Source organism: Legionella parisiensis, from assembly GCF_001467945.1.
Taxonomy (GTDB): domain Bacteria; phylum Pseudomonadota; class Gammaproteobacteria; order Legionellales; family Legionellaceae; genus Legionella; species Legionella parisiensis.
On the sequence record NZ_LNYQ01000013.1, the window covers coordinates 1,831,591 to 1,946,933 of the forward strand.

Sequence of the window (115,343 nt, forward strand, 5' to 3'; positions counted from 1 at the left end):
GCGTGTGCATTTAAACTTGGTGAAAAAATTACTGATCCAATTCAGAATTATTTGACTGACGTATTTACCGTAGCTGCTAATCTTGCTGGGCTTCCCGCAATTTCCATACCTGCAGGCTTTGCTCAAGAATTGCCAATAGGCTTGCAACTCATGGGCAAACATTTTGGTGAAAGCCACTTACTCCAGATAGCCCATCATTATCAACAACAGACCAACTGGCATTTGGCCAGTCCAAACCAATAAAGGTGAATTATGGAATGGGATACAGTCATTGGCCTTGAAGTACATATTCAATTAAAAACAAAATCAAAACTTTTTTCTGGCGCAGCTACTGCTTTTGGCTCTGCCCCCAATTCTCAAACCTGCTTTATCGATGCAGGATTTCCTGGGGTTTTGCCGGTATTAAATCAAGAGGCAGTCATTATGGCGATTCAGTTTGGCTTAGCTATCCAAGCTGACATTAATGATCAATCTTTCTTTGAGCGTAAAAATTATTTTTATCCAGATTTACCCAAGGGCTACCAAATCAGCCAATTTCAAAAGCCAATAGTTGGCAATGGTAAATTAACAATTGCTTTACATGACGGCAGTGAAAAAGAGGTGTTGATTGTACGTGCACATTTGGAAGAAGACGCAGGTAAATCATTACATGGAGTTCATTCAGGCTACAGTGGTATCGATCTTAATCGAGCAGGCACACCCTTATTGGAAATAGTAACTGCCCCGTGCTTGTTTTCCAGTCATGAAGCAGTAAGCTATCTCAAAAAACTGCATCAACTAGTTCAGTTTTTAGGCATTTGCGATGGGAACATGCAAGAAGGAAATTTCCGCTGTGATGTCAATCTATCCTTAAAACCTAAAGGCTCTTCTGTTTTAGGAACACGAACTGAATTGAAAAACTTGAATTCATTCCGTTTTATTGAAAAAGCCATCGCTTATGAACAAGCACGACATCAGGATATACTTGAAGGGGGACAACAAGTAATTCAAGAAACTCGTCTTTACAATCCTGACACGCATACAACACATGCCATGCGTAGCAAAGAGAATGAGAACGATTACCGATATTTCCCAGATCCCGATTTACTACCGATACAAATTCCTCGATTCCTCATTGCTGAAGTAAAGAATAATTTACCTGATTTACCCGATAAAATTCATGATGAATTAAAGAATATGCCCTCTCTAAATGAAGAGGATATCAATTTTATTCTTTCTTCGCCGGCAGCCCATCATTTTTTTAAATCAGTTAAAGTGCAATCCCGTGCTCCAGAAAAGATGATTATTAATTGGTTAAAGGGCCTGTATGCTGCTGCTTTAAATGAAGAGAACTTAACCTTTGATTCCCCTCGTATATCCGCAGAATTAATAGCAAATCTACTAGATAAACTGCATGATCGGGTTATTTCTTTGAACAATGCGCGAGCTATTTTTACCTTATTATGGGCTGGCGAAACAGATATTGAAGCAATTATCGAACGTGAGGGATATCAGCAGGTAGATGATCCTGCTACTTGGGAGGAATTGATTATAAAATTAATTCAGCAGTATCCGGAACAAGCAGCGGATTACAGAGCAGGAAAAGATAAATTATTAGCATTCTTTGTCGGGCAAATTATGAAACAAACTAAAGGGAAGGCAAATCCTGAGCAAATCAATGCCCTACTGAAAAAACATTTGGCAGGGACTAATCAATTTTGAATAAAAAGAGATTTTAATTCATACCAGAAACTCGAGGTAACTGTTCACTAATAGTGTCAGCTTAAGAAATAAACCCAGTGTAACTCATTGTAACCAGGTTGCTTGCGGTCAGGTGCGGATTGCATGCAACCGGACTACGCAAGCTTAAATTCATCATAAAACCCTTTAGGAGTTAAAAAATGCTTCCTTTCATAAGCTTAATCAAGCAAGTTTTATCAAGAATATAACAAATCACTGGCATCTTGTTTGGCGAATGCCTGTTTTTTTATTTCCTGGTATTGCTCATAACTGTTATCTACTCCACGATAGAAATTTTCCACAATCCTATGTACTTTATCACCAAAGACCCCTGAGGTTTTAAGCCCATGCAAATCAGAGTGAGTTGAAAATACAAGAAACCTGGAGTGTCCTTTCGTTTTCCAAGCTTCATCAATATCCAAAAGCCGTTGCAAACTGAGCATGCGGCTTGTACCGAAATAACTACCACCTTTGGTGATTATTGTTTGAGCAGTAAAACTCATCGTTACTTTATTATGAGCAGTATTAATAATATCGTGTAAATTACTTTCAAAATTTAAACTTTTAACTTGAAGTTCAAGTTCTTTTTCTAAGGCCTTGCAATAGCTTATCTTCTCCTGATTTCGTGATTTATGAAAAAATTTTACAGAAAATCGATCTTGCTCTTTTTCTATTGTTTCTCTATATGTTTGTATCAAGAAAATTGCTTCTTGCAGCCGCACTTTCTTTACCGCAATCGCCTCTTCAATTTTTTTGTCACTTTTCTTAGAAGGCTCTTTTGAATTGACAACGCTCAGATGGTGGTCTTCTATTTTTCTTTGCCGGACTTCACTGCGTGCTTTACTAGCTTGCTGTAGAAAAAATTCTGCTTGTTCCTTTTTTTTCCGAATGAATTGCTCAGTCTCATCAATAGCACGCATAGCATCTTGATGTATTACCGAGGCATCATTAATCCCTTCTTTAATTCGTTGTATTTCTTGCTCCTCACCGGTAATAAATTCGATTAATTCTTGCAGTTTCTGAACATCTGAAGGTATTAATAGAACACTAGCTTTTTCTGTGACAATACCTTCAATAGCTTTTATTTTCTGAAACCGTGTCTTTAAGTCCTTTAAGTTTGTTGCTTGACTCATAATCAATTCGAAGTTTATTATTTGCTGCTCAAGCTTGACTTGCTCCTTCTTTATTACTTCTGCAATAGGAGTTCCTTCGCATTCCGCCATGATTCCATCCATAATTCGCTTTCTTTCAACAAAATTACTTCTAAAGGTTGAGATGGATTTCTCACAAAAAAACCGATCGAAGTTAAGATCAAACGCAGCAAGTGATTCTAGTGAATAATTTGAAAACAACTTATGGTAATCGATTTTTATTAATCTCAAGTTTTCTTCATTTACATTGATATCAGCGTTTGCCAACTCTACTAGAGACTGAGCCTTGAGGATTAGTTGTTGATTTCGAATAGCTTCTAACTCTTTTTTAAATGCACCCAGTCGCTCGACAACGTTCTTAACCAGAGTAGAGTTTTCTGTAATGTCTTGAATGGATTCATATTCATGACTTGTTTTTTGCTGCCTTGAATAAAATTGATTCAGAGAATATTTCTTACGAATAGTTGTTGTATCGATATCACCTTCCGCTGAGAGCAAAGCGAAAATCAAGGCGTTTAGGAAATCCAAATATTCTTTACTGTATTTTGAGGCATCAAACTTGAGAGATGTGAATAACTCAATTTTTCTTTTATTGGACTCAATGAATTTTTTGAAGTTTTCATTAAACCCTATTTCAGCAAATTCATTAACTTGCTTTAGTAGAGTTTGCTCAGAGAAGATTTTTCCTGGCTTAGTATAAATAGCCCAAAGTTGCTGATTTTTCATATCAAAGACTTACGCATTAAAATAACAAGATGACCACATTATAATCGATTTAGGCAATAAATTATACATAACACCAGTAGAATGGTTATAATGTATGCATTGGGTTCAAATTAAATCATATCCTAGGAATAATTACTTTTGTTATTTAGCTTTGTAAATTAACTGAAATCCAGAACTTGGAAATGAGTTTTTTTTACAGTCGACTGCAAGTACAAATTTAAAATTGTTGTAATTTAAAGAAAAAGAAACAAATCAATAGATAGATGGTTTTGGAAAAAAAATAAAAAGAGTCAGTCGATAAGCCGGGTTCTGTCATGGACAATCATTCATCTGGGACATGCGTCACCACATGCCTCAAGCGACCTACCCGAATCCCGTGCGGGTCACACGTAATGACTTTTCAGCCAAATGGATTCCTATTTGATCTTGCTCCGAGTGGGGTTTTCCCTGCCACGTCTGTTACCAGACGCGCGGTGCGCTCTTACCGCACCATTTCACCCTTACCTCTAAGAGGCGGTATATTTTCTGTGGCACTTTCCGTAGGTTCACACCTCCCAGGCGTTACCTGGCACTCTACCCTTTGGAGCCCGGACTTTCCTCCCTCTGTAAACAAAGAGCGATTGCCTGACCAACTCTGTTATCAATAGTAGCAGAGTGCCTAGCTAAAGGCCACTATATTGGGAAATTTATATATGAAAAAACCAGCGAGGTCTTTCTAATCAATTAGAAATCACGAGTTCCAATAAATTCGTCATCAAAATAACGCTTTAATTTAGTACGCAAAGTACCACGGCTTACACCAAGAACACGTGCAGCTTTTGATTGGTTGTAACGAGTTAACTCCATAACAGTACGAAATAACGGCGCTTCAACTTCTTCAACAATTAATTGGTATAAATTTAAGTTAGAATCTTTATTGCTAACACTGGTTAAATAGCCCTTAACAGCATGAATTACTTGATGTGAAAGTGCTTCGCTGCTTTGCACCATTGTTTCTGTGCTCATTTAAGTCTCCTAGTACAAATTAATTAAATAAAATTATGCCCAGTACATGCACTCACCGAACACTATGGCCTATATAGTACCAAACATCTCAAAGAGTGTAAATATTGTTTTAATGATATTCATTTCTTAAGGAAATATTAAGTCAAAAAAATTTTACCATTTTACAAGTTAAATGGACAAGGCGAATTTATTATTTAATTAATGTATTGCGGTTATTTTTTATTAAGTATAGGAAAATAATAAGAAAATTTGCATAATTTTTACTCGATTGTTCAAAGAATTACGAAATTTTATTTATTTTTAAATTATTTTTAATAAACTGCTCATAATTGAGTTAATTAACGATAAAGATGACTAGAAAACATACCAGTGATTTACATTGCCATCTTAATGGAAGCTTGAGTTTGTCGTTTCTGGAAAAAACAGCAAAAATAAATAACTGTATTGAAATATATGAAGAATTAATTCGAGTACGTACAAAATATCTCCAAAAAACAACACAACAACCAGAAAGTGGTTATTCCAAAGAGTTAATTGCGATTATTTGGAAACAGTTTAGCTTGGTGCACAAGATTATTCAGAATCTAATTGATATATCTGATGGCGTAGTCGATGTAGTAGAAAGTTCAAAAGCTAAGTACCTTGAAATCAGAACAACGCCAAAAGAAATGGCAAATGAAACGCGTGATAAATATATAGACTCATTTGTATTCGGTCTAATCCAAGCAAATCAACAAATAACGGACAAGAAAGCTGTTGGATTATTGAGCCTGGACAGAACACTGCACCATCTAGAAGATGCGAATTACTTTATCAATCGCATATTAACAAGTCCAGATAAGGTTTTAGTCGGTTTGGATATTTCGGGAAACCCTGTAGCCAACAGAACTCTCGCAGGAAATGAGCTAGCAAAGGTAATTCAACTCGCTTTAAATAAAGGCGTGGCTGTTGCGATTCATGCTGGCGAATCCAACACTCCTCAGGAACGGCAAGATACTGATGCAGTCTTAACAGCATTAGAAGAATGGAAATCACAACACCCCTATAAGAACAAAAATCCATTGCATGGCAAAGTGCGGTTGGGTCATTGTATTTATCTAACCCCGCAACAAAAAGATCGCATTAACAAACTTGGCATTCCTATAGAGGTATGTCCCAGCTGCCACAGCAAATTGAATTGGCATCTTGAAACAGAGCCTCACCCCATTACGACAATTTATCAGGATCTCAGCGATCCCGTCGTCTTAGGTACAGATGATGAATTAATTTTCGGTGCTTCAGCCAAAGCTGAATTAAATAAATTTTTAGGCTTTTTTTCAAATAAGCAGCAATTAAGCAGAAAACAAATTAAAGAGCATCAATCAAGCTTCCGTTTTTCTTTGTAATATAAGTAATTTTTATTCGTGACTACCCGGAATGCTTAAAACTAAGGAATCCCGGGTTGCGCTTCGCTTCATCCAGGGTACATAGCTCCTAATCCACAGTGAAACTTTCCCCACATCCACATTGACCTGTTTGGTTAGGGTTATTGAAAACAAATTTATAATTTAATCCCTGCTTTACATAATCAACACTCATATTTTTCAGAAAAGGATAACTGGACTTATCAATACATGCGCTATAGTTTTCATTCAAAGCAAGAACCAAATCGCCTTCATCAGGAGCTCGTACATAATCAACGATATAAGATAAACCGGAGCAACCTGTTTTCTTTACCGATAAACGAATGCCAGTATATTCAGAATTTTTTTGCAAATAAGACACCAAGTGCTTTACTGCAGCTTCAGTAAAACTGATTTCGGGCGCGGTCCTTTCAACATGATGCATTATTACACTCATTATTACCTCTCGATTCGATTTGTCTTCTTCATTAAAAGCAATGCTTCTTTATAAACATCAATAATCCTTAATGCTATAGGATATTGAGCAACAGGAATATCTAATTCTTTAATGACTAGCTGATAATCAATTTTTGGTACGGCACCTATAGGCTGCCTTTCAAGCTGCCTGCATAACCATTCCAGACTAGCAATAACATAAGGGTTACCATTGGTTTTAAAACAGGATCGAACAATTGTACCCTCTGAATTACACTGCATATAGAGTTCAATCGCTCCCTGACCTTTTTGGTTGTTTTTAACAACTACAGCAAATTGATCATTTAAATTGATAACCCCTACATGCCTGGGTGAAAAAAAACAGTCCTGTACAATTCTATTATACATCATGATGGTGATATTTCATGCAATCGCGTTATTTGTGTACAAATAACTTTAATCGCGTATTCAACTTCATCTTCCTTAGTAAAACGCCCTAGAGATAATCTAATGCTACTTTGTGCCAAATCATCACTTAATCCTAAAGCCCTCAATACATAAGAAGGTTGGATACTGGCAGAACTACAAGCTGAAGTTGTAGATACAGCTAACTCATTCAATGCTAACAGCAAAGAATCCCCATCTAAACCGGTAAAACTTATATTAAGGTTGCCCGCAACTCGCTTTTGTTCATCTCCATTGAGCTGGATGCCAGGCAAATGTTTAATACCATTCCATAAACGCTGACGATAGCTTAAAAGACGGGCTTGCTCCTCTTCTCGTAAACTCTCAGCTAATGCAAATGCTTCTCCCATACCTACAATTTGGTGCGTGGCCAAAGTTCCTGAACGTAAACCACCCTCATGTCCACCACCAAAACTTTGTGGCTGGAGACGAATCCGTGGTTTGTGCCGGACATAAAGCGCACCTACACCTTTTGGGCCATAATTTTTATGTGCTGATAGCGCCATTAAATCCACAGAAAGATGCTCAAGGTCAATAGGAATTTTTCCAGCACTTTGTGCTGCATCAACATGAAAAAGAATTCCTTTATGACGTAATAGAGCACCAATAGACTCAATGTCTTGTACTACACCGATTTCATTATTCACATGCATTATGGACACCAAAATGGTATCTGGTTTCAACGCTTGAGCAAGTTTTTCGAGGTCAAGCAATCCATTGGATTCAGGATCTATATAGGTTACTTCGAATCCATCTTTTTCTAAACGGTCAAAACTATCGAGTACAGCCTTATGTTCCGTACTCATCGTAATCAAATGCTTTCCTTTATTCTTATAAAAATGGGCTGCGCCGATTATCGCCAAATTATTCGACTCTGTAGCCCCAGAAGTAAATACGATATCTTGAATGGAAGCATGGACTGAATCTGCCACCTGTAAACGCGCATGCTCAACAGCAAGAGCTGCAACGCGACCATATTCATGGCTTACTGAAGAAGGATTACCATAGTCCCCATCTGGACCTAAATAATGGATCATGCGCTCTACTACACGCGGATCAGTTGGTGTTGTTGCCATATAATCAAAATAGATAGGTATTTTAATTATTTCGTTCACTCCCGCCCCTTTTTACTTGCCCATTCCAGCGATTTTTGTACTTGACTCAACATCCCTCTTAACAGATTAACTTCCATTTTCTCCAAATTCACCCGATTAAATAACCGACGCACACGCTGCATTAAACGTCTTGGATTTGACGCTTTTAAAAATTGAATCTCAATAAATACTTCTCTCAAATGCTCATAAAATTGCTCAATTTCATTAGCAGCAGCATATTCATCCTGACGTAACGCCACCTCAGCCTGAGGCGCTAATAGCTTCATGCGCAATTCATAAGCAATAATCTGTACCGCCTGTGCCAGATTAAGTGAAGCATATTCAGGATTACTTGGAATATGAATATGATAATGACATTTTAGCAGTTCTTCGTTAGTCAGGCCTGCGTGCTCCCTCCCAAAAACAATTGCAACTTGGGTGTTTTCTGATTGTTGGCTTACCAAGTCCGCGCATGATGCGGGAAGCAAGCCTGGTAAAGAAAGTCCTCTAGGTCTTGCGCTGGTGCCCAAAACAAGTTGGCAGCCAGACAAAGCTTCATCTAATGTTTCAGTAACTACAGCTCTTTCTAAAAGATCATCGGCACCTGCAGCCATTTCTTTTGCTTTATAGTCCGGAAAAGATTTAGGTTTTACCAAATACAGTGAGTTTAACCCCATAGTTTTCATCGCTCTAGCTGTTGAGCCGATATTACCTGGGTGAGATGTTGCTACTAGAATAATACGGATTGAGCTTAACTTCATAATAACTTTTATTAATGCATTGAAATGACTACATCATATCATTAAACACCCTTTTTGACGATTTTTGCTTTTTTCATATTTAACTCTATTTGCACAAAAAAAATATGATAGAATCATCGGTTTTGTAGATTAAAGAGTATATTCATGGAACCACTTTTAAATATAGCAATTAACGCAGCACGACAAGCCGGTGAAATTATAATTCGACATATGGAGCAAGTGGATCGTCTCAAAATTACCGCTAAAAATAACCATGAATATTTTAGCGAAGTAGACATCAAGGCCGAACAAGCCATTATTCATACGATTCATAAAGCATATCCGGAACATGGGATCCTCGCAGAAGAAAGTGGTGTCCAAGAGGGAGATGGCGAATCCATCTGGATTATTGATCCATTAGATGGAACATCCAATTACTTGCATGGATTTCCTTTCTTTTCAGTCTCTATAGCGGTAAAAGTCAAAGGAAGGATCGAACATGGAGTTATTTATGACCCGTTGCGACATGAATGTTTTGCTGCAAGCCGAGGACGCGGAGCTCGATTAAATGATCGAAGAATACGCGTTTCCAAGCAAACTCAACTTGTAGCTTCACTTTTAGGAACTGGTTTCCCATCACGCGACATCAACGTAGCACAAAGATATTTACCAACTTTTGAAGCATTATTTGGTAAATGTGCCGGGGTCAGAAGAACTGGATCTGCGGCACTTGATTTGGCTTATGTAGCCAGTGGTCGTCTGGATGGATTTTGGGAGTTCGGCTTACGTCCATGGGATATAGCAGCAGGTTCCTTATTAATTCGCGAAGCAGGTGGATTAATTAGCGATTTACAAGGCGGCGATGATTTTCTCAAACACGGGGACATTGTTGCTGGAACACCTAAAGTGTTTAAATCATTATTACAAACTATTTCTCCTGTTTTGAATAAGTAAGATCATAGCAGGGTGCGGCAGAACCACGTTGATTCTGCTGCTTCACCCAGTGCTACAAATCATCAACTACCATTTTATTTAAATCCCTGCTTTACTCCAAAACTTAAAGGAAGTTCATCTGCCAAGGCAGTCCCAAGATTCTTGCTCACTCGATCGAAAAGATTTTGTTTATGGGTATAATCAATCACATCAGGAACCTTAATTACTTCACGAGATAACTGTCCGCTGCTCGCAAAACCATCAATTAATCCTATTTTCAAGGCTTGCTCACCCGTCCAAAAAAGCCCAGAGAAGGTATCATCATCAATGTGTAAACGGCTTCCCCGCCCCTCTTTAACTCTATTGATAAATTGTTGATGAACCTGATCAAGCATTACTTGTAGTTTTTGCTTTGCAAAATCAGTTTCGGGAGAAAAAGGATCTAAAAATGACTTATTTACACCCGATGTTTGTAATCTTCTTGTAACACCAACCTTATTGATGAGATCAACAAAACCAAAACCATTATACAAAACACCTATAGAACCAACCATACTTGCCGGGCTAGCATAAATAGTATCTGTAGCGACAGCAACATAATAAGCTGCAGAAGCACATGCATCCACACACACCGAATAAATTTTTATATCCGGATATTTTTTCTGATAAAACTTGATCATGTTATACATGTATTCAGCCTGAACTGGACTACCACCAGGGCTATTGATACGAATAATTACCGCTTTTAACCCAGAGTTTTTATAAGCAGCATCCAACCCCTTGGCAAAATCATCTGCATTAGCTTTAGTTTCGGACATCTCACCTGTAATATCTACTATACCTACGTGTGCCTTGATATTAGTTCCTATATCTTCATTGGTACCCTTTGACACGTAATAAACGATATAAGCAATGATAAGCAAATAAATAACACGCATAAACCATTTCCATCTGCGCTTCCTTTTTGCCTCTTTCATGTAATCAATAATGATTTGATTTAGCAAGGCTTGAGAATCTGAAGTAGGATTAGAAGTATGGTCATTTGTCATAATCAATCACTTGAAATAATTAAATTAGCCCACATTTTACGGTAGATGCAAGAAAATTAATACCCATTAACCATTAGAAGGTTATAACATCATGAGAATGGATAAACTAACATCAAAATTTCAAATAGCTCTAGCAGATGCTCAATCTCTCGCTTTAGGAAGAGATAACGGCTTTATCGAACCCGAACACTTAATGAAGGCGCTTCTTGATCAACAAGGAGGCACTTGCAGGCCTCTGCTCAGTAAAGCTGGTGTTAATATCCCTCTTTTAAGAACCCTTTTAGATCAGGCACTAGATAAACTTCCTAAAGTTGCTGGAATAGGAGGTGATATCCATATTTCAAACGGATTAAATCGACTATTAAATCTTACTGATAAACTGGCTCAACAAAAGAAAGATAATTTTATTTCCAGCGAGCTTTTTGTTTTAGCAGCAATAAGTGAGGAAGGTAGTCTTTCGCGCATACTCAAACAGGCGGGCGGTGAAGCTAAAGCAATAGAAAACGCAATTAATGAGTTGCGCGGTGGAGAAACGGTTAATGACCCTAATGCCGAGGAACAACGTCAAGCTCTTGAGAAATATACTCTTGACCTCACCGACCGTGCAGAGCAAGGAAAATTAGACCCCGTAATTGGACGCGATGATGAAATTCGCAGAACCATTCAAGTATTGCAACGGCGTACAAAAAATAATCCTGTTTTAATTGGGGAGCCTGGCGTCGGTAAAACTGCAATTGTTGAAGGACTGGCACAACGTATTATTAATGGTGAGGTTCCTGAAGGTCTAAAAAATAAACGCTTGCTTTCATTGGATATGGGGGCATTGATTGCTGGAGCCAAATTTCGCGGCGAATTCGAAGAGCGACTAAAAGCGGTTCTTAACGACCTTGCAAAACAAGAGGGTCAAATTATTCTCTTTATAGATGAGCTCCATACTATGGTTGGTGCTGGAAAGGCAGAAGGAGCAATGGATGCAGGAAACATGCTGAAACCCGCTTTAGCGCGCGGTGAACTCCATTGCATCGGTGCAACCACTCTTGATGAGTACCGACAATACATCGAAAAAGATGCTGCTTTGGAGCGACGCTTCCAGAAAGTTCTGGTTGATGAGCCTAATGTTGAAGATACAATTGCTATTCTTCGTGGTTTAAAAGAGCGTTATGAAGTACATCATGGCGTTGAAATAACTGACCCAGCTATAGTTGCAGCGGCTACTTTATCGCACCGATACATTTCGGACAGGCAGCTTCCCGATAAGGCGATTGATTTAATCGATGAAGCAGGAAGTCTGATTCGCATGGAAATTGATTCTAAACCTGAAAGCATGGATAAGTTGGAGCGACGATTGATTCAATTAAAAATCGAACGTGAGGCACTCAAAAAAGAACACGATGACGCATCTAAAAAACGACTTGAAGACTTACAACATACAATTGACGAGCTAGAACATAACTACTCTGATTTGGAAGAGATTTGGAAATCAGAAAAAGCAATGATGCAGGGAGCAACTCAAATTAAAGAAGCCCTTGAACAAGCAAAGCTTGAAATGGAAACCGCACGCCGAGCTGGGGATTTAAGTAGAATGTCTGAATTACAATATGGACGTATTCCAGAACTTGAAAAACGTTTGGCACAAGTGGCTGAAGCAGAATCACATGAAAACAAATTAGTCCGTAATAAAGTGACAGAAGATGAGGTGGCAGAAGTTGTTTCCAAATGGACAGGTATACCTGTGGCTAAGATGATGGAAGGTGAAAAAGAAAAATTACTAAGGATGGAAGAAGTGCTGCATCATCGCCTCATAGGTCAAAATGAAGCAATAGATGCGGTATCCAATGCCATTCGTCGCTCACGTGCCGGATTATCCGATCCGAATCGTCCTATTGGATCATTCTTATTCCTTGGTCCTACTGGAGTGGGTAAAACGGAATTATGTAAGGCTCTGGCTTTATTTCTTTTTGATACCGAAGATGCGATGGTGCGCATCGACATGTCCGAATTTATGGAAAAGCATTCTGTTGCTCGTCTGATTGGTGCACCACCTGGATATGTTGGTTATGAGGAAGGAGGCTATTTAACGGAGGCAGTTCGACGTAGGCCTTATTCAGTTATTTTACTTGATGAAGTAGAAAAAGCGCATACTGATGTGTTCAATATACTCTTGCAAGTGATGGATGATGGACGCTTGACTGATGGCCAAGGACGTACCGTTGACTTTCGTAATACCATTATTGTCATGACCTCAAACCTGGGCTCCAATCTGATTCAGGAAATGGGAAATAAATTTAAATACGAACAAATTAAGGATGCAGTGATGGAAATGGTACGCCAGCACTTCCGCCCTGAGTTCATTAACCGCATTGATGATACCGTAGTTTTCCATTCTCTTGCTAAAGATCAAATTGCGAAAATCGCTGCAATTCAAATTGGTTATTTGCAAAAACGTCTGAAACAACAAGATATCCATCTTGATGTAACTCAGGAAGCATTATCGCACTTAGCAGAAGCAGGATTCGATCCAGTATATGGAGCAAGGCCTTTGAAGCGGACCATTCAACAACAATTGGAAAATCCTCTAGCTCAGGATATATTGACCGGGAAATTCAAGTCAGGTGATACCATTAAAGTTACTTACAAAGACGGTGGGATGACGTTCTCAAAGCACTAATAGAAATGGAAAACGGATGCCGGTTGATGGTTTTGCAACTAATTTAGTATCGAGCTTGGCGGTGAAAGCCGCCATGCACTTATTAAGCATGCACCTAAAAGCTATATACAATTATGGGCGCCTCAGTAAAATTCGATTTTAAACTATACTTACTTCTATCACTTATCATATTTAAGAATGTATAATGGCAAAGTATTTTTTTGCACTGGGACCATCTAAATCTTCGGGAGATAAAGAAGCTGAGGAAGAAGAGGAGTATCCTTTAGAAAACGAGGATGAATACTATATTAGTTCAAATAACCAACATGAATCTTTGGACCCTCTTCTCGCTGCAGAATATGCAGTTTTTTCAGGAAACTTACTACGCCATATTTTAGGCTCTGAACATCCTGAATACCATCTTTTAAGAAATAAAAACAGTACAAAATATTATCGAGCAGCTAAACTCTTAGAAAACTACAATGATTGGCAGGAGGTAGTTACAGTATTATCCAATGGATCTATAAATTTCCAACACAAAGCTGAGGATGAGCCTAAAAACATCCTGGATGTTAATATCGTCGGTTTAATCGACTTATTTGTTGCATGTCACTTTTTAGGAGAAACAGATTGGGAAGGCGGAAATTTTGGCTTTATTAAAATTAATGATGCTTTTTTCGCAATCCGTCTGGATCCTGGTTGTAGTTTTAATTCATTTATTATCGAAAATAATATTAATTTAGAAAAATATATTGATAATTTTATTATCAATTATCTTACAAAAGAAATCACAGGTAATTCAGAGGATGATAAGTATTTAACTGAAATTTTAGATCACGAAAATAAGAAATTTAAAAGTTTTGTTGCTCAAAAATTATTCTCAGATAGAGAAAGAATAATATCAACAATGAGAAAAGTAGCTGAACTGTCAGAGAACGATTTACATGCAATAAAAATGAAATCATTTTCAATATCTCATTTCCCTATAGCAGATAAATTGATAGCAAAATTACTTTCTCGAAGAGATTTATATATAAGATTTATTAATCATCTTGAAAAAGATGTTCATCAAGAAGAAACCGAAAAAGAAGAGTATGATGAATCAAATTCTGTAGGCCAAAAAAGAAAACGTAAAAAAACAATAGGCTTTTTTAATCAAAGTAGTCTTGAAAGTCCACATCAAAGCCAATTAGGTTGTGATAACAATAGTCAAGATAATGATAAAAACGTAAAGGACAAGCGTGCACGTATCGACTCAAGCACACGTAGCCCTTCACAACATTAGAATAATAATTCATCTATATATTTCACACGACTTAATCGCTCTACTAACCGCTTTTTTACCTCAGGCCATTCTTCAGCAATAATGCTAAACAAGGCCGTATCAGTAACTCGGCCATTGTGATGAATCATATGTTGACGCAGAACACCTTCTTTTATTGCACCTAATTTTTTTAACGTATTGTAGTTTTTGACATTACGTGGGTCTGTTGCGATTTGTATGCGATTGATATTCCAGTTCTCAAATGCATTTTGAAACAATAGCAGTAAAGACTCGTGATTAAAGTGCTTACCCCATACTGATGGAGTTAGCCAGCCATAACCAACCTCTAGCTTTTTATGCTGCAGATCTATTTCATAATAAGCTCGGCTTCCAATTAATTCATTATCCTTTAACCTTCTTATTACATAGGTAAGTTGAATGCATTGGAGCTGCTTCATCAAACAACTCTGAAACCAAGTGTCATAAAACTTGCCATTTGCCTTATTTGGCATATAAGTCCAAATTCGCGTATCATTCGCTGGATGACGCAAACTCTCATAATGACCTAAAGTAAGAGGTTCCATTTGTATGCTTTGACCTATGAGGCTCTCAGACCCTAGTATACTGACTTTTGTTTTACTTTTAGGCATAATATTTGTGTCAGACATTATTGCTTTCTCAAATCTAAAAACATGATCAATAAATTATTTCATCGAATAAAACAACTATTCCAACTACCAGCAGATAAAATTATTTCTAATGCTTATCGGATTATCTCTGTTGAGGACAGTTATCGAAATAGTTCAAAGGTTTATGTTACAGTTCAAGCTACCGGAAAAGCAGTAACCTTTGATAAGTCAGTAAGCGAACTGTATCAAAAAAAATGGCTAGATAATTTTTCGCCTCAAGATGTAGCGTATATTGCAGCGTTATATTCCGCAGAACAAACCAATAACCTGGATTTAATTACAAGATTCCCCAAACATACACCCGCAAACAAATCCAGTGTCATTAGCGTAGGAATATTGTTTACAACGTTTTTAATCTTATCGAATTTAGCTGCCTTTAAAATAGCAGCTTTTGGTTCCATTAATTTTGCTGCAGGTTTAGTTTTTTTCCCTCTAACCTATGTTTTTGATGATATTCTGACCGAAGTATATGGATTTAAAATAAGCAGACGGATCATTTGGATGGCATTGCTTGCAAATACTATTATTTTTTTTGGCACCTGGCTCACCATTTATCTGACCCCCTCGCCCTACTGGTCTCATCAAGAAGCTTATGCAACAGTTTACCAAGGAACATTAAGGGTTTTTGTAGCCTCCGTCATTAGTTACTTTTTTGGTGAATTTGCCAATTCAATCATTTTAGCTAAACTCAAAGTGCTGACATCAGGGAAGCGACTTTGGCTGCGGGCAATTACAAGCACAATGATCGGTGTTGGTATCGATACACTACTTTTTACTCATATTGCCTTTTTGTTCATAATTCCCTACGCAGGTATTTGGCAAATTATTGGAACGATGTATTTATTCAAAGTACTATATGAAATATGTGCATTGCCCATTACCTATCATGTTTCAAATTATTTAAAACGAAAAGATAATGTTGATCATTATGATGTGAAAACCAATTTTAATCCGTTTTCATTAGCGCTTTAATTATGGGTACAGCAATAAATAATCTATCTGAAAATGGAAAAATTACTATTCATTCGAGTTATTTATGATATTTGACTTTAACTTACTTCATGATCATTATACTGACTAATGGGATTGACCCACGGTTAATTAATGTTTGGAGTTTAACTACAGATGCTGACACATTGATCTTTCCGTTATCCATGTTACTTTCTGATTTGATTACCGAGGTGTATTGTTATAAATATACACAGTGTACGATTTGGTGTGGGTTCATATTTCAGTTACCTGATTGCTTAATCGTTCACTTTTTATTTTATTGCCAAAACCAAAATTAAAACCCCGGAGTGATATACGGGAGGAAGATTTCTTCTTGCTACATTTTTTGCTTCAAGCCTCACAGTATAATTTTTACAGCAATTGCATTTTATAAAACACTACCTGACTCGATGTTCATTACCATGATATTCACCATGTGGTTCATTATGGTGTTTATTAAGTTATGTGGATTGCCACTTTCCATAAATTGGGTCAATAAATTAAAAACAAGGGAACAAATCGATATTTATGAGCAAGAAATATGTTTCAAATAAAGCAAGTAGAAATTATAAATTGTAACCTGGGGTTTACTGCTCACCCAGGCCACTTTTTTAAATTAAATCGTAAGTAGTACTTCGCGCTCTTCTTTTTTCGGTGCTACTTGCAAAGTAAGTTCTTTCTCTGCCCTTGCAATCGCAGTATGCATTCTCTCTTTCCCCTCAAAAAAGTCACAATCCAAGTCAACTCCAGGTTCTGTTTCAAGGAACTGTTTTAGAAATTTCACACCGTCTAACATATCTATTTTAGTCAACTCATCCAAAGATGATTCCAAACCTAATGCCTGTTGAATGGTAAATAATAAATCAGTATCCAGTGTCTTTGAATTTTGTAATAACAAGACATAAGCACCAAAAAGTATATAGCTGCAGGTATAATCATAACACTCTTTCATTCTTGTTAGAAAAGTACTGTGATCTATTGAGTCAAGATTACCTTGAATTATCTGAGCATAAAATGTTCTATAAATTATATTCCTTGATGTTTCTGATTGAACATATTTAATGAGACTTGTATTAATTGCCATCTCATCTAAGCATCTAAAAACATTGAAATTCTTATAATCTTTTGCTACTCCCTTACACCATGTCTCTATGTCTTTTTCAAGCTCTTGACGTTCATTGTCGATTTGTGTCACTAGAGATTGAACAAAAGCAATCGCTTTGAATCGATGTAATATCGCTTCGCCACGCTTTCTTTGCTCTTCAATAATATCCTGAAGATACTGTTTGAAATGTTCATCCTTAACAAAATGGGGGTACTTCATGAATCGAGGAACTTTCTCTTTATCTTCAAGCAACATGTTATCACGAAAAACTTCTAGTGATTTTACAATAGTTACAACATCGAGAATCTTTAGATCATCCTCTTTATATCTTTTTCTGACAACTTCTATTTCTTTAAATTGCAAAGCTCTTCTTATGGCTTGGAATAACTTACAAGTGGTCACATCACATTTACCAAAGTAAGTCCAAGATGCATATGCATTATAATCATCATATTCTTTAATCAAACGAAAATAGCGATGAATTAATGCACCTAATAAAAACAATGTACCTTGTTTGGTTTTTTCTTTATCCTCTTTGGGAATTTGCCGCAGTTCATTTATTAGTAAATTAAACACGTCAATCTGTGTATCTCTACCGGATTTACATTTTATTACATCATTTGTTCTCGCGATTAATACCTCAAGACTAGACTGTTGTATTACAGAGGACCCTTCACTGACCTGACTATCCACTACTCTATATCTTCCTAATAAAGTGGAGTATTTTGCTTCCAAGTTAATCGTATTGATTCTAAATTTTGCAAATACTGGCGGGATAAAAGTCATACATCCTCCTTAATACATACTCATTCCTAGCGAACTCATAACGCCTTTATAAAGTCCATATAAGGATGAAGAGTTCTTATTAAACGAAAAATTTTTTGTCTCATGAATGTCCTTTTGAATTGTTGCTCCTAATCGATTGTTTAGATCCTCATATGCTTTTTCTTCGCATCTTTCATATACAAAAGTGCAATAGTAACTGAACTCACTCAAGCATGAATTAAAAAAATCCTTGTCCATGTCTTCAAGAGATTGAATACCTAAATGACTACGAAATAAATCAATTAAACTTTGATTAAGATAATTACTTACTGAGGAATCATATTGAAACCACTTGACCAAATATATTCCAATAATAACCTTTCTTCTAAATTCATTGAAATCATCTAGAGTTAACATAGGATTTCTTTTAACGACTTTAACATATTGGATTAATTCATATGTCTCATCTAAACTATGAGCCACCATACTTATTGCGGTCGCATCATTCATGGCTGCATGTTTCGAAATGAACAGGGAAAAAAAACTTAAACATCCCACATGTCGTCCATAAGTTCGCGCTAAACACGTCGCTAGTCGTTTTGCTTTTTGCTGAAATTCGGCAAACAACATTGTCATTGCGCCCCTCCTGCAAATATTAACCTGCAATAACTGCAACGCGTCATTGTCCAAAAAATTAAACGCCTTCATTTTTTATAGCAACCTATAAAAAATATTGCAACTATTAATTTAACTAATTGAACATAAAAAGAATTAAAAGTCTTTTTTATAATTTTTTATGTCCAATACGTTCGAGGATAACTCAGTGATAAAGATATGATGAGCTAAGGAATTTAGCATGAACGTGCACAAGCAGAACCAAGAAAATATATGAAAAGAAGCCTGGGTTATGCTTGCATCTCCCAGACTATAAAACTATCTTGAAAAGCGTTCATCTATAGAATTAATTAATTTTTGATGAATTCCATTAAAACCTCGATTACTCATGACCAAAACAGCATCTCCCTCTTGTACTGCCTCAGTCACCTCTCTAATGATTTCATCGTGGTTTTTACAAATCCTATAGGGACAAGTCCAGTTGTTTACCGTTTCATGCAAATCAAAATCATTTGGCTCCAAGACATATGCACCATGAACTGACGCCAAAGCATGTGCCATTTCATCAACATGAACCCCAGTTCGCATAGTATACGAAGCAAATTCCAACACTGCAAAAATACGTCGATGTCTGTTACTTCGTTTTAAAGCATCGACTGTGCGCATAATGGCCGTAGGATGGTGTGCAAAATCATCATATAGTGTTATACCATATTTATTGGATCGAACCTCTAAACGACGCTTTACTGGTGTAAAACGCTCTAAAGCTTCGGCTGCTACTATTGGATTTACTCCGACATTTATACTGGCAACAAGAGCAGCCAAACCATTTTCCACATTAAAACGGCCAATTAAAGGCCACCTTACTTCAGCTACTTCCTCTCCGTGATGCAAGACTTTAAATGCTGAGCCATTCTCTTCAATCAATTGAGCCGTCCATTGTGCATCTCCATCCAGCCCTAGCTCTTCAACTCGCGAATATTGACCACGAGCAATAACCTCATTAAGTGCTTTGTCATCTCGAGGCTTAATTGCAACACCACTCGCAGGGATAGTTCTCATCAGATAATGAAACTGCAATTGTATTGATGCTAAATCAGGATAGATATCTGCATGATCAAATTCCAGATTGTTTAAGATAGCAATTCGTGGACGATAATGCATGAATTTTGGACGCTTATCAAAAAAAGCACTATCATATTCATCTGCTTCAATTACAAACCATTCACCTGAGCCAAGACAAGAGCTTGTCTGAAAATCAGATGAGACACCTCCAATTAAAAATCCAGGATTAAGTCCTGCTTGATGTAAAATCCAGGCAACCATTGAAGTAGTTGTTGTTTTTCCGTGAGTACCAGAAACAGCAATCACTTGATATCTAGATAAAATATTTTCAGCAAGCCATTGTGGTCCAGACGTATAAGGTGTTCCTGATTCAATTACAGCCTCAAGTACAGGCATACCTCTTTTAATGGCATTGCCCACAATAACCAGATCTGCTTGTAATGCTAAAGTAGTATCATCATAACCTTCAACCCAGGTTATTCCTTTTGCTGCGAGCAAGTCACTTACTGGTGGGTAACAGTTCGCATCACTTCCAGTAACCTTATGTCCTGCATCACGCGCCAACAAAGCTAAAGCACTCATAAAAGTTCCGCTTATACCTAAAATGTGTAAATGCATGATAATCCTAATCTGATTGTAATAAAGAAATAGTTAAAATATTAACCGCTATTAAACCAAATGCAGCCAATACAGATTGAATCGCTGTGATGTTTAATGCGAACTTGTATATATGGGCTGTAATAACAAACTGCCAAACAGATAATCCCAAACTCAAAAATAAATAAAGAATGCCTATAAATAAAAATAAAGGACTCCTTAGATTAACCAAAGAAAGATAAGGTGCAATAATCAATAGGGGTATAACTAATATATGGATGATAATGTTGATACAGTACAGCGAAGTGACTGTCTGCACAAGTCTTGCAGGCAAGCCTTTAAAAAACAAAGCGAGATAAGTATAAACGATATAAGAGATAATTAAGCATACTGAGATGTATAGATTATTTATCAAATCCTCGGATGAGTTGAAGTATGAATAATCCCATTCAATCGTCATAAGTATAACCAATAAAAAAGCACTCAAAATCATTCGAGTAATAGAGTAAGGTGTATTTTCTGGACTTTCTTTTAATAAGCAAATATCCCAGTAACGATCAAATATTAGATGTAACATTTAAGTCTTCATTTTTAATTAAATTTAATAGCCTCGATGCAGGACTGACATTAAGTTAATGGTCTTTGATCTTATCCCTGGTTTCACTGCACTACACCAAGTTACAAAATTACCGGCTCTCAGATAATGACTCTTCTTTTATCATTATTTTTTTCACCATTCCGATCTGTTGTACAACAGGCTCACTCCATGGCCCTGAAATTTTATAACTGTATGCCGAAATTTTTTGCATGCTCTGATTAATAATTTTATTCGCGACCCAAGCTGCAACCCCTGCTACAGGACCACCAGCGATAGTTGCAACAACTGGCAAACTCGCTGTTATGTGCGGAGATATTTTCAAGCTCAGATCATAAGTATGTTTCACTAAGTCAAGATCTCCTTTCATACTTGCATAAGCAACTGGACCATCAAGATAGCTATCCTGCGTAACCATGATTCCTTTATTCACAATAAAGTTTCCCTGAAAAATATCAAAACTATATCCTTGATGCGCCAAATCGCTAAAATCCAATTGTAACCGGCGAGGAATGGTCTGCAAGCTTAGGATACTTAATAATTTACCTAGGCCTAGCTTTTCTTCTGTCTCCTTGCTTAAATGCGTAATTCTTCCATTTTTAAGTTGTAAATACATAGTTCCTTTTAATGAAGCTAGGGAAAATTGATACAAACTCTTTTTCCATCCCCCATGAAACTCCATATATCCCTTTTTTGCATGAACAGCAGGAGTTACATTCCAACGCTCTAAAGTTTTAGCTAAATTTGTGATATTTAGTTTTACATCAAGATTTGTCTGATTTACATTTTCTTTTTGAACCCATTCTCCCTGAATATTAAATTGATAAACTGGAGATGTAATCTGGCAATAATCCACTTTCCATTTTTCAATGGTAGATTTACTCTTCAAGGTGACATCACCCACTTGCACTTTTCCTACAGACAAATTATCAACACGCAAATTAAGGTTGGGTATTTGATTTGGATGCATTTGCGTTGCTATTGCAAACTCTTTATCCGCGGTATCGATCTGAGCCAAATTTAAATGGCGGACATGACCACTTAATTCATGAGTAGGTGCATGATAAATTAAGTCAGCAGCAATATTTTTTTGTTGTAAATTAAAAGACCAATTCTTGCTCGGCAATATTTTTGCTTTGACTATAATTTTATTAAACTGCTGTTTCAAAAAACTGAATTTATCTATAGTGACATTAATAATTCGCAAATTACTTAATAGAGATGAATCTGCTTTTTCTGAAGAGAATTGATTATATATATCCTTCCACTCCTCAAGATCAAATCCCTTTAAGACACCTACTACCGAAAGTCCAGGTAATTTTTGATTTACAGCATTCGCACTACCTAAACGCAACTGCCCTGAATCAAAAGCATAACCCTCTTTAGAATTATTGAATAATAGATCGGCGCTTAAGCGATTATCATAACTACCTCGTAAGCGCATTGATTTTTTCGCATTGAGTTCAAGAATTAATTCCAGGGGTGCCTTTTCATTTGCTTTTTTACCTAAGGGCGCAGGTAAATTAACATCCATCCCCTCCAAAGTACTATTAAAACTGATGCTATCTGCTTCAGAAGGTTTATCACTTAATTTTAGTATGGCATTCACATCTAATGAGCCATCAACTAAAGCTAGTTGTGGCAATTTAAATTGGTTTTTTAATGAATCAACTGTACATTTTCCATTGAGTGCAATTGTTGTTGCAGGCACAGGTGTTTTAATTGACTGAATTTTGATGTTCATTGGATGCCCGAAGATAGCAGCAAACAGGTAACTATCTGTTATCCCTGTTTCATTGAACTTCAACCCGCCAGATAGATTTTGTACAAAAAAACGGGCTAATTCATGATTCACTTTAATAGTATTATTCTTAAAGGTTACATTTCCTGTAGCAAGTACATCATCATTTTCCGGATATAATGGAACCTGTACGCTTAAATCGAGTAAGGCAGATCCTTTAATGGACAGCATTTTTAAAAGTGTTAGTTTTTTTCTTAAAGGAGAAGCCATAATATAATTAATCATTTTTTGAACTGATGCATCAATTTTTCCAGTCACCAATAAATTTTCTTTATTTTTTCCAATGTCATCGATGCGCAAATGCATTTCTTTCGTAGGTACACCTTGGAAATTTGCATGGACTATATCAATACTAAGATCACGATTTTTTAAATGAATAAATCCATCAATTTCTTTTATAGCCCGCCATTTGGAGTTGATTGCTATCTCTCCACCACTTGCATAACTTTCTATAATAAATTCGCCGCTATTATTATCAAAAGGAAAATCTTTTGCCAAACCATTAATCCTTACTCTTCCACTCGCATTTGCAATCTGTTTTACGTCATTTTTTAACCAAAGATATAATTTAGGTTTCATGTATTTTTTAGGTAAAAACGGGACCCATTGTTGCCAATTCTTACCAGAAAACTCTGCAGCAAGACGAACATGCCCCATAGATTGGTGAGTCAACTCATCCACTGCACCTTGCATACTTAATGTTAACTCAGGCTGGCTTACTACAAATCGCTCCATACTAACTCGTAAACCATCATTTAACTCTTTCCAGTCAAAAGCACCATTAAGTAAATTTAATGTTTGCGCTGGATAACCTTTGACATTTATCGATGTATTTTCAGAATCAAGCTCCAATCGTCCTTGTTCAGGTTGCCAGTTTATTACACCTGAAAGATTATTTATTTGGGGAATATCATCTTTGGCATCCCATCCTAACTGTTCAAAACGCGTTAAAACATAATTTATAGAATAGTCATCAATGGAAAAATGAACCTCTCTTTTTTGAGATGTGTGAGTGGCATTTGGGTCTGTGCTTAGTATGGTCGAAGGCTCTGATTGCAAACGCTCCTTTGCAGTAACCATGCTAAAAACCGGGATTGGAGGAATAACCGAAACATTGGTATTTAATGAGATGAGTACCTGAGTATCTTTTAAAATTCCCTGTGGCTTCATAGCCAATATGTTTTGGATACTTTTAGGCCAGTTAATCGCATCAGAAAACAAAGATTCAATAATGATTGATTTTACGAATAATAGATAACTTTGTTGTTCTTTATTATATTTGAGCAATAATTTATTCTCAGGCCAAGCCACACCACCAATACGCAATCTAATTGGATCAGCCTGAAGCTGCCAACCTAAATTGTCAGGCTTCCAGGAGAGATTGGCAAAGAATGATTGAATAAGTTGGCTGTTCTGATTATTCAACAGTCGCCAGGCCAACCGCTTAAATGTTATCTGTGCTTGGACTGAAGAAACCGCACCATGATGTACATCAAGCCATAAATTAATATTGCCCTTACCCCCTTCAAAATGCTCAGTTGTCTTAGGAAAAAAATTTTGCCATTGAGCAGGTACAATATTATTAGCTGAAAAATAAAACTTCCCTTCAATGTCCTCAAAATGCTCTGGATCAAAATATCCATCGCCTAGCAGTTGAAAATTAGTGCTGCTTGTTTGTGCAAGTCGCGCCTCTCCTTTAAACTTGTAATGCCTGCCGCGATTTGCTACCGATACATTTAAACCATTAACGGGAATCAAGCCCCCGTCGCTAAAATGGAAATAAGCTGAAACGTGTCTAATGACTAAGTGTTCTTGCTGTGATAACCAAATCAACATCTGTTTGGTTTTCTCTGGGGTCATATCATTACTTAGTGGATCGGTGGCCATACCATCAATAGACCAATGGTTATCCATTTCTCTCAAATTGAGATGCATGTCATCAATAAAGAGTACGCCCGGTTGGATCTGCCAACTCCATAATGATTTAAATAAGTTAATTCCGACTAGCAGTTTATTGATACGAAAATTATGCTCTGAATCATCTCCCAAAGTAACCTGGTTTAATTTAAGTACCGGTTGAAACCAATACCATCCTGTTTCCATTGTTTGTATGGTCACAGGTTGCCCTATAAGGATTGATAGATGATGTTCTACTTCTCCTTTGTATTCTTTTGCCCAGGGAGTTAAAGAGCGAAATATGCTGGATAAAACAGCCATAAGGATAATTAGGACAGCTAAAAGCATCCAAACTCTTTTTAATACTGTACTCACGTGTTGTGTTCGATTACTCATTGATTTTTTTACTATACCATTGCTTTTGCGCATACTCATCATTTTCTTTTTGTTCGATGCGCTGTAATTTGAGTTGTTCGATCTTATTAACCCGGTCTACCAATTGACTAACCCCTTCTTCAGAAATTTTTGACTGTTTATACTTGAGTTCAGCCTTAGCCCTTATTTTCCCTAAATGCGCCAAATGTGCGTTTAATTGTATTAAAGCTGTATCCAAATGGCTAATAAAATCGATACGATTACGTAATCGAGCTACTATCGTTCCTTGTTCACCAATTTTCTCTACTTGCTTCAGATAATCCTGTCGATACGCGACTAACTGATCATGCTTTAACTTATTTTGCTTAAATTGCTCCTGTGCTTTTAAAAGCTCTTGATATGTAATACGAGTTTCTTCTCTTTTAATCTGTAAAAACTGTTTTAAACGCTCCAATCGCTGACTCATCCATTAACTCCAAAAGATGATGCTAACTGGGATAACATATCCACGCTTTCCTTATAAAGAACACGTTCATTGATACTTTGCTCCATATATTTCCGAATTTTATCTCGAACTTGAATCGCCTTATCGAGATTCGGATCACTCCCTGTAGCATAAGCACCAAGCAATATGAAATCTTTATTTTTCTCATATAGTGACAAATTCTTTTTGAATAATATCATATCATTCATTTGTTGCTCAGATACTATAGTTTGCATTACTCGACTAATAGAAGCTTCCAAATCAATAGCAGGATATTGTCCTTCTTCCGCAATAGACCGACTTAAGACAATATGCCCATCCAAAATAGCCCGTGCTGCATCTGCAATAGGATCTTGCAGATCATCGCCTTCAGTTAAGACTGTATAAAATGCAGTAATGGATCCGCTACCAGCTTCTCCGTTACCAGCGCGTTCGACAAGTTTTGGTAGTTTGGCAAATACAGAAGGAGGATAACCTTTGGTTGCTGGCGCCTCACCTATAGATAGAGCAATCTCTCTTTGCGCCTGAGCAAAACGAGTTAAAGAGTCTATCAGCAGGAGTACATGCTTGCCCTGATCACGAAAATACTCAGCAATACTCGTAGCTACTTTAGCACCGTGTAAACGCATTAGAGGACTTTCATCTGCGGGTGCTGCGACAACAATCGCACGCTTTAACCCCTCTTCACCTAAATTTAATTCGATAAATTCCTTGACCTCTCTGCCACGCTCACCAATCAGACCAACAACAACCACATCAGCTTTGGTAAAACGGGTCATCATTCCTAATAAAACAGATTTTCCTACCCCTGATCCTGCAAATAACCCAATTCGTTGGCCTCGTCCAACAGTAAGTAATCCATTAATTGCACGTATTCCTACATCTAAAGGTGTATCAATGACCGCTCTTTTTAAAGGATTGATTGCAGGGCTAATTAATGGGTATACCTCACTTAACTCAAGAGGAGGGCCTTCGTCTATAAGAACTCCAGAACCGTTTATAACTCGCCCTAATAATTGAGTCCCTACTTCAACCTGAGCAACACGCCCAGTTGGGGTAATAATCATTCCTGGAGCAAGTCCCTGAATCGCACCAATGGACATCAAATATACACAATCTTGGCTAAAACCAACTACTTCGGCGTCAATAGTACGTGATTTATCAATAGTAATAAAACAACGCGCTCCAACAGGTTGATTAAAACCTTTTGCCTCTAATGTGAGACCAACAGCCCGACTTATGCGACCACAATGTAATAATCCTGACTGTTTCTTTTCGCGAATTTCATGCAACACTTTGCTCAGATGAGACTCATAAATTTTCATCTGCTCATCCTAATTTTGCAAAGGTTCAATCAAATCGTGAGTAACATACTTTGTGAACAAAGTGGATAAACGGGTATATACTCGACCATCTAATTCGCTATATTCTCCTTTTAAATAAAAATCGCCTCTATTTAATAAAGGATCTGCTACCAAAATCTCTTGCAGACCAGGTATCTCTTTTTCACCAAATTCAGTTTTGACCCAGTTAACATCTTCTGGATGCATGGCAAGCACTTTATAGGTCTGTAGGGAAGGCAACTCGGATTTGAGAGCATTGATTAAATCATTTAACTTATGAGGATTAACGGATAGCTCCACACCAATACAATGCTGAGTTAACCAAATTATTGTTTGAATTATTTCTTGCGTAACCTGTTCATCCACAAGTTTTACGGGTTTTTGCAGCAGATCAAGCCAATATACAAACTTTTTCCTTTTTTCATTAATTTCAACCTGTGCTTGTTGCATACCTTCCGCATAGCCTTTTTCTCTAGCTTCTTGCTTTAAACGCTCACACTCAGCAAGAAAACGCTCCTCTTCATTGATTTCAACCTTCGCTTCATTATTTATAATCGACTCATATTCCCAGGTACTAAACTCGCTGTTATTCTCTTTTTTCTTTAGGTAAGGCTCAAATTCATTTGACATATAGTTATCATCCCTGAAAATCATATCTACTCATAATGTAACTTTAGTGCAGTGAGCCCCAAAAAACCTGGTTCCTTGTACACAGCCTCCAGGTTAAATCATCTCATCTCCAGCTTTGGAGCCTAGTGCAATTTTACCATCTTCTGCAAGACCTTTTGCTATAGCCAGAATATCACGTTGAGCACGCTCTACATCAACTACTTTTACGGGGCCTTGTAATTCAATATCTTCTCGTAATAAATCAGCACCACGTTTAGACATATTAGAGAATATTTTTTCCTTAGTAGGCTCAGTAGTTCCTTTCAAAGCCAGTTTTAATTGCTCAGGCGTCACATCACGCAATAATGTTTGCATGCTTCGATCATCCATATCCACCAAATTCTCAAAGACAAACATTTTGTCTCGGATTTTTTCGCTTAGTTCCTCATCCCAATCTTTAATCTTATTGAGTACTTCTTCCTCCATAGCACCATCAAAATAGTTAATTACATCAGCGACACTCTTAATGCCTCCCACAGAGGCAGATTTACTTACTTTCTGACCACTGAGTTGTTTCTCTATAACTTGTCCTAGTTCTGAAATAGCTTCCGGTTTTACTGTATCAATATTGCACATCCGCAATAATACTTCTGATCGTTTATCCACACTAAAATAACGCACCACTTCAGCAGCTTGTTCACTATCTAAATGAATTAATATTGTTGCAATAATTTGTGGATGCTCATTGCGTATTACATCAGCAATTAATCGACCATCCAACCATTTTAAACGGTTAAGCCCACTGTCTTTATCCGAAATCAGGATTCGATCAATAAAGGGAGTCGCTTTTTCTAATCCTAAAGCTTCAATAAGTACCGTTCGTAAATAATGCTCTGTATCAACCGTTAAACTGGTTTGGTCTCCAATAGCATTTGTAAATTCGACAAGCACATTTTCCATTTTCGCCTTGGTAACATTGCTGAGCGTCGTCATCGCGACCCCCACCTTTTGTACTTGTCTTGGCTCAAGATGTTTTAATACTTCAGCAGCATTTTTTTCACCCATGCTTAATAGCAAGATAGCAGCACGCTCAATCCCATCCATAATTACCCTCGATCAACCCAATTTTTAACTACCTGTGCTACGCGCTTGGGTTCTTTATCAACAACCTGGCGTAATAAATTCAACTGCGACTCATAATCATTTGCTTCTTTGATTGAAATTGTTCCATCATAGGTCAGATCTGCTATAGGTTGCTCATCAACTGCAATACCTCTGGCATTTCGATTACTGGCGAGGGTTTTTAACATTGGTCTTAGCACACCAAAAATTAAAGCCAAAACAAATAAAGCGGCTGCTGTTTGCTTCACTATGGACCAGAAAATTTCTTTTTGCCAAAAACGCTCCTCAGGAATAGCAGCTATAGGATCAGGCTTAACAAAATCTGTATTGATCACATTTAAACTATCACCACGTTGTGCATTTAATCCAATTGCATCTGCAACAAGTAGTTTTATTTGCTCTATTTCCTTTTGCGTTAGAGGAGTTTTCGACATTTTTTTAGTTTTCTCATCCCTTACCGCTTTGTTGTCTACCAAAACTGCAACAGTGATTCGTTTAATCGTTCCAGGTTGATTTTTGGTATGACTAACTGTTTTATCCAGCTCAAAATTCTTAGTACTTTGTGTGCGCATATCCGTCGATTGGCTGTTATCTGATGCTGTTGGTGGTTGTGGTTGGGCATTTGGCGGTACATTTTTAGGAGGTGCATTTTTGGGAGTAAGAGCAGGTTTAGCTTGTGGTGTATTAGACAAAGTCCCAGGAACTCCAACTGCATCATTTGAAACATTACGCTTCTCTTCCATGGTTTGTTCACTTCGCAGAGAAGGCAGTTCAGGATTAAACATTTCTTGCGTTTGCTCATAGCTGGTAAAATCTATATCAGCAGAAACCTTTGCTCTAACCCGTCCATAACCGAGTATTGGTGTTAAAATATCTTGAATTTTTTGAGCATATTGGTGTTCCAAATTTTGCCTGTAATCTAAAAATCGCTCTGTCTCTGTAAAAAGAGTTTGTCCTCCGCCTTCATTAAGCAATTGCCCATCCTGATCGACAACCGTAACCCGACTTGCAGAGAGATTTGGAATACTGGATGCAACCAAATTTACAATTGCGGCAATTGTATGCTTTTTAAGCTCCAAACCTGAATAAACATCTAGGAAAACAGAAGCACTAGGCTCGTGAGCATCACGAACAAAAGCCGATTCACGGGGAATTGCTAAGTGAACTCGAGCTGATTTAATATCATGGAACTTACTTATAGTTCGAGCAAGCTCAGCTTCTAGCGCCTGCTTGTACCGCGCGTTTTCCATAAATTGACTACTGTTAAACGCATTAGAGCTGGAAAAAAGCTCTCCTGAAGCGACAGGATCCCGAGGCAATCCTTCCATTGCCAGTTTAAGGCGTATGTTTTGCAGATTATCGGCTGCAACCATAATCATGCTGTTGTTATTATCAATCTTAAAATCAAAGCCATTACGCTCAAGGGCAGAGACTACTTCAGCAGCATCACGCGCATTCATTTGCGTGTATAAAGGAACATAATTCGGATCACGAGACCATAAAACAACTGCTAAACCGATGGCAATACTTGCGGCTACCCCCACAAGTAAACCAATTTGACGCGCAATAGAAAGATTTGCAAACTTTGCTGCCACTGTTGATGCACTATCAGCCAATGCCATATCAAACTCCTAATTATACTGGCATATTCATAATGTCTTGATATGCTTGTACCACTTTGTTGCGAACCCGAACAGTAGCTTCAAGCCCCAAATTGGATTTTTGGGCCGCTATCATTACCTCCCCTAAACTCACGTTAGGATCACCCATTTCAAAACGTGTTTTTAAAGAGTCTGAAGATTGATTTAACTCATTGACTTGATTTAATGCTTGCTGAAATACCGTGCCAAAAGGAGATTGATTGGTTTCTGTTTCAATCACTGCACCTTCAGCCTTAGCAGACATTATCTTTATCTGATGTAGCAGATTAGCTGTATTAATATCACTCATATCCTTATTTACCTCATAATTATTTGGCGTTTTATTCCCTTATCTGGTGACCTGGTGTCACACAGCAGCCTTCAGGTTAGCATAGTTTGTCATTACGCTAAGGTAATACAATTTTACACTGTGTAACCTTCCTCGCGCATTTTCGCTAATTTATAGCGTAATGTTCGTTCACTTACCCCCAATAAAGCTGCGACTTTCTGTCTATTTCCTTCATTCTCTAATAAAGTTTTTTCAATTAATTCAAATTCATGAATTTGCAAGTTTTTACTATTAGCTGACGGAGTGGTTTCAGGAACCAAGGTAGCGTTCAATGACAATTGTAAATGCTCTGCTTCTATAATGCCTTGAGTTTGTAAAACTAACGCTCGTTGAATTACATTATCTAGTTCGCGAGCATTCCCCGGCCATGGGTAAGCCAACATCAGCTTCTGGGCTGCTGGACAAATAACCGGAACCACTGGTTGCTTATGCTGGCAATGTTTACGAATTAGATAGTTAGCCAAGGGAATTATGTCATTCTTTCTTTCACGTAAAGGGTGCCACTGCAATGGGAATACATTCAAACGATAAAACAAGTCTTCTCTAAACCGACCAGCCTTAACCTCATCCTTAAGCTGCCTGTTGGTCGTTGCCAGAATGCGTACATCTAAACTAATTGTTTTATTGGCTCCAATTCGCTCCACCTCTTTCTCTTGCAAAACTCGAAGCAATTTAGCTTGCAAGCTTAAAGGCATTTCACTTACCTCATCAAGAAGCAAAGTTCCCCCTTGTGCCTGCTCAAACTTTCCAGCAGTAGATTTATAAGCTCCAGTAAACGAACCTTTTTCATAACCAAATAAAGTAGCCTCGAGCATTTGCTCAGGAATAGCAGCACAATTAATCGCAATGAAAGGCTGCTTTTTCCGGGGTGAATGATCATGAATAAAATGAGCTAAAACCTCTTTCCCCGTGCCACTCTCCCCGCTAATCATCACACCAACATCCGATTGAGCCACTTTTAATGCCATTGTCAGTAATGCTTGACTTTTAGGATCTTGGGCAATGGGCTCCCCAGTATGCTCGTCAAACTCCACTTTAATATATTGATTTATTTTTTCAGTTAACACTTGGGCACTAAATGGCTTTTGTAAATAATCCACAGCACCGTTATGAAGGGCATTCACTGCATCTTGTACTGATCCATAAGCAGTCATCAAAATTACAGGTAAACCAAGCCTTCTTTTCTGGATCTCGGCTAAGAGCTGATTTCCATCAAGTTCATCCATGCGAATATCCGTTAATACTACTGATGGATTATGAATTTCGAGAAGCGCCAAAGCTTCCTTGCCATCTTTAGCAGTAATATATGTATGGCCAGCAATAGTCATTGTTTCAGCCAGCGCTTCCCTTAATACTGGATCATCTTCAACGATTAAAACATGACTCATAAAAAGTCCTTTTTTTCTAAGTGTTATAAAAAGGATATCATCCGGGGCTCGGTAAAACACCTCCTGAGTTTTTTTAAAACTCAAACAGGAGACACTTCAACATGCTCAGGATGACGACTTAAATATTCGGCAAAAACAAATTAACTTGAGTTCCAACTCCTTCTGTAGATTCCAGACTCAATCGCCCGCCGTGTGCCTTTACTACAGCATAAACAACCGCCAAACCCAAACCATTTCCTTGTGCCTTTGTAGTATAAAAAGGGGAAAAAGCCTGGTTCTTTACTTCTTCAGTCATTCCTTTACCATTGTCCTCTACTGATATTTGTATACCTGAATCATCCATAGATGCAAGTGTTAAATTAATTTCTGTTGCATCAGACTGCAGTGAATTGATCACTAAGTTTAAAACGGCACCAATTAATGACTCTGCATGAATTAATGACTCACTGGAAATCAGCCTATTGTTCATATTAAATGTTACATCACGAGCTAAAACATAAGGCTGCGCACGTTGTACCAGCAAGGAACACCAATAATTCATATCCATACGTGTCGGCTCTATTGTAGTACCTCGTGCAAACAACAATAAGTCCTGAATTTGCTGCTCAATACTGGTGTGACACTCTTGTAATCGATGAATCCAGTTTTGAGTACGCACATCCAAATCAGGAAGATTATTAAAATGTTCTGTATACAACATAGCTGAGGCCAACGGAGTTCTAATTTGATGTGCGAGTTGTGCAGTCATTGTACCAATTGAGACTAATCGTTTTTCATTTTCTTTAGCTTTTTCATAATCACGCGTCGCAGTTATATCAGTTAAACTGACTAATATGCCCGGCAAACTGTCCAGTGTGGCAATCGCTACATGGACACGACGGCCATCTGCCAGAGAAACCTCATGCCCGTCATCCGCGCGAGGAACAAAAGCACGTAAAATCACATCCAACCATAATGAATCGAGTAATCCATATCCTAACATAGCTTCAGCTGGTGGATTTAACCATACAATTCGTCCTTGAGAATTGATAATTACTAAAGCGGTTGGCAAGCTGGATAAAATATCCCACTCAGAAAGAGGTATTTGCGGTCTTACAGCACATGTTTGGTAATTAGAATAATGCATACTGGATGAAATTATTTTAATTAATAAGATGACTGTAACAAATTTAGAATAAAATGAAAATACATTGAAAATCATACAATTAATGTAAACTCGATTTTTTCTTTGCATTTGATATTATAAATAAATTTATGCATAATGTATTTCTGCTTGATATTATTACTATCTAAAATGCAACTAACCTATTTACAACCAATGATGATGATGCGCTGCCTGGACACTGTTGTCGAGGTTGGGCGGAGTTATTTGTAAACAGCGCTAACAAACTAACCCTCTCCAATACCAGTGTTCAGGTTTCGCGATACTGGTTTTTCAAGTTTCAAACCAATACAAAGCGCTCAAATTAAAATTTTGCGCAAAAATGTTAGATTTTGGACTGCTGCATGAGTTAATTTTGACAAAAATAAAGCTCATGACTTCGATCTAAAAATTTTTCTTGCATGATTTCGCAACAAGTTAACTGATAATTAATGTAATTGGTTGACATTTTGACAGTGAATCAGGTGATTATTATGACGAAATACAAATATGAATTTTCTAATAAACTTAAAAAGAGTAACTCAACTTTCGAACTCAATGGAGTTATATACACTCCACTTCGAGGTAATCCAGGTGGATATACTTCAATCAATAGATTTTTTGGAATAGAAAACAAACCCACTTTCATTGTTAAAAAACCTCGTTATAAAAGCAGAGACAGTGAGGAGATTATTAATTTTTATGCAACTGCCTATGAAAAAGAAAAAATAATATGGAATACAGTATATCCAGAAAAAAAAGCAGAATTGTTTAGGGATGAAGATGGGAGGATTCGATTGGTTTTACCATTTTTAAAGGCTTCTCCAGTAAGTTATAGTTTGAGTAATTATCATGAAGATCCCCTGATTTATTGCCGACAAATACTTGCTATTGTTGATGAGCTAAGCAGATTTCATAACTTGGGGCTACGTCATGGTGACTTGAAGCTGGACAATATTCTGATAGAAAAAAAGGAAGATGGTACCTTCAGGGCGTATTTAGTTGACTTTGGCAACGTATACAAAATATCTAATTCCGATCATGAAGATCCGGATTGGATTCCCCGAGATTGTAATGCATTAGTTCTTGATTCTTTAACGAGTTGTATTACTGGTTTACGCACACGCCACTCATTGTTTTACAGTTATACATCTCTTGACTTGATCAAAAAAGAGTTATTAGAAGAAATAGAAAATCTATGTGAAGAGAATAAATCGTGGTGCTCTAGGGCATCACTATAGGATATAGCCTGAGTGATGCGTCTCTGAACTCAGGCTAAGATTCTCGTTTTTTTTCATCCAATGATTTTAAAAACTCTAACTTCTCAGTAATCCTGATTTCTAAACCACGATTTACCGGTTTATACCAACCGGGCTCCTGCATCCCTTCAGGTAAATAATGTTCTCCAGCAGCATAAGCATGGGGTTCATCATGAGCGTATCGATACTCTTTTCCATATCCTAGCTTTTTCATTAAACGGGTAGGAGCATTACGTAAATGAATAGGTACTTCTCGAGATTTATCCCGTTTTACAAAATCCATAGCCTGGTTGAATGCAACATAAGCTGCGTTACTTTTTGCAGCAATTGATAAATAAATGATAGCTTCTCCCAGCGCAAGCTCTCCCTCAGGAGAGCCCAACCTTTCGTAAGTAGCTGCGGCATCATTGGCAATTTGAATAGCACGCGGATCAGCTAAACCAATGTCTTCCCATGCCATTCTCACAATACGCCGTGCCAAATAACTAGGATCCACTCCCCCATCCAACATACGGCATAACCAATAAAGCGCTGCATCAGGATGAGAGCCGCGCACTGATTTATGCAGCGCAGAAATTTGATCGTAAAAATTTTCGCCACCTTTATCAAAACGTCTCACCTGCCCTGTCAGTGAATTCATAACAAATTCTTTAGTGACATGAACATTATTCATCGTGGTACATGCTGCAAGCAATTGTTCAAGGGTATTTAATAATCGTCGGGCATCACCATCAGCAAATCCAATAAGCATTTCTATCGCGTTATCATCAAACTGAATATGAGATAAAACAGCCTTATATGTTTTTTCGAACAAACGTTTTAACTCTTCATCAGTCAAAGACTTTAAAACATAAACCTGGGCGCGTGACAGTAAAGCTGAATTTACTTCAAAAGAAGGATTTTCAGTAGTAGCCCCTATGAAGGTCACTAAACCCGATTCAGTATAGGGCAATAATGCATCTTGTTGCGCTTTGTTAAAACGATGAATTTCATCAATAAACAATAAAGTATGTTTACCAAAAGTCAGATTTTCTTGAGCTTTTTCCACTGCGGCACGGATATCCTTAACACCAGAGAACACCGCGGAAAGCGCTATCCATTCGCAGTCAAAAGCTTCGGCGGCAATGCGGGCAATCGTTGTTTTACCAACTCCTGGCGGCCCCCACAAAATCATTGAATGAAGTTTTTTCCCGGCAAAACTAAGCTGTAACGATTTTCCTTCTCCCAATAAATGACTTTGCCCAATTACTTCATCCAGACTTTTGGGCCTTAATAGTTCTGCTAATGGTGGTGTAGGCATCGTCTTAAATAAGCTCATTGCCGGACCACATCAACCCCTTTTGGCGTCTTGAATTGAAATAAACTAGCAGCCAATTTAGGGTTTAATTTGATTCGCAATAATTGGACCGTTGTCACTTGACCCAATTGATCATAAAGCTCCAAGCCTGTTAAGGTACTTTGGCGAAACATCAATTTTATCCGCTGGAAATTTGCTTTAGGTGATTTTGATTTCAAATCAAAAACAAGCTCATTACCCACATTACTCTGAGTCACCTTAAAATCTCGGGTTACAGTATCGTCATAACCACTCAAGAATAAAGCCGCAGTTCCTCCTAAACCTTTTTGTTGCGCTTTAACAGTTACTTGCTCCAAGTCCTTGTCATAGACCCAAATTTTCTGGCCATCAGCCACCATTAACTGGTCCATAGGCTGTGTCGTCTGCCAACGAAATCGACCTGGTCTTTGTAATGCCATAGTTCCTGATGAACGAGATACTACTCGATGTTTGGCTTTTACTGTTTGCTTAAAGACAGCTGTCATTGCGCGAATGCCATTTAATTTGGCCTGCAACAATGTGTCAGGTGTTTCACAATATCCTGCGATAGAAACACTTAAGAGTAGTGCGATTAATATTTTTTTCATTGCTAATCCTCCGTCACGGATGACACCAAGACATCACGATAACCACCATCCAATGGACCGACAATTCCTGTTCGCTCCATTTCCTCAACCATTCTTGCTGCGCGGTTATAACCTATTTTTAAACGTCGTTGAACTGCAGAAATGCTAGCTTTACGTGTTTGAATAACGAACTCTACAGCTTGATCATAAAGAGGGTCATCATCTTCAGCAGCGGATTGACCGTCCTCATCTGCTCCGCCTTCATTACCATCAGCCGTTAATTTTAAAATATCATCAATATAATCAGGTTGTCCTCGCGCGCGCCAGTCATCAGCAATACGATGAACCTCTTTGTCATCCACAAACGCGCCATGCACACGTAAAGGAGCCCCGCTTCCTGGTGCCAAATAGAGCATGTCTCCATGTCCTAACAATTGTTCAGCACCTTGTTGATCTAATATAGTCCGAGAATCAATTTTTGACGAAACTTGAAACGACATCCTTGTAGGAATATTTGATTTAATCAACCCAGTCAAAACATCCACCGAAGGTCTTTGAGTAGCAAGAATCATATGAATTCCAGCGGCGCGAGCTTTTTGAGCAATGCGTGCAATTAACTGCTCCACCTTCTTACCCACAACCATCATCATGTCAGCAAGCTCATCAATCACGACGACAATATAGGGTAATAGCTCTAACTCTGGGGCTGTTTCATCCATTGAATCAACAGGCTTCCATAAAGGATTAACCAAGGGTTGGCCGTCAGCAATCGCTTCGGCGATTTTACTATTGTAACCTGCCAGGTTTCTTACACCCAAAGCAGCCATCAGTTTATAGCGACGTTCCATCTCTTCGACGCACCAACGCAAAGCACTGGCAGCCTCTTTCATATCAGTAACAACAGGAGTCAACAAATGCGGAATACCATCATAAACGGATAACTCCAACATTTTAGGATCAACCATAATGAGACGAACTTGATCGGGGGTTGCCTTGAACAAGATACTTAAAATCATGGCATTAATACCGACTGATTTACCAGAACCTGTTGTACCAGCAACCAATAAGTGCGGCATTTTTGCCAAATCAACCACTACAGGGTGCCCTGCAATATCAACCCCTAAGGCTAAGGTAATCGGTGAATGGGCTTGCTGATATACATCCGCTAATAAAACATCCGATAATCGAACAGTTTCTCGCGAATGATTGGGTAGCTCCAATCCAACCACAGTTTTACCTGGGATTACTTCAACAACACGAACCGAAATTACAGACAAAGAACGAGCTAAATCTTTAGCCAATGCAGTCAGCTTACTTACTTTGATACCTGCAGCCAATTGTAATTCAAAGCGAGTTACTACAGGCCCAGGATGGACAGCTACCACACCAGCCTGAATACCAAAATCCAGTAAATGTTGTTCTACTTCCCGTGATAAATTCTCCAGTTCCTGATGCGTGTACCCTCCCATTGGTTTTCCAGGCTGTCCTTTATCTAACAAGCTTAGAGAGGGTAATTCACCGGAAGTACTGACTTTGGGGATACGGATTTCTTTTATTTCCTTAACCGGTTTCACAATGTCAGGTTTTACTTCGTTAGTAATTAAAATAGGAGGAGTCACTACAACCTCACTTTCTTTCTCTATCTTTGGTTTAAATAATTTCGGAGCCGGTTTATCGCGAGGTGTTTTGGTTATTTCTTTTGACGACTTTGAGAGCTCGGTTTGAGTCTTAAAAAGATGTACTACTTTTTGTATTGCCTTAGAAATATAATTTGCAGCAAATAATGTATAAAAGCCGATGAGTTCAATTGCTCTTATCCAGGATAACCCGGTTAACCACGTAGTTCCCACCAAAAGCATAGCAAACAGCACCAAGCTTGCTCCATATAAATTCAGCATTTGATACCAACCACCACCAACAGCCTGTCCTATAAATCCTCCGGCACCATGAATAGAATCCAATTGATTCATCTCCGACTCAAGGCTTAATAAGCCGCAGCCCCCAGCAAACATAAGCATCAATCCAATAGAACGAAGAACTAAAACACGTTTATCAAGAATTTTTAATGCACGAAGATCATGCAATAAGGCCCAGGAAATATAAACAAAAGCGATAGGTACCAAGTAGGCAAAATATCCAAATACGAAGTAAAGAGCGTCTGCAATATATGCACCCACTCGCCCCCCTGAGTTTGCAACAACCGCTCCAGCTCGTGAAGCATGTGAAAATCCAGGATCGCTGATGTTATAAGTCAGTAAAGACAAGAGCACAAAAAGAGCACTCGTTAAAATTAATATAAAACTACCCTCGCTAAGTCGTTTTACAACATAGCTAGGCATGTGTTTTTTAGATGCACCAGATTTTTTTCCTGAATGTTGTTTTTCCATAGGTATTTTCATATCGTTATTTTTGTCATAATATTCGCCATCTTAACACAAAATATCAAAATATTAAGGAAGGCAGAGATAATGAGCTCAAGCAATCATCACCGCTTAATCATATTAGGTTCAGGACCAGCAGGCTATACCGCTGCAGTCTATGCTGCAAGAGCCAATCTACATCCAGTTTTAATCACTGGAATGCAACCAGGAGGTCAATTGACGACCACAACGGACGTCGATAACTGGCCTGGTGACATCGAGGGGCTTCAAGGCCCTGCCCTCATGGAGCGTATGCAAAAACATGCAGAACGCTTTGATACTCAAATTATTTTTGATCATATTGTCAAAGCTAATTTGGCACAAGCTCCTTTTACACTGCATGGTGATAGTGATATTTATACCTGTGATGCGTTGATCATCGCTACGGGAGCTTCTGCACGATATCTGGGATTAGAGTCAGAATCAGCTTATCAAGGCCGCGGGGTTTCTGCCTGCGCCACATGCGATGGCTTTTTTTATCGCAATAAAGCAGTTTGTGTTATTGGTGGAGGAAATACTGCAGTTGAGGAAGCGCTTTATTTATCTAACCTCGCCTCATCGGTTACCCTAGTACATCGACGCGACAGCCTGCGTGCCGAGAAAATTCTTCAGGACAAACTCTTTGAAAAAACACGTAACGGTAATATTAAAATAATTTGGAACTCCACTCTTGATGAAGTCATTGGCGATGATAAAAAAGTAACTGGAGCTTTAATTCGTAATGTACAAACTGATAATAAGGAATTATTAAATGTTGATGGTGTATTCATTGCTATAGGACACACACCTAATACTGATTTGTTTAAAGATCAACTGATCATGAATAATGGTTATATCGTTATAAATTCAGGCCTGGAAGGCATGGCAACCAGCACTTCTATTCCCGGCGTATTTGCTTGTGGTGATGTAGCTGACCATGTGTATCGACAAGCCATTACCTCTGCTGGTTTTGGTTGTATGGCGGCTCTTGATGCAGAGCAATATTTGGATTTGAATTTAGGAAAATAGCGTTTAATTAAAATTTGGCATGCGGTGAAGCTGACTTATAAAACAACTCTGCTTTGCTGCCTCGAATAGAGCTATCTCTATTATACCGACTCTGACGTTTTATTTTCATGAAGCATTTTCAACATAATATCCTTTCCCATAGCTTCAATCATTTTCATAAATAAGGGAGGGTTGTTTTCTTGTAGGCGACGCAAATCAGAATAACGCCAATATAAAAAATCTACTGGTTCTCGTGAATGTATGGTAGTGCTGGCCTTACCGTCTCTAAAATAACTCATCTCACCAATAAAGTGATAAGGACCTACCTCAATAGTAGCTCCATCTACCTCGATATAAACCAAACCCTCAGTGATCAACATTAAGTTTTCTACAGGTTCTCCTTTAGTCAACATTTTTTTATTACTGGAAGTGCCTCGATAACTTAATTTAATCAGACGAATAAAATCACTCGTTTGCATGCTTGAAAAAAATAAATCTTTTATTTGTTGCAAATCATAAGGCAAGTCTCTAGGCATCATATCTCTTAACAAAATACCAATTTGTACAAAATTAATTACTAATGATGCGATAGCCCAATACGCAACTGGAGGTACATCAGCCAATGCCCCATAGAGCAAAAACGATAGATCAGATAGTATAAATATTGTACGAAGAAAAAGTACTTTTCTAAAACAAAGGCTCAAAAGCATTAGAATATTGCCCAGGCTATACAAATAGTCCAATTGTTTCCTCCAGTTCATTTTTAATCTAGAAAAAAGTAGTTGAGGACGTAGCGAACGAAAATTTCTAGCAAATTCGATATCTTTAGCCTACGCAACAAGTTTCAACTGCTTTTTCTAGGTTTATAATAATTGTAGAATAAAAAAGATTTGTACGAGAAAAATTCTTGAAAAATCTAGGAGATTGTATTGAGTCATAATGAAATTCACTTCTTTCCAAATCCAGAAACCAGTGATGAACAAGGTCTATTATTTATTGGTGGTGATTTAAAACCCCAACGCATACTTCAGGCTTATAGACAAGGAATTTTCCCTTGGTATGAGCCAGGGACACCTATTCTCTGGTGGTCTCCAAACCCAAGGCTCATATTGATTCCTGATGAATTTAAAGTGTCTCGCAGTTTAAAAAAATCATTAAAAAAATCCTTCAGTTTCACAATAGATACAGCCTTTAAACAAGTAATTACTGCATGTGCTACGTGTACTGAACGAATAAATAATACCTGGATTACGAAAGAAATGATTGAAGCTTACACTCGATTACATACTATGGGGTATGCTCATTCCTTTGAAATATGGTATGAAAATGATCTTGTAGGAGGCTTATACGGACTCAGTTTAGGCCACGCTTTTTTTGGTGAATCGATGTTCCATAAGATAACAGATGCCTCAAAAATTGCCTTTTATTATTTATGCAAAACAATGATTGACTGGAATTTTGATTTTATTGACTGCCAAATTCCGACCAATCATTTACAAAGTCTAGGCGCTAAAGTTATCGAACGAAAAGAATTTCTTCACCTGTTATCCCAGTCATTAGAACATCCTACAAAGCAAGGCCCATGGAATATCATTTTGCCTTAAATATTTTAAATAACCATAACAGTGTACTATTATTATACGATATGGACATGTGAACACCATACCATCCTGTTATGGCTTCAATGATTGACAATGTAGTTACTAGACATCCTGGAGTATTGGCCTATGGATTCACAACGATATAAAGAATCAGAGTCGAAAGTTTCTATTATTTTTGGAAAACTGAGCAGTAATCAATTACACGATATTTTGGAAACCCATGGTGCCACAAAAAAAGAAACTAAGGCTGTATTTTTAATAAGAGATAATTCAGCTGGAATAATAACTGTTTCATATTACTCTCAAGAACATGAAATGGTAAAACATCTTCGATTGGGATTAACCCATGACGGTTGGAAAATAGTTCCTAAGCCCCCTAAAGAACCTGCATTTACAGATACACTTGAAGTAAAAACAAAATATCTGCAAGATAAAATAACTTTTGATGATGAAATGCAGCGCTTTCTCACAACTGCAAAAATTCTATTTGAGCAATGTGTTACTCCCGAACAGATTAAAACTCTGTGCTTTGAATTACAAAAAAATGAATTTAATTTACATGGATTGATTAGACCTAGTCGTGCACAAGTCAGTCAAGAAAGACACTATGTTGACTATGTTGGTGATGTATTTATCGTTGAGGAGATTCCCGGGTTAGTCAATACACATAAAGTAGGATAAGAGAAGTTATTAATGCCGGAGTCTATAGTGTCTGTAGTAAACCAGTCATGAATAAACTAACTAATTAAATTTTAATGAGCTTAGATTGCCATTTTCTTCATTTTAGTGCAGTATACACGCAGTTAAGTATATAATAATAACCCTTATACATTTGATACATCACTGAGAGACCTATGGCAAAAGAAGATCATATAGAAATGGCTGGAACCGTTATAGATACCTTACCTAACACCATGTTCCGTGTTGAATTAGAAAATGGACATGTTGTCACTGCACACATATCCGGTCGTATGCGTAAAAATTACATTAGAATTTTAACTGGTGATAAAGTCAAAGTCGAGTTAACCCCCTATGACTTGTCCAAAGGTCGCATTATATTCCGCGATAAAAATTAAGTAGCAACTTATTTAAAGATTTTTTTACAACGTGTAACCTGAGAGACAGCAAAAGCACAGTTAGCTCGGGCTTCACTTGGAATAGGAGAATAACCTAACTACAAAGCATCAAGCCTGGAAAAAACTTAACGCAAGTCTTTACCAAATAGAGCAATTCCCCATCCGGACCCTTAAAAATATCCATTTAGTTTGTTACTTGGTTCTCAAAAATTAATTTTTAGATCCTTCTGCCTTAACTTTCTGCAACGCCTAATCATACAATCAAACTAAGGGGGAATTTTATTGATCTCCCGGCCTGTGCCATTATTATCCAAACGATCGTTCGCTGCTTTTTGAGTTCGAATTAATACCACTGGAGAGCCTGGGGTCACTTTGCTTCACCTAAGCTCTCATATATTAATATAGTTACATGAACGGTTTCCTTCAAAACTCGGCTACAAATCTATAAAGCTTCAAATATTGCAGCAGCCCCCATACCAGTACCAATACACATGGTCACCATGCCATATCGTCCTTTAATTCTTTTTAATCCATTCAATAAAGTAACTGTTCTAATTGCACCTGTTGCTCCTAAAGGATGTCCTAAAGCAATAGCTCCCCCTAAAGGATTCACTTTGCTTCGAGGAAGACCAAGCTCTTTAATTACTGCCAAAGCTTGCGCTGCAAAGGCCTCATTAAGCTCTATCCAATCCAACTGATCTAAAGTAATACCAGCTCGTTTTAAAGCAATTGGAATTGCTTGAATAGGACCAATACCCATAATTTCAGGAGGTACCCCGGCAACAGCATAACTCAATAATCGTCCTATTGGTTTTAAATTATATTGATGTAAAGCCTTTTCACTGGCCAATAAAGCAATACCTGCACCATCACTGGTCTGGGAGCTGTTTCCTGCAGTAACCGTTCCCTTTGCAGCAAAGACTGGTTTTAATTTAGAAATCACTTCATAAGAAGTATCAGCTCGCGGTCCTTCATCATCACTTACCCATTTTTTTTTCATTATTACCGTAGAGTTTTCTAAATCTGCTTGTCTAATGGTGATTTCTACGGGGCTGATCTCTGCTTTAAAGTCACCACGTTGCTGTGCTGCTACTGCTTTTTTATGACTTTCAGCAGCAAACTCATCTTGTTGTTCTCGAGTAATTTCCCAGCGTTTTGCAACATTTTCAGCAGTAATACCCATACCGTATGCAATTGCGATATCTTCATTGTTGAATATAACGGGATTCGCCGTGTATTTATTTCCCCCTAAAGGGACCATAGACATACTTTCAACACCACCAGCAAGAGCCAAATGCATGTCACCACTACGTATGGATTCTGCTACAGTAGCAATACTTTGCACTCCAGAAGAGCAAAAACGATTGATTGTCATTGCAGGGACAGATTGAGGTAAGTCGGCAAGTAATGATGCAATACGTGCTACATTCATGCCTTGCTCTGCCTCAGGCATAGCACAACCTATTACAACGTCTCCGATTTCCTGATGATCTACTGACGGATTACGTACCATTAAATTTCTGATCACATGAGCCAATAAATCATCAGGTAAAGTATTCTTAAATATACCTCGCGGTGCTTTACCTACTGGGGTGCGTAACGCGTCAACTACATATACATTCGTCATGTTCAAATCTCCCTTAGTTGCGTAACGGCTTGCCAGTTTCTAGTAAATGACTAATCCGTGCTTGAGTTAATTGTGTTCCAGCAAGAGTTATAAAAGCCTCTCGCTCTAACTTAAGCATCCAGTTCTCATCAACAAATGTGTTTTGATTGAGATTGCCACCACAAAGCACTGACGCTAACTCCGTAGCAATGAAATAATCATGCTGAGAAATAAATCCACCCTCTAACCAGTTTACCAATCCTGCTTGTAGTCGTGCTTTACCTTCAATTCCAGCAATTTGAAACTGTTTCTTTAAAGGAGGTAGATAATTTTCCATATGCATGGAATTTACCTTAGCCAATGCAACATAGAGTACTTCATCAGCATTCATGACATAACTGTCCGTATTTCGCAAATAGCCCATCTGCATTGCATCTGCAGCTGAACCTGCAACTTGCGCCGTGGCAATCTGTTGATAGTAACTCTGAAGGAATGCCATCAAATCCCCTTTGGGAGCCAGATGCGCAGCACGCATGGCCATCTCTTTGCATCCACCACCAGCAGGTATAACTCCGACACCAAACTCAACCAGGCCGGGATAAGCTTCAAAGGCAGCAACCACAGCATCACAATGCATCATTAATTCACAACCGCCGCCAAGAGCACGTCCTCTCAATGCTGCAACTGTTGGAACAGGACTGTATTTCAAACGTAAAGCCACACGTTGAAATTGTGCAATCATAGTCTCCAAAGCTTGCATTTTGTTGTCCTTAATTAAATTAAGAACACCACGCAAGTCCGCACCTGAACAAAAATTAGTCGCATCGTGTTGATAAATAATTAACCCGCGACATTGTTTTTCTGCGGTTTCCACCGCGGCCTCCAATCCATCAAGAACTGCTTGTCCTACAGTATTGGCTTTACTTTTAAAATTCACTACAGCCACATCATCTTGTAAATGCCATAAACGTACACCTTCATTTTCATAAATCACTGGTGTAGGATGTGCTGATTCTTTAATAACCCGGTCAGTAAAGAATTGACGTTTGTACACAGGTAATTGGCTTCGCGATTGATAATCATTTTTCTGTGGAGAATATGCACCACGTTCAGTATAAAAGGCATCGATTTCCAAAAGCCATCCCGGCAATTGCGCCGTACTAAGGGATGATTTTTCCTTTATTGCCTGATTTATATACTGGGTCATTTTTTCCAGGTCTGCTAATTGCCATGTTTCAAAAGGTCCTTGCATCCATCCGAAGCCCCAGCGAATCGCCAAATCAACATCTCGAACATTATCTGCAATTGACTCAAGATGATACGCACAATAATGGAATAAATCTCTGAAGCATGCAGCCAAGAATTGTGCTTGCTTGTTATTGGAAATAATTAGGCTTTGCATGCGTGCTGCCGGATCAGGATTACCCATAATCGATTTTAACTCATCACTTACAACGGGTTGTGCCGGGCGATAACTTGCGGTTCCAACATCATAAACCTCAATAATTTTGCCATTTTTTCTATAGATACCTTGGCCTGATTTTTGCCCTAAATGTCCATCTTTAATGAGGTTAAGGAGCCATTCGGGCAGCACAAAAGTATGATGCCATGGATCATCTTGTAACTGTTGTTGCATTGTGTGGATTACATGTTGCATGGTATCCAGACCGACAACATCCATAGTACGAAACGTAGCGGATTTCGGTCTACCCAACAAAGGACCTGTCAATGCATCAACTTCATCCAATCCCATGTCCATAGCAAAAGCATGATGCAAGGTTGTTAAGAGAGAAAATACGCCTATGCGATTGCCTATAAAATTAGGTGTATCTTTGGCACGTACCACTCCTTTACCTAGATAACGGGTTAACCATGCCTCCAGGTTATCCACTAACTCTCTATCCGTAGTTTCAGCAGGAATAAGTTCTGCAAGATGCATATACCGAGGAGGATTAAAAAAGTGAACGCCACAAAAGTTTTTTCTATGTGCTTTTGGTAAAACAGAACATAAAGAATTAATACTCAAACCCGAGGTATTACTCACTAAAATTGAGTGTTCTGCTAAAAATGGAGAAATCCGCTTGTATAAATCTTCTTTCCAGTCCAAACGCTCAGCTATTGCTTCAATAATTAAATCGCATGAAGTTAAATCAGCCAGATCCCGTTCATAATTTCGTGCTTGCAACAGTCTTGCGGTTTGGGCAGTAGCAAGTGGAGCGGGTTTTAACTTTCCTAAATTAGCTATTGACTTATCAATCAGTGCATTCGCATCTCCTTCTTTAGATGCCAAATCATAGAGTAACGTTTCTATACCTGCGTTAACACAGTGCGCTGCAATCTGCGCACCCATAACACCAGCACCCAGAACTGCGACTTTTTTTATAAAAAAAGGTCCCTGCATTCTTTTTTCCTCGTTAATTACAATGTAGCCTGGGTGAAGCGAAGCGAAACCCGGGTAATTTATGTCCTATGAACCTGAGTTACGCTTCGCTTCACCCAGGCTACAACAATTGACTAAATCAAGACAAGTCAAAACGAATACCTTGAGCCAAAGGTAACTCATTTCCCCAATTTATCGTATTGGTTTGTCGACGCATGTATGCTTTCCAAGAATCAGAGCCCGATTCACGCCCACCACCGGTTTCTTTTTCCCCACCAAATGCACCGCCAATTTCAGCACCTGAAGTACCTATATTAATATTGGCTATTCCACAATCGCTGCCCCAGGCACTTAAAAAATGTTCTGCATTTTTCAGGCTTTGCGTGAACATAGCAGAAGACAATCCTTGGGGTACATGATTTTGTAAGGCGATGGCCTCATCGATTGTCTGAAACGGCATTACGTACAGAATTGGTGCAAATGTTTCTTCTTGCACAATTTCCCAATGATTTTTTACATTGCATACCAATGTAGGTTGGACAAAAAAACCAGAACCTTGTACAGGTTCGCCACCAAAAATAATCCGACCGCCTGCTTCCTTAATTCGAGCTATTGCCTGATTAAATTGATAAACGGCTTGTTCATCAATAAGAGGCCCCATTAAATTTTTCTTATCTAAAGGATCACCAATTGTTATTTGTTCATAGGCAAAACGTAAACGCTCTACAACATAATCATATTTAGAATGATGAACAAATAGGCGTCGTGTAGAAGTACATCGTTGACCTGCAGTACCTACTGCTCCAAAAACAATGGCAGGGATTGCTAAATGCAGGTCAGCTGATTCATCAAGAATAATTGCATTATTACCGCCTAACTCTAGTATTGTTTTACCTAATCGAGCTGCAACTTTTTCGGCAACCTGTTTCCCTACAGCTGTTGAGCCAGTAAATGAAATAAGGGGTATACGCTTATCATTAACCATTTCCTCAACCACATCGTGACTTTCGGGAATAATTAAACTGAATATTTCCGGACAACCATTAGCTCTTAACACATCATTGCAAATATGCTGAACTGCAACAGCACATAAAGGTGTCTTTGCTGAAGGTTTCCACAAAGTCACATTACCACAGATAGCAGCCAGAAAAGCATTCCAAGACCAAACAGCAACGGGAAAGTTAAAAGCCGAAATAACACCAACAATACCATATGGATGCCACTGCTCATACATTCTGTGTTGAGGGCGTTCCGAGTGCATGGAATTACCATATAACATTCGTGACTGACCTACCGCAAAATCGGCTATATCAATCATCTCCTGAACTTCTCCATCCCCTTCCTGCTTCGATTTTCCCATTTCAAGAGAAACCAAACTTCCCAAAGCATCTTTATGTTCCCGCAATGCTTGTCCAATTTGCCTGATGATTTCTCCCCTTTTGGGAGCAGGAACTTTTTTCCACTCGTGCGCAGCATATTGCGCACGAGTCATTACCTCTTCATAATCGCGCATAGTGCATGTTGCTATTTCCGCAAGCTTCTCACCATTTGCAGGGTTATAAGAAATTAATTGATGCTCATGAACCCCGCTTTGCCAACCTTGACCACTAAAGGCGCCCGGATTAACTGCGTGAATTTTTAAGCGTTTTAATATGTCCATTAAGTGCCTCCATAGTACCCGGATTAACAAAAATATCCGGGAACAGTAACCATGATATTTCTAGATTAAGCGTAATAGCGACCAAATCGATTTTCCAGCACCGAAGACAATTGGAATTTTTCTTGTAAAATCAATCCCTTATATTCATTTTCTTGCCCAAGTACTAAATCAACTACTGCACAAACACCAGAAGCCGTACTAATTTGAATTGCTGACCACTCCAAACCACAAATTTCCGCAGGGTAAATCTTTTTCACATAATTTTTTTCAGTCAACTCGCCCTGTTTTATACCTTCCACAGAAACATACACAATCACAAGATCTTGATAAGTTTTGGGAATAGCATTTTCTAAAATGCGTTTTAACGTAGGTCTATCTTGATTTAATCGCAAGTCGTTCATTAATAAACGCATCTTTGAACAATGGCCAGGATAACGCATGGTCTTATAATTCATGGTTTGCACTTTACCCGCATGCAATTCAGCCAAACTTCCCAATCCACCTGATGTGTTAAATGCTTCATATTCACAACCATCGATTTGAATAGTTTCCAATCCTTCTAAAGGTGCTAAAGTTACCGATTTTCCATATTTAATTCCATAACAAGGGTTACCGTACTCATTAATTACTCCATCAGTTGACCAAGTTAATGAATATTGCAGTGCATTATTTGCATTTTGAGGAAGCGCTCCGACACGTAATTTAACATGATGACACTCTTCAAACTCATGCATCAAACTATTTGCAGCGATGCTGATAAATCCGGGAGCTAACCCGCATTGAGGAACGAATGCAGTTTCTGCATCAAGAGCAATTGCTTTCACTGCTTCAGTCACTGCGGTATCTTCGGTGAGATCAAAATAATGTGCTTTAGCAGCTTTTGCAGCTTCAGCAACATAAGTATTAAGAAAATATGGAAGGCTTGACATAACAGCCACAATACCATTTTTTTCCATATAAGCCTGGGTTGACTGCTGATCTCGAACATCTAAGGCTACTGTTTTAATTTTGGGTACTGCGTCCAACAGCCTTTTTACATCTGATCCATTAAAATCAATATCAACCAGATGAACCTGATAAGAACCGCTTTCTGATAATAAACAAGCGATTAGGCTACCAATTTTCCCTGCACCAGTAATCATTACATTATACATTTATCCCTCTCCCATTATAAAACGCAATCATCCTACACAAAATATTAAGAATTGGATAGTATCCTCTAAACTATGTGCAGAACAAAATAACAATTTTAAAATTGAGCTATTTCACTTTTTAATACGTAATATTGAAGAAGGACATATTTTAAAAAATTCTTGAATTGATAAAGGGAGTTGATCATGAAGAAATCCAAAAAGCCCCCCAAAAAAACAACTGAAAATACTCAGGCCCCCTTAGTGACCGAATCAGAAAAATACGATTATGAGGGGCTAAGTATTGATAGATTATTCCACGCTTTAAGCAGCCAACTGTGTAACTGGCTATCCCCTGGGACACTTATGATGTCTTTTACAGATTGGCTCATATATTTAATTTTTTCGCCTGCAAAGCGAATTGACTTAAATAAAAATGCACTCAAAAAACTAGGGCATTTATTGTTATACATACAACAACAAAGCCAGGATAAATGTGAACCCTGTATTGAAGTACGTCAAACAGATCACCGCTTTAAAAATGAATTATGGTCTGAGTTTCCATTCAATATGTACTCACAATCCTTTTTATTAGCAGAGGAATGGTGGGAGAATGCTACAACACATCTTCGTGGCGTTTCCAAGCATCATGAAAAGATAGTTAATTTTGTAACACGTCAAATTTTGGATGTTTTTGCTCCATCCAATTTCCCAGGGATGAATCCTGAAGTAATTACTACCGCAATGAATGAAGGTGGCATGAATTTTATCAAAGGATGGAATAATTTTGTTAATGACATCATCCGAAAATTGAACAACAAACCACCAGCGGGAAGTGAACAATATAAAGTAGGAAAGAATGTAGCAGTAACATCAGGAAAGGTTATTTATAGAAATAATTTAATTGAACTTATCCAATATGAGCCAACAACATCAACAGTACATCCAGAGCCAATTTTAATCATTCCTGCTTGGATCATGAAATATTATATTCTTGATCTCTCACCTAACAACTCCATGGTTAAATTCTTGGTAGATAAGGGGCACACTGTTTTTATGATTTCCTGGAAAAATCCAACATCTGAAGATAGAGACTTAGACTTTTCTGATTATGCAATACAAGGTGTAATGGATTCATTAAAAACAATAAATCAAATTATCCCCAAAGAAAAAATCCATGCAGTAGGATATTGTATCGGTGGAACTTTATTAACCATTGTTGCTGCGAAAATGGCCGCTGATAATGATGATCGATTAAAAACAATTACTTTGTTTGCCGCGCAAACCGATTTTCAGGATGCAGGGGAGTTGCAGTTGTTTATTGACGAAAACCAACTTACCTATATTGAAGATATCATGTGGGAAAAGGGCTATTTAGAAGGTTCGCAAATGGCTGGCGCGTTCAATATGTTACGCTCTATCGATCTCATTTGGTCTCGGATGGTTTATGATTATTTATTGGGTAAGCGACAGGAGGTTAGTGATTTAATGGCTTGGAATTACGATACCACACGCATGCCCTATAAAATGCATAGTAAGTATTTACGTAGTTTGTTCTTAAATAATGATTTAGTTGAAGGACGATTTAAAATTGATGATGAAAACATTAATCTTGCCGATATCAATATACCTATTTTTGCAGTAAGTACTATAAAAGATCACATAGCACCTTGGAAATCAGTGTATAAAATTCATTACTTTACTGATAGCGATATTACCTTCATATTGACCAATGCAGGACACAACACAGGGATTGTTAATGAACCAGGTGAATCAAGACAAAGTTATCAAATGCTGACTCATAAAGAGAATGATAAACATTTAGCCCCTGATATTTGGTTGGAAAGAGCCCCTTATTTCAAAGATTCATGGTGGCCAGCATGGGAAAAATGGCTTGCAGATTACTCTGGCACGAAAAAAAAACCACCCGAACTAGGAAACCCTGAAAAGGAAATAAGACCAATTTGTGATGCACCAGGAACTTATGTTCTGAAAAAATAATATCCGCCCCGGCCTCAAACTTGAGCCCGCAGGCAAAGATACTGGATGCAGACAGAGGTGACCCATTACAATCGCCTCTATCATGATATAAAATCAAAAAGCTTACATTCCACGCTGTATGCGCAAAATCCAGCCCAATCTATATTCGCGTTCGACTGGATACCGTGAATAAAGCACGGCAAGTATCTGAAGAATGGCTGTATGTTCAGAAATTAGATGTATTCCTAGTACAGAAGAAACAAATATTAGTTGATTACCTTAACCTGCATTTCACCTAAATTAGGGCATATCATCTATAAAAAGTTTTACTAATTCTTGACCTGGATAAAGGACTCAATTATCTTATCGTTTTATAATTTTCTAACAACTCATGAAGCCAACCGCTTTAGCCAATTCTATTCCCTTGAATTCATCAATTGGTCTTGGCTATGTTAAATACTTTTTTGTATTTATAGCAGGCCTTCTGGCGCCTTTTGGTTTTGCCCCTTTCCATATACCAGGATTAGCACTATTAAGTTTGGCTTTTCTCTATTCATGTCTACAGAATTGCTCTGCAAAACAAAGTTTTTCACTTGGTTTTTTTTATGGGATAGGGTATTTCGGTTTTGGAATTTCCTGGGTTATAGTCAGTATTCATGACTATGGCCAACTCAATTATTTCCTTGCGGGCTTAGTTACATTAATATTCATTATGTATCTCGCTGTCTTCCCTGCCCTTGTTGCATGTCTGTATAAATTGCTTGAGTTCAAAAATCGAAAACTGGTGTCATTAACTCTATTTTGTGTCTTATGGTGCTTGAGTGAATACTGTCGTGCTAATTTATTTAGCGGTTTCCCCTGGTTATTAATAGGCACCATCCTCATTGATACCCCGATTAAATACATCGCTCCCCTTTTAGGAATTTACGGACTCAGCTTTGTATGTGCTTTAATTTCTACATTACTGACTTTAGCTGTGTCACAAAATTCCCCAAAACGCTACCACTATTTGATCATAATTGTGCTCATTATTATTAGCCCCATACTTTGCAAAAATATTTCATGGTCCCAAATCAAAAAAGAACCTATCAGTGTTGGTGCTATTCAGGCTAATTTATCCATGCGCGATAAATGGGATGAAACCTTATTTTGGAATTTATTAAAATACTATGAAGATGCAATTAATAAACTCTTAGGTAAACAATTAATTATTTTACCAGAATCAGCCATACCACTACCTGCAAGTTATTTGGATAAATACTTATTAAAACTGAACAAAAAAGCCCTGAAAGCGAATAGCGCTCTCATGTTGGGCATTTTACAACCTACAGATGACAGTGAAACAAATTATTACAACTCGGTCATTACGCTTGGGCAGGCAAAGGGGAAAAAACTCAAACGCCATCTGGTTCCTTTTGGTGAGTATATTCCCAAACCTCTGGTTGCTATAAATCGTTGGTTTAATTTACCCGAACCCAATTTATTACCAGGAAAAAGAAAACAATCTTTAATTCGCATCGAAAACCATCCTATAGCAAGTCTCATTTGTTATGAGATTGCTTACCCCAATATTTTACGTGATCAAATGCCTAAAGCCCAATGGATTGTCTCAATTAGTGATAATGGTTGGTTTGGACACTCATTAGCAAGTTACCAACAATTACAGATGGCTCAAATCCTCTCCCTACTTACCGGACGATATCAAGTAGTAGTCAATAATGATGGTTTATCATCAGTAATTGACGCAAGTGGGGATATAGTAGAAAGTCTTCCTCCATTTAGTTCCGGCCTCCTGCAAAGCAGTATATTTCCTGCCGAAGGTCTAACCCCATGGATTATTTGGAATGAGTATCCCGTGCTCATATTTTGCTCTATTTTTCTTATTCTTATACTTTTTATTCAACTTCGTCGCTTATTCCAGCAATAATCTATTGCTGGCGGACACAAGAGGAGTTATCCTTAGCGATTTAGAGTCACTTAAAAAATCGGACTATGGATAATACCTATATACCACAAGAAGTTGAAGAACAAGCTCAACAGTATTGGCATAAAAAACAATCATTTAACGTTTCAGAAGATTTAAACAGAGAGAAATTTTATTGTTTATCCATGTTTCCCTACCCAAGTGGGACATTACACATGGGGCATGTTCGTAACTACACTATTGGTGACGTTATTGCTCGTTATCAACGTGCTTTGGGTAAAAATGTTCTTCAGCCCATTGGTTGGGATGCATTTGGCTTGCCGGCTGAAAATGCGGCCATAAAAAACGGAATCCCCCCTGCAGAATGGACAAAAAAAAATATAGAGTCCATGAAAAAACAATTTTTACGTCTTGGTAATGCCTATGATTGGCGACGTGAAATTAGCACATGTGTACCTGAATATTATCGGTGGGAACAATGGTTTTTTATTCGATTATTCGAAAAAGGCTTAGTATACAAGAAAAATGCGGTGGTAAATTGGGATCCTGTAGATCAAACCGTTTTGGCAAATGAGCAAGTTGTCGATGGACGCGGCTGGCGTTCGGGAGCTCTTGTGGAACGAAAGGAAATCTCCCAATGGTTTATTAAAATTACAGCTTATGCTGATGAATTACTCAGTTCACTAGATACATTGGACGAATGGCCAGCACAAGTGAAGCAAATGCAGCGCAACTGGATAGGTCGCTCCACTGGTACTGAAATTCATTTTAATGTCAATAATTATCCTAAACGATTAAAAGTATATACAACCCGCCCTGATACCTTAATGGGTGCAACATACCTTGCTGTTGCAACGGATCACCCGCTTGCTAAAGAAGCAGCAAGCACTCGTAAGGACGTCAAAGAGTTCATTGATAGTTGCCAAGGTACTAAAATGGCTGAGGCAGAACTCGCTACTATGGAAAAGCGAGGTGTCGCTACAGGCATGTCGGCAATCCATCCTATAACTGGTGAAGAATTACCGATATGGGTCGCAAATTTTGTACTCATGCAATACGGCTCTGGAGCTGTAATGTCAGTCCCAGCACATGATCAAAGAGACTGGGAATTTGCGCACAAATACCAATTGCCAATTAAAGAAGTCATTAAACCTGCAAGTGACACCCCGCATGACTTAAGCAAATCCGCTTATACTGAAGAAGGCACATTAATTAACTCCGGTCAATTTGATGGGTTAAGCTCCTCCCAAGCGGTGGAAACAATAACCAGCTTCCTTGAGGAACATGATGCAGGCAAAGCAACAATTAACTATAGGTTGCGTGACTGGGGCGTATCCAGGCAAAGATATTGGGGTACTCCTATTCCCATGATTTTATGTGACCAATGCGGAACTGTGCCTGTTCCAGACCAAGATCTCCCAGTGATTCTTCCGGAAAATGTCACATTTACAGGTACCGGTTCGCCATTGGCCCAATGCCCAGAATTTGTAAACGTAAGCTGTCCAAAGTGCGGTCAGGATGCATCTCGCGAAACAGACACTTTTGATACCTTTGTTGAGTCATCTTGGTATTATGCCCGCTTTGCATGTAAAGGTCAGGAAAATGCCATGCTTGATGACCGAGCAAAATATTGGACTCCGGTGGATCAATATGTGGGCGGGATCGAACATGCAGTAATGCATTTACTTTATGCTCGCTTTTTTCACAAACTAATGCGTGATGAAGGTTTAGTGAATTCGGATGAACCATTTAAAGCTCTGCTAACCCAAGGAATGGTTTTAAAAGACGGACACAAAATGTCTAAGTCTGTAGGTAATGTCGTTGATCCCAATCATCTTATCGACACTTATGGAGCGGACACTGCACGTTTATTTGTTATGTTTGCCGCACCACCAGAACAATCATTGGAGTGGTCAGATACTGCTGTGGAAGGTGCGCATCGTTTTCTAAAACGCATCTGGGCTTTTGCCTATCAGTATCAAAATATGTTCATGGAGATCAATGACATCATTCTAAGCGGCAATGGGCACGTGAATTGGCAGCAAGCGGAAAGTCGATTAAAGAAATCACGACTGGTTGTTCACCAAATTCTTGCACAAGCGACACATGATTACGATCGCAATCAGTTCAATACAGTAGTTTCAGGATGCATGAAGCTGTTTAATGAAATATCCAGTTATTCTATACAAACTGAAGAAGATAAATTCTTTATTCACTCCAGCATGAGTATACTGTTACGTTTATTGGCCCCTATAACACCGCATATGACTCACCATATTTGGCAACAATTAGGCTTTGAAAAAGCGATTATTGATGCAAATTGGCCAAGAGTAGACAAAGGTGCTCTAAAAACTGAAGAGGTGGATTATGTGGTTCAAGTTAATGGGAAACTAAGAGCTCAATTTACCGCAGGTGTGGATGCTACAGAAGAAGCATTAATTGGTGCAGCCAAAGAACATGCAAAAGATTTCCTTGCTGATAAAACAGTAAGAAAGGCAATTGTTGTGGCACACAGACAACTAATTAATTTGGTTGTTAACTAATGAAGTGTGGCCCGGATGTTTCTAAAGTCCCGCATGGACTTCATATACAAGTTGCGGAACATGAACAGCAAAAGCATCAAATTGCAGCTTTACGCTGTGTAGTACCGTTACTGTTCATATTATTGCTATCAGCCTGCGGGTTTCATCTACGCGGCATGAACAATGTACCCAGATGGCTTAATAATGTAGCTATTATTTCTGAAAATGATGACAAACAGTTCGTCTCAATACTGCAATCTCGACTGGAGGGATCCAATGTTGAAGTGAATCCTGAACCCTCTCGAGCTAAATATTGGTTAATCGTTAATGAAGTGAACTTACAACAACAGATTATCAGTGTTGGAGCAAGCACAAATCCCCGACAATATACTTTAACTCTCACCGTAGTATTTGTATTGAAAACACGCACAGGTCAAGTTATTAATACTCCTGCCAGGATCAGTATTTCCAGGGAACTTATATTAAATAATAACCGGATTCTAGGTTCTAAAGATGAGGAAAGTATTTTAATTGGAGAAATGAAGCAAGATGCTGTGACCCAAATAATTTATCGTCTGAGCCATCTACAAGACTTCAACCCAGATACGAGAAAGAGTAGTGTGGGTACGAAAAAAGCAACACATGCACATTTAAACTAAAATTATCATGCAAATCAAACAACAAATGCTTGCCCAGCAAGTGCAAAAGAAAATTGCCCCACTTTATATAATTATCGGACAAGATAATTACTTACTCGAAGAATCTTTAGCGATCATAAAGTCGGCCATCCAAAGAAGTTATAACTATGATGAGCAAATCATATCCATCCAGTCAGCAGAAGATTGGAATACAGTAAAGGACGAAGCAAACAGTTACTCCTTATTTTCAGATACTGTACTCTTAAATATTTTTTATGATAAGAAATCCCTAGATGCTACAGGAAAGAAAATACTCACTGAATACCTTAACTTGATTAATTCGCGTTGTTTCATTGTTATTAGAGCACCCAATGTACCTGCAAAACAATTACAGTGGATATCTTCTCATGAGCACGCGGCACTTATTCTATCCTATCCACTTAATCCAGAAGCACTAAAAAGTTGGATAGTGATGCAATTAAAGAAAAATTTCATGAATTATGATCCACTAGTTCCCGATTTAATTCACCAATATACGCAGGGAAATATGCTGGCCTGTGCCCAAGTGATTGAAAAAGTAGCATTGTCTTATACTCCTAACAGTAAAATTGAGACACAACACGTATTAGAGCATTTATCCAATCAATGTGACCATGATCTTTTTGAGTTAGTCGATGCATGTCTTCTTGGCCAAGGGGATAAGGCCATTCAGATTCTACGTCATGCAGCAAATAATAAGACAGAAGCAACTTTAGTCTTATGGATGCTCAGTCAGGAAATAAGATTAATCACACAATTGTCTTATTTGATAGAAAAGAAAATTGATATTCAAAACGCATGTAGTCAATTAAAAATTTGGCCTCAACGTGTCAATCTCTATAAGATATGTTGTAATCGATTCAATCAAGTAATACTGCAGCAGCTCCATCAATACTGTTACTCCATCGATGAACGCATTAAATCGAATAGTTCATACACTCAAGTATGGAGCTCTCTGGAAAACGTAACTCTTTCACTTTGTATGGGGAAATTAATAGGTGACACATGCACAGCATAGCTATTTTTGGCGGTACCTTTGATCCCATACATAATGGTCATTTACAGGCCAGTAAATTCATACAAACACATATTAAGTTTGACTCCTATATTTTTCTCCCTTGTAAGACACCAGCTATAAAGCCACCAACGTTAGCTAACAATGAACAAAGAGTAGACATGTTAAAGTTGGCAATTAAAGAGATACCTGACTTTAAACTTGATTTACGAGAGATTAAACGGGATACCCCCTCTTATATGGTTGAAACTTTAGGAAGCTTTAGGCTGGAGTACCCTCAATCATCTATAACTTTGATTATTGGATATGATGCCTTCCTCTCATTGCCACGTTGGCATCAGTGGGAGAAAATCATTACATTAGCGAATTTACTGATAATAAATAGAAATGAATTTATTAGGCAAGCTATCCCAGAAATTATGCAAGAGTTTTTGGAAAAGTATCAAACTAAGAGTAAAGTAAAACTCTTAAACACCCAAGCTGGAAATGTTTTTTTATTTGATGCAGGTAATTATAATATTTCTTCCACTTCCATTCGCGAAGAAATACAGAAGGGAGCTGATGTTACAAACAAGCTCCCTCTCACCGTCTATAAATACATTAAGAATCAGGGGTTATATCAATAAAATTAAAAGACTCATTTGCTGATACCGTTTGCTTTGCTTTATTAATTAAACCGGGTAAAGAGCCGGAAATCCAGCTTATAACTGGTAAAAGCTGATTATACACTCTGGAACCTTGTACGTATTGCTGATAAGGCAAAGAGGTCATGCTGAGTATTGAGAAGATAAGAGAAAGAATGAAAACACCACGGGAAAAGCCAAAAATACCGCCTAAAACTTTGTCCATAGCGCCCAAACCGCTTCCCCTTAAAAAGAGGCCAAGTATCGCATTAGCTATACCCCCAGCGATTAAAACACCAAGTACAACAATAACAAAACCTATTATTGTCCGAATTGATTGATCTTGTATATAAGGTTGCAGATAGGGATTAAGGCTTCCTGAGTAGTGATAGCCTGCCCATACCGCTAATATCCATACTCCCAAAGCAATAGCTTCTTTAATAAATCCTCTTAACAAGCCAGTAATCGAGGATAAGCCAATTATTATTATAAAAATTAAATCAACCCATTGAAATTGCATGGCTAGCTAACTCCAGTATTGACTATAAAACCATTCAACTGCATAGCACTTGCCAATTGAATTTTCAACTTCATTACATCGCTTTTAACGGGTGAATGCCCCGCATAAACCTTATAAACAGGCCCCTGTCTTCCAGCAGTTTTGATATAACTTGCTTTATATCCTTTGCCACGTAATTTACTAACCAAGGATTGGGCATTGTCCAACTTTGAAAATGAGGCCAATTGGACTGCATACATATTTCTTTTGTAATTTTTACTGTTGATATTTGTATTTACTTGAGCAATTACCGGTTTTTTAATCGTTTTAGGACTCACTTTTGCAACCGGTTTAGAGACTTTAACTGGTTTAGCAGGTACCGTTACAGCAGCCACTTTTACTTGCTTTTTAACTACATTTTGTGCTGCGTTACTTAACGCTAACTCAATTGGTTTAGCTACAGTATCTGCCTTAGATGCCTCTACTTTTGCAACAGAAACAGCTTCATTATGAGCTACTTGAACGGATTGAATGAGGTCCTCTTGTCCTGGACTTGATTTTTTTTGCTCTACAGTGGAGGGTATTTCAATCCTAGCCACCTTTATGGTTTTAAACATCTCCTTTTCATCAGTTATCGCTACATTAGGAGTTGCAGGTTTAGGAGGTAACTGGACCTTTACACTAAAATTATTTTCAAGACGTTTGCTTGATTTCTTCATCATCGCAGGCAGAAAAATTGCACCTAACGATAAAACTACAGCGACACCAACTAAACGATGTTTTAGCTTTTCATCAATTACTAATTTCATTGAATCTCCTATTTGCCATAACATGACTCACAGTAAAAAAAGACCCATAAACAACAATCAAGTCACCAGGTTTAGCTTGCTTCAATGCAGCTTCAAAAGCTGTAAGAGGGTTATTATAGCAAGTTTCTACAGGAATTTCTGCATTCTTAAAAAAACTGAGCAACAAATTTCCAGTAGCAGCACGTTTATTATCCAATTGTGCAGGATACCACCGATCAACACAATCCTTCAAAGGCATTATCAGGTTAAAAATATCTTTATCTTTCAAAGCAGAAAAAACAGCATGAATTTTTGTTTTTTTCATCATACACAAAGTATCTGCGAGTAATCTTACCGATTGGGGGTTATGAGACACATCTAATAGAGTGCTCACCCTGCCTTCAACCAATTGCAAACGACCAGGAATATAAATACGTTGCATGGCAACTTCAATATGGGGAGGTGCCACTGGCAGATAATGTTCAAGTAAAACACTAGCAGTAATTGCAGCTGCAGCTGATCTCAGCTGTATTGAAGGCTTAGACAATCCAGATACAGAGAAAAGCCCTAGTTTTTCCTTATAATGAAGATTCCAAACAGAATCTTCTTCTTGGATGAAAAATTCTTTGCCATACACATAGGCAGGAGCACCAAGTTGTTTCGCTACCTGAGTAACCGATGCAGGTGGATTAAAATCAGCATAGATGAACGGTTTACCAGAACGCAAAACACCCGCTTTCTCATAGCCAATGGCATCAAGTGTATTCCCCAAGTACTCCTGATGGTCAAAATCTATGGTAGTAATTATGGATAATTCTGCATCCACAATATTGGTAGCGTCCAACCGACCACCTAATCCCACTTCAAGAATAACAATATCCAACTCCATTTTCTTGAAATACCACAAGGCAGCCAATGTAGTCATTTCAAAATAAGTTAAAAGAGTTTCTCCACGAGCTTCTTCGATAATACTAAAGGCCTGACATAAGTCATCATCAGAAATAGGGGTTAAATTTACACGAATACGTTCATTAAACTGGATAAGATGAGGTGAGGTATAAGCACCCACTTTATATCCAGCAACATGATAAATCATTTCGAGAGCAGTTACTGTTGAACCTTTTCCATTAGTACCTGCTACAGTAATAACAGGACAATCTGGAAGTTGCAAAAATAATTTTTGAGCAACCTCCATAATACGCGTTAAACCAAGTTGTATTTCATGAGTACTTCTAGTTTCTAGATCATGTAACCATTCGTTAATAGACTTATTTCGAAGCGCTGTCGGAGTGGAGAGTTGCTTCGTACCTTCTTGCATTTCTCTTTCTACAACATGCTTCGTAAGAGGCCTAATAGGATACTGCTTTGGCAACTGAATCTCCTACACTTTTGCGTGTTAATTTAGCTATCAATTCAGCAACAACTGGACGTATATCTTTTCGTCCGAGAATCATGTCGATATGTCCATGTTCTAACAAAAATTCGCTACGCTGAAAGCCTTCCGGTAAAGTTTGTCTTACAGTTTGCTCAATAACTCTTGGCCCAGCAAAACCAATTAACGCATTAGGCTCAGCAATAATCACATCACCTAAACTTGCAAAACTTGCAGACACCCCGCCCATGGTTGGATCAGTCAAAACGACAATAAAAGGTAAACCTGTTTCAGCAAATAGAGCAAGAGCAGCTGAAGTTTTGGCCATCTGCATTAAAGAAAAAAGTCCTTCTTGCATCCGTGCGCCACCACTTGCAGTAAAACAAATATAAGGTCTTTGCTCTTTTGTTGCTATTTGAATTGCGCGAACAAACTTCTCTCCTACTGTAGCTCCCATGGAGCCACCCATAAAACTGAACTCAAAGGAGCCAACAACCACAGGTTGTTGCAATAGCGTACCTTTGACAATGATCAAAGCTTCCTTCTCACCTGTTGCTTTTTGAGCTTGTGAGATCCTGTCTTTATATTTTTTTGAGTCCCTAAACTTCAATCGATCTTGAGGCTCTAATGATCCAGCAATCTCTTCCTGGCCGCCCTCATCAAGAAATTGTTGAATTCGAACCCGTGCAGATATCCGGTGATGAAAATTACAGGAGGGGCAGACCATTAAATTTTTTTCTAATTCAGTACTATAGAGAACTTCGTTACAGCCTGAACATTTAAGCCATAAGCCTTCAGGAACTCCTTTTTTTTTGGAGGAACTCGTACTAACTCTTGAAGGCAATAGTTTTTTAAACCAACTCATAATTGGAACCCAAAATTATAGAATCGTAATATTATACACAGAAAAAAATATTCTTAAATGCACATTAAAACAGATTAGAGCTTTTCTTGATGCGTAAATTTGTCTGTTCTTTAATATACAGCCTGCATGTAGTAGTTATAAGAACCCATACGTTTCGTTTCACTAAGACTCACCTCGCGCTACATGCTTTTAGATCAAAAGTAAAATATGGTGAAAATCAGAAAACAAAAACAGAGTGCTCAAAAAATATAACTCATTAATTTTAATAAATAAAATTCAAACATTTTTGAAAAAAAATGAGTATGCGCCTAAAGTTTTTTGCCATATGTCCGATAACCATTGTGCGTACGGTAAGTTTGCTTTTAAAAGGAATTTGCCAATTTACAAATGTCCCAAACCAGGGATTTAGGTCTGAGGAGACTATAACTATGGCTCAAATTATTAATACTAACGTACCCTCGTTAATTGCTCAGCGTAACTTATCTAAATCAAGTAACGCGATGGCTACTGCGATACAGAGATTATCATCTGGTCTAAAAATTAATAGTGCAAAAGATGATGCCGCAGGGCTGGCAATTGCAACAAATATGACATCACAGATTCGCGGTATGGACCAAGCAGTGAAAAACGCCAATGACGGTATTTCACTAGCACAGGTTGCTGAAGGTGCGATGCAAGAGTCAACTAACCTTTTACAACGTATGAGGGAGTTGGCGCTTCAATCTGCAAACGGAACTTATAGCCAATCAAACCGTCAAGCTTTGCAGAATGAAGTCAATAACCTTTTGAGTGAAATGGATCACATAGCTACGAGTACGCAATTCAACGGGCAAAGCATTTTGAATGGTTCATATACTAATGCTTCTCTGCAAATTGGCTCTAATGCAGGGGAAACACTATCGTTTTCGATAAACAGTATTTCCTCCTCAACAATAGGTAGTATTGCTTATCAACAAGGAACCGAGGTAAGTGCCGCTGCAGCTGCTGATATTACTCTTGCTCTTGGTACTAACCCAGCGGTTAGCGTCAGTTCTTCTGCGAATTATGTGGGAACAGCAACTGGCCAAGATAGCTCATCCGCATATGCTAAAGCAGCTGCAATTAATGCTGCAGGTGTTCCCGGTTTAACTGTAACAGCATCAACTAGTGGCACTCAAACTGTTGGAGCTATAGGTGGAACAGCAGCGGATACTTATAATCTGAGCATTAACGGAGTTGACATATTTACGAACCAAGACGTCTCCACTGCATTAACGAACACTGACCTTATGGATGCAATCAATGCCGTAAGTAGTCAAACAGGAGTTGTGGCATCTCTAAATGGCGGTGACATGACTTTAACTGCAACGGATGGAAGAAACATTGCAGTAACTGAGAGTGGTACCGGATTTACCGCCGGTACTGACGGGCTCACAGTCACAGGCGGTCCATTTGCAGCTACCCTGCGCGGACAACTCACTATGAGTGCTGCACAAACCATTTCTATCGGCGGAACTATAGCTGATATTGGTCTATCAGGTACAATCAGCTTGGATACAAATGGTGTTAATAGTATTGACATCACATCTCAAGATGGCGCAGAGCAAGCTATATTGAGAATCAGTGCTGCCTTAGATAGTGTCACCAATAACCGCGCAGCATTAGGTGCCCTGCAAAATAGACTTGATGCGACTGTAGCTAACCTGCAAAACGTATCTGATAATATGTCTGCTGCACGCAGCCGTATTCAAGATACTGATTATGCGGCAGAAATGGCAAGTTTAACTAAAAACCAAATCTTACAACAAGCAGGAACAGCAATGTTGGCTCAAGCAAATGCGATGCCACAATCTGTTCTGTCCTTGTTAGGATAGTTGTGAACGAAGTAAGAAAAACCGAAATGCGGCATTTGCCGCTTTTCGGCTTATCTATATCCCAATGATTAAGGTATCAATCAAGGGAAAGGAGTAAAAAATGACTATGGAATCGATTCCTCCAGCAAACAATAAATTGCTACAAACTGATTCAGTCAAATTAAAAGATAAAAATATTAAGCCTGTGACTAAATGCGCCACATCGGATCTTAATCTAGATATTGATTCGAAACAGGCTATAGACCATGCTACAGGTCTTTTGCAAACTATAGTCACTGATAAAATCTCAGACAAGATAATACGCAAAATACCTTCAGACGAGTATTTGCACTTACTCAACTTGCTTGATGGGATAATTAGTGGTTCTATAGATAAACATGTTTGATGCAATTTATGGATAAACGTAATTTCATTGAAATTACTAAAATAGATAAGGGAATATTATGGGCCTATCAACTCCAGGCATTGGGTCAGGTTTGGACATTAAAGCAATGGTTGAAAGCATGGTCAAAGCCGATCTCATGCCAGCACAACTGCGACATGATAAAAAGCTTAATTCCGTCACCACTGAGCTGTCTGCTTTTGGGCAATTAAAAAGTGCCATAGCCAACTTTCAAACAGCACTCAATTCCCTATCTAATGCGAGTGAGTTCAATAAAATGAATTTGTCGCTCAGCGAACCTGGGTATATTTCTGCATCGACTACAGAACAAGCAGCTGAAGGCTTATATCAAATAAAAGTGAATCAATTGGCTCAGGCTCAAAGTCTTGCAAGTGGTTATTTCGCTAACAATAGTTCTTCCGTTGGTAACGGGAGCATCACGATAAACTTTGGTACCTACAGCAATGCCAATACAACATTCACCCTAAATACCGAAGTTTCTCCTGTGACAATTAATATCAGCCCAGGAAATGATAGTCTTAGCGCGGTTCGCGATGCCATTAACGCCGAAAATGCAGTTGTTACCGCATCGATAGTACAAGATAGTGTTGGCTCAAGATTAACATTAACTTCTTCTGAAACAGGTGAAAAATACGCGATGCAAATTACAGGTAGTTTAACGGCCATGAATTATGATCCAACAACAAGCAACACCTCATTAAGTCAAACTATGGCAGCCCAAAATAGCCAAGTACAAATTAATGGATTGCTTCTGAGCGAAGGCAATAATCGACTGGAAAATGCGATAACAGGAATTACGCTTGATCTTCAACAAGCTGATCCAGCAACAACAATCACCTTAACCGTGAAAAAAGATATAGCGCATCTCAAGGGTTTAATTAATGATTTCGTCAAAAAATATAATGATTTTATCAGTTTCATCACTGCCTTAACTGGTTTCGATATGGAGACCAGAGCAAGAGGAGTTTTGCAAGGTGACGACAAACTTAGAGATTTAAAAACAAACTTATATCACTTAGCTACTAACCCTCTAACTACTGATGGTCCCATACAAAGTCTTGCTGACCTAGGGATAACCAGTGATAAACATGGACTAATGGAAATCGATCCCGATATGTTGGATGAAGCGATTAATAATAATTACCAAGATATTAGCAATTTATTTGCAAAAAAAATAACTGCTACCGATCCCAATATTAAAATTAATTCAGTGGACACTAAAGTTGGTGCAGGTGCATATGATGTCATTTTAAATGAATATACTCCGGGTACTAGCATTTCAGGTACCATAGGAGGCATTTTAGCCAACTCAACGGATGGGATTACCCTAAAGGGTACCGGTGACTTCAGTACATTATCAATTGATGTTCTGTCCGGGCTCGTTGGGGATAGAGGGCAAATTATTGTCAGTGATGGGCTGGCCTCATTGATTGATGGCTATTTAGATTCATTGATTGGTGAAGATGGTGAAATTGAAGAAAGAATAGATCGTTTAAATACCCAAGCACAACAATTAGATGAAGTGCAAGAACGCATCAATGAGCGTAGCATTACTCTTGAACAAAGATATTATAAACAATGGAATGCCGTGGATCTCTTAATCTCTCAGATGCAAAATACCAGCAATACACTGACTCAAATTTTATCGAATCTACCCAAATTTAAAACTAAGTAATTGGAGCATTATCGATGAAGAATCCTAATCAACAAGTTATAAATCACTATAAAACAATCGAATTAAAAACTCGTATTGATGCTGCTTCCCCTCATGAATTAATTAATTTGTTATTGCAAGGTGCTCGAACTCACATTGCCACAGCTCAAGGGAATATTGATCGAAAGGAAGTTCAAGAAAAAGGAGAGCATATTAGTAAGGCTTTAAGCATTATTGAGGGCTTAAAAACAAGTTTAAACCATGAGCAAGGTGGCAAAATAGCTGAAAACTTGCTCCAAATTTACATACATATTGAATATTTGTTATTAAAAGCAAATCTCAATAACGATAAAGAGTTATTAGCGCAATCCAATACTTTGCTTGCACAAGTCCACGAGGCTTGGCAGAAAGTTTCACCCAGCAGTCCAGAATCTGACTCCTCACTTCCATCCTGACGTTTATCTCGAAACCATCCTGATGCCTGGGTTTGGCACAGCAAAACCCGGGGGTTTCTCCCCTCAATTTACTGAAAAAGTTCATTTGACATGCAGCTCTGGCTTCTCATGAAAGACTTATAACTTATGACTAAGAAACAGGTATTTTGCTGAAAAATCATATGGTTATTAATATGCCTCTTTATGAACTCATAGAATATAAAGTTATTTTTTAAAGTGCCGCTATAAAGACTATAATGGCCCAATTGAGATCATTTATGAGAATTATGATATCAATGCTCGTCTCTATTTGTTTATTGACAATAAGTCAGCTTGCTCTCGCTCACGCGACATATGGTGAAAATTTATGTAATTCACCCGACTATTTTTGTATGAAAATTAAAAATGGCGAAAGCTGGGAAAAACTATTTCCTAATCCCGAGGAACAAGACATGGTAAGACGAATTAATCGTATGAATATTGCGTTACATTCGGGAATGACTATTGCAGTACCCAAAAATATCGACCGCCTGACTATCTATGATGTCTCTCCTTTTCCAAGATATATTGACTCCCAAGGAGAAAAAGCAATCTATGTAAGCCAAAAAAAACTAGCTTGGGCAGCATATGATTATGATGGTGAACTGCTTTGGTGGGGACCTATTTCATCAGGAATAGGTAAATGTCCAAGCGTCATTGGAGGTTGCAACACACCCACTGGTTCATTTCGCGTTATTCGCAAACAAGATATTGATTGTGTGTCCACTGTTTTCCCAAGAAGATCGGATGGCAATGATGGCGGCGCTTTAATGCCTTATTGCATGCATTTTTTTAGAGGTTACGCCTTACATGGTAGTTATGAGGTACCAGGATACAGAGCGAGTCACGGTTGTATCAGGATGTTTATTGAGGATGCTCGCTGGCTTAATGAAGAGTTTATCGATCTACCAGGAGGTGGAATGAAAGGAACTCGCGTAGTCATTGATCCTCCTGACTATCCAAACGAAGTAGACAAATAATAGACAAACTGTTAACATTTTACATGATGAAATTTGTATATATGTATGGTAATGTTGCCGGTTGACTTTTTGATTTAAAAAACTGCACTACATGTAACACAAGGCTTAACAAACTGATCTACAAGGCTATTTCCAGTTTTTATTCAAAATGCATGCTTCATGTGTTTCATCAAAATGAAGTTTTTAGAATGTAAAAGCAAAGACAAAGAAAGGACTACATACGCAAATTATTTAATTGAACATGCCAGGATGGCTGGCCCTGGGTGATATCTAAAATCATGACTAAAGAGTGATAATCCTAGAAAAAGCAGTTTAGCGTAACGAGCAAACCAAGGGTACTGAAGATGTCAGATTTTTTTGAAATTTTTCCACGAAACAGTAGTTAGCTCTAAGCTGAGTGAAAAAAATAAAAAAAACGGCAGCTTCGGTGCCATTAGCTTGTGCAGTAGGGAGCAACTGCTTTTTCTAGAGTGGTACAAAATCAATTTCGTATCGATGAATCTGGAGATTTATAAAAGAATGGCACACTACAATACACAGTCCGACTCAGTAGCAAATTTTGGAATACAATCAATAATGCCTTGGATGGTATGGGGCTTAGGTTGCCTATTTTATTTTTACGAATGCCTCTTACAAGTATCACCCAGCGTTATGAGTAACGAATTAATGAGGGATTTCTCGGTTACTAGCCAAACATTAGGAATTTTATCCGGCATCTATTTCTATTCATATGCGGCCATGCAGTTACCTGGCGGTGTGTTAATGGATCATTTCGGTCCACATCGATTGTTAACACTTGCTACAATTGTTTGTGCTGTCAGTACCATTGCGTTTGGAATGACAGATAACTTTTTTATGGCCTGTGTAGCACGTTTAATGATAGGTTTTGGATCGGCATTTGCTGCAGTAGGTACAATGAAGCTCGCAGCGAATTGGTTCCCTGCTCAGCGTTTTGCTTTGCTTACTGGTCTTATGGTTACCATAGGAATGTTAGGCGCGATTGGGGGTGAAGCACCGTTAGCCTTGTTAATTGAGGGCTTTGGATGGCGTCACAGCATGCTCATTATGGGTATTGTCGGTCTTATTCTTGCAGTCTTACTGATTGTCATTGCTAAAGATACTCCTAAAAATTATGAAATATCTCATCACCATTCTATCGAAGAAGAGCCCTTAATTCCGAGTTTATTAACATTGATAAAAAACAGACAACTTTGGCTAGTGGCCTGCTATGGTGGTTTGATGTACATGGCAACCCCAGTTTTTTGTGGTCTCTGGGGCGTTCCTTTTTTGATGACTAAGATGACGATCACTAAAACAACAGCTGCAAATTATATTTCCTTAGTTTTTATCGGTTGGGCAATTGCCAGCCCCTTGTGGGGAATTTTTTCTAATCGTATTGGTTTGCGCAAACCACCTATGTACATAGGATGTGTCGGCGCACTTATATGCTCCACAATTTTTATTTTTGCCCCAATTAATAGCGCAATCTATATGGAAATTATGTTATTTGCATTCGGTATTTTCTCAGCAGGTTTTTTACCCGCATTTTCTGTAGCCAAAGAGTTATGCAACAAAAGATACGTCGCTACAGGTTTAAGCTTTATGAACATGATGAATATGGTAGGTATTGCGCTGGCACAACCTCTCATAGGCTATGTTCTTGACAAACTGTGGCAAGGCGAGATGAATGGAAACGTTCGACTATATCCGTTAGAAGCTTACCATACTGGACTTGCAATTCTTCCTCTAGGAATGCTTGTTGCCTTAATTATTTTGCCCAAAATTAAAGAAACTTATTGCCAAAGTGTGCATTAATGAAATAATACGGAGCTTCCTAGGATATAATTGGCCTGGGTGGAAAGCCGAATTCAGATTTACCTGATACGGATGAAACTTTCACTCAGGCTACACATTTTTAAAGTAGATTTGATATGGCTAAAAAATTATACATTAAAACCAACGGCTGCCAGATGAATGAATACGACTCAACTAAAATGGCAGAAGTTTTGTTGCAATCACATGGCTTGGTCAAAACGGAAGACGTTGAAGAGGCAGATGTGATCTTACTCAATACGTGTTCTATTCGTGAAAAAGCACAAGAAAAAGTTTTTTCTCAATTAGGGCAATGGCGTGAATATAAAGCTAAAAATCCTCATGTAGTTATTGGTGTAGGCGGCTGTGTTGCAAGTCAAGAAGGTGAAGATATTATTAAAAGGGCCCCCTTTGTCGATATCGTTTTTGGGCCGCAAACATTACACCGACTTCCAACATTGCTTAATGAGCGAATGGAAAAGAAAAAGCCTGTTGTTGATATCAGTTTCCCAGAAATTGAAAAATTTGATCATCTGCCAGCACCAAAAGCTGAAGGCCCCACAGCATTTGTTTCTATTATGGAAGGCTGCAGCAAATACTGCAGTTTTTGTGTTGTGCCCTATACTCGCGGCACAGAAATTAGTCGTCCTTTTGATGATGTACTTGCTGAGTGTTATCAATTGGCAATACAAGGCGTCAGAGAAATCAATTTATTGGGACAAAATGTTAATGATTATCGTGGTATGATGGAAAATGGTGATATCGCTGACCTTGCACTTTTAATTCATTATCTTGCTGCGATAGAAGGTATAGGCAGAATTCGCTTTACTACATCCCATCCTTTGGCGTTCTCAGATAATTTAATTAATGCCTATGCAGAAGTACCTGAGTTGGCAAATCATCTCCATCTACCTGTACAAAGCGGTTCTGATCGCATTTTAGGGTTGATGAAGCGTGGTTATACTGCTTTAGAGTTCAAATCCAAGATCAGAAAACTACGTAAAGTGCGCCCGGACATTCGTTTATCGACAGACATCATTGTTGGTTTTCCAGGAGAAACAGATAAAGATTTTCAAGACACTATGGATTTGGTTCATGAAATAGGTTTCGATACCTCATTTAGCTTTATTTACAGTCCACGACCAGGTACTCCAGCTGCGAATTTACCAGATGACACCCCTCTGGAAGTAAAAAAGCAAAGGCTGCAGATATTACAAAACAGATTGGTATTGCAAGCCTCTCGATACAGTCAATCTATGGTCGGAAGCACGCAGAAAATATTAGTTACTGGGCACTCTAAAAAAGACTCCCAACAACTGTCTGGTCGTACTGAATGCAATCGTGTGGTGAATTTTGATGCTCCTGCTCATTTGATAGGACAATTCGTCGATGTTCAAATCAATGATGCATTGCCTAACTCGTTACGAGGGCGCATGACAGCTGAGACTGAAGCAATTTGATGATAGAACATATCCACAAACAATTAATTGTTCCACGCGAGCATCACAACCAACGTATTGACAGTGTGCTCGCCTGTTTACTTCCCGACTACTCACGCTCACAAATCAGCAGTTGGATTAAAAAAGGCACAATAACGCTTAATCAAAAGCCATGTAAACCTAAAGACAAAGCTTTAGATGGGGATTTGATTGAGATTAATGTTGATTTTACTTTAATGGAAAAAGATTTTAATTATTGTATTCCTGAAGAAATTCCCTTAAATATCGTTTATGAAGATGAAGACATTTTAGTCCTCAACAAACCTGCAAACATGGTCGTTCATCCTGGAGCAGGAAATAAAGAGCACACATTAGTCAATGCATTGTTGCATCATGCACCATCCTTATATCATTTACCCAGAGCGGGCATTATTCATCGATTAGATAAAGATACAACAGGCTTATTAGTCGTAGCAAAAACACTACCAGCGCATACTTCATTAATACGTCAGATGCAAGCTCGTGAAATTCAACGTCATTACATTACTTTGGTACAAGGCCATATAATTTCTGGCGGTACGATTGATACTGGTTTTGGACGAAACCCACGAAATCGATTAAAAATGGCAGTCCAAGAGCAAGGAAGGCAAGCAATAACTCATTATTCAGTAAAAAAACAATATCAGGATTTTACTTTATTAGACGTTAAGCTAATGACCGGGCGAACTCATCAAATTAGAGTTCACTTGGCCCACATCCATCACCCAGTGGTTGGCGATCCGCTTTATGGAGGACGTATGCGATTCCCAGCTCAAGCTACGGAGCAATTGCGCGCCCTACTCCAAAACTTTAAAAGACAAGCGCTGCATGCATGCATGCTCTCATTTTATCATCCCAAAACAGAAAGTGAGTTGACGTTCAAGGCTCCGACACCTGATGATTTTAAACTTCTTCTTAACATATTGGACGAACATTATGAAGACTAATCTAGCCAATTGGCCTGCACCAAAAAATGTCACAGCCCTGAGTACAACTCGTTTATCCGGATATAGCCAAGCCCCTTATGACAGCAATAACATGGGCTTGAATGTAGGTGACAATGATCACCACGTACTGCAAAACAGACAACAACTCGAGGAATTGTTACAATTACCTGGCAAGCCACAATGGTTACATCAAACACATGGGACTCATTGTGTTATTGCAGAAGAAGATCCAAACAGAAATGCGGATGCTTCTATAACCCGTTCAATGAAACACCCCTTAGCGATTCTTACTGCTGATTGCTTACCTATTATGCTCTGTAATGTGCAAGGCACAGAGATTGCAGCAATTCATGCTGGTTGGAAGGGATTGGCTTATGGTATCATTGAAAAAACACTCGATAAAATGGTGAGTTCAGAATCTGACGTACTAGCCTGGATCGGCCCCTCAATTTGTCAAAAATGTTATGAAGTTGGAGAAGAAGTATATCAAGCTTTTACCGATACATACCCTTTAAGTAAGCAGGCATTTAAACCCGTTAATGGAAAATGGCTGGCTAATTTGCCCCTAATTGCTGAAATTGTTTTGAACTTGAAAGGCATAAAAGCCGTTTATCAGTGTGGTTTATGTACTTTTGAGTTAAAAAATGAGTTGTATTCCTATCGAAGAACGTCACAAACAGGTAGAATAGCTACCTTAATTTGGTTTAATGATCAACCTCAGGATTAATAATTATGATAAAACATATCAAATTCATTATAAGTAGCTTGCTTCTTTTAACAGTCTCGTTAACTTATGCAGCTAATGCGACTAATGAAGCAGTGCCTACTCCTATGCCTAGCTTGGCTCCTGCTTTAAAAAATATTATGCCTGCAATTGTGAATGTTGCAGTACAAGGCTATTTACCTCCTAATGCATCCCCTGGTGCAGCTGGAAATGATGAAGAGGCTCAAAACAGCAGACAACCGCATCAAGCAGCTCCTGAAAAAGGGCGTAAATTTGAAAGCATAGGTTCTGGTGTGATTGTGGATGCACAACATGGGATTATTATTACGAATGATCACGTAATCCGCAATGCGAGTCTTGTTACAATTACTTTACAAGATGGACGACGTTTAAAAGCAAAGCTAGTCGGCAGTGATAGTGAAACTGATTTGGCCATATTAAAAATTAATGCCACAAACCTAAAGTCCTTGCCTATAGGTGATTCTGATCAACTGCAAGTAGGCGACTTTGTAGTAGCTATCGGTAATCCTTTTGGCTTAAACAGTTTTGGCAACAGCCAGTCTGCAACGTTTGGTATTATCAGTGCCTTAAAACGCAGTGATTTAAATATTGAAGGCGTAGAAAACTTTATTCAAACAGATGCTGCAATTAACCCAGGTAATTCTGGTGGTGCGCTGGTTAATACAAAAGGAGAGTTGATTGGTATTAATACTGCGATTCTTTCTCCTTATGGCGGTAACGTAGGAATTGGTTTTGCTATCCCCATCAACATGGCAAAAGATGTAGCACAACAAATCATTAAATTTGGTTCCATTCATCGTGGCTTAATGGGTATATTCGTTCAGCATTTAACTCCTGAACTTGCTCATTCCCTGGGATATTCTGAAGATTTCCAAGGTGCGTTAGTATCACAGGTTAATCCAAACTCTCCTGCTGAGCGTGCTGGTTTAAAATCAGGCGATATTATTACCCAAATTAACAATACAAAAATCACACAAGCGACTCAGGTAAAAACAACGATTAGTCTCTTGCGTGTAGGTTCAAATGTTAAAATGGTCGTTCAACGTGATGGCAAAACCATTACGCTGGATGCAGTCGTTACTGACATTAAATCACATGAACAAAAACTGCAGTCAGAGAATCCATTCCTTTATGGGCTGGCATTAAGAAACTTTGAGCAAGAAACACCGCCTCATGGTAATGTTATTGGTGTACAAGTCGTTGGGGCCTCAGAAACAAGTGCTGGATGGCGTGCTGGGTTAAGACCTGGAGACATTATTATCTCTGCGAATAAAACACCAATTAAAGACGTTAAAGCATTACAACAAATGGCTCTACATAAAAAAAATGAACTATTAGTTCAAATATTACGTGGTCCAGGCGCCATGTATTTATTGATCATCTAACTTTATCAAAATAATATAGCCTGGGTAAGCATTACGAAACCCAGGCGTCTCCCCCAGCGACATCATCACAATCTAAAGTATAAAATAGGAATCCATTAGAAATTATAAACTCAATGAACTAGGTATACTTGCTATTTCTTCTTCAAAAAACTGAAGAGGAATCTTCCTCGCATTGGATATGTCTAAAGAAAACTCCAGGTGATTCATAATGAGTTCGATAACTATCATAGTTACCGTAGCCAAAATAAAATTGGTTAATAAAAATGTTTCATAGCTTAGATCCAATTTAAGGGCTAAAAGTGATGCCAAGAGAAAACCTAAACCAAAGGCTACTCTATTCCTGAAGCGCTTATTCCAATAAAATGGACCATTTTTTTCGTGTCTCAATCTCTGTTCAAGCCTCAATTTCGCAAGTTGATTTTCTTTATAATTATGGTAATCTGAGGCTTTCTCTCGAAGCTCTTTATAAGTATGGGGGAGAAAGAAGCAATTAGCATTCTGGCTTATTCCGTTAAAACGTTTACAACTTAAGGCGACAGAAACCATATCGCTTGGCTTAAGGATATAATTTTTATCTTTGTTGCGAGCATTAAAAATCTCCAATAGCATCTCGCAAGCTAACTCATCAAAAGGATTTTGATTTTGTTGATTGATGTTGTGCATCGACTTTTCCTTTATGTTTAGCAGAAGTTTTTTTACCCCGTTTGAGAGTTCAAAAAGTATCTGAATATATGCAGTCTCCAAATCACGAGTCATACTCAATAAGTTTTGAAGGCTCTGATTTAAGATAAATTTTTAATAAATGAATATCTAGTCTTTTATGAAATTAAAAACTCTAAATTTCTAATTTGAGAGCAAAGTAACTTTATTCTATTAATGCTTTATTGATTATGTTTGTTTTATAACCATCAATCAGCAAAATTATGCCTTTAAATATCATTATAAAAAACTTATAAAAAAATGATTAAGCATATACTTTAGGAGTAATCAGAAAAAAATCCAAAAAAACAGGTTAACAGTCTTGACAATTTTCCATTAAAACGACAAAATCACGCGTCTTGTGGCTATGTAGCTCAGCCGGTTAGAGCGCGGCACTCATAATGCTGAGGTCGGTGGTTCGAGTCCACCCATAGCCACCATTAAATCAATAAGTTTCAAATAAAAACTTCAAAATGCATCGCACATGAACTTTAATGTAAATTTACAAAATACGCCCTCACAATTCTCCTAAAACAAAAGTGGCTAACATGAATTAATTCAAGTCTTTTATCTTTAGCGAAGGTAAAACATCACTCCATCTCTTTAAACCATTACATAGAGCTAAGTAACATGACAGTACAGGAACAAAAAATTAATCGAGATGTTTTACAAAAAACGATACAAATACTTCAACAGCATTTTGCAACTAAAATAGAAATAAATTGCATACAGTTTCTCAGTGAAAAAGAGCGACGAAATATTGTGGTGCGTATCACGCTAAAGAGTAAATCAAGCTCTGTTCCTCAAAGCATCATTCTCAAGCAATCCCTACCTGAAGCATCAGATCGTGATGACAAAGATGCTTATGCTCGATTTGCTCGGGACTGGGCTGGTCTTGAATTTGCAAATCAAATTCATCAAAGTATCCGGAATGTTCCCCACTTTTATGGCGGTAATAAAGAGTATCGATTTATTCTTATTGAAGATTTGGGAAAGCAGCATATAAGTTTGGTAGACTCTTTAACTCTTCCTTACAAAGAGAAGGCGATTCTTGCCTTAAAACGATTTATGAAATCATTAGGAAACTTACATGCAGCAAGTTATGGTAAAACAGCACTATATGAAGCGTTGTTAAAGAAAATTCATGGAAACATTGAAACAATGCAAGAAGATATAGACTTTATACGCGCTGATTTACTCGAAAAATTGCAAGCTGCAAATAGAAAATTACATTTACCACTAGCGACAGAATGCATTAATGAAGCAAACCACCTGATTGAGTCTTTACTTAAACCAGGGCCATTTACTGTTCTCACCCATGGAGATATTTGTCCAGACAATGTTTTTGATCATGAAGAAACACATGATTTGCAGCTAATTGATTTTGAATGGGCTTTTGTACGCAATGCGCTATTAGATGGTACTTATCTTAGAATGAGCATGCCTACCTGTTGGTGTGCCAAATCCATACCTGAAGAAATCATCGTTCCGTTAGAAATTGTTTATCGAGAAGAGCTTAAACGAACCATTCCAGCGGCATCAGATGATTTAGCTTACATTAAAGCCTATACCGAAGCGTGTGGCTTCTGGTTATTACAACAAACACTGCCTTTTCTTAATTCAGCTCTAGAAAAAGACAGAGTGGGGCCATCTGGACCTGTTCCAGAAAATTCATTGTGGAACAATGAAGAAAATTGGGTGCGACCAAGAGTTTTATCACGTTTACAGGCATTTATACACGTTGCATCCAGAAACAACTTATTACCTCACTTAAAAAAAATGGCGGAAAACATACTTCTTGAACTCAAAAAAATCTGGGCTGCGAAATCTTTAGAGTTTTATCCCGCCTTTGCAGCATCAAATCAAAAGTTTTATATCAGAACCTTTGAGCCGGGTGATGAAGCAGAAATATATCAACTATTTTATGAGACTGTTCATAATGTCAACTGTAAGGATTATACAAAAGAACAACTCCAGGCATGGGCACCGATAAATCCCAATTTGTCTGAATGGCAAAAATCTCTTATTAAAAACTATACCTTTGTAGCGATTGATAAAGAAAGTGACAAAATTATTGGATTCTCAGATTTAGAAGAAAATGGTCACCTCAATAGAGGCTATGTACATAAAGACTATCAAAAACAAGGAGTTGGTAAAGCCCTGCTAGAAGCTCGTGAACATACCGCAACTGCATTAGGAATCCCAAAACTCTTTTCAGACGTCAGCATCACTGCCAAGCAATTTTTTGAGAGTTGTGGATATATTACTGAGGTCAAGCAAACCCAAGTATTAAATGGCATGATACTCACAAACTATCGGATGACAAAATCGTTACTACCCTAAAATAAAACGCCACCAAAACCATACTCTTTAAACTGATTCAAGTACATACTCGGAGAATTCTTATCTCCTCTCATTCAATAATAATACCGGTAACTACCCGTACAAACCCACTAGAATAAAAGAAGCAAATTCTATTTGAGTTCCTATCAACCTAACCGATTAGTGCAAAATGAGACCTGCATGCCTATAATTAGATCTAATGGTATGGAATAAATTATTAATAGCACCAAACCTTCCACAGGGAAGCGGTATAAAAGTTTATGCCCCTTACACTGTTAAATTAGGTTACACATTGCTCATCAAAACAAACATGTACTTAACACCCGTTGTGTTAAAAAGTGCCTTTTGATGTTTTATGTACCAAACTTGTTGTTGTACTGAGAGTTACTATGGAAAATTCCAATATTTCACAAGCAAAAACAATAACTATTATTAACAATTATCTAAAATGGCATAATCTACCCATAAACTGGAATGAAACAGGTGTATGTAATGGTTTAGCAATAGTCCACGCTCATTATGTTCTTCAAGGTAAAGAAGATATTTTTTTAAAAATGTTACATAAAATTTCTAGAATGAGTGAAAAAGATTTTAACCAATCATCTGTAAGTGACTCTCCCGATGAAGATATTGATCATTTCATAAGCCAAGTCGTTTTAGCCTATAAACCTGATCTTTTCGAAAAAACACTTTCTCAAAAGGATGCACATAAAGCCTTAAAAATTGATGGAAACCCGCTTGACTCAGACTTTGTACTTCCATTGATTACTACAGAAGAAAACTGGGCAGAAATTCTTAAAGATATGGAACTACAGCCAGGAGAGGTTTTAAAAATTGACTCAACTAATCATGCAATTTCAATTCATCGGTTAAATGGAGTGTATGTAGTTTTTGATCCCAATTACAGAGAAGGAGTCAAAAAATTTAATTCCGAAAAGGAATTAATGGCCGAGTTGCGAACCAACGTTTTCGAGTTTCAAGATAGCAATATGGCATTAACTTTCACGCGCATAACTCGTTCAGGATTCAAACATAGCTCATCTTTTGAACAAGCCACACCAGAAGATTATACTCGGAAATACCTTGATCTTGATGCAATTGCTTCGTTGGATAAAAAAACAATAACCTGTGCCGCACTAATAGCTAGAACTGGTAATGAGCGGTTAATGCAAATCTGTTTAAATAAAGATAAAAATAAAAACTGGTCTGCTACTGAACTTAAGAGTTTAGGTTATGAGGCCGTACTGAATAATAATAACCAAAGCATAATCCCTATTTTAGACCAATTAAATTCATGTCCTGAAAATACCAAACAAGAGAAAGAAGCTAAGAGATCAGCATTTTTTTGCTTGATTTTACTTTCTATAAGAGATGGACGGATCGAATTACTAAATAAGCTCTTAGAAAATGAATTTGGAAAAAAGGTTTTTCAGAGTATTAATGATGAGATTCTATTAAATATGGCTGCTCGTGGGGGCAATAAACAACTTTTAGTTGATATTCTCGAAAAAATTCAAACCAATCCAGCGATAGAAACTCTAGAAGAAGACACAGAGGATATTCAGTCCATTGAGGATTTTCAAAATGATGATACTCAATATGAAGATTTTGAAACAACAGTCCTCTCAGATTTATTAGATACTGAAGATGAAGAGGAAGTAGTACAATCAAGTAGTCTTTCCGATTTCTTAGGAGAAGACTTATTTCCTATAACGCAAATGCCAGAGAAAACACGATTGACCCAGATAATCCTTCAAAAGGACAATGACAAGGAAAATCCAATTACCTTAGCCATAAAAGGAAATTCTCCAGAATGTCTTGAAGTGCTTTTAAACAAATTGAACCAAGAAGGTTATATTCTGAGCGAAAAAAAACAACAGAACTATTTGCTTCTTGCCATTAGAGCAAATAATGTACATATGGTGGACAAACTTATAAATCACATGGGACCGGAACAAGCAGCGAATATCGTGGGCAAAATATCTCTTTCCGTAGAACTTGTTAGTAAGGTCAATATACACATCCTTAAGACTTTAGAGCAAAATGGAATGAATTTTGACAAGCCCAGTCGAGAAATTATTAATGAAAAAGCATCCAGAAAAATGAGTGTTCTCGAAATTATTGGTGCTAAATTAGTTAAATTTTTAGATTACATTCAAAATGCTTTAAGAGTAGATCATTCAGAAAAAAATAAAGAAGCTCCTTTAGCCGATCCTAATTCTTTACCTTATGCTGAACATATAAGCAATCTTAAAACTCCACCTCATAAAGACCTTAAAGCAAAGTTTAATTTTTTTAAACAAAAGCATCAGGAGCAAAATGAATCAACTTCCTCTCAAGAAGATACATCAACAATCTCCACTACCTTAGGAACTTCAAATTAATCTTTTTTTTCGTGAAAAATATCCAAAGCTGCATTTCTTGGATCTCAATTCCAGAAATTGTCCTACGAATAGGTATCACTAATTCTTAACAGCCAAGGGATTGCACAACGAACAAACTGTATCAACTATCCTATAAATTACACTAAAGATGTAGAGAAATAATAATATGGCGAGGTCTCATAGTGAAATAGCCCATGTTTTAGGGCTGCAGAAAAATCCATTTATGTCATTCCTTTCAAATACTGGTTGGTGGATTGGAGAAGCCGTAGATAGTAGTAAAAGGAGATATAATCAGTTCAATACTAGCCGAAGTTTTAATTTAAATTTTAGTGAATTACCTGATTCTTATTATCGAGACACAGCAAAAAAAATTACAGATCTACCCCAGGGTGGGTATATTGGATTTTCTTGTTCATGGTTTAAACATGCTTATACTCTTCATGCAGTTAAAGAAGGGAATAAAACTCCTTTTATCTACGTAAATCGTGGAGGGCGCCATTATGACTTAGCAACGGGAGAAAGCAAAAATGCTACACCAACTGTATTGGTTTTTTCTGTAGATAGTGAAAAAGCAGAAAACTTTTCTAAGGCACTGATGAGCGCTGCTATGACTTTAACTGGTCAGCGCAAAATGATGTCTGCATTTTTAGAAAAACATCAAAGAGAGTTCAATGGAAAGCTTTCTCAAAAACTAAAAAAGAAAGATCAAAAAACAGGAAATTGCAGTATAGCTAATTCGAATATAGCCTGGCATTTTCAATTAGCTTCCGATGAAATGAGACAAAAAAATATAAGTTTTGCGGATTCCTATAAAGCTACAGAGTCCAAATACAGAGAAATGCGAGCAAAAGATAGGGTTCAAGCATTTAAATACCTTTTAGACGACAGAGGTTGTTATGTTTCTGATAGCGCATTTCTATATAATTACTTTCAAACTATTGAAAAATTTTTTAGAAAAGACACTATATACGACCACAAGCATCTTGTAGCGTTAGTTGATGGGCTAAGGTCTAAGGAATTTTCCAAATTAATAGAGCCATTAACTCATGATAATTTCACATTCAAGGTAAATGAATATATAAATGCTAGAATACAGCAACTTAAAAATGATCATCCAAATATAACAGAAGAATATTGTAAGCGTTTTGCACAGTATACAAGAGATGGTTTACAGTCATCAAAAAATAGCATTTTGATGCTCGCTTTAAAAAAATTACCTCTAAAAGATCAAAAACAAATCATCACTAAAGATATTACATTAATAGGCTTTGCTGATACCCAATTACAATTAGTTTTACTTGAGGAGGACTATAATAAATATGCGCTCTATGCAAACAGAGAACTAAAAAAACATTCTCACAAAGTAATTCAAGATGCTATCTCGGGAAAAAACAAAATAAATCATCAAATTCAACGACTTTAAAAATCGGAACACTCAACAACGCGAAGCTTCTGTTACCCCTGCCCCCACACCCAGCGAAAGTAGTCTTAGCGCAAGTTTTTCATTGTGATTATAAGAACCATCGCACTAGGCGGGTCCTTTATTTCTCTCTTATACGCTTTAATTACAACACACCCTAGATACTTTAAACTGAATTTTTGTTATGTTTAATAAAACAATACGTTAACCGCACTGCATCACAAAAATTGACCAGTGTCTTAAAATTCCTTTTTGGAGAATAGAATACTATGGAATGGTTAAAATCTTATTTTCTTAAAGATACCACTCTTAAAACTGAAATCATTGCAGGGATCACTACTTTTCTAACCATGGTGTATATTGCATTTATTAACCCAAGCATTCTTCATGAGGCAGGGATGGATCAGGGAGCAGTATTTACAGCCACATGTCTTATCACTGCCTTTGCCTGTTTTATGGCAGGGTTGTTTGCTAATACTCCTATTGGCATTGCCCCGGGCATGGCATTAAATATCTTCTTTTCTTATACAGTAGTACAAGGGATGGGAATATCCTGGGAGCAAGCTTTAGCTATTGTTTTTCTCTCAGGTATCCTGTTTTTTTTAATGTCACTTACCCCACTGAGACGCTTATTAATTGAAGCAATTCCTCATAATTTACAAATCGCTATCTTAATAGGAATCAGCTTATTAATTGCTTTAATTACCTTACAAAACAATCAAATTATTATTGAAGATCAGCATAATTTAATGCGTCTTGGCGAAATTAATCGTCCAGAAAGCGGCTTATTTTTCTTAGGATTTTTACTCATACTGATTTTAGATTATTTTCAAATTCCTGGAGCGATCATCATTGGCATACTCGGTATTACTGTTTTAAGTTTACTAACAGGTTTAACTACCTGGCAGGGATTAATCTCTCTACCCCCGTCAATAGAAGCTACCTTTTTAAAACTCGATTTCTCTGGCCTAAATACCATTCTCGCCTTAAAAGCTACGTTCACCTTTTTTTTAATTGCTGTATTCGATGCTACAGGAACTTTAATCGGTTTATTAAATCCTTCAGTATTTAAACAACAAAAAAACTATTCCAAACGTCTTAGCAATTGTCTAACCGTTGACGCAGCTTCTTCGGCTATAGCAGGATTATTAGGTTCCGCAAGTACCTCTCCCTACATAGAGTCTGCAGCAGGAATTGAAGCAGGAGGACGTAGTGGAGTAACAGCCATAGTTATCGCAATCGGTTTTCTTCTTATGTTATTTTTTTCACCTTTAGCACGAATGATTCCTAACTATGCAGTAGGTCCCGCCCTTTTGTATGTAGCTTGTTGTATGATGAAACACCTCACTGACATGAAATTACATGATGTAAGTGAAACAGCGCCGTGTATGGTTACAATCATGATGATTCCCTTTACTGCATCTATTGCTGATGGAATTGGCGGTGGTATTATTCTCTATACTTTATTAAAACTGTTAACACGACAAAAAATTAATTTTTTACTCTGTATATTAAGTATTGTTTTCGTACTATTCTTCCTTGTAAGTTAAGACTTGTTATTAATGTTACAATTTGTAAAACAGATCCCAAGGATATTTTTTTATGTCCATCAAATGTTCCGTATTTATTGCCACGAGCATCGATGGATTTATCTCCCGTAATGATGGCTCCATTGATTGGCTCATGAAAGCCAACTCTCTTGTCCCTGAAGGTGAAGATGGGGGTTATAAATCCTTTATTTCCAGTGTAGATGGATTAGTCATGGGGAGAAATTCATTTGAACAGGTACTCTCGTTTGATGAATGGCCATACGGCGAGCTTCCAGTGGTAGTCCTCAGCAGCGATCCGATGGATATCCCCAAACATTTACAAAAATATGTTTCTTCATCTTCTGCAACCCCTTCTGCGCTGGTTCAGCGCCTCGCAAAAAAAGGAATGAAACATCTTTACGTTGATGGGGGAATTACTATTCAAAAATTCATTATAGAGAATCTCATTGATGAATTAACAATTACCTTAATCCCTATATTACTCGGTTCGGGTCGTTCCTTATTTGGTCCTCAGAAGCATGACATCGAGCTTGAACTTTTGGAGACAAAAAATATTGGCTGTAGTATTGTTCAATTAAAATACCGTATTATGAACACCAGAAGGGTGAATAATAAAACGCGTTCAATCTTAGGATAATTGACTGAAGAATTGCGTTTGTAGAGAAAAGTTGTTTTACTTAAGCTGATATATACTCAACTGAGTTACACTATGTGATCACCTTAACCCATTCAGCTGGAGATTATCATGACAAAATTTTTCGATACAAAAACGAAAACCCTGTTTGTTACCGGAGGGAGAACTGCAGTAGCAGATTTATCAGATAATCCGCTCATGCAACTGCCTAATCCAGATGAGGTTTCCCCTGCTCTTGTGCTGCGTAGACAAAATGCCGTAGCAGGAAGAAATGCTGAAAAAACTTACGTAAGCGAAGCAGGTGAAGAGCTTCACGGAAATTATGATTTAAACGATCCTAGTAATGCGGATCTTGAACAAGTCCGCGACACAATTTATTGCCCTTAAACCTCTATAAAGAAATCTCAAGAGCCTTCTACATTTATCAGGAAAAGCAGTAGAGGGCCCGCTCTAAGCTCGTCCAATATATTGATTCAACTTAAATTTTTAATTGTCCAGAAAAACATATACATTTAGCAAACCATCTGCATATAATGCGTTAGGATGATATTTAAAATGTACAAATAAGAATCATTATCATCTGCATAAACGAATGAATCCAATTCAATTCTTATTTAATGAGGATGAAATAATATGAAAAAACACGGACATCAGCAAAACTCTCACGAGCACACTCACCCATCAACAACTCAACCACATACTCACACTACCGTGGTTGTTACAACGCCAGTGTTAGGTGCTCACCCCAATTCTTTCTATTATCATTCACACCAGCACCCCTATTATATACCCCAACAACATCAGCCATATACTCATCAGCAGCCTCACACCCATGAGCATCACCACGAAGAGCATAGCCATTCTCACACACCCAAATAAAAAAGAAGCCCGGATAACATTATGTTGTCCGGGGACTATAAATAAATTTTTTTGACCTGGCAAAGAATTATGATCTATCGCTGAATTTAAAATTCATATCTCAAAGCAAGTACGTATAGAGATAGATTCTTAGCAGTTAAGATAATCTTGAAGCACAATTTTAAAAATGCTTCAAAATACCTTCAGTTACGAGTCAAAAAAACTATTGTAAGTTTATAAATTTAGTTATTATGTTATTTAATTAGGATTTTGCGATTTTTCAATGCGCTCGATAGTAATTGTAATTTTAACATTTATTTGTTCTGCATTAACTCATGCAAACGAAATTAATATTTCCACAACCACAAAGAATGGGAATACTACTTTTTATTTGCAAGCAGGCGCATTTAATTTAGAAAAAGATGCAAAACAACGCCAACAAGAATTATCTGCGCTGGTTAGTGAACCAGTTGAAATAAAAAATCTATCGGATAAGAAACTGTATCTTGTACAAATTGGACCAATTAATGATTATCTCACCGCACGTGCCTTGCAAAATAAATTAACTCAAAAAATCATCAACTATAAAAAGACCAAACAAATTGATAATCACTCTTCTCCTCCTTTAGCTCAGTCCAACCAATCTAACAATGCAAGTGAGCAAGCAGAAGCACCACTACCTCCAAACAATAAATTATGGAACTTAAGAAATGCGGATATCAGGGCTGTCATTGCTGAAGTGTCTCGAGTAACTGGGAAAAACTTTGTCATTGATCCTCGAGTACAAGGGAAAATATCCATCGTATCAACTACACCAATGAACAATGACGAGCTCTACGAAGTTTTTCTTTCCGTTTTGCAAGTATCAGGTTATGCCGCTATACCTAGTGGCTCGATCATTAAAATTATCCCTAATATTGATGCTAAAACACAATCCCCAGATCTTCCAAACGGAATGCAACTGCCCCCTAAGGGCGATGACATGATGGTGGCTGTGGTACCTGTTCATTATGTTCCATCTGAACAACTAGTACCTGTATTACGACCATTGATGCCCCAATGGAGCAGCATCTCTGCCTATGCCCCCTCAAACATGTTAATTTTGTCAGGAAGAGCCAATAACATTCATAGTCTTGCAGAAATCATCAAACAGGTAGATAGCTCATCCGCAAACGGTATCGATATGGTTCCTTTAAGACATTCATTAGCCATGGATATCGCCGCTACTTTAAAAGATCTTGTTAAAGTTCAACCCAGTATGGGAGGATCACGCACACAGTTAACAGTTGCTGCCGATGATCGCTCCAACTCTCTATTAATCAGTGGATCCAAAACAGACAGAATACGTCTTAGAATGTTAATATTAAAGTTAGATAAAGAAAGTTCTGAAGGGCAAAACAGCAATACGCAGGTTGTTTATCTCAATTACCTAAGAGCAGAGGATTTGGTCCCTATTCTTGCTGGTATTGCCCAGGCAAATTTCAGTGGAAATGTTGGTACAACCATTGGTACGATTACCCGTCCTATCTTGGACAGTACAAACCCTGCTTCCAATCTTACCAGTAACTCAAATATACAAGGTTCAAGTCCAAGTTCTTCTTCTCTTTATTCATCAGGCTCAGGTAGCGGCCCACTTCCCGCATCAGGAGCTACTGCAAATACTACAACTGCAACAACGCAAAATGAAGGAACAACTAAGCCCTCAGTTCAAATTATTGCCGAGCCTAACACAAATTCAATTATTCTTAATGCACCCGCATCGGTGATTCGTATTTTGAAAAGAGTAATCGCTCAACTGGATATTAAACCAGCTCAATTACTTATAGAAGCATTAGTGGCGGAAATAAACCAATCAGATATCAATGATTTAGGTATTGAATGGGGAAGTAATCAACTGACTGGAAGGCCTCAAGATTTTAGACCAGGATTTGCTATAATTAACAGTGGAAGCAGACTTGATGATTTACAAGCACAAATATATGCTTTAGCTAGAGAGAACAAAGCGAATATTTTATCAACGCCCTCCGTTGTAGTTCTTGATAATCGCCAAGCTAAAATATTAGTAGGTAAACAAGTTTCGATTGCATCAACAACTCAGCCTGCTAATGCTGGAGGAACAACAAATGGAGGTGTTCCATTTACCACTTTTGATCGAGTTAACGTCGCATTGCACCTTTATGTTCGACCGCAAATAACTCGTGGGAATGGCATTCAAATGCAAATCGACCAAGGTAATGACACACTGGATCCACCTGTTGTTGCGCCAAACGTGACTACTCCAACATTTCGAATTAGCAGTATCGTCACCTCTGTTCATGTGGAGAGCGGTGATGCAGTTGTTTTAGGCGGTTTAACTCAAGACAGTCTAAATAATGACAATAATCGTTTACCTATTTTAGGGGATATACCTGGTGTGGGTCGTATATTCAAACGGAAAATAAATTCTCGTGAAAAACGAGTGCTTATGGTCTTTATAAAACCACTGATTTTACGTAATGAACGCGATAATATGCATATGACAAGTGAAAAGTACAACCATGTTCGTCAATACCAACTGGATTGGCTAAAATCACAAAATGCGTTTGTACAAAGCAATAACTCAACTGTATTGCCTGCTTTGAAACGGGCTGAATTACCCAAACCGTTTCATAGCCCCCCTTTACTAGTTACGAAGTAAAAGCCATGGAAAACGAAGAGAAGCTACTGAAGATCCCATACAGCTTTGCAAAAAATAATGGGATTGTCGTTGCGAATGAAATGAGCGATAACCATGCCCTTGTTTATTATTTACCTAATACCTCATTACAAGCTCTTGCGGAGATAAAACGTTTATTACAATGCGACTTTACTCTGAAACAGGTTGATGAGTCAGCATTTCAACAACATTTAGCACACGTTTATCAATCTAAATCATCGATATTAGAGGCTGCAGGGGGTATGGAAGAAGATATGGATCTCTCATTACTGGCAAGTCAATTACCAGTGAGTGAAGATTTGTTAGAAAATCAAGATGATGCACCGATAATTCGTTTATTAAACGCATTATTTACCCAAGCGATAAAACAAAAGGCTTCTGATATTCATATTGAAACTTATGAGGATAGAGTATTAGTACGCAATCGTATTGATGGTGTTTTACATGAGGTTTTAGAAATTCAACGTGCCATAGCCCCCTTAGTCATTTCTAGAGTCAAAGTGATGGCCAAACTGGATATTGCAGAAAAACGCATCCCACAAGATGGCCGTATTTCACTACGCATTGGTGGTCATAACATTGATGTCCGGGTTTCAACTCTTCCCTCAAACCATGGGGAACGTGTAGTTTTGAGGATTTTGGATAAACAAGCTGCACAATTAGATTTAAACCTATTAGGGATGCCACAACCCACAGTAAAAGCGATGCGAAAAATGATCGCAGAGCCGCATGGCATTATTTTGGTTACTGGACCAACTGGTTCAGGGAAGACTACTTCTTTATACGCTATGCTAACTGAATTAAATCAAGTCACTCGTAATATTCTAACGATTGAGGATCCTATAGAGTATGACCTTGAGGGTATTGGGCAAACACAGGTTAATACCAAAGTACAAATGACCTTTGCCAAGGGTTTAAGGGCAATTCTCAGACAAGATCCCGATGTAGTCATGATAGGAGAAATTCGTGATTTGGAAACTGCTGAAATTGCAGTTCAAGCCAGTCTTACAGGGCACCTGGTATTATCAACCTTACACACAAACAGTGCACTAGGCGCACTCACACGTTTACGCGATATGGGGGTTGAATCTTTTCTCTTATCTTCAAGTATTGTTGGACTTATCGCACAACGACTGGTGAGAAAACTATGCCCCCAATGCAAAACGCCACATCAATTAAGAGACGATGAAAAAGAACTTATGGGCCTCACAGCAGACACAGATATATCAAAAGTTTTTGAACCCAAAGGTTGTGACTTCTGCAATCACTTAGGCTATAAAGGAAGAACAGGAATTTATGAACTGATTACTGTAGATGAAGCGCTAAGAGGAATGATTCATCGCCATGAAAATTTGCAAACAATGGAAAATCATTTACGCCCTACCACCCCAAGTATTCGCGATGATGGATTTAAGCGAGTGCTCGTTGGTGATACGTCACTTGCAGAAATCCTTCGAGTAACAACACAGAGTTAATCGATTAAATAGTAGTCCAGGGAAATCAAACCATTAAACTCGTTTCATTCAAGCAATTTTGTATGCACTTAATACTTCGAAATAAGCAGATTTATTGCAGCCTGAAAGTGTAATGTGAATGGAGAAATCTCCGCTCTGTCAAAAACATGTTTCCTATTTATCAATCGAATATTCCTATGAAAATCAAACGTTAATAGGTACTATATAAGATAGCTTCGATGATAGGCTATTAAGTTATTAATGTTTAGGATGTGTTGCCAAATAAAAGGAAGTGTTATGCGGCTTTGGATCAGAGGATTTGCTTGCTTCAGTATATCTACATTAGTATCCTGTACTGTTTCTCTCCCTCATCAAAGCCAGATTAAAAATATAAATACTGTTCCAAGTATGGAACATTCCGTTAAAAAGGACTTACAAAAAAAAGAGATTTTTTCTCAAGGCAAATGGCCAAACAGACAATGGTGGTTATCTTACAACAGTCCTGAGCTCAACACATTAATTACAGCGGCTTTAACTAATAATCCATCGATACATGAAATCAAAAACCGTATTGATGTTGCTAAGCAAAAAGCAATTGTTACACGTTCTCTGTTAGCTCCTTTAGTTTTTTTTAACGCACATGAAAATCGGCAATATGTAAGTAAAAATGGTTTGTATCGTACATTCAATCCTAATTTTCCTCTAAATGCCAGACTATTGGATCTCTCGCTTGCTTTTACTTATGAATTTGATTTTTGGGGAAAAAACCGTAATCTTTTTTATGCCGCATTGGGAGAAGCAAAAGCACAAGAAGCAGAGGCAGCAGAGGTAGAGTTAATTACAAGTACCGCAATTGCACAAGCTTATTTTGCTTATAAAACAAATCTTATAAGAAAAAAATTATATATACAGTTAATAGAAGTACGGCAAAAAATTGAAAAATTACAAAATTTATTGGTACATAAGGGACTTTCTTCAAAATTGCCTGCATTAGAAACTTCAGAAAAACTGCTTGAATCCCAAAAATTACTATCAAGCATCACAGAAGAATTGACTACCAATAAACACTTGATTAACACTTTAGCAGGACATGGCCCAGATGATTCTTTATTCATTCACCCATCACTTCCCTCACTTCCCAAAACGCTGAATATTCCTCCAATACTGCCATTGGATTTTATAGCCCGTAGGCCTGATCTTATGGCACAAATCTGGCGTGCCAAAGCTTTAGCCTATAAAACAGGAGCAGCAATGGCAGAATATTATCCTGATATAAATCTCGTTGGTCTAATTGGTTTGGAAAGTACAAGTTGGAGAAAGTTTTTTGATTTATCAAGTGGTACTGCGGCAATTAGACCTGCATTGCAATTACCTATTTTCACCGCGGGAGCAATACGCGCCAATATCAAGGCAACTAAAGCACAATTTGATGCAGCGATTGACGCATACAATAATTTGCTCTTATACAGTACTCAAGAAGTTCTTGATGTCTTAGCTTTTGCAGATAATATCTATCAGCAAAAAATAGAACAAACAAAGGTGGTGGAATATGCAAAGCAGCGTTACCAATTGAGTTACTTGCGACAACAAAAAGGCTTAGACAGTTTATTTGATCTTTATTTTTTACAAGAAGAAGTCCTTCAAAAAGAGCTTGTAGATGTTACTCTACTCTATAACCAATATTTAGCCTCTATAAAATTAACCAAAGCATTGGGAGGAGGTTACTATCAAAACACGATACCCTTGGTGAACAACTCATGAAAAAAAGATCCGCCTCTTTTTATTTTGCCGTCATTCTTATCGCTTTATTTATTTTCTTTTTTTTATATTGGCTTTTTGTATGGAGCCACCAAGTTTATACCAATGATGCCTATGTGCAAGGGAATCAGGTCTATATCAAATCCTTACGTCCAGGATTCGTTACAGGTATCTATACTGACGATAGTTTTCTGGTAAAAAAAGGACAGCTTCTTATTACATTAAATCAAACAGATTCACACATATCATTGGAAAAAGCTAAAAAGAAACTTGCCAGTACGGTACGTGATGTATCGAAGGCATTTCATGATGTGTTTATACTGGCCGCAGACATTGAAATGAAAAAAGCACAACTTCTAAAAGCACAACAAAACCTTAAACATCGTCACGATGTCATTGGGGCTAAAGGAGTTTCTTTAGAAGACTATCAAAACGCACAAGATGATCTAAAAGCCTCCATTGCCTCATTAAAAAGCACTAAGAATAAATATAAAAAAATGCTCGCTTTTGTACAGGGTACATCCGTTACCGAGCATCCCTGGGTGCAAGCAGCTGCGCAAGAAGTACGCGATGCATGGGTACAATTATATCGAACTAAAATTTATGCACCCGTAGACGGATTGGTAGCACAAAGAACAGTTCAAGTAGGCATGTGGATTTCTCCTAAAGAACCACTCATGTCTATTATCCCCCTAGATCAAATATGGGTAAATGCCAATTATAAAGAAACTCAACTAAAAAAAGTGCGCATTGGACAAAGCGTTAAGTTTACTTCTGATCTTTATGGTTCTGATGTTGTATTTCACGGCAAAATTGTTGGTTTGCCAGGAGGTGCAGGTAATGCCTTTTCATTATTACCACCTGAGAATCTCTCAGGGAACTGGATTAAAATCGTTCAAAGACTTCCTGTTCGGATTGCTCTAGTGCAGGATGAACTAATAAAACATCCTCTGCGAATTGGCCTTTCTTTAGAAGTAACTACAGATCTTTCCGATCAAAATGGCCCCTTAGTACCGACTTCAACCTCTGGCTCACCGCATTATGTTACTGACATTTTCCAAAAAGAAGAAACAGGTGATGAAAAAATTATTGCAGATATTATTAAGAGTAATTTGGATCCTAGTCTTAAGAAGTATGCCAATTCACCTCTAATTTTAAATAAGATCGACTTGAATGAGATGAATAAACAATGATTCTCTATATTTTACTCTTATCACTTGCTGCAGTAATTTTTAATCTTACCTTACCAATAATGGCAGGTCTGTATATTGTAAGTGATCTGGGAGGCAGTCCCTATATGACTTCATATACGGTTAGTTTTTTTTGTATTGGCAATCTTTTAGGAGTACCGTTAGGAAAACCCGGAGTAACACGATTAAGCCCTATTCAACTTTTTGTAGTCTGTCTCAGCCTTACTGCATTATGTTCTTTGGGATGTGCTACTGCGAGTGATTTTTTTATGTTTATCTTATTCAGGTTTTTAGAAGGTTTTGCCTCTGGACCAATTTTTCTACTAATTACATGTACCCTTATTCCCTTGCTCTCTCCTAATAAGGATAAAGTCTATATTGTTTCTTTGGTGTTGATTTGTCTTTCCATCATTCCCGTAATCGGCGCTTCATATGGTGCTTGGATTGCTTACAGCTACCATTGGCGATTCCTTTTTATTTCTAATATCCCTTTATGTATCTTTTTAATTTTGTATGTTGGCTATGGTTACAGAAAGTATCATGAACCGGTAAAAAGAACATATTTTGATAGACTTGGATATTTTTACTATTGCATCAGCATGATGTTTATTGGAGCTGCTTTAACTACAGGTCAGGAATTAGATTGGTTTCGTTCCCCTTTAATTACTTTTTTACTTATCTTTGGTGGAGTCAGTCTTATTTTTTTTATTTTACGCAGTTGGTCAGCGCAGTATCCTGTCATTGATTTGAAATTACTTAAAAATTTTTATTTCTCACTCGCAATGATCTACATCGCATTATTTTTTTCCCTCTATTTTGGCATGGTAATCTTGCTATCTTTGTGGTTGAAGCTTTATGTTAATTACACTCCTGATTGGATTGCCCTCATCATAGGAACTATGGCATTCTGTGGATGGATACCAGTACTCATTAATAAGAGGCAATATGAACCATTCTTTCCATTAATCATTGCCTTACTCTTTTTTGCTATTTCCTGTTTCTATACCACTTACTTTAATGTAGATATCAATTTTAACCGAATTGCATTTTCGCGGGGATTAGCCGGTATTGGACTTGCGCTGTTTTTATCTCCTCTCTTTCAATTATCAATGCAAACCCATCCTGAAACGAAACTTGCTGAATGCATAGGCTTCTTTCATGTTTCACGCTTGCTTGGCAGTGGATTGGGGGTAGCTCTATTTCTTATTTTATGGCATAGACGAGAAGTATTTTATCATCAACGCTTAGGAAGCAAGTTAACTGCATTTTCCCAGGAAACACAACGGTTTTTAGAAAAGGCAAATTTATTACATATTCAGGGAAAACATGCTTCAGCTCAATTAAATTTCTATCTTACCCGACAGGCTACTGCTTTAGCCCTTGATGATTGCTTTTATCTTATGGGTTGGATGGCTCTCTTATTGCTGTTTTTTTTAATCATTATTTTTCTATTTAGCAGGAAAAAAAATTCAGTCCTAACAAAGAGAGATAAAAATACACTATTGGTTGATAAAGGCATTTCTGAACAAAGATCTTAAAACCGAAGCCTATGTGTAACTATTACCTCCCATAAGTATGCTCAAATTTTTTCATATACATTCTATATTTACTTAGCTCCTATTTTTTGTCCCTCATTTTCGTTAAAAGAGAACTTTAACGAATTAAACCTAATTCTTCTGTAAAGAAAGGTCCATCCATAAGTTTTTCTGGCCATTTAAAGAGCATTACGGTAAGAGTATTACGATGTTCACCAAATATAAAATCAACTGAACTCGTACGAGCAGGAATCATCTGATGTTGCGTGCTATAAGCGGTTTCTAAATGATCCCTTATTTTTTTAATTGCTGGAGAATCTTTTTTATTTAATAACAATAAACAAACTCCTACTTCAACAATAACATCATTTTCAGCGCGCTCTATTATCTGTTGCATATTGCGCTCAAAATATTCGCTGATCCAGAGAAAAGCTTTGTCACTAACTAAGTTCTGATAATAATGACTCGCGGCAGTAATAAAATGAGTCATACCATAAATTTTTGCTTCAAATTCCAAATCTGATAGTTGACTATCCATATAATCTGGAAAAGTTTGCTGAAATAGTTTGGTATAGGATTTTCTTAAGTCAATAATGTGTAAATCATTTAGATAATAAACGTAATTAACTAATTGAGCACCATAGAGCTTAATGTTTTCTTCATTTAAGATAAACTCCTCCAGTCGAGTAATTTGAGTTTTTAATACGTCAATAACGGTATTGGTTTGCGGAAACAGAGAAGTATTTTCCAAATGATAGGAAAAAATTTTATTGGTTATCTCTAATAAATACAGATAAAAAAATAAATCGCCATATTGTGATATTTTTTTGATGCGTAATTTGTGTTTTTGCGTGGGATCTTGGTTCGCATCCAATAATAAATTATTTGATTTTTTAAGGATGAGATCCGGTTGATTCAAACTTGAAGAAAGATATTGATATTTATGGCTTAAAAAATACACATAATCAATAACAGAATTCAGATGCTCTTTGTCGCCTGTGATTCGGTACATTCTTATTGAAAAGTGCTCTTGTTTCACTAAAGGCAATTTGTCAAAATTTGCTTTATAGTTATCTAAGACCAAATCAGCCATTTCTGTATGACCAACAGCAGAAAAAAATAATATTAAAAAAAATAAACGTTTCACGCTACATTATATAAAAGTGATTTTTGAGCTGGTTATTAAAAATAATCGAGGTGATTATAAAGTAATCACGAGTTAATTGAAAACAATATTACACATCTCTTCTTTATACTATTCACAAGTGGTAAACGTTGATAGACACCAAACTACCGGTGATTGAGTTAAATAACACCCTTGCCTTACTACAAATTCGTGCATGGAATAAAAGAATATAGGAACAATAAGCTGCTTAAGGAGTAAAGGATTTTTAAGATTATTTAGTTCTCAACCAACAGCAGGTCTGACTTAAGGTCGTAAATCGTTGATATAAAGATATCCAAGCAAAAAAATTCCCGGGTTTCGCTGCATTGAACCCGGGCTACAAACTAAAGTAATGCCTATTCTACTCTACGCCAGGTAGTTCCATTCGCTCCATCCTCCAACTCGATTCCACGACTTAATAAGTCTGCTCTTATTTGGTCAGCGCGCCCCCAATTTCTATCAGCACGTGCTTGAAGCCGCTCGGCGATTAATTGATCAATTTCAACTCTGTCTTCTTCTCCAAACCCTGCTTGTAAAAATGATGCAGGATTTTCTTGCAAAAGACCCATTATGTTAGCTAAATACTTCAATGTATTCACTAAAACAGGCGAGTTCTTTTTATTTACTTCATGGCTAAGCTGAAATAAAACAGATAATGCAATTGGAGTATTAAAATCATCATTCATTGCTTGGTTAAATTCATTAATCCAATGATTATCTAATTCATTATTTGTGATGACATGGCTGTCTTTTATTGTCTGATATAAACGAGTCAATGCTTTTTTAGCATTAGTTAAATTTTCTTCAGAATAATTTAATGAACTACGATAATGACTACTTAAAAGAAAATAACGCACAACTTCTGGATGATGTTTGGCTAAAACATCGGCAATAGTGAAAAAATTACCTAATGATTTTGACATTTTTTCATTATTAACTTGCAGCATTCCTACATGCATCCAATAATTTGCAAAAGGTTTTTCAGTAGCCGCCTCACTTTGAGCAATCTCATTCTCATGATGTGGAAATTGTAAATCCAATCCCCCCCCATGAATATCGAATTGCTCACCTAATTCACTCATTGCCATCGCGGAGCATTCAATATGCCAGCCTGGACGCCCTTCACCCCACGGAGAAGGCCAGCTAGGCTCACCTGGTTTTGCCTTTTTCCATAAAACAAAATCCAATGGGGAACGTTTTTCTTTGACAATTTCAACTCGAGCTCCAGCGACCAGACCATCCAGATCTTTATGCGATAATTTGCCATAGTCGGCAAAGGAATTAACTTGATAACATACATCACCATTCTCGCTCAGATAGGCATTCCCCTTCTCGAGCAACCGCTCAATTAACCGAATAATGCTGCTTATGTGTTCTGTAGCACGTGGCTCTACATCAGGAGATAAAATATTTAACGCTTTTGTATCCTCATTCATTGCTGCAATATACTGGGCAGTTAATTCATCTATAGGTATTGCGCGCTCATGTGCACGTGCAATTATTTTATCGTCAATATCCGTAATATTACGTACATAGTTCACATCATAGCCTTGCGAGCGTAAGTAACGAACAATAACGTCAAAAGATACCATAGATCGAGCATGACCTATATGACAATGATCATATACAGTAATACCACAAACATAGATGCCAATTTTTCCAGGTACAATCGAAACAAATGGTTCTTTTGTTCTAGTTAAAGAATTATATAAATGCAACATATCAGCCCCTTAGCTTAGGCCTGTTTAATCTAGTGAATTGTAAACAGACCTTAGTACATTGACAATTCTACTCTTTTGGTGATTTGTCAACTGACTCCAGTTTTCCCCAAGTATTTTTCAAGTCTACTACGCGATGAAATGCGCTAACACATCCATCTTTTAATTCATTAACGCAATAATATCCTAATCGCTCAAACTGAAACACCTCGCCTAATTGTTGATTTGCTAGAGCAGGTTCACAATATCCTTGCTTTATTTGCAATGAATTATGGTTTAAAAACTGGAAGAAATCATCTTCACGGCCTGGATTAGGATCATTAAACAGACGATCATACTCCAACACCGTCACTGGATAAGCTTGTTCGCAAGATACCCAATGAATGACCCCTTTAACCTTTCTATCTTCAGGATTCTTACCTAAAGTTTTTTCATCATAGGTACAACGCAACTCAATGATATTGCCTTGTTCATCATGTACCACATCATGACATTTAATCACATAAGAATGGCGTAAACGTACTTCAGCACCTGGTGATAAACGAAAATATTTTTTGGGAGGCTCTTCCATAAAATCAGAGCGCTCGATAAAAACTTCTCGCGTAAATGGTAAATCTCGTGTGCCTGAATCTGGAGCTTGTGGATTATAAGCAGACTTCAATATTTCTACCTTATCTTCAGGATAATTTTCTATGACCACTTTTAATGGATCCATAACACATAAAGCGCGTTTCGCTGTTCTATTTAGTTCAGCACGGACACATTCTTCTAATATAGACATATCAATCACGGAATCACTACGTGATATTCCTATTACTTCACAAAATTGGCGAATCGCTGCAGGAGGATAACCGCGCCTACGCATACCACGTAAAGTAGGCATGCGTGGATCATCCCATCCAGATACTGCCTTTTTTTCAACTAATGTCCGTAACTTACGTTTTGAAGTAACTGTATGCGATAAATTCAAACGTGCAAACTCAGTTTGAATTGGTTTTGCAGGCAAAGGCAAATTATCAACACACCAATCATACAAAGGTCGATGATCTTGAAATTCTAACGTACATAAAGAATGAGTAATTTTTTCCAAGGCATCCGAAATAGGATGGGCATAGTCATACATAGGATAGATACACCACTCATCACCTGTACGTTGGTGAGATGCATGTCGAATACGATAGATTACAGGGTCTCGCATATTCAAATTACCTGACTGCATGTCAATTTTTGCTCGTAACACATGAGCCCCATCAGGAAACTCTCCTGCCTTCATGCGAGTAAATAAATCCAAACTTTCTTCTATTGGTCTATTTCTGTAAGGGCTCTCCTTTCCAGGTTCTTGCAAAGTCCCTCGATAAGCGCGAATTTCCTCCATGCTCAAACTATCTATATAAGCCAGATCTTTTTTAATTAACAATACTGCAAACTCATAGAGCTCTTGATAATAATCTGAAGAATGAGTCATTCCATACCATGCAAAACCCAGCCAGCGCACGTCTTCAATAATAGCGTTGACGTATTCTTCCTCTTCCTTTATAGGATTTGTATCATCAAAACGTAAATAACAAATGCCACCGAACTCTTGCGCCAAACCAAAATTCAGACAGATAGACTTGGCATGCCCTACATGTAAATATCCATTAGGTTCTGGAGGAAAACGAGTCACTATAGACTTATGTTTTCCACTAGCCAGTTCATCAGTAATCAGTTGTCTTATAAAATGTGCCCGTTTTTCAGTTAATTCTATCATTCGATCTTTCCGTCACTGTTTATACTAATCTGGATAAAGTTAAAGGCATGGCCAAGAGTAATCCCTTTTGCTTGCCAAATTACCAGGCTCTACCTTTTACCTTTCCAAAAAGTTTTACATTATTTGCAGTAGGTCACTTATTCTAAATTTCCATACAGATACGGAAGAAGAAGATTAACATAACCTTTTACTTATCATTTTAAATTATTATCCATAGCCTGTCGCATGGAGTACATTAAGTCCGATCCAGCTTGTAACATATCATTATTTTCGTTGTACGCATCGAGAATTCGCGTGATCAGAGCAGCCCCCACAATCACACCATCTGCAAAACGAGCAACCTCCGCAGCCATTTCCGATGTTTTTATACCAAAACCGACCATTAATGGAAGCGTAGTTTGCGCTTTTCGAAGTTGATATTGTGATTTTAAAGACGAAATATCAAGTGCATTAGAGCCGGTAACGCCTTTTAAAGACACATAGTACAAATATCCCTTTGCAAACTGGTTTATTAATGCCATTCGCTCATCAGAGGTCGTAGGCGAGCACAGAAAGATACTGTACAAACCATATTTTTGCCAGACTTTAGCTACCTCTTCACTTTCTTCAGGTGGTAAGTCTACCAGAATAGTTCCATCTATACCTGCTTCTACTGCGTGTCTCGCAAAAAGTTCATAACCAAAATGTTCAATGGGATTTAAGTACCCCATTATAACCACTGGAGTTTCTTGATCTTGCAAGCGAAAATCTTTCACCATATCCAATACAGTTTGACAATGTACATCCTGAGCAAGTGCACGCTCCATCGCCCTTTGGATAACCGGACCTTCCGCCATAGGATCAGAGAATGGGATACCTAATTCTAAAATATCTGCTCCAGATTTAACCAATTCATGCATAAGTTTGACTGTGATTCCTGGAGAAGGATCTCCAGCCGTAATATAAGGACTTAGCATTTTTTTGCCATTAGCTTTCAGACGCATCAAAGTTTTGTCAATTCGGTTCATACAGTAATCCCATCAATTTGTGCCACAGTATGCATGTCTTTATCACCACGACCAGATAAATTTACAATAATATTTTGATTCACTGACATTTTTTTAGCGAGTTTCATTGCATAAGCAACTGCATGGCTTGATTCAAGAGCAGGAATAATTCCTTCTACTCGTGTTAAGGTACGAAATGCATTTAATGCTTCATCATCATTAACTGCTTCATAAACCACCCGTCCGGTATCTTTCAAATAGGCATGCTCAGGGCCTACTCCAGGGTAATCAAGGCCTGCTGAAACTGAATGAGTATCTTTAATTTGACCGTATTCATCACAAAGTAAATAAGTTCGATTACCATGTAAAATCCCTGGGGTTCCAGCAATCAATGAGGCAGAATGTTGACCACTTTCCAAGCCTTTTCCTCCAGCTTCTACGCCATAGATAGCCACTGTCGAATCATTAAGAAAAGGATAAAATAAACCAATCGCGTTAGAACCACCGCCTACGCAAGCAACTAACGCATCAGGAAGATACCCTGTCTTTTCTAAAAATTGGGCCCTTGCTTCGATACCAATGATGGATTGAAAATCCCGAACCATCTGCGGGTAAGGATGGGGGCCTGCTACAGTTCCTATAATATAAAAAGTATTATCAACATTGCTTACCCAATCTCTCATGGCTTCATTTAACGCATCTTTTAATGTTCGAGATCCTGATGTGACTGGAATAACTTCTGCACCAAGCAATTTCATGCGATAAACATTGGATGATTGTCGCTTTATATCTTCAGAACCCATATACACTACACATTCCAGGCCTAATTTAGCAGCTACCGTTGCTGAAGCCACTCCATGCTGACCTGCACCTGTTTCGGCAATCACTCTGGTTTTACCCATGCGTTTAGCAAGTAGCGCCTGGCCTACGGTATTATTAATTTTATGCGCCCCAGTATGATTCAAATCTTCTCGTTTTAAGTAGATTTGCGCACCACCTATTTCCTTGCTCAAACGTCGCGCATGATAAAGTGGATTAGGACGACCTACATAATCTTTTAACTCAGCATTCAGCTCATCTAAAAAATCAGGATCTTTTTGATATTTAGCATAAGCTTCTTCCAATTGCTTCAATGCATGCATCAAAGTATCTGCTACAAAAATGCCACCGTAAGGACCGAAATGTCCGCGCTCATCAGGAAGTTCTTTTTTGTTCATTAATTTACCTTAAATTTACTTCTATCAATATAACTATTAATTCAATAATTTCTGCATAAAACGGCTCATTTTGCCATGATCCTTAACTCCGGGCGATGCCTCGATACCACTGCATAAATCTACAGCATAAGGGTGGCATAGTTTAATTGACTCGAGCACATTATACTCATTCAGCCCGCCAGCCAATATCAAAGGTTTTTCTGTATTTTTTGGAATAATTTTCCAGTCAAAAGTGCATCCGGTTCCGCCTCTTAGCGTCTCAGAAGGTGTATCCAGCAATAACGCCTGTGCAGTCATATAGTCTTTTGCTGCCTGGTGAATATACTCTGCTGAATCACAATGTATGGCTTTAATAAAAGGTTTATTAAATTGTTGGCAAAACTCAGCGGATTCATCACCATGAAATTGTAATAATTGAATTGGTAATTTCTCTATTATCTTATGGACAAAATCTCGTTCAGGATTAACCAAAACAGCAACCGAGTTTACAAAGGCAGGAAGATCTTTTAACAAAACTTGTGCCTGCTCTATTGAGACGCAACGTGCACTTTTTGGATAAAAGATCAAACCTATAGCATCAACACCCAGTTTTATGGCATATGCAATATCTTCACTACGCGTCATACCGCACATTTTGACTCGCACACGTGCCGTTTTCATCATTTCTCCGGAAGAAAAAAAGGTCCAAGACTACTCTGCAATATAGAAAACTCTTGCGGATAAGTCACTTGTACTAAATACAATCCATAAGCAGGTGCAGTCTCAGCACCTAATCGCCTATCTTTTGCTTTCAGTACTTCATCTACCCAGCATACAGGGTGTTTCCCTGATCCTACTGCAATTAGCACGCCAGCAATATTTCGTACCATATGATGCAAAAAAGCATTAGCAGTAATATCAATCATCACCAAATCACCCATACGACTCACCTGTAAATTATGGATATTTCGCATAGGGGTATTCGACTGACATTCAACAGAACGGAATGAAGTAAAATCATTCTCCCCCAGTAAAACCTGTGCAGCTTGATGCATCAGACGGTGATCTAATTGCCTGTATTGCCAAGTTACATTACTTCGCAGTAAAGCAGGTCGAATGGCACTATTATAAATGATATACCGATATCTTCTTGCAGTAGCAGAGTATCGTGCATGAAACTCTTCTGGTAAATCCCTTCCCCATTTAACGCAAATATCTTTAGGCAAAAAAGAGTTCACCCCATGAATCCATGCACGAATGCTGCGTATTTTATTGCAGTCAAAATGAATTACCTGATTCGTGGCATGTACACCAGTATCTGTTCTTCCTGCACAAACCACGGAAATAGGACAATCTGCTACTTTTGATAAAGCATGTTCTACGGCTTGTTGCACAGTATGCAAGCCTGTTTGTGCTTGCCAGCCATGATACTGGCTACCATCGTACTCAAGCACCAAGGCAATACGCATTGATTATTCCTGATAAAAGGGTCAATTTATAATACAGTATATGTTTTGTCTATACCCTAATATAATTGATTTTCAAGTTTATTAAATATTATAGTCATTTCTCGTATTCTAAGCTCTGTAATTAAAAACTATTAAACTCTTGTATCTCAGCGCATGCAATTACTTTTATAAAATCATCTTATTGATTTAACTTATTTAATTATGATACTTTTTCATGCCACAATGAAATCATTGCCAATAATAATGCGAATCTTTCTAGTGTCTGTTTCCATTTCGTTAGATTGAGCCCAAATGAACTGATTTCCGAGCACCGAAGCGCGCAGAAAAGATAAAGTATGCGAGCATCGAAACACAGTAAATCAGATCATTTTGACCAGGATAATAATGAAACAGATCCTATACTTTTTATTTTAAATTTTGAGACTTACTATGAAATGGAATTTATTTTACTCAGCTACCTTCACTTTATTACTCGTGATCAGTAGCCCATCGTTCTCTAAGGATATTGAAAATGTCCAAAATGGAGTGCCTCCATCTATTTTTAACAGTCAAGGTAATTGGTTTATATCTCTTGGCGGAGGCGCTCAATTTCCTGATTTAAACTCTCATATGAAAGTAAATAACGACTCAGGATTTCCAGAACCATTTGATTATGATCGTTATTCGATCACCAATGACAATGGAGGAGTGATTGCTGCATCTGTAGGCCGACGCTGGCAAAATAATAACTTCTGGCTCCCATCCTATTCTTTAGGTCTATTTTGGCAGTACTTTTTCAAAACGCATATTAATGGAGAAATAACATTATACTCTTTACCTGAATTTACCAATTACAATTACAACCTCGACTTTACTTCGAATCTTTTATTAGCGTCTGGAAAAATTAGTTTGTTTCAATATGGGATATTTTCCCCTTACATTAATGGCGGAATAGGAAGTTCTTTCAATAATGTATCTAACTATAGTGAAAAGGCATTTTCAGGGGTCACCGCTCGAGTATCCCCAGGATTTAGGAGCTCCAATACAAGTGAATTTGCTTACAATGTGGGTGCTGGTATTGATATGCAAATCTTACCCCAATTGATTCTCTCAGTAGGTTATCTTTATCAAGATTTAGGCCCAATTTCCTCAGGTAATGGAATTGATACATGGACTGGACAATTATTAAATCCTGGATCCTATCGCTCAAATGAAGTTTTAGTCACTGCAACTTATCTTTTCGGCAAAGAATCACATTTCGTAAAATAAGGAAACCAATGAATGTAGATGAAAAAGATATTAAGACTTCCCTTGAATCTCATCGATTAGGCGTTGCGCTTCTTCTTTTTGTGACTTACTGCCATGTTCCATCACTTCATTTAAAGAATTTAATGCAGATTCTATGTCTTCCATTCCTATATAGGTTTTAGCCAGAGCCAAAAGAGTATCTAATGCTTTTTGGTTCTTTAAGTTAGAAAGATTTTTACTTTCATCATCCTTCTGCATTTGTGTTACGTCAGCAGGTACAGAATGAGTAAAGTCCAAGCCATTACTCTCATCACTTATTTGCTCTTGGGCATTATTTTCTTTTGTGACAGGCTTCTCTGTAAGTAAATGATGTAGCCCTGATTCAAATTCTAATAAATTATCTTCCTCAGGCTTATCTTTTAAAGAATTTTGCTCTTCATTAGTTTGAAAAAATGGTTCTTTTTTCTCTTCAGTTGGTATTATTTCCAACAATATTTCTTCATCTGTACGTTCAAGAGAAGCATCGACTGCATTCATCTTTTCTATTGAAGAAGGAATAGCTAATGTGGAATCGGGGGTTAATTCTGTATTGGCTTTTAATCCTGATTCATCATTTAATCCAGGTTCAGACTTAAACTCAGACTCAGATTCTGGATTTAACCCAGGTTCAGATTTTAACTTAGGCTCAGGTTTTAACTCAGGTTCAAGTTTTAACTCCGGTCCAGGTTTTAACTTAGGTTCAAGTTTTAACTCGGGTCCAGGTTTTAACTTAGGTTCAGGTTTTAACTTAGGTTCAGGTTTTAACTTAGGTTCAGGTTTTAACTTAGGCTCAGGTTTTAACTTAGGCTCAGGTTTTAACTTAGGTTTAGGTTTTAACTGAGGTTCAGGTTTTAATTCAGGCTCAGGTTTTAACTGAGGCTCAGGTTTTAACTGAGGTTTAGGTTTTAACTGAGGTTCAGGTTTTAATTCAGGTTCAGGTTTTAATTCAGGTTCAGGTTTTAATTCAGGTTCAGGTTTTAATTCAGGTTCAGGTTTTAATTCAGATTCAGGTTTTAATTCAGATTCAGGTTTTAATTCAGATTCATGCTTTAATTGGGATTTAACTTCTTCTAATGATTCTTTTTCTAATAGTTCTTTACTAACTGATTCTTCTTCCGAACTCATAATGGGTTGAGTTGAAACAGGATAAGAAACCATTGCAGTAGAGGATCCCGTTGCTTCAGGTGACCGCTTCCTTTGATCGTGTTGTTTAAAATAATAAAACGCAGCAATACCACCCCCTCCAGCAACAAACAATAGTATGAATAAAATCCAAAAATCATCCGTTTTATTAGGTATGTTTGTTGAGCTGCTTTGTCCTGCAATTGCTATACGCTCTTTCATCAAATTTTGAATTTGATGACGCATCAATTGAAGCTCTTTATCACGATCATCTAATTGTTTTTGTAATTTTTTATTTTGTGACTGCAGAAAACTCAATTGTTCTGTTAATAGTGCATTAGATTCTCGTAAAGAATCTACAGCAGCAGTTGTAATAGATATTTCAGCCTTAAGTGTCCTACTTTGCTCTGTACTTACTTCCTTTTCTAATGAAGGCATTAAACTTGGCATAATAAATCCTGGCAGATTTTGGTTCGGCATAGAAGTTGCAGTACCAGGGAGCTTTGGAGCTGGAGGTATTTGTGAATACTCAACGGGAGTTGCGTGGGATGCTTGTCCTGTTACGTAAGGTGGAGCCAATACATGGTTAATCGATGTTTTTTCATTCCACGCCTTATCATGAGCCATTACCTCAACGGTAGCTAAATCGGCAGGCACCTCCAAGAACTTTTTATCAGAAGGAATTTTAAGACGAGCACCTTCCTTTAATCCATTCAAATTTCCATCAATAAACGCATCAGTATTTGTTCCCACAATTGCAAGGACAATTTGGGGTAAAATTGCTTCGGAGGTTTTATATCGCTGCGCAATTTGCCATACATTTTCATTTGATGATGTCGGTCCATAAACTGTTTTTTTCTTTTTCCCCTGCCCTGCTTCAGCCTTTTTTTTGCTAGAGGCCGTTGTTTTTTGGTGATAATTAGTAAATTTTCTCTGATAAGTTAGACCGCTTTGCGCAATTGTATTCGCCAGTTTGTAGCCTGGGGGATCCAACAATACCGTATAAACTTTAAAAATTTGTCCTTTAGGCCATATTAAATCAACAATTAGCTGTATATAAGGTTCAGTCATTCGCTCTTTGGAATAAACTTCCACAACGAATTTTCCTTGTTTATTTTTTTTAACATCAAAAAAAAGAACACTTATTGCTTCAGAACGTTCAACACCCAAGCTTTGATAACTTTGTGAATCAGCAAGTTCCACTTTAATATTGGATAAAGAAACCTCGTGCCCATCAATTAATTCAATTTCAGCAAAAAAAGGTTGATTCAGGGCTGATTCCACTTTCATTTCACCTAAGCCTAGTGCGTATACGCATACTGGCAAAGTAAGTGAAAATAAAGATGAAAACAAAGCAGTTTTTTTCAATCAAAGCTCCTGCATGCCCAATGAGGTTGAAGACATGTTAACTTAAAAAAGCTAACATTATTTACTAATCTATTCAAGCAATTAGAGCTGTTGCAAGCATTTTACCCAAGATATTTATGATAAGGTGGAACATATTGGTTCTATTGTTAAATACATTGAGCAATTTTGATAACCACATTTACACCCAAAATATTGAACCTTTAAATTTACCCAGAGGTTCAAATAATCTTAGAAGATCAACCCCAACCTCCTTGCTCTAACCGAAAGTTTCGCACTTATATACTTAAAATTTCAAACAAAAATGAGCTTCCCATCGCTGGAAGAATGATTAATAATAGAAATGAATTATTTATTGATAAAGATAGGATAAAAATCATGGAATTTACCAAAATTAATCCGCTTGCTATAGCAATATCTATTAGTATTTTATCAGCAATCGGTTCATTTTTTATGGGTGTAGCAGCTTTTGTTCTTTATACAGGAAAACCCATAGTAGCCATGGTTGGGAGTATATATCTTTCATATAATCCCTCTATGGCTAATGCAGGTCTTGGTGCAGCTATAGTACTTATGAATACTTTTATTGGTAGTTATATTGCTGCTTGGATATATAACTTTCTGCTTGATTACATTAGATAACTGTTGGCTCACGAGTATCGTGGTTTGCTACACCATGATAAGTGGAAGCAGTATAACATTCTTCAATAGAAATAAAGTCAAACCAACAAGTCTGCAGTAACATTAAAGTTTTGTATCCCATTTCAATGTTAGTTGCCAGTAATTGTTCAATGACTAATTCTAAATGTTCATGTTGAAGCACAGGGGTTGATTTCGGCTTTTCCTTGCACATTTTGGCAAACATTGTATGAAATCGTTCTTCTACCATTTTGGGGACCGTCGAATTACCATCAAAAATACGATGATCAGCACTGATAGAAACTGGCAACATATCCCTAGGTTCAAATGAGTGAGTTTCATTTTGCCAAATAGGTTTTCGCTCAACTTCCATTATAGTAAATCTCATAGATTCAGTTTTACGAAGAGGTGCCATGGACTGGGTATAACCAAAAACACCAATATTACTTAGTGTAATATAAGGAGTTCCTGCGAGAGGATAAGGATAGGTGTTATAAGCATATTCATAAACCATGTCCTTCATAAGTTGTTGAACACGCGGATTTGTTTTTTCCAATTGCTCACGCTTTTTGTAACAATAAACCATCATATGAACAATAGACCGAATTTTTGCAGATAACTCATAAAAACTAAGATTATGACAATTTTCAAAAACAATCGTGCCTAAATGATCACCACATCCTGGTAACATGACTACAAGACCAACATACGCCTCTTTCGTTTGGAAGATTGTTCTAAAACTCAAGTAGTTTCTAAAAGAATCTGATAATGTCATCCAAGAACTTACTGTTTGCAGCATTAAAGTAGTCAAGGTCTCCGAAGCGAATTTTTTATTAAAAAAATCAAGGCAAGAGATATCGATACTAAACTGGCCCGTCATGGTTGGATCACTTGGACCATCCCACTGGGTCATGAACACTTTTCGAATTGGAGTCATTTCAACTTGCCGATTTGACTCGGTATAATTCTGCACTCTTGGTAATACCTCGTCCGCAAACTCTATGAAATTTTTCCAATTCTCACTGGGCTCGAGATTTACTTTACTCAGTTGCTGTGTATGTTTGTTATGTAGTGATTCTTTAAAATGAATAACCCCTTCAACACCTAATAAGGCGCACACTGAAGACATATATTTATATTGCATAAAAATATTGGTTATCAACTGCTCTTCCAGATAAGCAATTTTCGGCTTGATTTCATCAACATTTGGCAAACCAATATCACGATATAATTCCGCTTCACATACATGGCGATGTTCATCCTCAAGAATCGTTGTGAACACTTTCGGCGCAACACCATAACGGTGTAAACTTTCAAAAATTTCTTCAATCCAACCTTCACCAATAAGATTAAGTAACATAATCGCTACTTTGGGACAACTTTCATTACGAATAAAGTTACATATGATTTCAATATGAGGGCTGTATGGAGGCGGGGAAGCATAAGGAGCACAGAGCATGTAAACAATTTTAGTGAAAACCAAACCATGAAATATTTCGTCAAGTAACTGCTGACGCATGCGCTCTCTATATTCAACAGTTGACATTTTTGATTCAAATTTCAGAGGAATTTGAACTGCTAATACTTCAAGCTGTGCTAAAAGTGAAAAAGTGTAAATATAAAAAAGTTTATCTGATTTAAGTTCAAAAGGTAAACCATCGCAAAATAACTCATTTAATCTATTTTTTATGAGTTGTTTCTCATCTGCAGTAATCTTGTTCCACCCTTCTAAAATCCATTTTTCCGCACCCCAAGATGGTCTAAGTAATTCAGTAAGTTCATCCACGATATTTACCATAAAATCAAAGGTTTTTCAGTATAGACATAGCAAGCGTATGAGTCAATCATACTTTATAGCAAAACTATTTACTCATTTAATTCGGCTTCTTCAGCAAGTGAAAGTGCCCGTATTTTCAGGATTTTTTTCTTTTTGGCCCAAGCTGCCGACATGGAACAGAACACCCTAGTTTATCTTAGACGATAGCATCCCTTCCCATGACCATCATAATGATGAATAATGGGATGTATCATTAGGAAAATGAATAGGATAACTATCATGAAATTTGGCAAAATAGATCCAATTGCTTTAGGAGTATCTCTTGGTGCTTTTTCAGGAGTATCTACTTTTTTTATGGGATTAATGCTGTTACTTTTTAATAAAGGGAAACCTTTTAATGGTATCATGGGAACAATGTATTTTAACTATGATCTTTCCTTTATCGAATGTTTACTCGGCGGAATTGGCGCTTTTATTAGTACCTTTATTAGTAGTTATCTCATTGCCTGGGCCTACAATTTTCTGGATAAACAGCTTAACAACAAAGTACTCGTTGATAAAAGCAACCTCTAAGAAAACTCAGTATTTAATCTCATTTTTATAGAAACTAAAAGTAGTTTTTGGAGTCCTGAAAATTTTGGATAATTACTCTAGACTCCATTAATTCTATTGCATTACCTGACCCTCTAATTCATAATTAAAGCCTTTTATTTCTTCTGGTTAACTATGTCAGCATCATTGATTGATGGAAAGGTGGTCGCCTCTCTTCGTAGAGAAGAATTAAAACACCGCGTGGATGATTATATACAAATGAAACATCGTGCCCCAGGGCTTGCGGTGGTTCTCATAGGCAATGATCCTGCTTCTACTGTGTATGTAGCCAATAAGCGAAAAGCGTGTGCCGAAGTAGGTATTATCTCTCATTCTTATGATCTACCCGAAGAAACAACCCACGATGAATTAATCAGACTTATTGATGAGTTAAATTGCGCTGAACAAATAGATGGAATTCTAATTCAATTACCATTACCCAAACATATTAATGAACGTGTCATTATTGAACACATCAAACCGGAAAAGGATGTTGATGGTTTTCATCCTTATAATTTAGGGCGGCTCGCTCAGCGCAATCCATTATTACGCCCATGTACGCCTCTTGGCATAATCAACCTACTAGAACACTATCAACTCGAAGTTAAAAGAAAACATGCTCTTGTCATTGGTGCATCGAATATTGTAGGTCGTCCTATGAGTTTAGAATTACTTCTTGCCGGGGCAACAGTCACCATAGCCCATAAATTCACGCAGCAATTAGAAAAATTAGTACATATAGCCGACCTTGTCATCATTGCAACAGGTAAAATGGATATTATTGATTGCGAGTGGCTTAATAAAGAGCAGATAATTATAGATGTGGGTATCCATCGTTTGTCCGATGGTAGTATTAGAGGCGATATAGATTTTAAAAAAGCGGTAAACAAAGTCTCATGGATTACACCTGTACCCGGGGGAGTTGGTCCAATGACTATCGTGACGTTGCTTGAAAATACATTAAAAGCTGCAACGTTAGAAAAATAAAATACACAGACTATACCTTTACAGGCTGGTTACCTGCAACCAGAAAGATGCTTCAACAGTCCTGGCCGTAAGCAGCCAAGCTATATAAAAATTACTTATCTAAAACATCCCAATCAAAATCCCCGCTCAACTCATCAAAATCATCTTTGAATTCTTCTTTCAAACGTTTACGCTCCAACTTTTCCTCCAGCAAACGTCTAACGTTTTTTCTATGCGTGGTAGACTCAATATCATCATCATAATTATAATCAGAGAATGATTGGTCATCATAATCTTCGTGAAGATCCATAGCTTTCCCCTTTTATACTCTCTTAAAAAGAGTATAGTAGACATTTAGAAAAATGCTTTAGGAATAACATGCTCAGTTATCAACACGGATATCATGCAGGTAATTTTGCTGATGTCATCAAACATATTGCTTTAACCCGTCTTTTGAATTACCTAAAACTGAAAGATAAACCTATATTTTATCTTGAAACACATTCAGGGAAAGGCTTATATGACTTAAAAAATAAACAGGCAGAAAAAACACAAGAATACAAACAAGGGATCCAACCAATTTGGCTTGAAAGAAACTCCCTACCCCCTGCCTTTCAAGACTATCTTCAGGTAATTACACTCCTTAATCCTTCTGGTGCATTAAGACATTATCCTGGTTCACCTTTTATAGCGATCAACATGCTACGAATGCAAGATAGAATGTATTTTTGTGAACTTCATCCAAGAGAGTTTGAATTGATGTGCCAGCTTCCTCGCTTGAATAAAAAAGTACATTTCAGTAATACTGACGGTATTGCCTCGATGAACGCATTACTGCCGCCACAAGAAAAAAGAGGACTCATTTTTATTGACCCTTCGTTTGAAGTAAAAGAAGAATATAAAGAAATTCCGCTATCAATTAAACACGCATATTCCCGTTTTGCCACGGGAGTATTCTGTCTTTGGTATCCACTGGTCAATAAAAGATTAACTGATAAACTTAATCGAAACATGAAAGAAATCCAGGCAAAAAATGCTTTACATATTGAGTTTAACCTGACTACAGCGTTAATGGAGGGTATGTCAGGTTGTGGATTATGGATAATTAATCCACCATTTACTTTAGCTGAAGAAATGAAAACTGTATTAAATTCACTTAAAGCGTATTTTAATCCAGGCATTTCTACTTATACCATTAAGGCCTATTCATGACTATTTTTCCAATTCCTGCATTTTCAGATAATTACATTTGGGCAATTATTGATAAAAAAGAAGGAGTATTTGATTGCGTTGATCCAGGTGATGCAGAACCCGTAGTACAATTTGCACAGGCAAACCAGCTAAAATTGCGTTCTATTTTATTAACTCACCACCATCAGGATCATATTGGCGGCGTAAGTCAATTACTCCAATCCTATCATTCATGTACTGTTTATGGTCCAAATGATCCGCGCATCCCCTATGTAAATAATACATTACAAGAACATCAAACCATTCAAGTTGGAAAATGTGTATTCAAAATTCTATTTAATCCAGGACATACCTCAAGCCATATTAGTTATTATGAGCCCAAGCATGAATTATTGTTTTGCGGCGATACGCTTTTTTCTGCAGGTTGTGGACGTGTTTTTGACGGGACAATGGATCAGCTCCATCAATCGTTACATCTTTTCAAAACCTTACCTCCTGCTACGAAAATATTTTGCGCTCATGAATATACTCAGCAGAATTTACGCTTTGCCCAAGCTGTAGAACCGAATAACACTGCGATCGAACAATACTTACAAAAAATACATCACTCAAAAAATCGATGCACACTCCCATCGACTTTGGAACTGGAATTATCAATTAATCCTTTTTTACGCACTGATCAACCCGAAGTACAAAAATACGCCTTAAAACATGGAGCAGCATCAAATAATTCATTAGAAATGTTTAAGGTTTTAAGAGAAGAAAAAAACTTATTCAACTAATTACCCAGAGAGATTCAATTTAAACCCTTATGAATTGATTAAGTGCAATGAGGGTTTAATCCCATAAGTAATTTTAGTACACTCGATAGTTAATTATATTCATAGGTAATTACCATTGAAATTTAAGTTTTTCAAAATAAAAGCTTTTTTATTCTGTTTACTCATTTTTTTTGGCATTACTAATGCGACTTCAGCATATACAGCTGATGCCTGGGAAGTATTACGTGCTCAATTCTCCTTAAATCATGAAACATCGCGTGCAGAAGTACAGGAGCAAATCCGCTGGTTTATAGCTCATCCAGGTTTTCTTAATAAAGTATGCCATCAGTCGGAACCCTACCTTTATCATATTATTGCCGAAGTAAAAAAAAGAAATCTCCCCGGTGAGTTGGCTCTTTTGCCCATGATTGAAAGTGCTTTTGATCCCTTTGCTTATTCTGTAGCTGGTGCCGCTGGATTATGGCAACTAATGCCACAAACTGGTGCGGGTTTAGGATTAAAACAAGATTGGTGGTTTGATGCGCGACGCAGCATCAGCTCCTCAACCGATGCAGCACTCAACTATTTGCTTTATCTCAATAAATTCTTTAATGGCAATTGGGTTCTCGCCATAGCGGCTTATGATGCGGGGGAAGGTACTATAGATCGAGCAATCAAGGCAACAGGTGGACGTGCCCGAAGCTTTTGGGATTTAACTGTGCCAAGAGAAACTCAAACTTATGTTCCTCGCCTGCTTGCCTTAGCAGAAATCATTAAAAGCCCATCACAATATAATTTAGCACTACCTGAAATAGCCTATCTTCCTTATTTTGTGGAAGTGAATATAGGAAGCCCAATTGATTTAAACCATGCCGCCAAAATGGCAGGAATCAGTTATAAAGAGTTAATCAAATTAAATCCTGGTTTTAACCGATGGACTACCGCCCCCGATAAACCAATTAAATTACTCATCCCTGCTGAAAAAGTACATCAATTTAATTTAAACCTTGCTAACCTCCCCGCAGAAAAACGTGTAAGCTGGGAAAAACATATAGTGCAACCCGGTGACAACTTGGATAATATAGCTGTTAGATATCACACTACAGTGAATTTAATTAAACAGCTAAATCAGCTCACAACAAATCGTGTTGAACCTAATCAATTCCTTTTAATTCCGAGCACCAGAAATGCCCCTGCCGTTGTTAAAAAGGAGCCCTCTGTTCCCGTCATACCATTAGAGCATCAAATTGCTGTACCACAATATCATCGTGTTATTCATATTGTTCAAGAAAATGAGACGTTTCAGACTCTGATAAAAACTTATGGTGTCAGTACTGCAGACATCCAAATATGGAATAAATTGGCGAGAAATCAACCGTTAAAATACGGTCAGCAACTCGTGATCTGGAAAAAAGTACATCAACCCATTCAGTATATTGTCAAAAAAGGCGATAGTCTCAGTTCTATAGCCCGACAGCATAAAACACAAATAGAGCACATTATTGCATTAAATCCTGGCCTTAAACGAAATGATCCCTTATATAGTGGGCAAAAAATATTTGTTGGCTAATTAATCTACTGTTGCAAAACTCAAGTCACTATGGAATTTTAGTATCCATCATCATCTTGCTTAAGAACCAAACCAATCGATTTAATGAACCCATAGTGGCTCATTATTAACAATTATTTTTCATTTCTGGTATAAAGCAAGGAGGAGAGCACGAAAACTTGTGTTATAATCTAAGTAACTTTTTTTTATTGTATTTATATATATGAAATTACTATTTGATTTTTTTCCTATAGTTTTATTTTTTATAGTATACAAATTTTTTGGTATCTATACTGCGACAGCTATTGCTATGATTGCCTCTTTAGGCCAAGTAGCTTTTTACCGATTAAAATTCCAGCATTACGAAAAAATGCATTTAATTAGCCTTGCAATCATTATGGTCTTAGGAGGAGCTACCCTCTTTTTCCACAACCCATGGTTTATTAAATGGAAACCAACAGGTATTTATTGGCTTTCTGCTTTGGTATTTTTTAGTTCAGGTTATATTGGTAGCAAACCATTGATCCAGAAAATGATGGAAGCCAATGTAACTCTTCCTAGAAAAATCTGGCATAGATTGAATTTTGCCTGGGTGTTGTTTTTTATTTTAATGGGCGCAGTAAATATCTATGTTGCCTATAATTTTAATACTGATGCTTGGGTTAACTTTAAGTTATTTGGTGGGGTTGGTTTTACTCTGCTTTTTGTATTGATTCAAGCTTTTTATCTAACAAAACATATGGATGAGACTGGCCTTGAAAAACAATAGGAGCAAGAATGAGACTATTGCTAGTTGAAGACGACGAATTACTTGGGGATGCGGTCAAAACCGGCTTAACCCAATTTGGTTATATTGTAGATTGGCTTAGAGATGGTGAAGCTGCTCGGGCCGCGTTAAAATCTGAATCCTTTGAGCTAATTATTTTAGATTTAGGTTTACCTAAACTCTCTGGACTCGCATTGTTACAGAGTATACGCCATGATGGCAATCCAACTCCCGTTATTATTTTAACAGCCCGGGAATCCGTTGAAGATCGCGTAAAAGGTTTAGATAGTGGGGCAGATGATTATTTGATTAAACCTTTTGATCTTAATGAACTTAGTGCCAGAATCAGAGCCCTGGTCAGACGCTCACAAGGCCGTGCTGATTCTGTACTGCAATATAGAAATATTACTCTTGATCCTGCTGCTCACTCAGTATTTGTTGACGATGTTTTAGTTAATGTTCCACGTAGAGAGTTTGCGCTATTGCAAAAACTTCTAGAAAACAGTGGCCAGGTTTTATCTCGCGAACAACTTATGCAAAGTATATATGGATGGGAAGAAGACGTAGATAGTAACGCGCTGGAAGTTCATATACATAATCTACGTAAAAAACTTAATGCCAATTTTATTCGCACAATTAGAGGTGTTGGATATATGGCAGAAAAAAATGATGGTATTCCTGTATCGTGAAATCTTCTATAAGAAAGTTTCTTCTCATAAATTTATTGCTGGCAATCACTATAACGACCACTTTAACAGCAATTGGTAACTATTATCTTGATCAAAAGGACATTCAAGATCACTTAGATAGTTTAATGGCCGTCTCAGCGCTTTCTTATCAAGCACTACTGGGCGATGATCTTCATCAACGCCCTTTAGCGAAAATTCAAGAGGCACTCGAAACAATTCCTAAAAAGATTGATACATACTATCAGAAAAGATTTTTGAATGAAGAGCCCCCAGAAAATTATCTCAATAAGTTTAACTTTCAGGTTTGGACCAATGGCGGCAAATTATTGTTACACTCATCTTCGGCGCCAAAAATTCCTTTAACTTCGGAAGTCGATGGATTTAGTGATAAAAAAGTATCCACTCAGGATTGGAGAGTCTTTACTACCTACAATGATAAAGCTGGAATTCGCACCGTTTTGGCTGAGCGTTACGACACACGTAATGAATTGGGCCATAGAATTGCTCAAGATGATCTCTACATTATGCTTTTGACTTTCCCGTTATCAGGCCTGCTCATATGGATTATTATTGGGCGTGGCCTGGATAGTCTGGACAAAGTCGCTGAAGAAGTAGCTAACCGTGCTCCCACCCACCTTGAGCCGGTTGATTTGCACGAAGTTCCAGAGGAAATTAAACCTGTTATCGATGAATTAAATAAATTGTTTTTCAGACTAAAAGAAGGGTTTGAACGGGAAAAACGTTTTGCTGCTGATGCAGCACATGAACTACGCACCCCGCTTGCTGCACTAAAAACACAAGCGCAAGTTGCATTGCATTCTAATGACATAGAAGAAAAAAATCAGGCATTACAAAAGCTTATTGCAAGTGTTAATCGCAGTACTCATATAGTTCAGCAGTTACTTACTATGAGCCGGCTTGTACCAGAAGCTGCTCACATGGAGGAAAAAGATGAGGTCAATCTAAGTCGATTAACTCGCGAAATACTTGCTATGCTTGCACCCGCTGCAGTGGAAAAACAAATTGACCTGGAATTTGAAAGCGATGTAGAAAATCTCACTATTTATGGTAATTCAACTGCTTTGGGAATATTAATTCGTAATCTTGTTGATAACTCAATACGATACTGTAATGAACATGGAAGAATTATAGTACGCCTCGCTAAACTGCAAGACGAAATAATGCTTGAAGTGAGTGACAATGGACCCGGTATTCCAGCTGAGTTACAATTGCGTGTTTTTGAGCGTTTTTTCCGTGTTCTTGGCAATAAAAGCCCTGGTAGCGGCCTTGGTTTAGCAATAGTTCAGCAAATTGCTGAGTTACATGGCGGAAGGCTAATGCTGGATACCCCCAAAGAAGGCACAGGTTTGATTGTAAGATTCTTTTTACCTATTCAGGAAAAGTAGTAACCTGGGTACAGCAAAGAGAACCTCAGGATCGAGCATTCATTGACATTTAGAAACCACAGGCTCCGCTTCTCTGTACCACTCTCTTAATCACAAGTTAAAAATCTTGGGGAAAAGCCAGTTTTGAGCGCAGATTACAGAAGATTCAGTCACTGCACCCAAGCTACAAATCGCCCGCTACAATTGCTATAATTATCAATTATCGAGCTGCTAAAACTTGCAGCGCGTCACGTATTAACTGCTCGCAGCTTTTGGAATTATCGTTTACTTTATTAACTGCTTTTAATGCCTCCTGGGGCTTATAACCCAGTGATTCCAAAGCGCTAACTGCTTCATCCTGGCCACTCATCATGAGAATTGATTTGTTGTTTGGGGAGACAGAAGCAGATATGGAAAGTTGCTTCATACTATCACGCATTTCAACGACTAAACGTTCGGCTGTTTTTTTACCTATGCCAGGTAATTTCATTAAAAAAGAAGCGTTTTCTTGTTGAATACATTGAATAAACTCATTTGGAGTAATACTGGAAAGAATCGACATAGCAAGTTTTGGACCAATCCCATTTACTTTAATCAAAGCTCTAAATAACTCCCTTTCCTGTCTCTCCAGAAATCCATACAGCAACAATGCATCTTCACGAACAATCGTATGTATATGTAACCCTACTGAACTGCCATGGTTATCAAGCTGAAAAAAGGTATTTAATGAGGTTTCCACATCATATCCAACCCCTTGGACATTAAGGACCAATTTTCCCGGTTGATGCTTATCAATTATTTGTCCATCCAGCCAACCAATCATCTTTTCCTTCTCCTTAATCCTCGTCTGCCAATCACTGATGATAAATTATGACGCATATGACTATGACAAATTGCTATTGCCAAAGCATCTGCGGCATCTTTTTGAGGCGCCTTATTCAGAGCAAGAAGATGTACGACCATGTGACTTACCTGAGCCTTTTCCGCAGCGCCATACCCAACTACCATTTGCTTAATTTCTCGTGCAGAATACTCACTTACTTTAACACGATGCGATGCCGCCGCAACCATAGCAACACCGCGTGCGTGCCCTAATTTTAAAGCTGAGCTTGGATTTTCATGCATAAATACTTGCTCAATTGCTACTTCTGAAGGCGAATAATGCTCCATTAGTTGGCAAATACCATCATATATTTGCAATAGCTTTTGGCTTAACTCCCCATCTGGATTGGTACGTATGCAACCACTGTCAATGTATTCAATTTTTCGATCCGACT

97 protein-coding genes, 1 tRNA gene and 1 other RNA gene (2 of these 99 only partly in view) are annotated in these 115,343 nt (G+C 37.7%); 52 read left to right on the forward strand and 47 right to left on the reverse strand.

The genetic code is table 11. The features are described from left to right. Both gatA and gatB read left to right on the forward strand, forming a co-directional pair. Positions 1-243, forward strand: the 3' end of a protein-coding gene (gene gatA / locus Lpar_RS14220) for an Asp-tRNA(Asn)/Glu-tRNA(Gln) amidotransferase subunit GatA (protein ID WP_058518547.1). Its footprint begins 1,203 nt before the window's first position; 243 of the gene's 1,446 nt are visible here — the last part of the coding sequence; the start codon falls outside the window, past its left edge; it ends in the stop codon at positions 241-243. A 9-nt stretch (positions 244-252) separates the two neighbouring features. Beyond that, the gene (gene gatB, locus Lpar_RS14225) at positions 253-1,701 is read left to right on the forward strand and encodes an Asp-tRNA(Asn)/Glu-tRNA(Gln) amidotransferase subunit GatB (RefSeq protein ID WP_058518548.1); all 1,449 of its coding nucleotides are present in this window, start codon (positions 253-255) and stop codon (positions 1,699-1,701) included. Between the two features lie 215 nt (positions 1,702-1,916). On the opposite strand, the gene Lpar_RS14230 is transcribed toward gatB, so the two are convergent. From Lpar_RS14230 to Lpar_RS14235, 3 genes are all read right to left on the reverse strand, one after another. Continuing rightward, positions 1,917-3,596: a hypothetical protein gene (locus Lpar_RS14230; protein ID WP_058518549.1), complete on the reverse strand. Its 1,680-nt coding sequence runs from the start codon at positions 3,594-3,596 to the stop codon at positions 1,917-1,919. Between the two features lie 282 nt (positions 3,597-3,878). After that, positions 3,879-4,232, reverse strand: an RNA gene (gene rnpB / locus Lpar_RS18275) — RNase P RNA component class A. Between the two features lie 87 nt (positions 4,233-4,319). Then, a complete protein-coding gene (locus Lpar_RS14235; protein WP_031566118.1) occupies positions 4,320-4,601 on the reverse strand; it encodes a helix-turn-helix domain-containing protein in 282 nt (93 codons plus the stop codon). Positions 4,602-4,951: 350 nt separating this feature from the next. On the opposite strand from Lpar_RS14235, the gene Lpar_RS14240 reads away from it, so the two are divergent. Next, positions 4,952-5,986, forward strand: coding sequence for an amidohydrolase family protein (locus Lpar_RS14240; RefSeq protein WP_058518550.1), 1,035 nt, complete (start codon positions 4,952-4,954; stop codon positions 5,984-5,986). 88 nt (positions 5,987-6,074) lie between these two features. Here Lpar_RS14240 and Lpar_RS14245 read toward each other — a convergent pair whose 3' ends face one another. Genes Lpar_RS14245 through trmJ form a run of 4 tightly spaced genes read right to left on the reverse strand, consistent with a single transcriptional unit; the run spans position 6,075 to position 8,738 of the window. Next, positions 6,075-6,440: a HesB/IscA family protein gene (locus Lpar_RS14245; RefSeq protein ID WP_058518551.1), complete on the reverse strand. Its 366-nt coding sequence runs from the start codon at positions 6,438-6,440 to the stop codon at positions 6,075-6,077. Positions 6,441-6,442: 2 nt separating this feature from the next. Then, positions 6,443-6,829, reverse strand: coding sequence for an iron-sulfur cluster assembly scaffold protein (locus Lpar_RS14250; protein WP_172465765.1), 387 nt, complete (start codon positions 6,827-6,829; stop codon positions 6,443-6,445). Continuing rightward, on the reverse strand, positions 6,826-7,998 hold the full coding sequence (locus tag Lpar_RS14255) for an IscS subfamily cysteine desulfurase (protein ID WP_082650394.1): 1,173 nt from the start codon (positions 7,996-7,998) through the stop codon (positions 6,826-6,828). Before Lpar_RS14255 ends, Lpar_RS14250 begins: the two co-directional genes overlap by 4 nt. After that, on the reverse strand, positions 7,995-8,738 hold the full coding sequence (trmJ, locus tag Lpar_RS14260; RefSeq protein WP_058518552.1) for a tRNA (cytosine(32)/uridine(32)-2'-O)-methyltransferase TrmJ: 744 nt from the start codon (positions 8,736-8,738) through the stop codon (positions 7,995-7,997). The genes Lpar_RS14255 and trmJ overlap by 4 nt, the downstream gene beginning before the upstream one ends. A gap of 144 nt (positions 8,739-8,882) precedes the next feature. Here trmJ and Lpar_RS14265 point away from each other — a divergent pair, with 144 nt between their 5' ends. Continuing rightward, entirely contained in the window at positions 8,883-9,671 is a 789-nt protein-coding gene (locus Lpar_RS14265; RefSeq protein WP_058518553.1) for an inositol monophosphatase family protein, read from the forward strand. A 74-nt stretch (positions 9,672-9,745) separates the two neighbouring features. Here Lpar_RS14265 and Lpar_RS14270 read toward each other — a convergent pair whose 3' ends face one another. Further along, on the reverse strand, positions 9,746-10,699 hold the full coding sequence (locus Lpar_RS14270) for a S49 family peptidase (RefSeq protein WP_058518554.1): 954 nt from the start codon (positions 10,697-10,699) through the stop codon (positions 9,746-9,748). Between the two features lie 91 nt (positions 10,700-10,790). Here Lpar_RS14270 and clpB point away from each other — a divergent pair, with 91 nt between their 5' ends. Next, complete coding sequence (gene clpB / locus Lpar_RS14275) at positions 10,791-13,367, forward strand: ATP-dependent chaperone ClpB (RefSeq protein ID WP_058518555.1); 2,577 nt, start codon at positions 10,791-10,793, stop codon at positions 13,365-13,367. Positions 13,368-13,551: 184 nt separating this feature from the next. Further along, the gene (locus Lpar_RS14280) at positions 13,552-14,631 is read left to right on the forward strand and encodes a hypothetical protein (RefSeq protein WP_058518556.1); all 1,080 of its coding nucleotides are present in this window, start codon (positions 13,552-13,554) and stop codon (positions 14,629-14,631) included. Here Lpar_RS14280 and Lpar_RS14285 read toward each other — a convergent pair. Continuing rightward, complete coding sequence (locus Lpar_RS14285) at positions 14,628-15,278, reverse strand: GNAT family N-acetyltransferase (protein ID WP_058518557.1); 651 nt, start codon at positions 15,276-15,278, stop codon at positions 14,628-14,630. The genes Lpar_RS14280 and Lpar_RS14285 overlap by 4 nt on opposite strands. Positions 15,279-15,302: 24 nt before the next feature. Here Lpar_RS14285 and Lpar_RS14290 point away from each other — a divergent pair, with 24 nt between their 5' ends. Continuing rightward, complete coding sequence (locus Lpar_RS14290) at positions 15,303-16,271, forward strand: queuosine precursor transporter (RefSeq protein WP_058518558.1); 969 nt, start codon at positions 15,303-15,305, stop codon at positions 16,269-16,271. Positions 16,272-16,360: 89 nt separating this feature from the next. Further along, on the forward strand, positions 16,361-16,588 hold the full coding sequence (locus Lpar_RS19570; protein WP_272947098.1) for a VUT family protein: 228 nt from the start codon (positions 16,361-16,363) through the stop codon (positions 16,586-16,588). Between the two features lie 317 nt (positions 16,589-16,905). On the opposite strand, the gene Lpar_RS14295 is transcribed toward Lpar_RS19570, so the two are convergent. The 13 genes from Lpar_RS14295 to Lpar_RS14355 form a co-directional block, all read right to left on the reverse strand. Beyond that, positions 16,906-18,180: a hypothetical protein gene (locus Lpar_RS14295; protein ID WP_058518559.1), complete on the reverse strand. Its 1,275-nt coding sequence runs from the start codon at positions 18,178-18,180 to the stop codon at positions 16,906-16,908. Positions 18,181-18,189: 9 nt separating this feature from the next. Beyond that, a complete protein-coding gene (locus Lpar_RS14300; protein WP_058518560.1) occupies positions 18,190-18,795 on the reverse strand; it encodes a hypothetical protein in 606 nt (201 codons plus the stop codon). A gap of 297 nt (positions 18,796-19,092) precedes the next feature. Beyond that, complete coding sequence (gene mpl / locus Lpar_RS14305; RefSeq protein WP_058518561.1) at positions 19,093-20,457, reverse strand: UDP-N-acetylmuramate:L-alanyl-gamma-D-glutamyl-meso-diaminopimelate ligase; 1,365 nt, start codon at positions 20,455-20,457, stop codon at positions 19,093-19,095. A 7-nt stretch (positions 20,458-20,464) separates the two neighbouring features. Further along, the gene (locus tag Lpar_RS14310) at positions 20,465-21,013 is read right to left on the reverse strand and encodes a hypothetical protein (protein ID WP_058518562.1); all 549 of its coding nucleotides are present in this window, start codon (positions 21,011-21,013) and stop codon (positions 20,465-20,467) included. A gap of 109 nt (positions 21,014-21,122) precedes the next feature. Next, positions 21,123-25,157 carry a YhdP family protein gene (locus tag Lpar_RS14315; RefSeq protein WP_420324264.1) on the reverse strand — a complete coding sequence of 1,345 codons (4,035 nt, stop codon included), beginning with the start codon at positions 25,155-25,157 and terminating at the stop codon, positions 21,123-21,125. Continuing rightward, on the reverse strand, positions 25,117-25,569 hold the full coding sequence (locus Lpar_RS14320; RefSeq protein WP_058518563.1) for a flagellar export protein FliJ: 453 nt from the start codon (positions 25,567-25,569) through the stop codon (positions 25,117-25,119). The genes Lpar_RS14315 and Lpar_RS14320 overlap by 41 nt, the downstream gene beginning before the upstream one ends. Beyond that, positions 25,566-26,912: a flagellar protein export ATPase FliI gene (gene fliI, locus Lpar_RS14325; RefSeq protein WP_058518564.1), complete on the reverse strand. Its 1,347-nt coding sequence runs from the start codon at positions 26,910-26,912 to the stop codon at positions 25,566-25,568. The genes Lpar_RS14320 and fliI overlap by 4 nt, the downstream gene beginning before the upstream one ends. Positions 26,913-26,921: 9 nt before the next feature. Continuing rightward, entirely contained in the window at positions 26,922-27,560 is a 639-nt protein-coding gene (locus Lpar_RS14330) for a flagellar assembly protein FliH (protein ID WP_058519288.1), read from the reverse strand. Positions 27,561-27,653: 93 nt separating this feature from the next. Next, positions 27,654-28,643 carry a flagellar motor switch protein FliG gene (gene fliG, locus Lpar_RS14335; protein ID WP_058518565.1) on the reverse strand — a complete coding sequence of 330 codons (990 nt, stop codon included), beginning with the start codon at positions 28,641-28,643 and terminating at the stop codon, positions 27,654-27,656. Positions 28,644-28,645: 2 nt separating this feature from the next. Then, complete coding sequence (fliF, locus tag Lpar_RS14340) at positions 28,646-30,283, reverse strand: flagellar basal-body MS-ring/collar protein FliF (RefSeq protein WP_058518566.1); 1,638 nt, start codon at positions 30,281-30,283, stop codon at positions 28,646-28,648. Between the two features lie 13 nt (positions 30,284-30,296). After that, the gene (fliE, locus tag Lpar_RS14345) at positions 30,297-30,611 is read right to left on the reverse strand and encodes a flagellar hook-basal body complex protein FliE (RefSeq protein ID WP_058518567.1); all 315 of its coding nucleotides are present in this window, start codon (positions 30,609-30,611) and stop codon (positions 30,297-30,299) included. A 113-nt stretch (positions 30,612-30,724) separates the two neighbouring features. Then, complete coding sequence (locus Lpar_RS14350; protein WP_058518568.1) at positions 30,725-32,038, reverse strand: sigma-54-dependent transcriptional regulator; 1,314 nt, start codon at positions 32,036-32,038, stop codon at positions 30,725-30,727. Between the two features lie 118 nt (positions 32,039-32,156). After that, positions 32,157-33,164 carry a sensor histidine kinase gene (locus Lpar_RS14355; protein ID WP_058519289.1) on the reverse strand — a complete coding sequence of 336 codons (1,008 nt, stop codon included), beginning with the start codon at positions 33,162-33,164 and terminating at the stop codon, positions 32,157-32,159. A 509-nt stretch (positions 33,165-33,673) separates the two neighbouring features. Between Lpar_RS14355 and Lpar_RS14360 the strand changes: the two genes are divergently transcribed. Beyond that, on the forward strand, positions 33,674-34,420 hold the full coding sequence (locus Lpar_RS14360) for a lipopolysaccharide kinase InaA family protein (protein ID WP_058518569.1): 747 nt from the start codon (positions 33,674-33,676) through the stop codon (positions 34,418-34,420). 34 nt (positions 34,421-34,454) lie between these two features. On the opposite strand, the gene Lpar_RS14365 is transcribed toward Lpar_RS14360, so the two are convergent. Genes Lpar_RS14365 through Lpar_RS14375 form a run of 3 tightly spaced genes read right to left on the reverse strand, consistent with a single transcriptional unit; the run spans position 34,455 to position 38,727 of the window. Beyond that, positions 34,455-35,756, reverse strand: a complete 1,302-nt coding sequence (locus Lpar_RS14365; protein ID WP_058518570.1) for a replication-associated recombination protein A — start codon at positions 35,754-35,756, stop codon at positions 34,455-34,457. Beyond that, entirely contained in the window at positions 35,753-36,361 is a 609-nt protein-coding gene (lolA, locus tag Lpar_RS14370) for an outer membrane lipoprotein periplasmic chaperone LolA (protein ID WP_058518571.1), read from the reverse strand. The genes Lpar_RS14365 and lolA overlap by 4 nt, the downstream gene beginning before the upstream one ends. Positions 36,362-36,363: 2 nt before the next feature. Continuing rightward, positions 36,364-38,727 carry a DNA translocase FtsK gene (locus Lpar_RS14375; protein ID WP_058518572.1) on the reverse strand — a complete coding sequence of 788 codons (2,364 nt, stop codon included), beginning with the start codon at positions 38,725-38,727 and terminating at the stop codon, positions 36,364-36,366. 81 nt (positions 38,728-38,808) lie between these two features. Between Lpar_RS14375 and trxB the strand changes: the two genes are divergently transcribed. Continuing rightward, entirely contained in the window at positions 38,809-39,768 is a 960-nt protein-coding gene (gene trxB / locus Lpar_RS14380; RefSeq protein ID WP_058518573.1) for a thioredoxin-disulfide reductase, read from the forward strand. 80 nt (positions 39,769-39,848) lie between these two features. Here the strand turns inward: trxB and Lpar_RS14385 are convergent, their stop codons facing one another. Next, entirely contained in the window at positions 39,849-40,490 is a 642-nt protein-coding gene (locus Lpar_RS14385; RefSeq protein WP_058518574.1) for a cyclic nucleotide-binding domain-containing protein, read from the reverse strand. A gap of 186 nt (positions 40,491-40,676) precedes the next feature. On the opposite strand from Lpar_RS14385, the gene aat reads away from it, so the two are divergent. The 3 genes from aat (at position 40,677) to infA (ending at position 42,424) form a co-directional block, all read left to right on the forward strand. Beyond that, positions 40,677-41,351, forward strand: a complete 675-nt coding sequence (aat, locus tag Lpar_RS14390) for a leucyl/phenylalanyl-tRNA--protein transferase (protein WP_058518575.1) — start codon at positions 40,677-40,679, stop codon at positions 41,349-41,351. 123 nt (positions 41,352-41,474) lie between these two features. Continuing rightward, the gene (locus tag Lpar_RS14395) at positions 41,475-42,029 is read left to right on the forward strand and encodes a hypothetical protein (protein ID WP_058518576.1); all 555 of its coding nucleotides are present in this window, start codon (positions 41,475-41,477) and stop codon (positions 42,027-42,029) included. A 173-nt stretch (positions 42,030-42,202) separates the two neighbouring features. Further along, complete coding sequence (gene infA / locus Lpar_RS14400; protein ID WP_006872751.1) at positions 42,203-42,424, forward strand: translation initiation factor IF-1; 222 nt, start codon at positions 42,203-42,205, stop codon at positions 42,422-42,424. Positions 42,425-42,866: 442 nt separating this feature from the next. Here infA and Lpar_RS14405 read toward each other — a convergent pair whose 3' ends face one another. From Lpar_RS14405 to Lpar_RS14420, 4 genes are all read right to left on the reverse strand, one after another. Next, positions 42,867-44,051 carry an acetyl-CoA C-acyltransferase gene (locus Lpar_RS14405; RefSeq protein WP_058518577.1) on the reverse strand — a complete coding sequence of 395 codons (1,185 nt, stop codon included), beginning with the start codon at positions 44,049-44,051 and terminating at the stop codon, positions 42,867-42,869. Between the two features lie 13 nt (positions 44,052-44,064). Next, positions 44,065-46,431: a 3-hydroxyacyl-CoA dehydrogenase/enoyl-CoA hydratase family protein gene (locus tag Lpar_RS14410; RefSeq protein WP_058518578.1), complete on the reverse strand. Its 2,367-nt coding sequence runs from the start codon at positions 46,429-46,431 to the stop codon at positions 44,065-44,067. Positions 46,432-46,549: 118 nt separating this feature from the next. Further along, positions 46,550-48,070 carry an L-piperidine-6-carboxylate dehydrogenase gene (gene amaB, locus Lpar_RS14415; protein WP_058518579.1) on the reverse strand — a complete coding sequence of 507 codons (1,521 nt, stop codon included), beginning with the start codon at positions 48,068-48,070 and terminating at the stop codon, positions 46,550-46,552. 65 nt (positions 48,071-48,135) lie between these two features. Then, a complete protein-coding gene (locus Lpar_RS14420; RefSeq protein ID WP_058518580.1) occupies positions 48,136-49,224 on the reverse strand; it encodes a saccharopine dehydrogenase family protein in 1,089 nt (362 codons plus the stop codon). Positions 49,225-49,407: 183 nt separating this feature from the next. Between Lpar_RS14420 and Lpar_RS14425 the strand changes: the two genes are divergently transcribed. The 6 genes from Lpar_RS14425 (at position 49,408) to nadD (ending at position 57,944) form a co-directional block, all read left to right on the forward strand. Beyond that, the gene (locus Lpar_RS14425; protein WP_058518581.1) at positions 49,408-51,201 is read left to right on the forward strand and encodes a PHA/PHB synthase family protein; all 1,794 of its coding nucleotides are present in this window, start codon (positions 49,408-49,410) and stop codon (positions 51,199-51,201) included. 370 nt (positions 51,202-51,571) lie between these two features. Continuing rightward, complete coding sequence (gene lnt, locus Lpar_RS14430) at positions 51,572-53,107, forward strand: apolipoprotein N-acyltransferase (RefSeq protein ID WP_058518582.1); 1,536 nt, start codon at positions 51,572-51,574, stop codon at positions 53,105-53,107. A 65-nt stretch (positions 53,108-53,172) separates the two neighbouring features. After that, a complete protein-coding gene (gene leuS, locus Lpar_RS14435; RefSeq protein WP_058518583.1) occupies positions 53,173-55,647 on the forward strand; it encodes a leucine--tRNA ligase in 2,475 nt (824 codons plus the stop codon). Further along, positions 55,647-56,285, forward strand: a complete 639-nt coding sequence (locus Lpar_RS14440; RefSeq protein WP_058518584.1) for an LPS-assembly lipoprotein LptE — start codon at positions 55,647-55,649, stop codon at positions 56,283-56,285. The genes leuS and Lpar_RS14440 overlap by 1 nt, the downstream gene beginning before the upstream one ends. Positions 56,286-56,292: 7 nt before the next feature. Next, a complete protein-coding gene (holA, locus tag Lpar_RS14445) occupies positions 56,293-57,321 on the forward strand; it encodes a DNA polymerase III subunit delta (RefSeq protein WP_058518585.1) in 1,029 nt (342 codons plus the stop codon). After that, positions 57,309-57,944, forward strand: a complete 636-nt coding sequence (gene nadD, locus Lpar_RS14450; RefSeq protein ID WP_058518586.1) for a nicotinate-nucleotide adenylyltransferase — start codon at positions 57,309-57,311, stop codon at positions 57,942-57,944. Before holA ends, nadD begins: the two co-directional genes overlap by 13 nt. Here nadD and Lpar_RS14455 read toward each other — a convergent pair. From Lpar_RS14455 to accD, 4 genes are read right to left on the reverse strand one after another with little or no spacing between them, the layout of a single operon-like run. Further along, a complete protein-coding gene (locus Lpar_RS14455; protein WP_058518587.1) occupies positions 57,919-58,461 on the reverse strand; it encodes a CvpA family protein in 543 nt (180 codons plus the stop codon). The genes nadD and Lpar_RS14455 overlap by 26 nt on opposite strands. 2 nt (positions 58,462-58,463) lie before the next feature. Continuing rightward, a complete protein-coding gene (locus Lpar_RS14460; protein WP_058518588.1) occupies positions 58,464-59,249 on the reverse strand; it encodes an SPOR domain-containing protein in 786 nt (261 codons plus the stop codon). After that, positions 59,233-60,546, reverse strand: a complete 1,314-nt coding sequence (gene folC / locus Lpar_RS14465; protein WP_058519290.1) for a bifunctional tetrahydrofolate synthase/dihydrofolate synthase — start codon at positions 60,544-60,546, stop codon at positions 59,233-59,235. Before folC ends, Lpar_RS14460 begins: the two co-directional genes overlap by 17 nt. Positions 60,547-60,577: 31 nt before the next feature. After that, on the reverse strand, positions 60,578-61,465 hold the full coding sequence (gene accD / locus Lpar_RS14470) for an acetyl-CoA carboxylase, carboxyltransferase subunit beta (RefSeq protein ID WP_058518589.1): 888 nt from the start codon (positions 61,463-61,465) through the stop codon (positions 60,578-60,580). 428 nt (positions 61,466-61,893) lie between these two features. Between accD and Lpar_RS14475 the strand changes: the two genes are divergently transcribed. From Lpar_RS14475 to Lpar_RS14520, 10 genes are all read left to right on the forward strand, one after another. Further along, complete coding sequence (locus Lpar_RS14475) at positions 61,894-63,318, forward strand: flagellin N-terminal helical domain-containing protein (protein WP_058518590.1); 1,425 nt, start codon at positions 61,894-61,896, stop codon at positions 63,316-63,318. 100 nt (positions 63,319-63,418) lie between these two features. After that, positions 63,419-63,703, forward strand: coding sequence for a flagellar protein FlaG (locus tag Lpar_RS14480; protein ID WP_058518591.1), 285 nt, complete (start codon positions 63,419-63,421; stop codon positions 63,701-63,703). Positions 63,704-63,761: 58 nt separating this feature from the next. Further along, positions 63,762-65,396 carry a flagellar filament capping protein FliD gene (fliD, locus tag Lpar_RS14485; protein WP_058518592.1) on the forward strand — a complete coding sequence of 545 codons (1,635 nt, stop codon included), beginning with the start codon at positions 63,762-63,764 and terminating at the stop codon, positions 65,394-65,396. 14 nt (positions 65,397-65,410) lie between these two features. Beyond that, on the forward strand, positions 65,411-65,830 hold the full coding sequence (gene fliS, locus Lpar_RS14490) for a flagellar export chaperone FliS (protein WP_058518593.1): 420 nt from the start codon (positions 65,411-65,413) through the stop codon (positions 65,828-65,830). A 257-nt stretch (positions 65,831-66,087) separates the two neighbouring features. Next, entirely contained in the window at positions 66,088-66,828 is a 741-nt protein-coding gene (locus tag Lpar_RS14495) for a L,D-transpeptidase (RefSeq protein WP_172465764.1), read from the forward strand. Positions 66,829-67,347: 519 nt separating this feature from the next. Further along, positions 67,348-68,643 carry an MFS transporter gene (locus Lpar_RS14500; protein ID WP_058518595.1) on the forward strand — a complete coding sequence of 432 codons (1,296 nt, stop codon included), beginning with the start codon at positions 67,348-67,350 and terminating at the stop codon, positions 68,641-68,643. 116 nt (positions 68,644-68,759) lie between these two features. Further along, positions 68,760-70,100, forward strand: coding sequence for a tRNA (N6-isopentenyl adenosine(37)-C2)-methylthiotransferase MiaB (gene miaB / locus Lpar_RS14505; protein WP_058518596.1), 1,341 nt, complete (start codon positions 68,760-68,762; stop codon positions 70,098-70,100). Further along, positions 70,100-71,065, forward strand: a complete 966-nt coding sequence (gene rluD / locus Lpar_RS14510) for a 23S rRNA pseudouridine(1911/1915/1917) synthase RluD (protein ID WP_058518597.1) — start codon at positions 70,100-70,102, stop codon at positions 71,063-71,065. Before miaB ends, rluD begins: the two co-directional genes overlap by 1 nt. Next, entirely contained in the window at positions 71,055-71,792 is a 738-nt protein-coding gene (gene pgeF / locus Lpar_RS14515) for a peptidoglycan editing factor PgeF (RefSeq protein WP_058518598.1), read from the forward strand. The genes rluD and pgeF overlap by 11 nt, the downstream gene beginning before the upstream one ends. Before the next feature lie 5 nt (positions 71,793-71,797). Continuing rightward, positions 71,798-73,195, forward strand: a complete 1,398-nt coding sequence (locus Lpar_RS14520) for a Do family serine endopeptidase (protein ID WP_058518599.1) — start codon at positions 71,798-71,800, stop codon at positions 73,193-73,195. A 102-nt stretch (positions 73,196-73,297) separates the two neighbouring features. On the opposite strand, the gene Lpar_RS14525 is transcribed toward Lpar_RS14520, so the two are convergent. Then, the gene (locus Lpar_RS14525) at positions 73,298-73,858 is read right to left on the reverse strand and encodes a hypothetical protein (RefSeq protein WP_058518600.1); all 561 of its coding nucleotides are present in this window, start codon (positions 73,856-73,858) and stop codon (positions 73,298-73,300) included. A gap of 399 nt (positions 73,859-74,257) precedes the next feature. Between Lpar_RS14525 and Lpar_RS14530 the strand changes: the two genes are divergently transcribed. The 13 genes from Lpar_RS14530 (at position 74,258) to Lpar_RS14585 (ending at position 91,718) form a co-directional block, all read left to right on the forward strand. Beyond that, positions 74,258-74,334 (forward strand) — tRNA-Met (locus Lpar_RS14530). Between the two features lie 190 nt (positions 74,335-74,524). Next, positions 74,525-76,237, forward strand: coding sequence for a GNAT family N-acetyltransferase (locus Lpar_RS18610; protein ID WP_237759418.1), 1,713 nt, complete (start codon positions 74,525-74,527; stop codon positions 76,235-76,237). A 389-nt stretch (positions 76,238-76,626) separates the two neighbouring features. Next, positions 76,627-78,621: an ankyrin repeat domain-containing protein gene (locus Lpar_RS14540; protein WP_058518601.1), complete on the forward strand. Its 1,995-nt coding sequence runs from the start codon at positions 76,627-76,629 to the stop codon at positions 78,619-78,621. 223 nt (positions 78,622-78,844) lie between these two features. Further along, on the forward strand, positions 78,845-80,044 hold the full coding sequence (locus Lpar_RS14545) for a hypothetical protein (protein ID WP_133133913.1): 1,200 nt from the start codon (positions 78,845-78,847) through the stop codon (positions 80,042-80,044). Between the two features lie 266 nt (positions 80,045-80,310). After that, positions 80,311-81,591 carry an NCS2 family permease gene (locus Lpar_RS14550; protein WP_058518603.1) on the forward strand — a complete coding sequence of 427 codons (1,281 nt, stop codon included), beginning with the start codon at positions 80,311-80,313 and terminating at the stop codon, positions 81,589-81,591. A gap of 52 nt (positions 81,592-81,643) precedes the next feature. Beyond that, entirely contained in the window at positions 81,644-82,228 is a 585-nt protein-coding gene (locus Lpar_RS14555; protein WP_058518604.1) for a dihydrofolate reductase family protein, read from the forward strand. Between the two features lie 108 nt (positions 82,229-82,336). Continuing rightward, positions 82,337-82,612 carry a hypothetical protein gene (locus Lpar_RS14560; protein ID WP_058518605.1) on the forward strand — a complete coding sequence of 92 codons (276 nt, stop codon included), beginning with the start codon at positions 82,337-82,339 and terminating at the stop codon, positions 82,610-82,612. A gap of 246 nt (positions 82,613-82,858) precedes the next feature. Continuing rightward, on the forward strand, positions 82,859-83,104 hold the full coding sequence (locus Lpar_RS18930; RefSeq protein ID WP_133133914.1) for a hypothetical protein: 246 nt from the start codon (positions 82,859-82,861) through the stop codon (positions 83,102-83,104). A gap of 262 nt (positions 83,105-83,366) precedes the next feature. Continuing rightward, complete coding sequence (lspD, locus tag Lpar_RS14565; protein WP_058518606.1) at positions 83,367-85,760, forward strand: GspD family T2SS secretin variant LspD; 2,394 nt, start codon at positions 83,367-83,369, stop codon at positions 85,758-85,760. Positions 85,761-85,765: 5 nt separating this feature from the next. Next, positions 85,766-87,253, forward strand: coding sequence for a GspE family T2SS ATPase variant LspE (lspE, locus tag Lpar_RS14570; protein ID WP_058518607.1), 1,488 nt, complete (start codon positions 85,766-85,768; stop codon positions 87,251-87,253). Positions 87,254-87,529: 276 nt separating this feature from the next. Next, entirely contained in the window at positions 87,530-88,993 is a 1,464-nt protein-coding gene (locus Lpar_RS14575; protein ID WP_058518608.1) for an efflux transporter outer membrane subunit, read from the forward strand. After that, positions 88,990-90,183, forward strand: coding sequence for an HlyD/EmrA/EmrK family protein (locus Lpar_RS14580; protein WP_058518609.1), 1,194 nt, complete (start codon positions 88,990-88,992; stop codon positions 90,181-90,183). The genes Lpar_RS14575 and Lpar_RS14580 overlap by 4 nt, the downstream gene beginning before the upstream one ends. Then, positions 90,180-91,718, forward strand: a complete 1,539-nt coding sequence (locus tag Lpar_RS14585; protein ID WP_058518610.1) for an MFS transporter — start codon at positions 90,180-90,182, stop codon at positions 91,716-91,718. The genes Lpar_RS14580 and Lpar_RS14585 overlap by 4 nt, the downstream gene beginning before the upstream one ends. A 115-nt stretch (positions 91,719-91,833) precedes the next feature. Here the strand turns inward: Lpar_RS14585 and Lpar_RS14590 are convergent, their stop codons facing one another. From Lpar_RS14590 to truA, 7 genes are all read right to left on the reverse strand, one after another. Continuing rightward, a complete protein-coding gene (locus Lpar_RS14590; RefSeq protein WP_058518611.1) occupies positions 91,834-92,862 on the reverse strand; it encodes a DUF3541 domain-containing protein in 1,029 nt (342 codons plus the stop codon). A gap of 374 nt (positions 92,863-93,236) precedes the next feature. Next, complete coding sequence (gene cysS, locus Lpar_RS14595) at positions 93,237-94,601, reverse strand: cysteine--tRNA ligase (protein WP_058518612.1); 1,365 nt, start codon at positions 94,599-94,601, stop codon at positions 93,237-93,239. 67 nt (positions 94,602-94,668) lie between these two features. Continuing rightward, positions 94,669-96,348: a glutamine--tRNA ligase/YqeY domain fusion protein gene (locus tag Lpar_RS14600; RefSeq protein WP_058518613.1), complete on the reverse strand. Its 1,680-nt coding sequence runs from the start codon at positions 96,346-96,348 to the stop codon at positions 94,669-94,671. 194 nt (positions 96,349-96,542) lie between these two features. Continuing rightward, on the reverse strand, positions 96,543-97,355 hold the full coding sequence (trpA, locus tag Lpar_RS14605) for a tryptophan synthase subunit alpha (RefSeq protein ID WP_058518614.1): 813 nt from the start codon (positions 97,353-97,355) through the stop codon (positions 96,543-96,545). Next, entirely contained in the window at positions 97,352-98,551 is a 1,200-nt protein-coding gene (trpB, locus tag Lpar_RS14610) for a tryptophan synthase subunit beta (protein WP_058518615.1), read from the reverse strand. The genes trpA and trpB overlap by 4 nt, the downstream gene beginning before the upstream one ends. A gap of 36 nt (positions 98,552-98,587) precedes the next feature. Then, positions 98,588-99,211 (reverse strand): phosphoribosylanthranilate isomerase, encoded by a 624-nt coding sequence (locus tag Lpar_RS14615; RefSeq protein WP_058518616.1) that lies wholly within the window; start codon positions 99,209-99,211, stop codon positions 98,588-98,590. After that, a complete protein-coding gene (truA, locus tag Lpar_RS14620) occupies positions 99,211-99,999 on the reverse strand; it encodes a tRNA pseudouridine(38-40) synthase TruA (RefSeq protein ID WP_058518617.1) in 789 nt (262 codons plus the stop codon). Before truA ends, Lpar_RS14615 begins: the two co-directional genes overlap by 1 nt. Positions 100,000-100,428: 429 nt before the next feature. Between truA and Lpar_RS14625 the strand changes: the two genes are divergently transcribed. Continuing rightward, the gene (locus Lpar_RS14625; protein ID WP_058518618.1) at positions 100,429-101,247 is read left to right on the forward strand and encodes an outer membrane protein; all 819 of its coding nucleotides are present in this window, start codon (positions 100,429-100,431) and stop codon (positions 101,245-101,247) included. A 30-nt stretch (positions 101,248-101,277) separates the two neighbouring features. Here the strand turns inward: Lpar_RS14625 and Lpar_RS14630 are convergent, their stop codons facing one another. Beyond that, positions 101,278-103,755 carry a FimV/HubP family polar landmark protein gene (locus tag Lpar_RS14630; protein WP_058518619.1) on the reverse strand — a complete coding sequence of 826 codons (2,478 nt, stop codon included), beginning with the start codon at positions 103,753-103,755 and terminating at the stop codon, positions 101,278-101,280. Positions 103,756-104,079: 324 nt separating this feature from the next. On the opposite strand from Lpar_RS14630, the gene Lpar_RS14635 reads away from it, so the two are divergent. Further along, positions 104,080-104,394: a hypothetical protein gene (locus Lpar_RS14635; protein ID WP_237759419.1), complete on the forward strand. Its 315-nt coding sequence runs from the start codon at positions 104,080-104,082 to the stop codon at positions 104,392-104,394. Here the strand turns inward: Lpar_RS14635 and Lpar_RS14640 are convergent. After that, positions 104,387-106,177, reverse strand: a complete 1,791-nt coding sequence (locus tag Lpar_RS14640; protein ID WP_058518620.1) for a 2-oxo acid dehydrogenase subunit E2 — start codon at positions 106,175-106,177, stop codon at positions 104,387-104,389. The genes Lpar_RS14635 and Lpar_RS14640 overlap by 8 nt on opposite strands. A gap of 270 nt (positions 106,178-106,447) precedes the next feature. Between Lpar_RS14640 and Lpar_RS14645 the strand changes: the two genes are divergently transcribed. Both Lpar_RS14645 and folD read left to right on the forward strand, forming a co-directional pair. After that, complete coding sequence (locus Lpar_RS14645) at positions 106,448-106,741, forward strand: hypothetical protein (RefSeq protein WP_058518621.1); 294 nt, start codon at positions 106,448-106,450, stop codon at positions 106,739-106,741. A 153-nt stretch (positions 106,742-106,894) separates the two neighbouring features. Continuing rightward, positions 106,895-107,746, forward strand: coding sequence for a bifunctional methylenetetrahydrofolate dehydrogenase/methenyltetrahydrofolate cyclohydrolase FolD (gene folD / locus Lpar_RS14650; RefSeq protein WP_058518622.1), 852 nt, complete (start codon positions 106,895-106,897; stop codon positions 107,744-107,746). A gap of 91 nt (positions 107,747-107,837) precedes the next feature. On the opposite strand, the gene Lpar_RS14655 is transcribed toward folD, so the two are convergent. Then, positions 107,838-108,035 carry a PA3496 family putative envelope integrity protein gene (locus Lpar_RS14655; protein ID WP_058518623.1) on the reverse strand — a complete coding sequence of 66 codons (198 nt, stop codon included), beginning with the start codon at positions 108,033-108,035 and terminating at the stop codon, positions 107,838-107,840. A gap of 68 nt (positions 108,036-108,103) precedes the next feature. On the opposite strand from Lpar_RS14655, the gene Lpar_RS14660 reads away from it, so the two are divergent. The 6 genes from Lpar_RS14660 (at position 108,104) to Lpar_RS14685 (ending at position 114,087) form a co-directional block, all read left to right on the forward strand. Beyond that, positions 108,104-108,937 carry a 23S rRNA (adenine(2030)-N(6))-methyltransferase RlmJ gene (locus tag Lpar_RS14660; protein WP_058518624.1) on the forward strand — a complete coding sequence of 278 codons (834 nt, stop codon included), beginning with the start codon at positions 108,104-108,106 and terminating at the stop codon, positions 108,935-108,937. Then, positions 108,934-109,698 carry a hydroxyacylglutathione hydrolase gene (gloB, locus tag Lpar_RS14665; protein WP_058518625.1) on the forward strand — a complete coding sequence of 255 codons (765 nt, stop codon included), beginning with the start codon at positions 108,934-108,936 and terminating at the stop codon, positions 109,696-109,698. Before Lpar_RS14660 ends, gloB begins: the two co-directional genes overlap by 4 nt. A gap of 115 nt (positions 109,699-109,813) precedes the next feature. Next, positions 109,814-111,247, forward strand: a complete 1,434-nt coding sequence (locus tag Lpar_RS14670; RefSeq protein ID WP_058518626.1) for a lytic transglycosylase — start codon at positions 109,814-109,816, stop codon at positions 111,245-111,247. 202 nt (positions 111,248-111,449) lie between these two features. Beyond that, positions 111,450-111,995, forward strand: coding sequence for a septation protein A (locus Lpar_RS14675; RefSeq protein WP_058518627.1), 546 nt, complete (start codon positions 111,450-111,452; stop codon positions 111,993-111,995). An 8-nt stretch (positions 111,996-112,003) separates the two neighbouring features. After that, positions 112,004-112,681: a response regulator gene (locus Lpar_RS14680; protein WP_058459219.1), complete on the forward strand. Its 678-nt coding sequence runs from the start codon at positions 112,004-112,006 to the stop codon at positions 112,679-112,681. Continuing rightward, complete coding sequence (locus tag Lpar_RS14685) at positions 112,678-114,087, forward strand: ATP-binding protein (RefSeq protein WP_058459218.1); 1,410 nt, start codon at positions 112,678-112,680, stop codon at positions 114,085-114,087. Before Lpar_RS14680 ends, Lpar_RS14685 begins: the two co-directional genes overlap by 4 nt. A 199-nt stretch (positions 114,088-114,286) precedes the next feature. Here Lpar_RS14685 and ruvA read toward each other — a convergent pair whose 3' ends face one another. Both ruvA and ruvC read right to left on the reverse strand, forming a co-directional pair. Continuing rightward, complete coding sequence (gene ruvA / locus Lpar_RS14690) at positions 114,287-114,889, reverse strand: Holliday junction branch migration protein RuvA (RefSeq protein ID WP_058518628.1); 603 nt, start codon at positions 114,887-114,889, stop codon at positions 114,287-114,289. Continuing rightward, positions 114,886-115,343, reverse strand: partial view of a crossover junction endodeoxyribonuclease RuvC gene (gene ruvC, locus Lpar_RS14695; RefSeq protein WP_058518629.1) — the 3' portion only. It continues 61 nt past the right edge of the window; the window shows 458 of its 519 coding nt (coding positions 62-519); its start codon lies beyond the right edge, outside the window; it ends in the stop codon at positions 114,886-114,888. Before ruvC ends, ruvA begins: the two co-directional genes overlap by 4 nt.

Coding starts and splice junctions, on each gene's coding strand:
- gatB (WP_058518548.1), top strand. CDS start 253: ATGGAATGGGATACAGTCATTGGCCTTGAAGTACATATTCAATTAAAA.
- Lpar_RS14230 (WP_058518549.1), bottom strand. CDS start 3,596: ATGAAAAATCAGCAACTTTGGGCTATTTATACTAAGCCAGGAAAAATC.
- Lpar_RS14235 (WP_031566118.1), bottom strand. CDS start 4,601: ATGAGCACAGAAACAATGGTGCAAAGCAGCGAAGCACTTTCACATCAA.
- Lpar_RS14240 (WP_058518550.1), top strand. CDS start 4,952: ATGACTAGAAAACATACCAGTGATTTACATTGCCATCTTAATGGAAGC.
- Lpar_RS14245 (WP_058518551.1), bottom strand. CDS start 6,440: ATGAGTGTAATAATGCATCATGTTGAAAGGACCGCGCCCGAAATCAGT.
- Lpar_RS14250 (WP_172465765.1), bottom strand. CDS start 6,829: ATGATGTATAATAGAATTGTACAGGACTGTTTTTTTTCACCCAGGCAT.
- trmJ (WP_058518552.1), bottom strand. CDS start 8,738: ATGAAGTTAAGCTCAATCCGTATTATTCTAGTAGCAACATCTCACCCA.
- Lpar_RS14265 (WP_058518553.1), top strand. CDS start 8,883: ATGGAACCACTTTTAAATATAGCAATTAACGCAGCACGACAAGCCGGT.
- Lpar_RS14270 (WP_058518554.1), bottom strand. CDS start 10,699: ATGACAAATGACCATACTTCTAATCCTACTTCAGATTCTCAAGCCTTG.
- clpB (WP_058518555.1), top strand. CDS start 10,791: ATGAGAATGGATAAACTAACATCAAAATTTCAAATAGCTCTAGCAGAT.
- Lpar_RS14280 (WP_058518556.1), top strand. CDS start 13,552: ATGGCAAAGTATTTTTTTGCACTGGGACCATCTAAATCTTCGGGAGAT.
- Lpar_RS14285 (WP_058518557.1), bottom strand. CDS start 15,278: ATGTCTGACACAAATATTATGCCTAAAAGTAAAACAAAAGTCAGTATA.
- Lpar_RS14290 (WP_058518558.1), top strand. CDS start 15,303: ATGATCAATAAATTATTTCATCGAATAAAACAACTATTCCAACTACCA.
- Lpar_RS19570 (WP_272947098.1), top strand. CDS start 16,361: ATGATCATTATACTGACTAATGGGATTGACCCACGGTTAATTAATGTT.
- Lpar_RS14295 (WP_058518559.1), bottom strand. CDS start 18,180: ATGACTTTTATCCCGCCAGTATTTGCAAAATTTAGAATCAATACGATT.
- Lpar_RS14300 (WP_058518560.1), bottom strand. CDS start 18,795: ATGACAATGTTGTTTGCCGAATTTCAGCAAAAAGCAAAACGACTAGCG.
- mpl (WP_058518561.1), bottom strand. CDS start 20,457: ATGCATTTACACATTTTAGGTATAAGCGGAACTTTTATGAGTGCTTTA.
- Lpar_RS14310 (WP_058518562.1), bottom strand. CDS start 21,013: ATGTTACATCTAATATTTGATCGTTACTGGGATATTTGCTTATTAAAA.
- Lpar_RS14315 (WP_420324264.1), bottom strand. CDS start 25,157: ATGCGCAAAAGCAATGGTATAGTAAAAAAATCAATGAGTAATCGAACA.
- Lpar_RS14320 (WP_058518563.1), bottom strand. CDS start 25,569: ATGAGTCAGCGATTGGAGCGTTTAAAACAGTTTTTACAGATTAAAAGA.
- fliI (WP_058518564.1), bottom strand. CDS start 26,912: ATGAAAATTTATGAGTCTCATCTGAGCAAAGTGTTGCATGAAATTCGC.
- Lpar_RS14330 (WP_058519288.1), bottom strand. CDS start 27,560: ATGTCAAATGAATTTGAGCCTTACCTAAAGAAAAAAGAGAATAACAGC.
- fliG (WP_058518565.1), bottom strand. CDS start 28,643: ATGGATGGGATTGAGCGTGCTGCTATCTTGCTATTAAGCATGGGTGAA.
- fliF (WP_058518566.1), bottom strand. CDS start 30,283: ATGGCATTGGCTGATAGTGCATCAACAGTGGCAGCAAAGTTTGCAAAT.
- fliE (WP_058518567.1), bottom strand. CDS start 30,611: ATGAGTGATATTAATACAGCTAATCTGCTACATCAGATAAAGATAATG.
- Lpar_RS14350 (WP_058518568.1), bottom strand. CDS start 32,038: ATGAGTCATGTTTTAATCGTTGAAGATGATCCAGTATTAAGGGAAGCG.
- Lpar_RS14355 (WP_058519289.1), bottom strand. CDS start 33,164: ATGCATTATTCTAATTACCAAACATGTGCTGTAAGACCGCAAATACCT.
- Lpar_RS14360 (WP_058518569.1), top strand. CDS start 33,674: ATGACGAAATACAAATATGAATTTTCTAATAAACTTAAAAAGAGTAAC.
- Lpar_RS14365 (WP_058518570.1), bottom strand. CDS start 35,756: ATGAGCTTATTTAAGACGATGCCTACACCACCATTAGCAGAACTATTA.
- lolA (WP_058518571.1), bottom strand. CDS start 36,361: ATGAAAAAAATATTAATCGCACTACTCTTAAGTGTTTCTATCGCAGGA.
- Lpar_RS14375 (WP_058518572.1), bottom strand. CDS start 38,727: ATGGAAAAACAACATTCAGGAAAAAAATCTGGTGCATCTAAAAAACAC.
- trxB (WP_058518573.1), top strand. CDS start 38,809: ATGAGCTCAAGCAATCATCACCGCTTAATCATATTAGGTTCAGGACCA.
- Lpar_RS14395 (WP_058518576.1), top strand. CDS start 41,475: ATGGATTCACAACGATATAAAGAATCAGAGTCGAAAGTTTCTATTATT.
- infA (WP_006872751.1), top strand. CDS start 42,203: ATGGCAAAAGAAGATCATATAGAAATGGCTGGAACCGTTATAGATACC.
- Lpar_RS14405 (WP_058518577.1), bottom strand. CDS start 44,051: ATGACGAATGTATATGTAGTTGACGCGTTACGCACCCCAGTAGGTAAA.
- Lpar_RS14410 (WP_058518578.1), bottom strand. CDS start 46,431: ATGCAGGGACCTTTTTTTATAAAAAAAGTCGCAGTTCTGGGTGCTGGT.
- amaB (WP_058518579.1), bottom strand. CDS start 48,070: ATGGACATATTAAAACGCTTAAAAATTCACGCAGTTAATCCGGGCGCC.
- Lpar_RS14420 (WP_058518580.1), bottom strand. CDS start 49,224: ATGTATAATGTAATGATTACTGGTGCAGGGAAAATTGGTAGCCTAATC.
- Lpar_RS14425 (WP_058518581.1), top strand. CDS start 49,408: ATGAAGAAATCCAAAAAGCCCCCCAAAAAAACAACTGAAAATACTCAG.
- lnt (WP_058518582.1), top strand. CDS start 51,572: ATGAAGCCAACCGCTTTAGCCAATTCTATTCCCTTGAATTCATCAATT.
- leuS (WP_058518583.1), top strand. CDS start 53,173: ATGGATAATACCTATATACCACAAGAAGTTGAAGAACAAGCTCAACAG.
- Lpar_RS14440 (WP_058518584.1), top strand. CDS start 55,647: ATGAAGTGTGGCCCGGATGTTTCTAAAGTCCCGCATGGACTTCATATA.
- holA (WP_058518585.1), top strand. CDS start 56,293: ATGCAAATCAAACAACAAATGCTTGCCCAGCAAGTGCAAAAGAAAATT.
- nadD (WP_058518586.1), top strand. CDS start 57,309: ATGCACAGCATAGCTATTTTTGGCGGTACCTTTGATCCCATACATAAT.
- Lpar_RS14455 (WP_058518587.1), bottom strand. CDS start 58,461: ATGCAATTTCAATGGGTTGATTTAATTTTTATAATAATAATTGGCTTA.
- Lpar_RS14460 (WP_058518588.1), bottom strand. CDS start 59,249: ATGAAATTAGTAATTGATGAAAAGCTAAAACATCGTTTAGTTGGTGTC.
- folC (WP_058519290.1), bottom strand. CDS start 60,546: ATGCAAGAAGGTACGAAGCAACTCTCCACTCCGACAGCGCTTCGAAAT.
- accD (WP_058518589.1), bottom strand. CDS start 61,465: ATGAGTTGGTTTAAAAAACTATTGCCTTCAAGAGTTAGTACGAGTTCC.
- Lpar_RS14475 (WP_058518590.1), top strand. CDS start 61,894: ATGGCTCAAATTATTAATACTAACGTACCCTCGTTAATTGCTCAGCGT.
- Lpar_RS14480 (WP_058518591.1), top strand. CDS start 63,419: ATGACTATGGAATCGATTCCTCCAGCAAACAATAAATTGCTACAAACT.
- fliD (WP_058518592.1), top strand. CDS start 63,762: ATGGGCCTATCAACTCCAGGCATTGGGTCAGGTTTGGACATTAAAGCA.
- fliS (WP_058518593.1), top strand. CDS start 65,411: ATGAAGAATCCTAATCAACAAGTTATAAATCACTATAAAACAATCGAA.
- Lpar_RS14495 (WP_172465764.1), top strand. CDS start 66,088: ATGAGAATTATGATATCAATGCTCGTCTCTATTTGTTTATTGACAATA.
- Lpar_RS14500 (WP_058518595.1), top strand. CDS start 67,348: ATGGCACACTACAATACACAGTCCGACTCAGTAGCAAATTTTGGAATA.
- miaB (WP_058518596.1), top strand. CDS start 68,760: ATGGCTAAAAAATTATACATTAAAACCAACGGCTGCCAGATGAATGAA.
- rluD (WP_058518597.1), top strand. CDS start 70,100: ATGATAGAACATATCCACAAACAATTAATTGTTCCACGCGAGCATCAC.
- pgeF (WP_058518598.1), top strand. CDS start 71,055: ATGAAGACTAATCTAGCCAATTGGCCTGCACCAAAAAATGTCACAGCC.
- Lpar_RS14520 (WP_058518599.1), top strand. CDS start 71,798: ATGATAAAACATATCAAATTCATTATAAGTAGCTTGCTTCTTTTAACA.
- Lpar_RS14525 (WP_058518600.1), bottom strand. CDS start 73,858: ATGCACAACATCAATCAACAAAATCAAAATCCTTTTGATGAGTTAGCT.
- Lpar_RS18610 (WP_237759418.1), top strand. CDS start 74,525: ATGACAGTACAGGAACAAAAAATTAATCGAGATGTTTTACAAAAAACG.
- Lpar_RS14540 (WP_058518601.1), top strand. CDS start 76,627: ATGGAAAATTCCAATATTTCACAAGCAAAAACAATAACTATTATTAAC.
- Lpar_RS14545 (WP_133133913.1), top strand. CDS start 78,845: ATGTCATTCCTTTCAAATACTGGTTGGTGGATTGGAGAAGCCGTAGAT.
- Lpar_RS14550 (WP_058518603.1), top strand. CDS start 80,311: ATGGAATGGTTAAAATCTTATTTTCTTAAAGATACCACTCTTAAAACT.
- Lpar_RS14555 (WP_058518604.1), top strand. CDS start 81,644: ATGTCCATCAAATGTTCCGTATTTATTGCCACGAGCATCGATGGATTT.
- Lpar_RS14560 (WP_058518605.1), top strand. CDS start 82,337: ATGACAAAATTTTTCGATACAAAAACGAAAACCCTGTTTGTTACCGGA.
- Lpar_RS18930 (WP_133133914.1), top strand. CDS start 82,859: ATGAAAAAACACGGACATCAGCAAAACTCTCACGAGCACACTCACCCA.
- lspD (WP_058518606.1), top strand. CDS start 83,367: ATGCGCTCGATAGTAATTGTAATTTTAACATTTATTTGTTCTGCATTA.
- lspE (WP_058518607.1), top strand. CDS start 85,766: ATGGAAAACGAAGAGAAGCTACTGAAGATCCCATACAGCTTTGCAAAA.
- Lpar_RS14575 (WP_058518608.1), top strand. CDS start 87,530: ATGCGGCTTTGGATCAGAGGATTTGCTTGCTTCAGTATATCTACATTA.
- Lpar_RS14580 (WP_058518609.1), top strand. CDS start 88,990: ATGAAAAAAAGATCCGCCTCTTTTTATTTTGCCGTCATTCTTATCGCT.
- Lpar_RS14585 (WP_058518610.1), top strand. CDS start 90,180: ATGATTCTCTATATTTTACTCTTATCACTTGCTGCAGTAATTTTTAAT.
- cysS (WP_058518612.1), bottom strand. CDS start 94,601: ATGTTGCATTTATATAATTCTTTAACTAGAACAAAAGAACCATTTGTT.
- Lpar_RS14600 (WP_058518613.1), bottom strand. CDS start 96,348: ATGATAGAATTAACTGAAAAACGGGCACATTTTATAAGACAACTGATT.
- trpA (WP_058518614.1), bottom strand. CDS start 97,355: ATGAACCGAATTGACAAAACTTTGATGCGTCTGAAAGCTAATGGCAAA.
- trpB (WP_058518615.1), bottom strand. CDS start 98,551: ATGAACAAAAAAGAACTTCCTGATGAGCGCGGACATTTCGGTCCTTAC.
- Lpar_RS14615 (WP_058518616.1), bottom strand. CDS start 99,211: ATGAAAACGGCACGTGTGCGAGTCAAAATGTGCGGTATGACGCGTAGT.
- truA (WP_058518617.1), bottom strand. CDS start 99,999: ATGCGTATTGCCTTGGTGCTTGAGTACGATGGTAGCCAGTATCATGGC.
- Lpar_RS14625 (WP_058518618.1), top strand. CDS start 100,429: ATGAAATGGAATTTATTTTACTCAGCTACCTTCACTTTATTACTCGTG.
- Lpar_RS14635 (WP_237759419.1), top strand. CDS start 104,080: ATGATTAATAATAGAAATGAATTATTTATTGATAAAGATAGGATAAAA.
- Lpar_RS14645 (WP_058518621.1), top strand. CDS start 106,448: ATGAAATTTGGCAAAATAGATCCAATTGCTTTAGGAGTATCTCTTGGT.
- folD (WP_058518622.1), top strand. CDS start 106,895: ATGTCAGCATCATTGATTGATGGAAAGGTGGTCGCCTCTCTTCGTAGA.
- Lpar_RS14655 (WP_058518623.1), bottom strand. CDS start 108,035: ATGGATCTTCACGAAGATTATGATGACCAATCATTCTCTGATTATAAT.
- Lpar_RS14660 (WP_058518624.1), top strand. CDS start 108,104: ATGCTCAGTTATCAACACGGATATCATGCAGGTAATTTTGCTGATGTC.
- gloB (WP_058518625.1), top strand. CDS start 108,934: ATGACTATTTTTCCAATTCCTGCATTTTCAGATAATTACATTTGGGCA.
- Lpar_RS14675 (WP_058518627.1), top strand. CDS start 111,450: ATGAAATTACTATTTGATTTTTTTCCTATAGTTTTATTTTTTATAGTA.
- Lpar_RS14680 (WP_058459219.1), top strand. CDS start 112,004: ATGAGACTATTGCTAGTTGAAGACGACGAATTACTTGGGGATGCGGTC.
- ruvA (WP_058518628.1), bottom strand. CDS start 114,889: ATGATTGGTTGGCTGGATGGACAAATAATTGATAAGCATCAACCGGGA.